84 protein-coding genes and 2 tRNA genes (1 of these 86 running past the window's edge) are annotated in these 115343 nt (G+C 58.6%); 30 read left to right on the top strand and 56 right to left on the bottom strand.

Annotated elements, in window-relative coordinates; translation table 11 throughout:
• Positions 1-208, top strand: partial view of an NUDIX hydrolase gene (locus tag ORG26_RS00700; RefSeq protein ID WP_266366394.1) — the final stretch only. 434 nt of this gene lie to the left of the window's left edge; only the last 208 of its 642 coding nucleotides appear in the window; its start codon lies beyond the left edge, outside the window; the stop codon is at positions 206-208.
• An 8-nt stretch (positions 209-216) separates the two neighbouring features.
• On the opposite strand, the gene ORG26_RS00695 is transcribed toward ORG26_RS00700, so the two are convergent.
• The 4 genes from ORG26_RS00695 to ORG26_RS00680 all read right to left on the bottom strand — a co-directional run bounded on the left by ORG26_RS00695 (position 217) and on the right by ORG26_RS00680 (position 5545).
• Complete coding sequence (locus tag ORG26_RS00695) at positions 217-1191, bottom strand: L-histidine N(alpha)-methyltransferase (RefSeq protein WP_266366392.1); 975 nt, start codon at positions 1189-1191, stop codon at positions 217-219.
• Positions 1192-1221: 30 nt separating this feature from the next.
• Positions 1222-2391, bottom strand: coding sequence for an ergothioneine biosynthesis protein EgtB (gene egtB, locus ORG26_RS00690; RefSeq protein ID WP_266366390.1), 1170 nt, complete (start codon positions 2389-2391; stop codon positions 1222-1224).
• Entirely contained in the window at positions 2391-4052 is a 1662-nt protein-coding gene (locus tag ORG26_RS00685; RefSeq protein ID WP_266366388.1) for an NAD(P)/FAD-dependent oxidoreductase, read from the bottom strand. Before ORG26_RS00685 ends, egtB begins: the two co-directional genes overlap by 1 nt.
• Positions 4053-4147: 95 nt before the next feature.
• Positions 4148-5545, bottom strand: a complete 1398-nt coding sequence (locus ORG26_RS00680; RefSeq protein WP_266366386.1) for an ATP-binding protein — start codon at positions 5543-5545, stop codon at positions 4148-4150.
• Between the two features lie 159 nt (positions 5546-5704).
• Between ORG26_RS00680 and ORG26_RS00675 the strand changes: the two genes are divergently transcribed.
• The 4 genes from ORG26_RS00675 (at position 5705) to ORG26_RS00660 (ending at position 9888) form a co-directional block, all read left to right on the top strand.
• Positions 5705-5959 (top strand): type II toxin-antitoxin system Phd/YefM family antitoxin, encoded by a 255-nt coding sequence (locus ORG26_RS00675; protein WP_266366383.1) that lies wholly within the window; start codon positions 5705-5707, stop codon positions 5957-5959.
• A gap of 30 nt (positions 5960-5989) precedes the next feature.
• Complete coding sequence (locus ORG26_RS00670) at positions 5990-6250, top strand: type II toxin-antitoxin system RelE family toxin (RefSeq protein WP_266366381.1); 261 nt, start codon at positions 5990-5992, stop codon at positions 6248-6250.
• Positions 6251-6389: 139 nt separating this feature from the next.
• Positions 6390-9041, top strand: coding sequence for a DNA gyrase/topoisomerase IV subunit A (locus ORG26_RS00665; RefSeq protein WP_266366380.1), 2652 nt, complete (start codon positions 6390-6392; stop codon positions 9039-9041).
• 136 nt (positions 9042-9177) lie between these two features.
• Positions 9178-9888, top strand: coding sequence for a SanA/YdcF family protein (locus ORG26_RS00660; RefSeq protein ID WP_323134329.1), 711 nt, complete (start codon positions 9178-9180; stop codon positions 9886-9888).
• Between the two features lie 95 nt (positions 9889-9983).
• On the opposite strand, the gene ORG26_RS00655 is transcribed toward ORG26_RS00660, so the two are convergent.
• Together ORG26_RS00655 and ORG26_RS00650 are read right to left on the bottom strand one after the other, a co-directional pair.
• Positions 9984-10493 (bottom strand): pyridoxamine 5'-phosphate oxidase family protein, encoded by a 510-nt coding sequence (locus ORG26_RS00655; RefSeq protein WP_266366379.1) that lies wholly within the window; start codon positions 10491-10493, stop codon positions 9984-9986.
• Positions 10494-10600: 107 nt separating this feature from the next.
• A complete protein-coding gene (locus ORG26_RS00650; protein WP_266366378.1) occupies positions 10601-12964 on the bottom strand; it encodes a TonB-dependent receptor in 2364 nt (787 codons plus the stop codon).
• A gap of 325 nt (positions 12965-13289) precedes the next feature.
• On the opposite strand from ORG26_RS00650, the gene ORG26_RS00645 reads away from it, so the two are divergent.
• The 5 genes from ORG26_RS00645 (at position 13290) to ORG26_RS00625 (ending at position 19876) form a co-directional block, all read left to right on the top strand.
• Positions 13290-15242 (top strand): glycoside hydrolase family 88 protein, encoded by a 1953-nt coding sequence (locus ORG26_RS00645; protein WP_266366377.1) that lies wholly within the window; start codon positions 13290-13292, stop codon positions 15240-15242.
• A gap of 105 nt (positions 15243-15347) precedes the next feature.
• Positions 15348-16778 (top strand): glucuronate isomerase, encoded by a 1431-nt coding sequence (gene uxaC / locus ORG26_RS00640; protein WP_266366376.1) that lies wholly within the window; start codon positions 15348-15350, stop codon positions 16776-16778.
• 94 nt (positions 16779-16872) lie between these two features.
• A complete protein-coding gene (locus ORG26_RS00635; RefSeq protein WP_266366375.1) occupies positions 16873-17895 on the top strand; it encodes a PfkB family carbohydrate kinase in 1023 nt (340 codons plus the stop codon).
• Positions 17892-18545 (top strand): beta/alpha barrel domain-containing protein, encoded by a 654-nt coding sequence (locus ORG26_RS00630; RefSeq protein WP_266366374.1) that lies wholly within the window; start codon positions 17892-17894, stop codon positions 18543-18545. The genes ORG26_RS00635 and ORG26_RS00630 overlap by 4 nt, the downstream gene beginning before the upstream one ends.
• Positions 18542-19876 (top strand): MFS transporter, encoded by a 1335-nt coding sequence (locus ORG26_RS00625; RefSeq protein WP_266366373.1) that lies wholly within the window; start codon positions 18542-18544, stop codon positions 19874-19876. Before ORG26_RS00630 ends, ORG26_RS00625 begins: the two co-directional genes overlap by 4 nt.
• A gap of 97 nt (positions 19877-19973) precedes the next feature.
• Here ORG26_RS00625 and ORG26_RS00620 read toward each other — a convergent pair whose 3' ends face one another.
• Positions 19974-20846 carry an AraC family transcriptional regulator gene (locus ORG26_RS00620; RefSeq protein WP_266366372.1) on the bottom strand — a complete coding sequence of 291 codons (873 nt, stop codon included), beginning with the start codon at positions 20844-20846 and terminating at the stop codon, positions 19974-19976.
• A 130-nt stretch (positions 20847-20976) separates the two neighbouring features.
• Between ORG26_RS00620 and ORG26_RS00615 the strand changes: the two genes are divergently transcribed.
• The 3 genes from ORG26_RS00615 (at position 20977) to ORG26_RS00605 (ending at position 26908) form a co-directional block, all read left to right on the top strand.
• The gene (locus ORG26_RS00615; protein ID WP_266366371.1) at positions 20977-21837 is read left to right on the top strand and encodes a sugar phosphate isomerase/epimerase family protein; all 861 of its coding nucleotides are present in this window, start codon (positions 20977-20979) and stop codon (positions 21835-21837) included.
• Positions 21838-21923: 86 nt separating this feature from the next.
• The gene (locus tag ORG26_RS00610; protein WP_266366370.1) at positions 21924-23066 is read left to right on the top strand and encodes a Gfo/Idh/MocA family protein; all 1143 of its coding nucleotides are present in this window, start codon (positions 21924-21926) and stop codon (positions 23064-23066) included.
• Between the two features lie 83 nt (positions 23067-23149).
• Positions 23150-26908, top strand: coding sequence for a PVC-type heme-binding CxxCH protein (locus ORG26_RS00605; RefSeq protein ID WP_266366369.1), 3759 nt, complete (start codon positions 23150-23152; stop codon positions 26906-26908).
• Positions 26909-26996: 88 nt separating this feature from the next.
• On the opposite strand, the gene ORG26_RS00600 is transcribed toward ORG26_RS00605, so the two are convergent.
• Genes ORG26_RS00600 through ORG26_RS00590 form a run of 3 tightly spaced genes read right to left on the bottom strand, consistent with a single transcriptional unit; the run spans position 26997 to position 30061 of the window.
• Complete coding sequence (locus ORG26_RS00600) at positions 26997-27290, bottom strand: TIGR03643 family protein (RefSeq protein ID WP_266366368.1); 294 nt, start codon at positions 27288-27290, stop codon at positions 26997-26999.
• Between the two features lie 47 nt (positions 27291-27337).
• Complete coding sequence (locus ORG26_RS00595; RefSeq protein WP_266366367.1) at positions 27338-28012, bottom strand: response regulator; 675 nt, start codon at positions 28010-28012, stop codon at positions 27338-27340.
• Between the two features lie 54 nt (positions 28013-28066).
• Positions 28067-30061 (bottom strand): 7TM-DISM domain-containing protein, encoded by a 1995-nt coding sequence (locus tag ORG26_RS00590; RefSeq protein ID WP_266366365.1) that lies wholly within the window; start codon positions 30059-30061, stop codon positions 28067-28069.
• A gap of 119 nt (positions 30062-30180) precedes the next feature.
• On the opposite strand from ORG26_RS00590, the gene ORG26_RS00585 reads away from it, so the two are divergent.
• Genes ORG26_RS00585 through ORG26_RS00575 form a run of 3 tightly spaced genes read left to right on the top strand, consistent with a single transcriptional unit; the run spans position 30181 to position 32215 of the window.
• Positions 30181-30651 (top strand): DUF3592 domain-containing protein, encoded by a 471-nt coding sequence (locus tag ORG26_RS00585; protein WP_266366363.1) that lies wholly within the window; start codon positions 30181-30183, stop codon positions 30649-30651.
• Between the two features lie 20 nt (positions 30652-30671).
• Positions 30672-31445: a hypothetical protein gene (locus ORG26_RS00580; protein ID WP_266366361.1), complete on the top strand. Its 774-nt coding sequence runs from the start codon at positions 30672-30674 to the stop codon at positions 31443-31445.
• A gap of 41 nt (positions 31446-31486) precedes the next feature.
• Complete coding sequence (locus ORG26_RS00575) at positions 31487-32215, top strand: hypothetical protein (protein ID WP_266366359.1); 729 nt, start codon at positions 31487-31489, stop codon at positions 32213-32215.
• 55 nt (positions 32216-32270) lie between these two features.
• On the opposite strand, the gene ORG26_RS00570 is transcribed toward ORG26_RS00575, so the two are convergent.
• The 3 genes from ORG26_RS00570 to ORG26_RS00560 all read right to left on the bottom strand — a co-directional run bounded on the left by ORG26_RS00570 (position 32271) and on the right by ORG26_RS00560 (position 37654).
• Positions 32271-35579 (bottom strand): HEAT repeat domain-containing protein, encoded by a 3309-nt coding sequence (locus ORG26_RS00570; protein WP_266366357.1) that lies wholly within the window; start codon positions 35577-35579, stop codon positions 32271-32273.
• A gap of 94 nt (positions 35580-35673) precedes the next feature.
• Positions 35674-37323, bottom strand: a complete 1650-nt coding sequence (locus ORG26_RS00565; protein WP_266366355.1) for an MIP/aquaporin family protein — start codon at positions 37321-37323, stop codon at positions 35674-35676.
• Between the two features lie 100 nt (positions 37324-37423).
• On the bottom strand, positions 37424-37654 hold the full coding sequence (locus ORG26_RS00560; RefSeq protein WP_266366353.1) for a hypothetical protein: 231 nt from the start codon (positions 37652-37654) through the stop codon (positions 37424-37426).
• Positions 37655-37783: 129 nt separating this feature from the next.
• On the opposite strand from ORG26_RS00560, the gene ORG26_RS00555 reads away from it, so the two are divergent.
• The gene (locus tag ORG26_RS00555) at positions 37784-38206 is read left to right on the top strand and encodes an OsmC family protein (protein ID WP_266366351.1); all 423 of its coding nucleotides are present in this window, start codon (positions 37784-37786) and stop codon (positions 38204-38206) included.
• Positions 38207-38297: 91 nt separating this feature from the next.
• A tRNA-Ser gene (locus ORG26_RS00550) sits at positions 38298-38388 on the top strand.
• 220 nt (positions 38389-38608) lie between these two features.
• On the opposite strand, the gene ORG26_RS00545 is transcribed toward ORG26_RS00550, so the two are convergent.
• Entirely contained in the window at positions 38609-39097 is a 489-nt protein-coding gene (locus tag ORG26_RS00545; RefSeq protein ID WP_266366349.1) for a hypothetical protein, read from the bottom strand.
• Between the two features lie 221 nt (positions 39098-39318).
• Here ORG26_RS00545 and ORG26_RS00540 point away from each other — a divergent pair, with 221 nt between their 5' ends.
• The 3 genes from ORG26_RS00540 to ORG26_RS00530 are packed head-to-tail and all read left to right on the top strand — an operon-like array spanning position 39319 to position 43021.
• Positions 39319-39903, top strand: a complete 585-nt coding sequence (locus ORG26_RS00540; RefSeq protein ID WP_266366347.1) for an RNA polymerase sigma-70 factor — start codon at positions 39319-39321, stop codon at positions 39901-39903.
• A 46-nt stretch (positions 39904-39949) separates the two neighbouring features.
• On the top strand, positions 39950-41017 hold the full coding sequence (locus tag ORG26_RS00535) for a FecR family protein (RefSeq protein WP_266366345.1): 1068 nt from the start codon (positions 39950-39952) through the stop codon (positions 41015-41017).
• Between the two features lie 51 nt (positions 41018-41068).
• Entirely contained in the window at positions 41069-43021 is a 1953-nt protein-coding gene (locus ORG26_RS00530; protein ID WP_266366343.1) for an STN and carboxypeptidase regulatory-like domain-containing protein, read from the top strand.
• A 55-nt stretch (positions 43022-43076) separates the two neighbouring features.
• On the opposite strand, the gene ORG26_RS00525 is transcribed toward ORG26_RS00530, so the two are convergent.
• The 6 genes from ORG26_RS00525 to ORG26_RS00500 form a co-directional block, all read right to left on the bottom strand.
• Entirely contained in the window at positions 43077-44141 is a 1065-nt protein-coding gene (locus tag ORG26_RS00525) for an asparaginase (protein ID WP_266366341.1), read from the bottom strand.
• A gap of 105 nt (positions 44142-44246) precedes the next feature.
• The gene (locus tag ORG26_RS00520) at positions 44247-45029 is read right to left on the bottom strand and encodes a TatD family hydrolase (RefSeq protein ID WP_266366340.1); all 783 of its coding nucleotides are present in this window, start codon (positions 45027-45029) and stop codon (positions 44247-44249) included.
• A 72-nt stretch (positions 45030-45101) separates the two neighbouring features.
• Entirely contained in the window at positions 45102-46112 is a 1011-nt protein-coding gene (locus tag ORG26_RS00515) for a glycosyltransferase (RefSeq protein WP_266366338.1), read from the bottom strand.
• Positions 46109-46735, bottom strand: coding sequence for a polysaccharide deacetylase family protein (locus ORG26_RS00510; protein WP_266366336.1), 627 nt, complete (start codon positions 46733-46735; stop codon positions 46109-46111). The genes ORG26_RS00515 and ORG26_RS00510 overlap by 4 nt, the downstream gene beginning before the upstream one ends.
• 108 nt (positions 46736-46843) lie before the next feature.
• Positions 46844-47968, bottom strand: a complete 1125-nt coding sequence (locus tag ORG26_RS00505) for a glycosyltransferase family 2 protein (RefSeq protein ID WP_266366334.1) — start codon at positions 47966-47968, stop codon at positions 46844-46846.
• The gene (locus ORG26_RS00500) at positions 47968-48918 is read right to left on the bottom strand and encodes a lysylphosphatidylglycerol synthase domain-containing protein (protein WP_266366332.1); all 951 of its coding nucleotides are present in this window, start codon (positions 48916-48918) and stop codon (positions 47968-47970) included. Before ORG26_RS00500 ends, ORG26_RS00505 begins: the two co-directional genes overlap by 1 nt.
• Before the next feature lie 56 nt (positions 48919-48974).
• On the opposite strand from ORG26_RS00500, the gene ruvC reads away from it, so the two are divergent.
• A complete protein-coding gene (gene ruvC / locus ORG26_RS00495; protein WP_266366330.1) occupies positions 48975-49568 on the top strand; it encodes a crossover junction endodeoxyribonuclease RuvC in 594 nt (197 codons plus the stop codon).
• Between the two features lie 95 nt (positions 49569-49663).
• On the opposite strand, the gene ORG26_RS00490 is transcribed toward ruvC, so the two are convergent.
• The 11 genes from ORG26_RS00490 to ORG26_RS00440 all read right to left on the bottom strand — a co-directional run bounded on the left by ORG26_RS00490 (position 49664) and on the right by ORG26_RS00440 (position 64129).
• The gene (locus tag ORG26_RS00490; RefSeq protein WP_266366328.1) at positions 49664-50575 is read right to left on the bottom strand and encodes an amidohydrolase family protein; all 912 of its coding nucleotides are present in this window, start codon (positions 50573-50575) and stop codon (positions 49664-49666) included.
• Positions 50576-50690: 115 nt separating this feature from the next.
• On the bottom strand, positions 50691-51995 hold the full coding sequence (locus tag ORG26_RS00485) for an enolase C-terminal domain-like protein (protein ID WP_266366327.1): 1305 nt from the start codon (positions 51993-51995) through the stop codon (positions 50691-50693).
• A 10-nt stretch (positions 51996-52005) separates the two neighbouring features.
• Complete coding sequence (locus tag ORG26_RS00480; protein ID WP_266366325.1) at positions 52006-53124, bottom strand: mannonate dehydratase; 1119 nt, start codon at positions 53122-53124, stop codon at positions 52006-52008.
• Between the two features lie 5 nt (positions 53125-53129).
• Positions 53130-54026, bottom strand: a complete 897-nt coding sequence (locus tag ORG26_RS00475) for a 2-hydroxy-3-oxopropionate reductase (RefSeq protein ID WP_266366323.1) — start codon at positions 54024-54026, stop codon at positions 53130-53132.
• Between the two features lie 15 nt (positions 54027-54041).
• On the bottom strand, positions 54042-55490 hold the full coding sequence (locus ORG26_RS00470) for a GntP family permease (RefSeq protein WP_266366321.1): 1449 nt from the start codon (positions 55488-55490) through the stop codon (positions 54042-54044).
• A 1-nt stretch (position 55491) separates the two neighbouring features.
• Entirely contained in the window at positions 55492-56265 is a 774-nt protein-coding gene (locus ORG26_RS00465; protein WP_266366319.1) for an HpcH/HpaI aldolase family protein, read from the bottom strand.
• A 31-nt stretch (positions 56266-56296) separates the two neighbouring features.
• A complete protein-coding gene (locus tag ORG26_RS00460; RefSeq protein WP_266366317.1) occupies positions 56297-57826 on the bottom strand; it encodes a SusD/RagB family nutrient-binding outer membrane lipoprotein in 1530 nt (509 codons plus the stop codon).
• A 27-nt stretch (positions 57827-57853) separates the two neighbouring features.
• The gene (locus tag ORG26_RS00455) at positions 57854-61381 is read right to left on the bottom strand and encodes a SusC/RagA family TonB-linked outer membrane protein (protein ID WP_266366316.1); all 3528 of its coding nucleotides are present in this window, start codon (positions 61379-61381) and stop codon (positions 57854-57856) included.
• Positions 61382-61411: 30 nt separating this feature from the next.
• The gene (locus ORG26_RS00450) at positions 61412-62515 is read right to left on the bottom strand and encodes a FecR family protein (RefSeq protein WP_266366315.1); all 1104 of its coding nucleotides are present in this window, start codon (positions 62513-62515) and stop codon (positions 61412-61414) included.
• 47 nt (positions 62516-62562) lie between these two features.
• Positions 62563-63153 (bottom strand): RNA polymerase sigma factor, encoded by a 591-nt coding sequence (locus tag ORG26_RS00445; RefSeq protein ID WP_266366313.1) that lies wholly within the window; start codon positions 63151-63153, stop codon positions 62563-62565.
• 211 nt (positions 63154-63364) lie between these two features.
• The gene (locus ORG26_RS00440) at positions 63365-64129 is read right to left on the bottom strand and encodes a creatininase family protein (protein WP_266366311.1); all 765 of its coding nucleotides are present in this window, start codon (positions 64127-64129) and stop codon (positions 63365-63367) included.
• A 106-nt stretch (positions 64130-64235) separates the two neighbouring features.
• Here ORG26_RS00440 and ORG26_RS00435 point away from each other — a divergent pair, with 106 nt between their 5' ends.
• A complete protein-coding gene (locus ORG26_RS00435) occupies positions 64236-65690 on the top strand; it encodes an MBOAT family O-acyltransferase (RefSeq protein ID WP_266366309.1) in 1455 nt (484 codons plus the stop codon).
• 22 nt (positions 65691-65712) lie between these two features.
• Positions 65713-66708, top strand: coding sequence for a hypothetical protein (locus ORG26_RS00430; protein WP_266366307.1), 996 nt, complete (start codon positions 65713-65715; stop codon positions 66706-66708).
• On the opposite strand, the gene ORG26_RS00425 is transcribed toward ORG26_RS00430, so the two are convergent.
• Both ORG26_RS00425 and ORG26_RS00420 read right to left on the bottom strand, forming a co-directional pair.
• A complete protein-coding gene (locus ORG26_RS00425; protein ID WP_266366305.1) occupies positions 66657-68678 on the bottom strand; it encodes a thioredoxin domain-containing protein in 2022 nt (673 codons plus the stop codon). The genes ORG26_RS00430 and ORG26_RS00425 overlap by 52 nt on opposite strands.
• A 115-nt stretch (positions 68679-68793) precedes the next feature.
• Positions 68794-70458, bottom strand: coding sequence for a T9SS type A sorting domain-containing protein (locus tag ORG26_RS00420; protein ID WP_266366303.1), 1665 nt, complete (start codon positions 70456-70458; stop codon positions 68794-68796).
• A 99-nt stretch (positions 70459-70557) separates the two neighbouring features.
• Between ORG26_RS00420 and ORG26_RS00415 the strand changes: the two genes are divergently transcribed.
• Entirely contained in the window at positions 70558-70995 is a 438-nt protein-coding gene (locus ORG26_RS00415; protein ID WP_266366301.1) for a hypothetical protein, read from the top strand.
• 240 nt (positions 70996-71235) lie between these two features.
• On the opposite strand, the gene ORG26_RS00410 is transcribed toward ORG26_RS00415, so the two are convergent.
• From ORG26_RS00410 to ORG26_RS00395, 4 genes are all read right to left on the bottom strand, one after another.
• Positions 71236-71664 (bottom strand): hypothetical protein, encoded by a 429-nt coding sequence (locus tag ORG26_RS00410; RefSeq protein ID WP_266366299.1) that lies wholly within the window; start codon positions 71662-71664, stop codon positions 71236-71238.
• Between the two features lie 195 nt (positions 71665-71859).
• Positions 71860-73764, bottom strand: a complete 1905-nt coding sequence (locus tag ORG26_RS00405) for a PAS domain-containing sensor histidine kinase (RefSeq protein WP_266366297.1) — start codon at positions 73762-73764, stop codon at positions 71860-71862.
• A 156-nt stretch (positions 73765-73920) separates the two neighbouring features.
• Positions 73921-73998: transfer RNA gene (locus ORG26_RS00400), tRNA-Val, on the bottom strand.
• Positions 73999-74063: 65 nt separating this feature from the next.
• A complete protein-coding gene (locus ORG26_RS00395; RefSeq protein WP_266366295.1) occupies positions 74064-75374 on the bottom strand; it encodes an MFS transporter in 1311 nt (436 codons plus the stop codon).
• Between the two features lie 106 nt (positions 75375-75480).
• Between ORG26_RS00395 and ORG26_RS00390 the strand changes: the two genes are divergently transcribed.
• Together ORG26_RS00390 and tamL are read left to right on the top strand one after the other, a co-directional pair.
• Positions 75481-80604 carry a translocation/assembly module TamB domain-containing protein gene (locus ORG26_RS00390; RefSeq protein ID WP_266366293.1) on the top strand — a complete coding sequence of 1708 codons (5124 nt, stop codon included), beginning with the start codon at positions 75481-75483 and terminating at the stop codon, positions 80602-80604.
• Positions 80601-83009: a translocation and assembly module lipoprotein TamL gene (gene tamL / locus ORG26_RS00385; protein ID WP_266366291.1), complete on the top strand. Its 2409-nt coding sequence runs from the start codon at positions 80601-80603 to the stop codon at positions 83007-83009. The genes ORG26_RS00390 and tamL overlap by 4 nt, the downstream gene beginning before the upstream one ends.
• A 92-nt stretch (positions 83010-83101) precedes the next feature.
• Here the strand turns inward: tamL and ORG26_RS00380 are convergent, their stop codons facing one another.
• The 16 genes from ORG26_RS00380 to rpe all read right to left on the bottom strand — a co-directional run bounded on the left by ORG26_RS00380 (position 83102) and on the right by rpe (position 106618).
• Positions 83102-84955: an outer membrane protein assembly factor BamB family protein gene (locus ORG26_RS00380; RefSeq protein ID WP_266366289.1), complete on the bottom strand. Its 1854-nt coding sequence runs from the start codon at positions 84953-84955 to the stop codon at positions 83102-83104.
• A 63-nt stretch (positions 84956-85018) separates the two neighbouring features.
• Positions 85019-85468 (bottom strand): GNAT family N-acetyltransferase, encoded by a 450-nt coding sequence (locus tag ORG26_RS00375; RefSeq protein WP_266366287.1) that lies wholly within the window; start codon positions 85466-85468, stop codon positions 85019-85021.
• 90 nt (positions 85469-85558) lie between these two features.
• Positions 85559-86578 carry an alginate O-acetyltransferase AlgX-related protein gene (locus ORG26_RS00370; protein WP_266366285.1) on the bottom strand — a complete coding sequence of 340 codons (1020 nt, stop codon included), beginning with the start codon at positions 86576-86578 and terminating at the stop codon, positions 85559-85561.
• Positions 86579-86587: 9 nt separating this feature from the next.
• Complete coding sequence (locus ORG26_RS00365; RefSeq protein ID WP_266366283.1) at positions 86588-89305, bottom strand: hypothetical protein; 2718 nt, start codon at positions 89303-89305, stop codon at positions 86588-86590.
• Positions 89306-89433: 128 nt separating this feature from the next.
• Positions 89434-90207 (bottom strand): glycosyltransferase family 2 protein, encoded by a 774-nt coding sequence (locus ORG26_RS00360; RefSeq protein WP_266366281.1) that lies wholly within the window; start codon positions 90205-90207, stop codon positions 89434-89436.
• 177 nt (positions 90208-90384) lie between these two features.
• A complete protein-coding gene (locus tag ORG26_RS00355; RefSeq protein WP_266366279.1) occupies positions 90385-91560 on the bottom strand; it encodes an acyltransferase family protein in 1176 nt (391 codons plus the stop codon).
• 176 nt (positions 91561-91736) lie between these two features.
• Positions 91737-92867 (bottom strand): acyltransferase family protein, encoded by a 1131-nt coding sequence (locus ORG26_RS00350; protein ID WP_266366277.1) that lies wholly within the window; start codon positions 92865-92867, stop codon positions 91737-91739.
• Positions 92868-92872: 5 nt separating this feature from the next.
• Positions 92873-94537 carry a hypothetical protein gene (locus ORG26_RS00345; protein WP_266366275.1) on the bottom strand — a complete coding sequence of 555 codons (1665 nt, stop codon included), beginning with the start codon at positions 94535-94537 and terminating at the stop codon, positions 92873-92875.
• Between the two features lie 31 nt (positions 94538-94568).
• Positions 94569-96284, bottom strand: a complete 1716-nt coding sequence (locus ORG26_RS00340; RefSeq protein WP_266366273.1) for a hypothetical protein — start codon at positions 96282-96284, stop codon at positions 94569-94571.
• Between the two features lie 272 nt (positions 96285-96556).
• Positions 96557-97474 (bottom strand): transketolase family protein, encoded by a 918-nt coding sequence (locus ORG26_RS00335; protein ID WP_266366272.1) that lies wholly within the window; start codon positions 97472-97474, stop codon positions 96557-96559.
• Positions 97475-97534: 60 nt separating this feature from the next.
• Positions 97535-99535, bottom strand: coding sequence for an NAD-dependent epimerase/dehydratase family protein (locus ORG26_RS00330; protein WP_266366270.1), 2001 nt, complete (start codon positions 99533-99535; stop codon positions 97535-97537).
• A 34-nt stretch (positions 99536-99569) separates the two neighbouring features.
• Positions 99570-100412 carry a transketolase gene (locus ORG26_RS00325; RefSeq protein ID WP_266366268.1) on the bottom strand — a complete coding sequence of 281 codons (843 nt, stop codon included), beginning with the start codon at positions 100410-100412 and terminating at the stop codon, positions 99570-99572.
• Between the two features lie 99 nt (positions 100413-100511).
• Positions 100512-102272, bottom strand: a complete 1761-nt coding sequence (locus ORG26_RS00320; protein WP_266366266.1) for a glycosyltransferase family 39 protein — start codon at positions 102270-102272, stop codon at positions 100512-100514.
• Positions 102273-102338: 66 nt separating this feature from the next.
• Positions 102339-104351 (bottom strand): OmpA family protein, encoded by a 2013-nt coding sequence (locus ORG26_RS00315; RefSeq protein ID WP_266366264.1) that lies wholly within the window; start codon positions 104349-104351, stop codon positions 102339-102341.
• Between the two features lie 127 nt (positions 104352-104478).
• Complete coding sequence (locus tag ORG26_RS00310) at positions 104479-105915, bottom strand: alpha-amylase family glycosyl hydrolase (protein WP_266366262.1); 1437 nt, start codon at positions 105913-105915, stop codon at positions 104479-104481.
• Positions 105916-105946: 31 nt separating this feature from the next.
• Positions 105947-106618 carry a ribulose-phosphate 3-epimerase gene (rpe, locus tag ORG26_RS00305; protein WP_266366260.1) on the bottom strand — a complete coding sequence of 224 codons (672 nt, stop codon included), beginning with the start codon at positions 106616-106618 and terminating at the stop codon, positions 105947-105949.
• A 216-nt stretch (positions 106619-106834) separates the two neighbouring features.
• Between rpe and ligA the strand changes: the two genes are divergently transcribed.
• Both ligA and dapA read left to right on the top strand, forming a co-directional pair.
• Entirely contained in the window at positions 106835-108874 is a 2040-nt protein-coding gene (gene ligA, locus ORG26_RS00300; protein ID WP_266366259.1) for an NAD-dependent DNA ligase LigA, read from the top strand.
• 181 nt (positions 108875-109055) lie between these two features.
• Positions 109056-109952 (top strand): 4-hydroxy-tetrahydrodipicolinate synthase, encoded by an 897-nt coding sequence (gene dapA / locus ORG26_RS00295; protein ID WP_266366257.1) that lies wholly within the window; start codon positions 109056-109058, stop codon positions 109950-109952.
• A gap of 59 nt (positions 109953-110011) precedes the next feature.
• On the opposite strand, the gene ORG26_RS00290 is transcribed toward dapA, so the two are convergent.
• The 3 genes from ORG26_RS00290 to ORG26_RS00280 all read right to left on the bottom strand — a co-directional run bounded on the left by ORG26_RS00290 (position 110012) and on the right by ORG26_RS00280 (position 112775).
• Positions 110012-110197 (bottom strand): hypothetical protein, encoded by a 186-nt coding sequence (locus tag ORG26_RS00290; protein ID WP_266366255.1) that lies wholly within the window; start codon positions 110195-110197, stop codon positions 110012-110014.
• Positions 110198-110314: 117 nt separating this feature from the next.
• Positions 110315-110506, bottom strand: a complete 192-nt coding sequence (locus ORG26_RS00285; RefSeq protein ID WP_266366254.1) for a hypothetical protein — start codon at positions 110504-110506, stop codon at positions 110315-110317.
• Between the two features lie 103 nt (positions 110507-110609).
• Entirely contained in the window at positions 110610-112775 is a 2166-nt protein-coding gene (locus ORG26_RS00280; RefSeq protein WP_266366252.1) for a DUF5916 domain-containing protein, read from the bottom strand.
• A 178-nt stretch (positions 112776-112953) separates the two neighbouring features.
• Between ORG26_RS00280 and ORG26_RS00275 the strand changes: the two genes are divergently transcribed.
• Entirely contained in the window at positions 112954-115251 is a 2298-nt protein-coding gene (locus ORG26_RS00275) for an ATP-binding protein (protein ID WP_266366250.1), read from the top strand.
• Positions 115252-115343: the final 92 nt, after the last annotated feature.

Raw genomic sequence — 115343 nt, 5'->3', positions numbered from 1 at the left:
CCCGGACCCCCGCGAGGTGGACCGCGTGGTGGAGGTCCGGCTGGATGAACTCATGGACAGCACCATCATCGGCCAGAGCCGCATCGAAGTCCGCGGAGTGACCATCGACGCGCCGCATTACCACCTCCAGGGCTTTAATGTTTGGGGGGCTACGGCCATGATGATCAGCGAATTACTCGATGTCATCGAGTCGGCCAGCGTGGACTGACGGGCCGCTTACTCCGTGTGCAACCGCTCGAAAACGACGTCGGCGAAATACCCTTTGCAGTCGGTTTTCCATTCTTTAACCGCAAACCCCGTTTGTGCGGCCAGCCTGTTAATTTCCTCCGCCCTGAATTTCCGGCTAATTTCTGTGTGAATCAGGTCGGCGTACGGAAACGTCACTTCCCAGTCGAGCGCCCCGAACCGCACGGTCTGGGCCTTCTGGCTCACCAGATAACTCCGGGCCTCGCCGGTCTCGGGATTGTAGGTTTCGTAATGATCCCAGGCCGACAGGTCAAACGTGGCGTCCAGTTCCCGGTTCAGGCGCCGGAGCAGGTTGAGGTTGAAGGCCCGGGTCAGCCCCGCCGAATCGGTATAGGCCGCCTGAATCACGGCCGGATGTTTCTGCAGATCAAACCCCGTCACGACCAGATCGCCCGGACGGAGGCGCCGGGAAAGCTGGTGGTAAAACTCATGGATTTCGTCCCAGGCGTAGTTGCCGATGTTCGACCCCAGAAAAAGGACCACTTTTCGGGTGTACTCTTCCGACAGCAGGGCGAGCGCTCTGAAATAATCGTCGTGCTGCGGACGCACGTCCAGCCCCGGCCACTGCAACTGGAGCGCCGCCGCAAGCTGGTTGAGCGCATCTTCCGAAATATCGACCGGAATGTACGAGAAAGGCAGGTTCTGCTCCACAAAATGCCGGAGCAGCACTTTCGTTTTGAGACCGTCGCCGGGACCTAGTTCAATCAGTTCAAACGGTTCGCCGCCGGGGGAAAACAGCCGGGCGAAATCTTCTTTGTACTGAGCGAAAATTTCAAATTCCGAACGGGTCAGGTAGTATTCCGGCAGGTGCATGATCTGGGCAAAGAGCCGGCTGCCTTCGGTATCGTACAGAAGCCACGAAGGCAATCGCCGGGGTGACTGGCTCAATCCTTCCCGCACCGCCTCCGCCACCTCATTGCCCACCAATTGTTCATTATTCATCATTAATTATTCATTGCGGTACGCCGCGTTTCATTATTCGTTAAAAACCGTCCGGATTCCCATAAACTGCCACCGTTTGTCGGGCGGAAAAAAATTGCGGTAGGTCGGTCGGGAATGGCCTTCCGGCGTGGCGATCGAGGCTCCGCGGAGTACCATCTGGTTCACCATAAACTTGCCGTTGTACTCCCCAACGGCTCCTTCGGCGGTCTGGAAGCCGGGGTAGGGCAGGTAGGCCGAGGCCGTCCACTCCCAGCGGCGACCCCAGTTCAGGTACGGCTGCGCTACTTCCCATTCGGCTTCGGTCGGCAGCCGGGAGCCCTGCCAGCGGGCGAAGGCATCGGCTTCGTAGTAGCTGACGTGGCAAACCGGCTCGTCGGGCACCACGGGCTGCAATCCGTCGAAAGTGTAGTGCCACCATTGCCCGTCGATCTGGTGCCAGTACATCGGGGCGCTGATGCCGTGCTGGTTCACCCAGGCCCAGCCGTCGGAAAGCCAGTACCGGAAATTCCGGTAGCCGCCCGCTTCCAGGAAGTCGAGGTAGTCGGCATTGGTGACGAGCGCCGGGCGCAGGGCATAGTCGTTCAGATACACCTTGTGGCGGCCCAGTTCATTGTCAAAACAGAAGCCGTCCCCGGCATAACCGACGGAATAAACCCCTTCGGGAATGAGCAGGGGCTCCGGCGAAGCCGCCCGGTGTTCGTCCCACTGCAACGGAAGGGCGGCGGTCGGAAACAGGGGGTTATGCCCCAGAATGTATTTGATGTCCGTAACGAGCAGTTCCTGATGCTGCTGTTCGTGGTTCAGGCCGAGCTGAATGAGCGCCTCCAGTTCCGGCGAAGGGTCGGCGTTTTCCAGAAAATCAATCAGGTGCTGGTCCACGTAGGTCCGGTAGCGGTACACCTCTTCGACGGTCGGGCGGGTCATGTTGCCCCGGTCGGCGCGGAAAACCCGTTTTCCGACGGTTTCATAATAGCTGTTGAACACAAAGCTGAAATCGTCGTGAAAGAGGCGGTACGAGCGGACGTGAGGTTTGAGAACAAACTCTTCCCAGAACCAGGTCGTATGCCCCAGGTGCCATTTCGGCGGGCTGACATCGACCACGGGCTGAACGACATAATCTTCGGTTTGCAGCGGGCGGCAGATGGCCTCCGTATGCTGTCGAACGTTTCTGAATTGGGTGGATAAGCTAATTTGGGTGAGCATCAGGTTTCTGCAAGGTATTTATGAACAAAACTGACCGCCATCGCCCCTTCGCCCACGGCGGAGGCCACGCGGTTCATGGCACCGGCCCGCACGTCGCCCGCCGCAAAAATGCCCGGACTACAGGTTTCCAGCAGGTACGGTTCGCGGTCGAGTTTCCAGGTACGGGTGTAATCGTCGTAATTCACCAGATTGCGGCCGGTTTCGATGAAGCCTTTCGGGTCCCGGATGATGTTCAGTTCGATCCAGTCCGTCAAGGGCTTGGTGCCGATAAAAATGAATAACCCGCAGGCCGGGACTTTAGTTGTTTCGCCCGACTGGGTATTTCGCAAAACCAGGCAGGCCAGCCGTTCGTCGCCGAGTGCTTCCTCCACCTCCGTAAACGGCATCACCCGGATGTTGGGCGTGTTGTTAATCTGGTCGATGAGGTACTGCGACATCGTCTCGGACAGGTCCGCCCGGCGGATCAAAATAGAAACTTCCGAAGCGGTCCGCGACAGGTACATGGCCGCCTGACCGGCCGAATTGCCGCCGCCGACGACAAACACCGGCTTGTCCTTGAAGGCAAACGCCTCGACGGTGGCGGCCCCGTAGTAGACCCCCGCGCCGGTAAACCGCTCCAGACTCGGGTTGTCGAGCTTGTGGTACGAAACGCCCGTACTGAGCAGGATGCTCCGGGCCATGACCTCGCCGCCGTCGGCCAGATGAATCCGTTTGTACTGCCCCTCCGACTTGATGGACGTGACCTCCTGTGGGGCCAGAAATTCCACGCCGAACCGGGTCGCCTGGGTGATGGCCCGGCGGGTCAGTTCGGCACCGCTGAGGCCGTTGGGGAAGCCGAGATAATTTTCGATGCGGGAACTGGTGCCCGCCTGCCCGCCGGGCGCGCGCTTGTCGATCAGGATTGTCTTGAGTCCTTCCGACCCGCCATACACGGCGGCGGCCAGCCCGGCCGGACCGGCCCCGATAATGGCAAGGTCATACAGCGAGGCCGACGCCTTGGGCGAAAAGCCCAGCCGTTCGCCCAGTTGCGAAAGAGTGGGGCGTTTGAGCACGGAGCCGTCTTCCAGCACCACCGCCGGCAGGTCCGCCGGGGTGAGGCCGTTAACCTCCACCAGTTCCTTTGCCTTTTTAGAGGATTCGACGTCGAGCCACTGATACGGAAACAGATTGCCCGACAGAAAATCCTTCAAATCGTGGGTCTGGGGCGAAAACTGATACCCTACCAGCTGCATGCCTTCGAAACTGGGCCGGTAGTGCATCTGCCAGTCCGACAGCAGTTCGTCCAGCACCGGAAACAGTTTTTCTTCCGGCGGGTTCCAGGGCTTGGTCAGGTAGTAATCCAACTGCACATCGTTGATGGCCCGGATGGCGGCTTCAATATCCGAATAGGCCGTCAGCAGCACGGTTTTGGCTTCGGGAAAGAGCTTGCGGGCCTGGGCCAGAAAATCCACACCCAGCATTTCGGGCATCCGCTGGTCCGACACCAGCAGGGCGAGCGCCTCCTTGCGGCGCTTCAGCTCGGTCAGGGTTTCGAGGGCTTCGTGGGCCGACGTGGTGGCGATCACGCGATAGTCCTGCCGGTATTGCTGCCGCAGGTCCCGCCGCAGCGCCTGCAACACCGGCTCGTCGTCGTCAATGGCGAGAATGATAGGTTGTTTCATAGGGGAAGAATTTTGAATGATTGAATTTTGAATGATTGATAGGTTGGCTTCGCAGTGCCAGAATGAGCGGAGTCAACCTATCAATTATTCAAAATTCAATCATTCATTTTTACCGGAAGGCACACCTTGAACTCGGTCCTTCCCGGTCGGGAATCTACGTAGATTTTTCCGTGGTGATGGTCGATGATGGACTGCACGATGTCGAGGCCGAGGCCGGTGCCTTTGCCGATTTCCTTCGTCGTGAAAAACGGGTCGAAAATGCGGTCCTTGATGTCGGCGGGGATGCCGGAGCCGTTGTCCACGAAGCGGACATCGACGAACTCCCGGTCGGGCTGGGCCGAGATCGTGAGCTGACCCCCTTCGGGCATGGCGTCGATGGCGTTGTCGGCCAGATTGGTCCAGACCTGGTTCAGTTCGCTGGGGAACGCTTCGACGGCGGGCAGGTCCGGGTGCATATCCAGGGCCACCCGGATGTTTTTGGTCTTTAGTTTGTGCTTGAGCAGCGTCAGCGTACTTTCCAGCCCTTCCCGAATCTGGATGCAGTCCTTGCCGATGCCGCGGTCCATGTGCGTGTAGGACTTGATGGCGCCGATGAGCGTGGCGATGCGGCCGGAGGCGTCGGTGATCTCGTTGACGAGCGCTTCGGTCATCAGGTTGTTGCAGAGCCAGTTGAGCACGGTCGGCAGACTGTCGGGCGAGGTGATGCGGGCGATGGTGTCCAGGTCGTCGGGCGAGAACCCCGCTTCGGTCAGATTTTCGGCCAGGCTGGTCGCGCCCGGAACGTCGTGGTCGTCGAGCCAGTCGGTCAGGTCGTCTTCCCGGCTGCTTTTTTCCAGCAGCGAGAGCCGGGCGCTCTGGCCGCGCTGCCGGATTTTCTCGAAAAGCAAGGTCTGAATTTCGTCCACCTTTTCCGGTTCCAGTTGCAGCGTCAGGACTTTCTTGAACTGTTCGGGCGTGGCGTGCAGGTGTTCTTTGAGGGTCCCGACGCTGCGGACGATGGCGGCCACGGGGTTGTTGAGTTCGTGCGCCAGTCCTGCCGACAATCGTCCGAGCGAAATCATCTTTTCGTTCTGCTGCATCTGGCGGGTGTATTCCCGGACGCGGGTCGTCATCTGGTGCACCAGCACTTCGGTCAGTTCGTACTGCGTCTGGATCATTTCCCGGAAGTGGTCGCGGTGGAGCAGGAGGGCGGCGGCGGGTTCCAGCGTTTTCCAGAAGGTGGCCGATTCTTTCATGCGGGAAAAGGGCAGCACGCCCGAAAGGCTCCCGGCCTCCCAGATACCGAGTTCGTGCTGCTGCCCGGCCTGGAGCGTGTACATCTGAAAACGGCCTTCCAGAAGAATGAACAGATGGTCGACGGGGTCGCCGGGCTGGTAAAGAATCGTATCGGCCGGAAAATCCCGGCATTCGCCCCGGTCGACGAGCCAGGTAAGCTGGTCATCCGGAACGGTATCGAACAACGGGTTGTCGTTCAGGACGGTGAGGCAATTCATAAAAAGAGGTGTGGTGTTGGGGTTTCGTCTCCAAAACTGCGGTTGGGGAAACTTTGTTGAAACTACGAAAAAGAAAAACAGCGGCCAAGATATTTAGGGGTAAAGAGAACGGTACAAACTGTACAGAATGTTAGTTTTGTAAAAAAAGAGCGAAAAGCCATGACAACCGTAAGCGCACAGGAAGCCCGCAAACAGTTTTCGGACATCATCAGCAAGGCGGCGTTCGGCCACGACCCGGTCATCATCACGCGGCAGGGTAAAGAAATTGCGGCCATTATTTCGATGGAAGAGCTAAAGCGGTTTCAGGAACTGGAGGACCATTTCGACGTCCTGGAGGCGGAGAAGAGGTTAGCCAATCCGGAAAACTTCATTCCCTGGGAGGAGGCCCGCAAAACCCTCGGTCTGGATATTTAATCTCCCCACGCATAACCCACCGATTGCCACATGAAAGAGTACACCGTCGTTATCGAGAAAACGGCCCTTAAATTTCTGGGGGCAGTCCAGCCCGAAACGCGCCGACGTATTGCCAAAGCAATCGACGCTCTGGCCCGGCAACCCCGCCCGCCGGGTTGCAAAAAACTGAATGGTGTGAGCACTCTCTACCGCATCCGCGTGGGTGACTACCGGGTTATCTATACCATTCGGGACGAGCAGTTGCTTGTTTTGGTAATCAAAATAGGCGACCGGAAGGAAATCTATGACTGAGCCGAAAAATCCCGGTTTATGCCAGAAAAAAGCGTGTTTTTCTGGCGACAATGTTGTAACTTTAGGGAGTTTCCGCAGGGTGAACAGGGCGCTTTTTGCCCCGCTTTCCCTGCTTATCTGTCATTCGTAAACAGGACCCATGAGCGAAATTCTGGAGCCCACTGATTCCGACAAAACACACGACAACGAAGAGACCCTGCACGACCAGACCGTTGTGTCGGGCTTGTACGAAAACTGGTTTTTAGATTACGCCTCGTACGTTATCCTGGAGCGGGCCGTGCCGGCCGTCGAAGACGGGCTGAAGCCCGTGCAGCGCCGTATTCTGCACGCCCTGCGGGAGATGGACGACGGGCGCTTCAACAAAGTGGCCAACGTGATCGGGGCCACCATGCAGTATCACCCCCACGGCGATGCCTCCATCGGCGACGCCATGGTCACGATGGGGCAGAAAAATCTGCTCTTCGATATTCAGGGTAACTGGGGCGACATCCGGACCGGCGACGGGGCCGCGGCGCCGCGTTACATCGAAGTCCGGCTTTCCAAGTTCGGCAACGAGGTCGTTTTCAATCCGCAGACGACCGAATGGCAGCTTTCCTACGACGGCCGCAAGAAGGAACCCATTACGCTTCCGGTCAAATTCCCGCTCCTGCTGGCGATGGGCGTCGAAGGAATCGCCGTCGGCCTTTCGACCAAAGTGCTGCCGCATAATTTCAACGAACTGCTCGAAGCGTCGATCAACGTTCTGAAAGACAAGCCGTTTGAGCTTTATCCGGACTTCCCGACGGGCGGGCAGATGGACGCGTCCAATTACAACGACGGCCTGCGCGGCGGCAAGGTCCGCGTTCGCGCCCGGATTGAGGAACTGGACAAAAAGACGCTGGTGATCCGGGAGATTCCGTTCGGCACCACCACGACTTCCGTCAAGGACTCGATCATCAAGGCCAACGACGACGGGAAGATCAAAATCAAGAAGGTGGAGGACCTGACGTCGAAGGACGTGGAAATCCACGTGCACCTCGCGCCGGGCGTTTCGCCGGACATCACCATCGATGCCCTGTACGCCTTCACGGAATGCGAAGTGTCGATTTCGCCCAACGCCTGCGTCATCATCGCCGATAAGCCGCACTTTGTTTCGGTTTCCGAAATTCTGCGCACCTGCACCGAACAGACCGTCCGGCTGCTGGAACGGGAATTGCAGATCCGGAAGGGAGAACTGATGGAGAAACTGCTGTACAGTTCGCTCGAAAAAATCTTCATCGAAAACCGGATTTACCGGAAAATCGAAGAGTGTGAAACCTTCGAGGCGGTGCTGGAAACCATCGACAAGGCGCTGACGAAGTTTAAAAAGCAGTTCTACCGCGAGATCACGCAAGACGACCTGATTCGCCTGACCGAAATCCGGATCAAACGGATTTCGAAATACGACACCTTCAAGGCCGAGGAACTGATGCGGCGGCTGCAGGAAGAACTGGCCGAGGTGGAAGACAACCTGTCCAACCTGACCCGCTACGCCATCGCGTACTTCCGCGACCTGATCAAGAAGTACGGCAAAGGCCGGGAACGGAAAACGGAAATCCGGGCCTTCGGGACCATCGCGGCCAACATCGTCGCGGCGGCCAACCAGAAACTGTACGTGGACCGCGAAAACGGCTTTATCGGCTACGGCCTTAAGAAGGAAGAGTTTGTGTCGGACTGCTCGGACATCGACGACATCATCGTGTTCCGCCGCGATGGCAAATGCCTGGTGACGAAGATTCAGGAAAAGACGTTTGTCGGCAAGGACATCATTTACTGCTCGGTTTTCAAGAAGAACGACGAGCGGAAGGTTTACAACCTGGTGTATCTCGACGCCAAATCGGGCATTTCGATGGTGAAGCGTTTCAACGTGACCGCCGTGACGCGCGACCGGGAATACGACCTGACGATGGGCAACCCCAAATCGAAAGTGCTTTGGTTTACGGCCAACGACAACGGCGAGGCCGAGGTGCTGACGGTGAACCTGACGGCACAAAGTTCGGCCAAGGTGAAACAGTTTGACTTCAACTTTGCGTCTGTAGCTATTAAGAATCGGTCGGCACAGGGAAACATCCTGACCAAATACCCGGTTCGTAAGATAGTGCAGAAGTCGGGCGGCGTCTCGACGCTGGGGGGTATGGACATCTGGTACGACGAGCACCTGGGCCGGCTCAACCGCGACGAGCGGGGCCGTTATCTGGGCAACTTCGACAACGGCGATACGATTCTGGTGCTGTTCAAGTCGGGACAATACGAGCTGACCAACTACAGCCTCATCAATCACTACGAACCGAATAACATCGAGATTATCGAGAAATTCGATCCGGAAAAAGTGATCTCGGCGGTGTATTTTGATGCACTCAAAAAAATGTGGTTCGTCAAGCGGTTCCGGATCGAGACCAAGACAATCGAGACGAAATTCAGCTTTATCGGCGATGCCAAAGGGTCGAAGCTGGTGGCCGTTTCTACGGACAAACACCCGCGCATTGAACTGTCCTACCAGGAAAAAGACCGTAGCCCGGTTGAGAAAATGGTTCTGGAGCCGGACGTGTTCATCGATGTGCGGGGCATGAAGGCGCAGGGCAAGCCGCTTACCTTTGCCCGGGTGAAGGAAGCCCGGGTGCTGGAACCCAGACAGGCGGAGGAGGGACCCGACGAGCAGCCCGCCGAACCCGCGGCCAGCCTGAGCGTTCCGGAGCCGGAGCCGGAAGTGGAAGTGACGGAACCGACGCCGATTGAGTCTATAGGCGTAAAACAGCTCGATCTGTTTTCCTAAGTAAATTTTTGAAGGGATTTAGGTTTTGAGTTTATAGTTTAGTGTTCATAGTTTGTAGTCTGGGAACAACTATAAACCATAAACTATAAACTCAACCCCTAATACTTTAACCCAAAACCAGTTCGTCAGCCATGTTATGAATCCGATGGAGTACATGACCGCCCGGCAACCCGGCGACTACCCCGGAAACCTGAAACGCCGCCTTGTGATGATGCGTCTGAAACGCGTCATTAAGCTGGGTATTGCCGCAGGTTTTCTGGGATTGCTGCTGGTACTGCTCTGCAACTGGTGGGTTGTGTACTCTACCCGGAGACAGATTTATTTCGATATCAACGAGCTGCCTTCCAACGATGTAGCCCTCGTGCTGGGGACCAGCAAATACGTCAAAAGCGGGAAGGAAAACCTGTTTTTCCGGTACCGGATGGATGCCACGGCCCGGCTTTTTAAAGAAGGAAAAATCAAATACATCATCCTCAGCGGCAACAACGACTCGGAGTATTACAACGAGCCGGTGGACATGAAAAAAGCCCTGCTGAAACGGGGCGTGCCCGAAGAGGTGATGACGCTGGATTATGCCGGCTTCCGGACCTTCGACTCCATTGTTCGCTGTAAGGAGGTCTTTAATCAGGACAAGATTACCATCGTCTCCCAAAATTTCCACAACGCCCGGGCCCTGTACATCGGCAACAATGAGGGCATCGAAGCGATTGCCTTTTCCGCCCAGGACGTGCCCGACGGCTACTCCATCCGTACGCTCATCCGCGAGTACCTCGCCCGCCCGCTCGCCATGCTCGACGTGCACGTGCTCAGGCCCCAGCCGGAGCAGGACAATCGGGAAATTAAATGATTGAATTTTGAATGATTGACTGGATGATTAGGCTTCGCCGTAATTCCGCTGCGAAGCCATTCAACCTATCAATCATTCAAAATTCAGTCATTCAACTACTTCGCCTCTTCGCCAAACTTCTCATTCCGCCCGCTCGTATCCGGCTGGCCGGTGACGGCGCCTTTTACCATTTCGAAAATCGTCATCATCTTGCCGCCCGGACGGTCCCAGAATTCGCCCTGATGCGTCCTGACCTTGATGAGGGTGATGCGCGGGTCGTCTTTGCCGCCGGGAAACCAGGTTTTCAGGAAGTCTTTCCAGAGCTGGTCGATTTTCTGTTTGTCGTGCACGACCTCGGCAGTTCCGGAGGTGGCTACGTAAGTTTCCGAAGCCTGGTCCGTGAACGTCAGACTGACGCGGTTGTTGCGGGAAATTTCATCTACCTTGTTGGAGTCGTTGTAAGTGAAAAACCACATCGAGCCGTCGGGGTCGAGGTCGTGGGTAGCCATCGGGCGGCTGTGGAAATCGCCGTCCGTCTCCTGCGTGGTCATCATGGCGATCCGGATGTCCTTGATTTTTTCCTTCAGCGTGCTCAGCTCCGTCGGCTGTAATGTCTGGGCCTGCATAACGTTGTGTGTTTGGTTTCTTAATGCAACCCGGTGTTTGCCGGAATGTTATGGCACCGCCGATACCTCACAGGCTAACCGGTCGGTATCGGCGGGCGGGGGAACCGTTACCAGGCGACCCGGTAGCTCAGCACGGGAATAAGCGGTACGCCGTAAAAGGTTTTGACGGAGCCGGATTTGGCATCAAAATACCGCCCGTACACATTCTGCCGGTTGGACACGTTCTGGATGTCGAGCGACCAGGTGCGGGTGGATTGCGGGCGGTTCTTTTTCCAACTAAACCGAACGTCCGTCCGGAAATAATCGGGCAGCTGCTCGCTGAAGGTCAGCCGGTCGATGTACACCGTTTCGCCTTTTTCCTGCGAGGCGGCCACGTCGATGGGCGTGGTCCGGTAACCGCCGTAATAGCTCAGCTTCAGGTTCAGGCCGATGATGCTCCGGCGGAAAAGCCCCGTTTCGCCCGTCGTGATTTCTTTCCCGGCCAGAAAACTGGTCGCGAAGTTGCCGTTGAAGCGGGTATCCCGCCAGATGTTGTCCGAGCCTTTGTATTTCGATTCGTACACCGACGAAGACCAGAGGAAATACAGGCCGTTGTGCATGAACTGTTCGAGCGTCAGTTCTGCGCCGTAGTTCCGGCCGCGGCCCCGGTTCGTCAGCGGATCGAAGACCAGCCCGTCGAAGCTGTTGACCAGGGCAAACGCGTCCCGTTTGTCGGCACTGATCGGAATATTGAACAGCGACTGGTAGTAGGTTTCCGCCTTGACGCGCAGGTGGTCGTTGAGGAGCCAGTCGTACCCGAGCACGAGGTGGTGCGATTTGGTAAACTTCAGATTCTGATTCGGTGAACCTTCCAAGTCAGTAGAGCCGGGAATCTGGACAAAGTAGGTGGCGATGTTCTGCATCTGGCTGTGCAGGCCATACCCCAGACTCAGCGACTGTTTCGGCGTAAATGCCCAGCGCACCGACCCACGCGGCTCCAGCGCCTGCGCATTGTTCAGCGACAGGCCCAGGTAGTGCAGCCCGGCGTTGAAGGTCAGCTGTTCGGTCGGCCGGTAGTTCCATTGTGCGAACGATTGCAGGGTGTACGTCTGGTTATTCGTCCGGACCTGCTGAACCTGCCGGTCGAGGTCCTCATCCCAGCCTTTGCGATTCAGATCGTAGCTCAGCTGCGCCCCGATGAGGCCCGCCCGGAGGGTATGTTTCGGATTGAATTTATAGGTCAGCGTCGAGGAAATGATCCGCTTCTGCACGGTAAACGATTCGTTGGTGCGTTCGCTGGCACGGTATTGTTCGTCAAAATATTCGCTGCGGTAGCCCTGGCGGAAGCCCGAAGCCAGCACCACCGTCCGCAGGAACGCCCGACGGTTCAGGTTCAGCGAATGGGTGACGCCCGCCGCGCCGGTGTTCGAGATAAACTTGTCGGTATAGCGGTCAAAGTCGGACTCCCAGGCCGAAGAGTCTTTTTTCGCCGCGATGCCGTCGCTGCTCAGGCCGCCGAAACCAAAGACAGTGAAGTTCCCGAGTTTGTTCGTCGGCAGGTATACGTTGAACGAAAGGTCCTGAAACACCTGCAGGCCCGACCCGACCGGAACCCCGATTTTGGACAGAATGCCGAGCGTCGAATAGCGGTAATTGAAGAGGTAAGACCCTTTGTAATGTTTGGAAAAAGGCCCTTCGCTGGAAACGTCCAGCCCCAGCACCCCGGCCTGGATGGTGTGTTCCGCTTTGGCGTTGTTGCCCTTCCGGAGCCGCAGGTCGAACACCCCCGACAGCGCGTTGCCGTACTCCGCCGGAAACGCCCCGGTCATAAAGTCGGAATTGGCCAGCAGCTGGGCGCTCAGGATGGAGATGCCGCCGCCCGCCGTACCCAGGCCCGAGAAGTGGTTCGGATTGGGAATTTCGACGCCTTCCATGCGCCAGAGGAGGCCGTTGGGCGAGTTGCCCCGAATGACAATCTGGTTGCCGCCATCGTCGGCTCCCACCACCCCGGCAAAGGCCGTGGCCATACGGCCGGGGTCGTTGACGGCCGCGGCAAACTTCTGCGTTTCCTCCACCGAAAAGGTGCGGGCGCTGACGGTCGCCATGTCGTTCAGCGGCTTGTCTTTCTCGATAGTCGGCCGCACGTTGACTTCGGCCATCTGAATCATGGTCTCCTCCAACTGAATCGACAGGACGAGTTCTTTGCCCGTATCGACCACCACGTTGGACAAAACCCGGTCTTTGTAGCCGACAAACGAGATTCTGAAGCTCTGCCGTCCGGCCCGTACGCCGCCGATGCGGAAGGTGCCGTCCGAGTCGGTGGTCGCTCCCTGAAGCGGCTCGGTATTCAGCACGACCACGGTCGCTCCCGGAATGGGCGTTTGCAGGCTCTGGTCGAGAACGGTGCCCCGGACGGTCTGGGTCAGGGACTGGGCATGAACGGGCCGGGCAGCCAGCAGGGCGGCCGACAGAAGAAGTTGACGGAAAGTCATGGGTTGTTTACTGTTCGGTTACAGGCCTAAGACAGGCGTCCGGTGGCTTCCCCCTACGGCGATGCGAAAAATTTGTCCTGACGGAATAATCCGGAAACCGTGGGCGCTTTCCCCGAACGGCCCCGGCTCCGGGCCGGATTCGCCCCGACCGGCGGAAAAGAAATCCCGTTAACGTTTCCGGTAACGATTGCATAAAAAAAGTCGCCCAAAACCTGCAATGGATTCTTCTTTTCGTCCCATCTTTCAGGATAAGTTGGAAAAATTCAGTCTATCCGGAAGTACTTTCCGCGTTAAAAAGTCTTTCCTTCTCAAAATACAGCCTTCGATGAAAACCCGATTCCTACGTACCTTTTCCCTTCTGTTTGTCCCGTCTCTTCTGTTTGCTCAATCCGGTTCCGGGCCTTACTCGCAGCGCATGGCCGCTTCGATCATGAACACCCACAAGGACTCGGTGGCCTACGCCAAAGAAGGCAAGGACGCCCGCTGGGAGTACGAGACCGGCGTCCTGTTCCGGGGCCTCGAACAGGTCTGGTACCGCACCGGCGACGCCCGTTATTTCGATTTTATCAAGAAAACAATGGACCGGTACGTCGGCAACGATGGCCATATCCGGACCTATAAACAGGAAGATTTCAACATCGACCACGTGACGCCGGGCCGGGCGCTGCTGATGCTCTACCAGCAGACCCTTCCGAACAAGGAAAAATACCGCAAGGCCGCCGATCTGCTCCGCGAGCAGCTGGCCAAGCAGCCGCGGACGAAAGAGGGCGGTTTCTGGCATAAAAAACGGTATCCTTACCAGATGTGGCTCGACGGGCTGTACATGGGCGAGCCGTTTTACGCCGAATACAGCCTGCTCTTCAACCAGCCGGAGAACTTCAACGACATCATCAACCAGTTTGTCTGGATGGAACAGCACGCCCGGGATGCCAAAACCGGCCTGCTCTACCACGGCTGGGACGAAAGCCGGGAGCAGAAATGGGCCGACAAACAGACGGGCAAGTCGCCTAACTTCTGGAGCCGGGCGATGGGCTGGTACGCGATGGCGCTGGTCGATGTGCTCGATTACATCCCGCAGAACCACCCCCGCCGCGGCGAAGTGGTCGCCATTCTGCAACGCATAATGCCCGCCGTGGCGAAATACCAGGACCCGAAAGAGGGCCTCTGGTACCAGGTGACGGACAAAATCGGCGGTAAGGGCAACTACCTGGAAGCCTCCGGGTCGGCCATGTTTGTGTACGCCCTCGCCAAAGGCGTCCGCCTGGGTTATCTGCCTTCCGCGCTGATGGCCAATGCCAAACGCGGCTACGAAGGCATGCTGAAAAACTTCATCAGCACCGACAAGGACGGCTACATTCACCTGGAAAAAACGGTGAGCGTCAGCGGACTGGGCGGCAACCCGTACCGCGACGGCAGCTACGAGTACTACCTGAGCGAACCCATCCGGCAGGACGATCTCAAAGGCGTCGGGCCGTTTATCATGGCGAGCGTGGAGATGGAGATTGCGGCGGAGCAGGCCGTTGGCAAAGGCAAGAAAGTGGCCGTTGACAATTACTTCAACCGCGAGTTCCGCAAAGGCTTCAACGGCGAGCAGGAACCGTTTCACTACACCTGGGAAGACCGGCAGCATCCCGGCTTTTACTTCTGGGGCGGCTCGTTCCGCGACCTCGGCGCGCAGACGGTAACGGTCGGCTCGGCCCCCACGGCCGCTTCGCTCAAAGGCATCGACGTGTACATCATCGTGGACCCGGACACCCCGAAAGAAACGGCCAAACCGAACTACGTGGCGGATGCCGACATCAAGGCCATTACGGAGTACGTCAAAAACGGCGGCGTGCTGGTGCTGATGGCCAACGACACTTCCAACTGTGAGCACAAGAACTTCAACCGGCTGGCGGCTCAGTTCGGCATGCAGTTTCTGCCCAAAAACGTGAACATGGTGCAGGGCACGCAGTGGGAGCAGGGGCTGGTCAACATTCCGGCCAATAATCCGATCTTCAAAACGACCCGGGCCGTCTACATCAAGGAACTGGCGCCGGTGGAGGTGAAAGCCCCGGCCAAAGCCGTCGTGAGCGAAAAAGGCGACGTGATCATGGCCGTAGCCAAAGTCGGCAAAGGCACCGTTTTCGCCGTCGGCGATCCCTGGCTCTACAACGAGTACGTGGATGGCAGACGCATTCCGGCCCGGTACGAGAACTTCAAAGCGGGCAAAGAACTCGCCAAATGGCTGCTCGAACAGACCGGCAACGGCGCGGCGGCCCTGTCCAGTAAAAAATAGTCAGACAAATATCTTGGTTAAATTTTAGGCAGAACAGCCTTTCCCCGGTACAGAACTGCCCCCGTGACGGGAAAGGTCTGATCTGCTGATGAAATCCTACTTGCTATGAAGCCCTTTTTAGACGAAGACTTTCTGCTCCAGACCAATACGGCCCGGCAACTTTATCATGAGTACTCGAAGGCCATGCCGATCATCGATTACCATTGCCACCTGCCGCCCGATCAGATTGCCGAAGACCGGCATTTCGAGAACCTGACGCAAATCTGGCTTTACGGGGATCACTATAAATGGCGGGCCATGCGGACCAACGGCGTGGACGAAAGCTACTGCACGGGCAACCAGTCCGATTTTGCCAAGTTCCAAAAATGGGCCGAAACCGTGCCCTACACCGTCCGGAACCCGCTTTTTCACTGGACGCATCTCGAACTCCAGCGCTATTTCAGCGTGACCGAAGTGCTCAACGGCAAATCGGCCCGGCGGATTTACGACCAGTGTAACGAGCAGATGCAGTCGCCCGACTTTTCTGTGCGGAACCTGCTGCGCCGGATGAACGTGGAAACGGTCTGCACGACCGACGACCCGACGGATTCGCTGGAACACCACCAGAAAATCGCCGAGGACGGATTCGAGATTTCGGTGCTGCCCACCTTCCGCCCGGACAAAGCGATGGCGGTGGAAGACGCGGCCGCGTTTAACCAGTACGTTGGCAAGCTGGAAGCCGCTTCGGGCGTTTCGATCGGCTCGTTCGACGACTTCATGGCGGCGCTGCAGCAGCGGCACGATTACTTTGCCTTGATGGGCGGCAAACTCTCCGACCACGGGCTGGAGCAGATTTATGCTGAAGACTATACCGAAGCCGAAATAAAAGCCATCTTCGACAAGGTCCGCGCCGGTCGCTCGCTCGACGGGCAGGAAGTGCTGAAGTTCAAGTCGGCCATGCTGGTTTATCTGGCCGAAATGGACTGGGCGAAAGGCTGGACGCAGCAGTTTCACCTCGGGGCGCTGCGCAACAACAATTCCCGGATGCTGCGGCAGCTGGGCCCGGATACGGGCTGGGACAGCATCGGGGATTTCTCGCAGGGACGGGCCCTGGCCAAATTCCTGAATCGGCTGGATACCAACGACAAACTCGCCAAGACGGTCCTCTATAACCTGAATCCGGCCGACAACGAACTGATGGCGACGATGGTCGGAAACTTCAACGACGGCTCGGTGGCGGGTAAGGTTCAGTTTGGCTCCGGCTGGTGGTTCCTCGACCAGAAAGACGGCATGGAAAAGCAGATGAACGCCCTCTCGAACATGGGTCTGCTGAGCCGTTTTGTCGGTATGCTCACCGATTCGCGCAGCTTCCTGAGCTACCCGCGTCACGAATATTTCCGCCGGATTCTGTGCAACCTGTTCGGCAACGATATCGAAAACGGCGAACTGCCGTACGATATGGAATGGATGGGCGGCATCGTGCAGGACATCAGCTACCGGAATGCAAAGTCGTATTTTGGCTTTTCGGAGGTGCAAAAACTGCAAGTGAACGTGTAAAAAATAGAATGCCGATGACGCTGATCAGCCGAATTGACATGGAGTCTTCCATGTCGTTTGCCTGATTAGCGTCATCGGCGTTCCCAACGAAACCATGCAAAAAGTACTCTCTTTCGGCGAACTGCTGCTCCGTTTTTCCCCCGAACTGGGCGGAGGCTGGATTCGGCAGAACGCCATGCCCGTTTTTATCGGCGGGGCCGAACTGAACGTGGCGACCGCGCTGTCCAACTGGGGCGTCCCGGTCCGCTACAGCACGGTATTGCCGTCGAATGCGCTGGCCGACGAAGTCATCGAATTCATTGAGCAGAAAGGCATTGAAGCCAGCGGCGTCTACCGTTTCGGGAGCCGCATCGGCAGTTATTACCTTCCCCAGGGGACGGATTTGAAGGCGGCCGGAGTCATCTACGACCGGGCGTTTTCGGCTTTTTCGGAACTGGAACCGGGCAAAGTCGACTGGAGCCAGGCCCTCGACGGCGTTTCGTGGCTGCACCTGAGCGCCATCAGTCCGGCCCTGAATGAGGCCGTAGCCGATGCCTGCCTCGAACTGGTGAAAGCCGCCTCCGAACGGGGCATTTTCATTTCGCTCGACCTGAATTACCGGGCCAAGCTCTGGCAGTACGGCAAAAAACCGGTGGAGGTCATGCCCGCGCTGGCCGAGTACTGCGATCTAGTGATGGGCAATATCTGGGCGGCCCACACGCTGCTGGGTATTCCGCTCAACGACCGGCTCATTGCCGCCGACCAGCCCGCCGAATACATCGCCCACGCCGCCGAAACGGCCGCCGCTATTCGGGCGCGTTTCCCGCGCTGCAAAGTGGTTGCCAATACCTTCCGGTTCGACTACGCGAATACGGGAATTCGTTACTACGCCACCCTGCATACCACCGACCAGAACTGCGTTTCGCCGGAGTTTCTGACGGAAACCGTCGTCGACAAAGTGGGCAGCGGAGACTGTTTCATGGCCGGGCTGATTTACGGATTATTTAATGGCCGGACGCCTCAGGAAGTAGTAGATTATGCTGCTGCGGCCGCTTTCGGTAAATTACAGGAGTATGGTGACGCCACGGCCCAAACCGAAGCCGATGTGACCGAACGCCTCTTAGCCCTAAGTAAATGACCAACGATTTGTATTCTCTTGTCAGACAGGCACCCATTGTGCCCGTTTTTTACCATGCTGACGCTGCCTATGCAGCCCAGATCGTGCAGGCCTGTTACGATGGCGGCCTGCGCGTTTTCGAGTTTACCAACCGCGGAGCCGCCGCCCTTTCTGTTTTTTCGGAACTGGCCGCTTACGTCTCCCGGCACTGTCCCGACATGGCCCTCGGTATCGGTACCATTCTAACTCCGGAAGACGCCGCCGCTTTTATTGACGCGGGCGCCGATTTTGTCGTCCAGCCCGTTACGAGTCCGGCCGTCGGCGAGCTTTGCCGCTCCCGCAACATTCCCTGGATTCCGGCAGGAACGACCCTGAACGAAATCTACAACGCCACCCAGCTCGGCGCGGACGTGGTGAAAGTCTTCCCCGGCAACGTCGTGGGACCAGGATTCATCAAGGCGATCAAGGCGCCCATGCCGCACCTGCAGCTGATGGTGACCGGCGGGGTGGAGCCTACGTCCGAAAGTCTGAATGCCTGGTTCTCGGCGGGGGTTACGGCGGTTGGGATCGGCTCCCAGCTGTTTGCCGGAGACCTGACCCCTGAGGCGCTGCGCGACCGTATCGCCAATCTTTTGACCATCCTTAAACCCTTTACTCCTGTAGCCGTATGAACAAGGCAATCGGCCGGTACCGGTGGACCATCTGCGGTCTGGTATTCTTCGCCACCACCACCAATTACCTCGATCGGCAAGTCATCAGTCTGCTGAAATCGACGCTGTCGGAAGACCTGAACTGGAACGACGCGGATTATACCAACATCGAGATCGCCTTCAAGCTTTTTTACGCTTTCGGAATGCTGATTGCCGGTAGTGTGATCGACCGGCTGGGGACAAAAACAGGCTACGCCGTTTCGACGACCCTGTGGAGTCTGGCCGCCATCGCCCACGCGTTTGTCAACAACGTATTTGGCTTTATCGTCGTCCGGTCGGCCCTGGGCCTGACCGAAGCCGGGAACTTTCCTTCGGCCATCAAAACGGTCGCCGAGTGGTTTCCCCGCAAGGAACGGGCGCTGGCCACGGGGATTTTTAACTCGGGTACCAACTTTGGGGCCATCGTCGCCCCGCTTTCGGTGCCGTTCATTGCGGCCACGATGGGCTGGCAGTGGGCGTTTATCATTACCGGGGTAATCGGCTTCGTCTGGCTGGCGCTCTGGCTCATTTTTTATGAAGTACCGACCAAAACCGCCCGCCTGACGCCGGAGGAACTGGCCTACATCAACTCCGACATGGAGAACAAGGAGGAAGCCGCCGCCGAGGAAGGAGGCAATGTGTCGTGGTCCCGGCTGCTGTCGTTCAAACAAACCTGGGCGTTTGCCATCGGGAAACTGCTGACCGACCCGATCTGGTGGTTCTATCTCTTCTGGCTGCCCGACTTCCTGCAAAGCCAGTACGGCCTGTCTTCGACAGAAATCGCCCTACCCGTGGCGCTGGTGTACACCCTTTCAACGGTCGGAAGCGTGGGCGGCGGCTGGCTGCCGATGTATTTCGTGAACCGGAACTGGCCGGCCTTCAAAGCCCGGAAAACCTCGATGCTGATTTTTGCTTTTCTGGTCATCCCCATCATCGCGGCGCAGGTACTGGGCAGCGTGAACATGTGGCTGGCGGTGGGCGTCATCGGTCTGGCCGCGGCAGCGCACCAGGCCTGGAGCGCCAACATCTTCACGACCGTATCCGACATGTTCCCTAAACGGGCCACGGCCTCGGTAACGGGCATTGGCGGTATGTTCGGAGCCCTCGGCGGGATTCTGCTGTCGATGCTCGTGCAGAAAAACATGTTCGTGTATTACCGCTCAATTGGTCAGATCGAAACGGCCTATTACATCATGTTCTTCGTCTGCGGCGCCGCTTACCTGGCGGCCTGGCTGATCATGCACCTGCTGGTACCGCGCTTCCAGCCCGTCAAACTCGACGATGCCCAACCCAGCCCGGTGGAGACGGTGTAGGAATGATTGAATGTTGAATGATTGAATGACTGAATAGCTCCGCAGGTCAGGAACTTGCGGAGCTATTCAGTCATTCAACATTCAACATTCAATCATTTCAAACATCCCGGTATCGCCGTTTGTATTCCGAAGGCGTTTGTCCGGTGATTTCGCGAAATTGGCGGTTGAAATTGGACAGGGTCCGGAAGCCGCATTCGTAACTGATCTGGGTGATGTTGAGGTTGTCTTCCTGCAGCAACCGGCAGGCCTGTCCCACCCGGACTTCTCCCACAAACTCCGAAAACGTTTTGTTGGCGCGGGCTTTGAAGTACCGGCAAAACGCGGAAGGACTCATCCCGACGAGCGCCGCCACTTCCTCCAGGTGAATCGTCGAGGTGTACCGGGCCAGCACGTAATCGTGTACCGCCTGCATCCGGTTTGTTTCCGACGGTTTATGCGTGTTGGTGTAGCCCTGGCTGCTGATGAACCGGTAGTCCGACGAAAGCGAAAGCCGGTGCAGCAGCGAAAGAAGCGCCAGCACCCGTTCAAAGGTGGGCGGTAGCGAGAGCAGCTTCTTCAGTTCGCCCGTCGCCCAGTCCCGCGTCCGGCCCAGCCATTCCATGCCGCGGCGCGAATGCTCCAGCAACTGCCGAAGGGCGCTCATTTCCGGCTTCTGGAGGAACACGTTTCCCAGAAAATCGTCGGTAAAATACAGCACAATTCCCTCCGTAAACAGGTGGCTGTGAGGCTCGAAATAAGGCGGGTCGCTGCGCCACAGGTGCGGAATGTCGGGCCCCAGCAGCACCAGTTCCCCCTCCGAAAAAGGACGAATGGAGTCTCCAATGAAGCGCGTGCCGGTTCCGCGCACGACCAGAAACAACTGGAAGTGCGGGTGAAAGTGCCAGTTCGGGTCGAAATGCGGCTCGGTGAGCTTGCGGATGATGAAAGAACCGGAAAACGTCTCCAGTTCCTTGCGTAATGCCTGCTTCATGGGTTAAAATTGACACAAAAAAGGCTGTGCTCTACAATAAGTTGTCAATATTTAGTCAATCTTCGCTAAAATAAGCCGAGAACCCCTTTATCTTTACCTATATATTTGTTTGACATTTTTAGGAAAATATATGAATAAGCTGGGGGTAAACCTGTTTTTGTGGACAACAACGATGGACGAAGAGCTGTCGGAGACGTTCGCTTTTCTAAAAAATACGGGCTATGACTTTGTGGAGGTGCCCGTGATGGACACCGACCTGGCAAAGTGGCAGCGGATCGGGAAGCAACTCGATGCGGTCGGACTCGACCGGGTCGCCTGTGTGATCTGCGGACCGGAGTTCAGCCTCATCAGTGCGGAGGCGAGTGTCCGGCAGGCGGCCGTCGAGCGGCTGAAGCGGATCATCGACAGCGCCAAGGCCCTCGGCGCGTCCATGCTCACCGGCCCTTTTCATTCGGGCTTCAAAACGTTTACGGGCAAACCGGCAACTGAACAGGAGTGGAACTGCTCGGTGGAAGGCATGCGGCAGGTGGCCGACTATGCGGCCCGGCAGGGCATCGTGCTGGGGCTGGAGTACCTCAACCGGTTTGAAAACTACTTCCTCACCAGCGCCGATGAACTGATCCGGTACGTGGAGGCCGTTGACCATCCGGCCTGCCGCCTGATGTACGACACCTTCCACGCGCACATCGAGGAAAAAAACCAGCCCGAAGCCATTCGCCGCTGCGCCCCGTATCTGGTCCATGTGCAGATTTCGGAAAACGACCGCTCGACCCCCGGTTCCGGGCAGGTGGACTTCACGGCCATTTTCAACGCCCTCCAGGAAATCAATTACCAGGGCCCTATCTGCGTGGAAGCCTTTGGCCTGACCCCGCCCGATCTGGCCGCCGCCGCCCACATCGTCCGCCGGATGTTCGAGTCGCCGGAGCAGCTGGTGGGGGATGCCTATGAACTCTTTTCCATGCACGCCAAAAAATTTTCATTGAGTGAATGAGCGATTGGGCGATTGTGTGGTCGGATTCAGATCACTTAGTCGCTCATTCACTCAATCACTCATCCACTCAATATTATAATAAACCCATGAAAACCATCAACATTGCCATCGTCGGCCTCGGCTTCGGGGCGGAATTCATCCCCATCTATCAGCGTCACCCGAACGCCAACATGTACGCCATCTGCCAGCGTAATGAGGAAAGCCTGAACAAGATCGGAGATCTGTTTGGCATTGAAAAGCGGTACAGTAACTACGATGAACTGCTGGCCGACCCGAACATCGACGCGGTACACATCAACTCACCCATTCCCAACCATGCCGAGCAGAGCCTGAAGGCGCTGCGGGCCGGAAAACACGTAGCCTGCACCGTTCCGATGGCCACAACGGTCGAGGAATGCGCCGAGATCGTCCGGACCGTTCAGGAAACCGGGAAGAAATACATGATGATGGAAACGGTGGTCTACAGCCGGGAGTTTCTCTTCGTCAAGGAGTTATACGAAAACGGCGAGCTGGGCAAGGTCCAGTTCCTGAAAGCCTCTCACCAGCAGGACATGGACGGCTGGCCGGACTACTGGCCGGGGCTGCCGCCGATGCACTACGCCACGCACTGCGTAGGACCCGTCGCCGGGCTGCTGCGCCTCGAAGCCGAGTACGTGTCGTGCTTTGGCTCCGGCACCATCCGGCCCGACCTGGCGGCCATCCACAACTCGCCCTTTGCGGTTGAATCGGCCCACATCAAATTCCGGGACAGCGATCTGTCGGCCCACGTCTACCGCTCGCTGTTCGACGTCGCCCGCCAGTACCGCGAAAGCTTTGAAGTGTACGGCGATAAAAAGTCCTTCGAATGGCAGCTGATGGAGCACGACCGGCCGGTGATCCATACCGCCAAGAAGCCCGAACCGGAAATTCCGGAGCAGGTGACCGTCCCGGACTACGCCCGGCTGCTGCCCGAACCGATTCAGCGGTTCACGACCAAAGGCGTTTACGACGCCGACGAAAGCCAGCACCTGTCGTTTACGCAGGGCGGAGGACATGGCGGCTCACACCCGCACATGGTGCATGAGTTCCTGTCGGCGCTGGTGAACGACCGCGACCCGTTCCCGAATGCCGCACAGTCCGCCAACTGGACCAGCGTCGGCATTCTGGCGCATGAGTCGGCGATGCAGGGCGGCAAACTGATCAAAATTCCGGATTTCAAAAATGTACTTAGCCCCGATTACGCGGGGTAACGAGGGGCTGTTTCCCGCGGACGAACGGTAGGTCCGCCGCGGCGGGAGACACCACCCCATGCCATTCAATTCTAAAAAAACTGATGAAAAATTTACTCTTAACCCTGCTCTCTCTGCTTCTGTTGGTTGCCTGCGCTCGTCAGGCGGCACAGCAGTCAGAACAGAACCGCGAAAGGCCCCGCCGAACCGAGATCCTGTTTCTCGGTGACCGGGGCCACCACCGGCCCGCCGAACGCGTCCCGTCCCTGATGGCGGCGCTTGGCAACCGGGGTATCAATTTGACGTACACCGACAATCTGGCCGATCTGAACCCCGAGACCCTGTCCAAATACGACGGGCTGCTGATCTACGCCAACTGGGATAGCCTGCCGCCCGCGCAGGAAAAGGCGCTGCTGGATTACGTCGCCTCGGGCAAAGGTCTCATTCCGGTACACTGTGCCTCTTTCTGTTTCCGGAATTCGGAGGAATACGTGAAAATGGTCGGCGGACAGTTCTGGCGGCACCGCATGGATACCATCCAGCCGGTCTTCAAACAGACGGATCATCCGGTCATGATGGGCGTGCAGAAGTTCAAGGTGTACGACGAAACGTACCTGCACAGCAAACTTCAGCCCGACAACAACGTCCTGACCGAACGCGAAATCCGGGCCGACCAGGCTAAAGACAAGCCCGGTCAGTCGGTGGAACCCTACACCTGGACGCGTTCCTACGGCAAAGGCCGCGTTTTCTACACGGCTTACGGGCATGACGAGCGGACCTGGGACAATCCCGGTTTCCAGAAATTGCTCGAAAATGGCATTCTGTGGGCGGTCGGCGACCAGGTGAAAGCCCTGCACGACGGGCTGAACCCGCAGCCGTTTGCCTTCCGCGAAGCGAACCTGCCGAACTACGAAAAGCGCCCGGGACCGCAGCAGCAACAGCTGGCCCTGTCGCCCGAAGAGTCCATGAAGCACATCCAGGTGCCGGTCGATTTCAACCTTGACCTGTACGCCAGCGAACCGAACGTGATGCACCCCATCGCCATGACCTGGGACGAGCGCGGACGGCTTTATGTGCTGATTACCAGAGATTACCCTAACGAACGCAAGGAAACCGGCGGCAGCGACTACATCCTGCTTTGCGAAGACACCAACAAAGACGGTAAGGCCGACAAGTTTACCCGCTGGGCGGAGGGCCTGAGCATCCCGACCGGCATGGTGGCTTACAACGGCGGACTGATCGTCTCGCAGGCGCCGCACATGCTGTACCTCCGTGATGCGAACGGGGACGATAAGGCGGACGAGCGGAAAGTGCTCTTCACCGGCTTCGGTACGTACGACACCCATGCCGGGCCGAGCAATCTGCATTACGGCTTCGACAACTGGATCTGGGGCAGCGTGGGCTATTCCGGCTTCCGGGGCAAAGTGGGTGCCGACTCGGTGAAGTTCGGACAGGGTTTCTTCCGGTTCCGGCCCGACGGCTCGCAGCTTGAGTTTGTGACGGCGACTTCGAACAACACCTGGGGTTTTGCTTTTAACGAAACCGGCGACGTTTTCGGCTCCACGGCCAACAACTCCCACGGCTGGTACATGGCGATTCCGAACCGGAACTTCCTGTCGGCGACCGGCCGGCCCGATGCGGCGGTGGACAACGGCAGCCGGAGCACCGACTCCCACAAGGACATGAAGCCCATCACGGGCAAGGTGCGGCAGGTAGACGTGTTCGGCGGCTTCACGGCGGCGGCGGGCCACAATTTCTACACGGCGCGGGCTTTCCCCAAACCGTACTGGAACCGCGTGGCTTTCGTCTGCGAACCGACGGGCCATATCGTGCACCAGAACGTGATGGAAAAACGGGGCACAAACTACGAAGATACCGAACTGGTGCCGGGCTCAGGGTTCAACCTGCTGGCGGGCGCCGACGAATGGGTGTCGCCCGTATTTGCCGAAGTGGGACCCGACGGGGCCGTCTGGGTCGCCGACTGGTACAGCTTCATCATCCAGCATAACCCGACGCCGAAAGGGGCCAAAAACGGCTCCGGCAACGCCTACGAAACGGATTTGCGGGATTTTACCCACGGCCGGATTTACCGGGTTTCGTACAAAAAAGCCCCGGCTTACCAGCCACTGAGCCTGAGCAAGGACCGCCCGCAGGAACTCGTGGCGGCCCTGAAAAACAACAATATGTTCTGGCGGCAAACGGCCCAGCGCCTGCTGGTCGAGCGGGGTCAGAAAGACGTGGTGCCGCAACTTGTGGAACTGGTCAAAGACAAATCCGTCGATGAAATCGGCATCAATCCGGCGGCGATCCACGCCCTCTGGACCCTGCAGGGTCTGGGCGTCGAACTAAGCCCGGAAGTGGTGACCGCCGGTCTGACGCACCCCTGCGCCGGTGTCCGGAAGACTACCGTTCAGGTGATGCCGCGCACGGCCGCATCCGTCGAGCCCCTGTTGTCGCAGAAAATGCTGGAAGACAAGGAGCCGGTGGTGGTGCTCAACAGCCTGCTGGCCCTAACCGAAATGCCGCTGACTCCGGCTTCCGAAAAGGCCCTGCTGGCCCGTTTCGAGAACGCCAAGGAAGTAGACGACCGCTGGATGCCCGACGCCTTCGCTGTGGTGCTGAACAGCCACGGCGGTAAACTGCGGCGCTCTTATCTGGCTCAGGTAGCGCAGAAAGGCTCGTCGGAGCAGATGGCCGGCACCAACGGCCACCACGACCATGCGGCCATGTCGGCGGGAACCAACAGCAAAGCGACCGAGGCGACCGCTTCTTTCAGCGGTGACAAACCGGACCTGGCCATCACAGGTATCCGGATGGAACCGGCCAAACCGGCGTTGCGCGAAAACGTCCGGCTGGTCGTGGACATCCAGAACCGGGGCGGGGCAGCCCTACCCGCGGGAACCGTGGTGCCGATGAACATGCGGATTCAGGGCGAAGGCCGTCTGGTGAACCTGACGAGTGTGCAGTTTACCAAAGGACTCGCTTCGGGCGAAAAAGGCTCCATCGAGCAGGGCAACAACGGCCCCTGGGTCGGCCCACTGTCCTTCGGCTCTGACCAGCCCGGCACGTTCACCATTTCGGCGGTTCTGGACCGCGAAAACGGCATTGCCGAGTCCAACGAAAACAACAATTCGTTTACGACGAAACTGGTCTACGAGATGCCGAAGAACCTGACGGCCTATGCGCTGGAGCGGGCCATCCGTTCGTACGTAGCCGTTCAGCCGGTAGACTCCGCCGTGGCGATGCTCCGGCTGGCCGGGAAGCTTGCTCCGGAATACGGCAAAGCCCTGACCAAAGGCGTGCTCGACGGCTGGAATCCGCGCCGGAGGGCTACCGTTGCCGAGGCCGACAAGGCGTTCGTCGCCAGCCTGACCCAGTCGCTGCCGGACGACAGCCGCGAACGGATGAGCCGTCTGCTGCCCGCCTGGGGCGTTCAGTCGCTGGAAAAGGAAGACCCGAACGTGCAGGTGATTCGCATCAAAGCGGTCCGGGAGGCGATGCAGTTCGACAAGAAGGAGTTTTCGGTAACGGCCGGGAAGCCGGTGGAAATCATCCTCGAAAACCCGGATGCCATGCAGCATAACCTCGTGATCGGGCAGCCGGGTACGACAAACGTCATCGGGGCGGCGGCCGACAAGATGATCACGGCGAAAGACGGAGCCGAGAAGAATTATGTTCCGGCCATTCCGCAGGTGGTAGCGGCTTCCCCGCTGGTCAACCCCGACCAGACGTACCGCCTGAAGTTTATAGCCCCGGCCAAACCCGGCGATTACCCCTTCGTTTGTACCTTTCCCGGCCACTGGCGGCTGATGAACGGCGTAATGAAGGTCGTTGCCGAAACGAAAGGAACGGCGGCGAGGTAAGGAACGCTGATAACGCAGATGGGGCAGATTTACGCAGAGAAAATTTGTGTAAATCTGCCCCATCTGCGTTATCAGCGTTCTCTTGTTTTCACCGCTTGGCGACCCGGTTGTGCGACACGGCCCGCTGCCGACTGGACCTAAAGCGGGCATCATCGACGGCCGAAAGCGTCCGGTGTTTCGTGGCCCGGCCCTGCACCCGCTCCCGCCAGCGTCGCCACGAAGCCGGTTTCAGCTCCCGACGCATCAGGGCGATTACTTCCGCCTCCGTCAACCCAAACTGGGCTTCAATGGCGTCGAACGGCGTGCGGTCTTCCCAGGCCATTTCGATGATGCGGTCAACGTCGGAGTCGGTCAGTTTGCGTTCGGATTGTTTCGAGTTCATACGTCCGCAACCACCCGATGAACGGAGAAGTTTTTGAAAACCCGTGTTCAACCAAAAAAACGGTTTCGTTCGGCCAGCCGGATGGCTTCCAGGCGGCTGTGGACGTGTAGTTTCTGGTAGCAATTCTCGATATGTTTCCGAACGGTAGCGGGGCTGATAAACAGCCGGTCGCCAATCTGCGCTGGACTGAGACCCTCTACCAGCAGTTCCAGAATTTCCTCTTCCCGATTGGTGAGGTCGTAGGCTTTCAGCGGCAGGCAGGTTTCCAGCCTTCGGGGACCCGGCCCGTCCTCAATCCTCTGGCGGCGGAGGAGTTCCAGCGTTTTCAGAGCAATTCCCGGCGACATCGGGGCACCGCCATCGAGCACCTCTTCAATCGCCTGCACAAGCCGGTACGGGCGCTCATCCTTCAGCAAATACCCCGACGCTCCGGCTTTGATGGCCTCAAACAGTTTGTCATCCCGGTCAAATACGGTGAGCATAATAACCTTGCAGCCCGGTAGCTCGGTCCGGACAGCTGCCGTGGCGGCAATTCCGTCCATAATTGGCATTTCGATGTCCATCAGAATCACCTGCGGCCGATGCTGCCGCGCGAGGCTCACCGCCGACGCACCGTCTGTGGCCGTAAACAGAAGTTCTACTTCCGAAAACGCCCGCAGGTTTGTACCAATGGAGCGAAGCAGCGAGGAATTGTCATCAACTAGGGCAATCGGAATGGCCATGATGGGGCAAAAAACAGGGTGAAAAGCAAAGTTGAAACTTGTTTTGTCCGAAACCTATACGGTGGTTGCCGTATTCTGGGCAGCTTTGGTTTCAGGAACAGGAATCGTTACGCGCACTTGGCTGCCTTGCCCGGGTATCGATTGAATGGTAGCCTGGCCGCCTAGCTCCCGGGCGCGGTGTTCCATGTTCAGCAGGCCGTAATGGGGCCGACCGGCGGGGAGATTATCCGGAACAAAGCCGCATCCATTATCCACCACATCAAGTGTCAATTGGCCGGTTTCCGGATGCAGCTGACAGGTAACCACAATCCGGCCGGCCCGGGCGTGTTTTAAGGCATTATGAGTCGCCTCCTGCAAAATGCGAAACAGGTTGAGCGCCTGAATCGCTGAAAGGGGAGTCCGGAAAGGGCCATCAACCCGGAGTGTCAGTTCGCAGCCTTCGGCCACATCGCGTAACCGGTTCAGATACTGCTGAAACTTAATTTTCAATTCGGACAGCGGCACGGTTTCCTGATGGATGGCCCAGATCGTATCGCGCAGGCTCTGGATAGCGTCACGGGCGTAGTCGCTGACGGGCGTGACCCGCTTTTCGAGTTTGGGATCGGTCGAGTCGTGTACCAGGTGATCCAGCGAAGTGGCGATCAACGATAGTTGGGAGCCTACATGGTCGTGGAGGTCGCGGGCGATGCGTTCCTTTTCCTGTTTGAGGCGGAGTTGTGCCTCCAGGGCCTCGAGCGCCTGTTGCTGCAACTGAAGTTGTGCCTGAGCGGCCCGCTGCTGCTGCCGGTAGGTTTCTTCGGTCAGCCGCTGTCGGTCGTCGGCAAGGCGTTTGTACCGAAACCCCAGTCCGATGCTGAGAATGACCAGTTCGGTAACCAGCGAGAGGGCGGTGCCTTCCGAGCGGAGCAACAGGTGGTCCGGGACAAGTGCGTAGTTGCGCAGAATGCCCAGAACGCTGTGCAGGAAGAGCGGGGCCACACTGAGCAGGTAGGTTCGGGCAGGGTCGGACCAGAAAGGTGGGCGGGGGCGTTGGCCGGGGTCAAAGGCAGTCCAGAGCACCAGGCCGTAGGCCGAAACCACCGAAACGAGGTAGCAGAAGCTGAACATGGGCGCGGCCCAGGTCAGGTGCCGGAGATAAACGTCTTCGAACCAGCGGCCCGTCAGCAGTAGCCCCAAGTCGTAAAGAGCGGCCCCCAAAGCAAACCAGAAGACCCGCCGGACGCTCGCCCGGTTCCAGACGGGCAGTAGCACATACTGTCGGATAAACAGGAGTGTGGCCACCACCGTGACGTAATTGCAGGCGTGCCGCAGGTTGCGGGCCGAAAGCAGGCCATAATCGGTCCAGTCCAGCCATTCCAGCCAAAGACCTTCGCGGGCCGTCAGAAAAAGCAGCGTAGTCAGGCCGTAGAACCCATACAGCGCATAAACCCGTTCGCGGAGGATCAGCCAAAGGCCACCACTGAGGCACACAATCCAGCCAAACATGCCGATAATCCAGCCCCAGAACACCTGCTCACGGTGATCGTGAACCCAGAAGTCGTGCAGTGTCCAGAGCCGAATCGGAACGATTAGCGGCTGACCGAGTGCCAGCGCCCGCACGTAGACCGTTCGGGTTTCGTGCGGTTCGAGGTCCATGCGCTGGAGCGGGTTTCGGTGAAAAAATGGCCGGTGGAGGGGCAGCACCGACCAGCCAAGAGAGGTAGCCTGACCGGACGAAGTGCCGAAGAACCGCAGGGAATCAATGAACGGATTGTCGATTTCCAGCATCAGGGAAACGCGGTGCGAGGTCGGATTGGCGACCACAAAACGCAGCCAGTACGGAAAACGGCTGCTGCCCAACTGCACAATCGGGGTCCGGACCGGCCGAAACCGCCCAGAAGTCTGCCGGACATCTGCCAGACTTAGCCGATGCGAAGAATCCGGCAGGAAATAGACCCGTCCCTGCGCCTCAAACTGGCCGTTGCCCGGCAGCGAACGGGCGGGGCCGGAACGCCCGGCGGCGGACAGAACCGCTGCCAGCAGGAACAACGGAATAAGAAAAAAAGGCATGGCTACAAAACGGATTGACAATTCTAGGGACAAATGATGGGATTTTCAATGAACAGCCGCAGAAGCGAGCCGAAAACCGGCAGGAAAGGTGACACGTACGAAAATACGACAACCGCCGTATGGCGCACCTGCCCGCAAAAGAAGAGCTTTGTCAGAACAAAAGACCAACTATTCTCTATCACGAACGCATGGGCATTACCTTACTCACGCTCGGTCTACTGCTGCTGGCGCTGGGCTATTACCTCCACCGCCGGGGGCAGCATTGGATGGCCACCGCCCAAACAGCCACCGGCCAGATTATGGAACTTCAGGAAAAAGAATCAACCGATAGTGAAGGCGATATCACCGTACTGCACTACCCGGTAGTCCGGTTTCAGTATGGAAACCAATGGGTTGAATTCCGAAACGCCCTCAACGTCAATCCTGCCCGGTTTCCGGTTGGCACTACGACCACCGTCTGGTACAATCCGCAACGCCCGGAAGATGCCCGTGTCGATGCCAGGAGCGGGAACCTCGTCGGGCCGCTGACGTGCGCCGTAATGGGCTTGCTGCTGATTGGTTTGAGCACCATCGACCTGTTTTCGTTATGAGCCTGTATCGACAAAAACTTATGACCTGGCTGCTGCTTGGCCTGTTGGGCAGAATCGGGTCAGTGAGTGCTCAATCCCTGACCATTGCACAACTCGAAGCCGAATGGGACCGCTATGCCAGCAAGGATGCGTTTTACACCAAATACAAGGGCCAGACGCTTGAGGTGACGGGACACCTGGACATTATCAGTACCGACCGGGATTACTCAACGAATCAGGAGTTCAAACTGCTGGAACTGGTGGTGAACGAAAAGTCCGTGCTGAACCGGAAGATTACGCTCGATGTACGCTTCCCGACCAACAGTGTGGACGCGGCAGCCCTGGATCGACTAGCCAAAGGACAGCCCCTGACGGTCCGGGGTACGGTGAATTCCTTCGTCCTGAGTGGATCGCTGCGCATGCGGATGAACGGTAGCCAGTACCGCCTGTCCGGAGCCCCGGCACCCGAACCAATGCCTCAGACCAAAGCTGCCCCGGCCGATCCGCCCCTTGGTACCTACAGCGTGTACCAGTCTGACGGCCGGCGTTTCAAATTTCAGTATGAATTCAGGCTACTGGACCGCAATCGCTACCAGCTATACGACAAAGTGGGAACGTACCGCTACAATCCGGCCACCAAAGTGCTGCGCTTTATTACCGGCAGCCTCACCGCTTTCACCGGGCTGTATTATACCAAAGGCCGGAACAACGACGAGGGCAAACCAGCCATCGCCCTGAGCTGGGATGGCCAGGTTCCGGATCTCGCCAATGCGTTTGGGGCCGATCTGCAGTATGCCTACTTCAACATTCCCTGACTACCTGCGTGTCCGTTTTTTTATCCCAACTAGATCGCCTTATGAAAAAAGTTCTGTTATCGTGTATGCTGCTGGTCGGCGGCTTGCTGCCGGGGTTCTGCCAGACCAAGGAAGGAACAATTCAGTTAAGTTACTACGTGGCCTTTGGGCGACACCCGAATGCGGCTGAGTTGAGCTACTGGATGAGTCAGCCCGACCAGAATCTGGTCCAGCGGGTCGAAGGACACCGAAACTTTCTACGGCAGTCGGCGGAGGAAGCCTATCAGGCCATTGCTCGTTCGTACATCAGCGCCTACGGCGTCGGCACTTCTGACGACCAGATAAGGAACCATCTGAAAGACCGCCCGACGTTTAGCGAGATGATGGATCGCCACGTTTCGTACATGCGGGGCCGCGACCGGAGCGGGCTGGTGACCAACGCATTCCAGAAGGTATATGGCCGGGCGGCGTCAGCGGCCGAAATTCAGTACTGGCAGGGTGTGGGGGATATTACGTACGACCAACTGGTGGCCCGGCTGGAAACAAACAGACGCCTGGGACGGGGCACGCGGGAGAATAACGTCCTTTCGAATCAGAATCTGGGTCCGGTGACGACCTCGTTGCTGAGTCCGGGATTGGCCAGTCAGCTTCGTTCGGTGACGGGCGGCAACGTGATCGCATCCGGAAGCGGCAACGTAATTGCGTCCGGGAGTGGCAATGTGATTGCTTCCGGAAGCGGGAACGTGATCGCATCCGGAAGCGGCAACCTCCAGCCCGTGAAGATGAATTAACGATTCCGGTTCATAAACGTAAAAAGGGACGCCCCGAGAGGCGTCCCTTTTTTTATTACTGCTTCTCTTTTTCCTCTTTCAACGTAGCCAGGAAGCTGACCACATCGCGGATTTCCCGCTTCGACAGCAGATACTTCATGTCGGGCATACTCGACGGCTGGCCCTGCTCCCCGAAGCCCGGCGCAATGCGGGCGCTCGGATTGATGACCGCTTCGAGCAGCTGCTCCCGCGACAGTCGGCTGGCTACTCCGTTGAGGCGCGGTCCGGCGTTGCCGCCCAGATCGTCGTACGAGTGGCAGCGGATACACTGCGCCGTTTGATGGCGGAAGAAGATGCGCCGTCCGACCGCGACATCCCCGCCGGAAAGCGCGCCTTTGTACGAAGCCAGCGCCGCGTCCGGCGACAGTTTGCCCATGATGGTCTTGTAACGGGCTTTCAACTGCGGCGATTTGCTGTTTTCTACGGCTTCTTCCAGTTCCAGACCGATTTCGGTCGGCAGCGTTCCGGCCGAAAGCTTGCCCAGCAGGTCGTCCAGCACTTTCTGCGTATTGGCGACCGGCAGTTTGCCCAGCGTCACCAGCGCCGCCTGCTTTTCCTCGGTCGTGCGGGTGTTGATCACGTTTGTCAGCAGAGTCACCATGGCGGGTTTCGGCATGCTGGTCTTGCTGATGAGGTCCAGTCCGGCAACGCGCACGCTTTTTTCGTTATCCGAAAGCGCCTGTTCGATTGCTTTCCCAATCTGGGGATTGTTCAGCGCGACCAGCGTCCGTAGCGCCTCGGCCCGGATGGTCGGGTCCTGGTCGGCTTTCAGGCGGTCGAACAGCGGTCCAGACGCCTGAGTAAGTCCCAGTTTCTGAATCGCTCTTACGGCGCTCATCCGCAGGGGCTGTTCGCTGGCGGTGAGCAACTGGGTGTACATCGCGGCGGATTTTGTCCGGACGGCCACCGGGTCACGGGTAACGACGCCCCGGTACCGGCCATCTACGCGGTCCATGACCGAGGGTGAGGACCAGGTGCTCAGAGCATCCATCGCCTCGGCCCGCATCAGGACCGGAGCACCTTCTTTGGCGGCGTAATCGATCAGGTTCTGCATGGCCTGCGGCGTTCCGACGCGCAGGTTGGCGTTGATGGCCCGGCGAATCAGCGGTTCATTCTGGAATGAAGTGCTCGTCAGCAGATTCCCCAGGGCGGGCAGCGCCGCCGGAATCGAGAGGTCGTCGTTGATGCCCCGGGCGGCTTCCGTCACCACAAATTCGTCCTTGTCGTTCAGGAATGCAGCTATGCCCGGGTTGTTCATCCGGCGCAGGGCCACCACCGCGGCGATGCGCAGGGCTTTCGACGGGCTTTTGGCGAGTGCCAATACGGGTTCCGCTTTTCCGATCCGGGCCAGCGCCAGGCTTCCGGCATGACGCAGATACACGTCCTCGTCGTTGGCCGCTTCCAGCATGGCAATAATGGGCTGAACGGCCGGTTCATAGGCAATGCGGCCGAGGGCCTCGGCGGCGAAGAAACGGGCACGGGGCGTACTGTCTTTCAAAAGCGGCATCAGCGCGGCTCCGGCTTCTTTGTGCCTGATGTCGCCGAGCCATTTGGCGGCCTGGGCCCGGATTTCCGCATCGCTGTCGGTCAGCAGGGGCAGCAGGGCCTGCGCATATTTCTGGTCCTGACGGGCCAGCTGGCTCAGTCCCCAGATTCCGTGAACGCGGGCCAGCTGGTGGTCGGTCTGCTTGATGGCGGCGGTGAAAATCGCCGAGCCTTTGGCACCCCGTTTGGCGAGCTCAAACTGGGCTTTCTGGCGGACGCGCATATCGGCATTCCGCAGGTGGTTGCCCAGTTCGGCCTCGGCCAGCTTGGTGAAGTCCGCCGCCAGCAGTTGCTGGGTCAGCCGGCGCTCGGCCGAGTTGGCCCCGTCCTTATCGTCGAGTTTCCAGACGCGGCCGTAGTTTTTGGCATCCCAGCCGTTGATCCAGTCGGCCACGTACATGCTGCCGTCCGGGCCCCAGTCGGTGCCCGTCGCCAGAACGCCGCCCATGATCCGCTTGGTTTCGCCCAGTTCAAAACCGGCCCCTTTGGGCTTGAGCTTGAAAGCATGGATACCGGACCGGGCCGGGCTGCCGACGAATTCGCCGACGAAGAACGTGTTCTTGTATTTCGGACTCAGGGCCGTTCCCGGATTGTAGAGGAAGCCCGTGGGACCGCTGACAAAGTTGGCCAGCGTCGGCGTGATGTAGGCCGCCTGTCCTTCAAAACGGGGTTTGTACATGCCCTCGTCCATCCAGACCTTGTACGTGTTGTTTTTCGGGTCGCGGTATTTGCCGTACTGCCAGTTGCTGCGCCAGCCCGTGTCCGAGCCGTTGACGATGTACACCAGGCGTTCGCGTTCGCCGGGGTGGTCGCCGTCGTTATCTTCGCTGATCAGGTTGCCGTATTCGTCAAAAACAAATTCGTGCGTGTTCCGGACGCCGTAGGCAAACACTTCGAAATCAGACCCGTCGGGGTTGGAGCGGACAATCACGCCGCTGTTGGGGTGTTCCCACTTTTTCCCGTCCGGCCCTTTTCCGTTGAAGCCGATGTCGCCGATCTGCCAGTACACCTTGCCGTCCGGACCCATTTTGATGCTGGACATGCCGTGGCCGCCAAAGCCGATGTGAACGCCGTATCCGTGCGAAATGGAGGTTTTCTGATCCGGAATTCCGTCGCCGTTCTTGTCCTGCATCCGCCACAGATCCGGTCCGACGGCCACGTACAGATCGTTGCCGTTGGCCAGCACGCCGCCGGCCACGTCGGTGACTTCGTCGTTAAAATCTTCGACCACCAGCCGGGAAACGTCCGCTACGCCGTCGTTGTTGCTGTCTTCGACCCGGTACACCTGCTCTTTCTCAACGGTCATGTCCCGCCAGTCGTGCGAGCCGTCGCCGTTGAGGTCGGCCAGCCATTCATTTTTCTTGCTGTTCTGCGGCGAGAGAACCCGGCGGAGGAATGCCCGTTTTTCTTCGATGGTCTGAAGCCGCTGGGATTCGATCTCCCAATCCTGGTGGCCGCGAATATCGAATTCCGAGTTTTTCTGACGGTTGGTTCGGGTGTAGTACAGTCGGCCCAGATCGTCCACGTTAATGGCAATCGGGTCGGCAACCAGTGAATCCACGCCCCACAGTTTGAGGGTCAGCCCCTCGGCCAGTTCCGGCTTGACGGTAGCTTCTATGGTTTTGGCCAGGCGGGCGGCCTCTTCGGGGACCAGCCGTTTCAGCCGTTTGCCGATAGGGTCATCTTTAAACCCGACCAGCCCGATAACCGGCCCCGCAGCCAGGGCCGCGAGCAGGAGAAATTTTTGGGAAGTGGAAGAACGGAAAAGCGGTTTTTTCATGCCTTTGTCAGTCATTATCGCAATTGTTGCGAATACCTTTACAAAGACAAAAATCGGCAAAAAATACCTTAAATCAGGCTCATTAAACCGGTTTTCAGGAAGATTTCTGCCACCGGACGGCCGGGTGCGCCGCCAGGATGCCCGGTTTGACAAGGTCTTTCCGTAAGTACAGCCGCGTGTCGTCCACCAGACCCACGTAGGCGTAGTGTTTTCGGATGTAAGCGCCCAGTTCGGGCATGATGACCTCGTGGCCAAACTGCTTCCGGTCGTTGAACCACATGCTGTTGGGGCCGGTGACGTCAATGAACAAAACCGGTTTGGACCGGCTCATGTCCCTCATCAGCCGCCGCCGGTAGGAGTGAAGCACATTCGGACTGCCGAAAATGCAGCGGATGGTGTTGCCGTCGTTGACGCCCTGGCGGCACTGCGTTTCGACGTAATATTTGGGCATCCAGCCCCAGATCACGATAGGCTGGCCCGGCGAAGCGAACGTCAGAATGGCTTTCGAAACGGGCTTTTGCTGGATCAGATGCTGGGCGGCGCCAAAGTTGTTTTTGGGATAACGCATGCCAACGGCGGTGGCGGCAACGGCCAGTGAACTCACCATCAGCAGCAGGCAGAAAGCCGCCGAGGGAGCGGTCTGCGGACGCCGGAAAACGGGCAGCAGCAGGGTCAGGGGAAAAATCATCAGCAAAAGGTAGTGCTGGTACTCGGTTCCCGGCCGGATAATCGAATAGGCGCTCACCAGCAGCAGGCTTGCCATTAGGGCAACTGCCTGCCAGTGAATTTTCTCCTTTTTCCGGATCACCTGAAGCAGTCCCACCAGCACGATGGCCAGAATCGACAGGAGGTAGGCCGCGTATTCCGGCTGCCGGAGCAAAAAGGCGGGAAACCGGGCCAGGGACTGGAGAAACGTGGTGTGAGCGGCGTACTGCGAGTTGGCTATCAGGTAGAAAAACAGCATTTCCTTCAGCAGCCCAGTGCCGATGAGAAGTCCAAACGCCAGCGCCGGAAAGGCTAGTCCGCCCGCCACCAGGGCGCTCACATGGCGGCCGCGCCGGGGCTGAAACAGGGCGAATAAAAAGCCGACCGCCGCCGTGAGCAGCGCCACCGGAACCGCCTGAAGCTTGGCAAACGGCACCATGCCGGTCAGCAGGCCAACGCCGGCCAGCAAACGTGCCGAGGGTTGGCGGTAGAACCGGGTGAGCAGCAGCCAGGCCGCCGCCAGCAGCCCCAGCGACAGATGCTCGCTGGAATAATGGATGAAATCGAAGTGCTGCGTCGAGGCCAGCAGGGCCAGGGCGGGCAGCAGCGCAAACCGGGCGGTACGGTTGTCGTATACGTTTCGAACGGCCAGAAAAACCATCAGCCAGGCCCCTCCGGCGAGCAGCACCCCGGTCAGGTGGGCCGTCAGGTAATCGATGGGCAAACCGAACCAGCCCGGCCAGACCAGCGCATAGGTGTTCAGCGGACCGGAGGTCGCCTCGTCGGTCGAACGCCAGTACACCGGGTCGTGCAGCAGCGAAATGGCGCCGGCAATGATCTGGCTCTCGTCCGGATTCAGTTCGGCGTTATACAGAATCACCGGCAGCCGCATAAAAAACAGCAGTCCGAGCGCAAGCGTCAGGTAGACCAGGGTATGAACCCGCTTCGACCACGCAGCCCAGCCGACGCAGAGCAGCCAGACGCCCCCGATGGTAAAAAAAACAACCGGATTCAGAATAAAAAATAAGAAGTGAATCATCTTGCTACCATAAGAGTCACATAGAACCATTCCCGGCAGACGCACCACGCCCGCTTGTCCTTCCACAAAGAACGGCACAAAAGGCCGGCCTAGTGTGATGTCAGTCAATTTCCCAGGTGTCGAAAAAAGGAAGCACCGTCGGCGGAATAAAGTAAAGCTCGCCGTCCACGGCAACGAACTCTTTCTGAATCAACGTCTTGAGTTGCGGCAGAATTTCCCGATCGGGGTAATAGCACTGGGCGGCAAGTTGGGCAAAAGTGGCTTTATGGTCCGGCTGGGCGTAAAGTTTCCGGAGTACGTAACTTTCGATTTGCGAGAAGCTGACCGACATAAAACAGGCAGGTAATTTCGTTCCCTAAATTAACGCAGGCGAGTGGCGTTCAGAATGGTGCTTTGTTATATATTTCACCGATTTTTATCATTGACTTCACCTATTCACGCACTAAAAAATCATCTTACCATGCAGATCAAACGCAGCGCCTCGGCCCATTGGGAAGGCTCCGGCAAAGACGGAAAAGGAACGCTTTCGTCGGCCAGCACGGTGCTGAACGAAACCCAGTATTCTTTTAACACCCGCTTTGCCGACGGCGTCGGCACGAACCCGGAGGAACTGGTCGCGGCCGCGCATGCAGGCTGTTTTTCCATGAAACTGGCCTTCAACATCCAGGGGGCAGGCTTCACGGCGGATTCGCTGGATACCCAGTGTGTCGTCACGCTCGATACCGAGAGCGGAAGCATCAGCGGCTCTTACCTGACCGTGCGGGCGGTGGTCCCGGGCCTCGAAAAAGCGCAGTTTGATGAGCTGGTGGCCGATGCCGAGAAAAACTGCCCCATTTCGAAGCTGTTCAATACCAAAATCACGGTAGACGCCACCCTGGCGTAGATTTGTGCGGGAGGAAAACGGGTTTTCCTCTCGTTCAATTGGCAACAAAACTTGGTTTCTGCAATTCAATCCCTATATTTGCAGTCCAAACAGAGAGGTGTCCGAGTGGTTGAAGGAGCACGCCTGGAAAGTGTGTATACGTCTAAAGCGTATCGAGGGTTCGAATCCCTTCCTCTCTGCCATTTACGTGCTGTTTTGACCGAAAACTAAAAGAGCCAGGAGTTTGAAGACCGCGACGAGCGGTTTTTTTTATGCCTTTTTTTCTCATTTCCGGCAAAAAATCAACGGATATTTATCCTTTTTGCAGAGGTACTTTGGGGCGGCTTTCGCGGGCAAACAGCAAAATTAAAGGCATAAAAAAACCACCTCGAAAGGTGGTTTGCGGGTTAAAATCCGGGTGAATTATTCGGCCGAATCCACGCTTGCCGAACGAGGTTTGCGACCGCGTTTTTTCGGTTCTCCCTCGCGCTTTTCGCGCTCAACCTGACCGGCCAGTTTCAGTTCAAGGCCGGAAACCCCGTTTCCAAAGGAGAAAGGAGTAACGGCAAAAGTAAACAGCGTTGTCGTGTAATCCAGATTCAGACTTTTCAGAATTCCGTGCAGGGGAACGGTGAAACTGCGGCCCGTTTTTACAAATTTAAACGTATCATCGCCTTGTGTGTCAGCCGGAACGAGGTACAAAGATTTTACTTTTCTTTTGCCTTCTTCCATACCAATCCGATAGTCCGTATTCTCATCAGTCATTCCGAGTTGTTCGGCAGTACTTAACGGGAAAACCAGGCGCCCGGTCAGCGAAATTGAACAGGTAAGCGGCTCTTCTTTTTTACTGACTTTCTGCGTTTTCTCCACATTCTCGTTCGGAGAGAAAAAGCGAAGTTTCCGTTCTTTCATAAAATTAAATTTAAAAACTGGTTATTGTTATTGAATGATTGATGCAAATCTATTGAAATAGAAATAAGAATTACAATCCTTTAAAATAAAATTGATTTCTCTCCGAAAAAAAGAGTATCCGCTCATAGGGGGAATGGACCGTTCACGTGTCATAGCGTAGAAAGTAGGGTTCAAACCAAAAAGAAGTGTAGATTTGCGCTCGTAAAAACCGATATTCTCCGGTGCAAATCTCAGAACAGGACGTACTAACCGCTATCCGGCAGGGCGACGAAAAAACGTTTGAACAGGTGTTCAGACAGTTTTACAATGCGCTTTGTCAATACGCCTATACGTACGTGAAAGACTGGGACGATGCCGAAGAAACGGTGCAGGCCGTGTTTTTAACGGTCTGGGAAAAGCGGGAAACGCTGGATATTCAGGTTTCGTTAAAATCGTACCTGTACCGGGCGGTACATAACCGATGTCTCAACCGCATCCGGCATGCGGCCGTACAGGCCGAATACCAGCAGCAGGCTTCGGTCGAGTTGCAGATGCAGTCGGCCGAAGCACCCAGCCAGACCCTGATTGCCGATGAATTGTCGGTGCACTTGCAGAACGCCATTCAGAAATTGCCGACCCAGTGCCGGATTATTTTTGAAATGAGTCGTTTTGAAGAGTTGAAATACGGAGAAATTGCGGAACGACTTGGTTTATCCATCAAAACGGTGGAAAATCAGATCGGAAAAGCATTGCGCATATTACGGACGGAACTGGCTGATTATTTGCCGCTTCTGTTGATTGAATTTAGCTTTTTAGGGTTAATGTAACCCGGATTATAATTAGTAAAAGCCTGACCGAAAGGTTTACCTTACTATGGCCGAACAGCCCGAAAACCGGATGAACGACGACCTGCTTGGAAAATTCCTGGCGGGCGAAACCGATTCGCAGGAATCGGCAGCGGTTCGTCGCGGGCTTTCGGAAAACGAAACCGATCGGGCCGAATACGAACGGTTCAGCCGGATCTGGGAGGCCGCCTCGTCGGTCAAATCCGCTCCCCAGCCGCCCGCACCGGTGGATACGGATGCCGCCTGGCTAAAGCTGAAAGGAAAAATGGCTGCGTTGCCCGAAGCCGCCCGCCCCGCCACGGAGGCGGCACCCGCCGAAACGGTGGTCCGGCCGATGCCGGCTTCCCGCCCCGCTCCCGGCTGGCGGACCTACTGGCGCGTAGCGGCGGCGGTCGTGCTGCTGCTGGGTATCGGGTGGACGGTCTGGCAACGGGCCCAGCCCGAAGGCCCGCCCCCGCAACTGGCCGTCAGCAGTCGGCAGGAAACCGTCGAACGGGTTCTGCCCGACGGCAGCCGCGTGGTGCTGAACCGCAACAGCCGTCTGAGCTATCCCACCATGTTTGCCGACAGCAGCCGCGAGGTGGTGCTGAGCGGTGAAGCCTTTTTCGACGTGAAACCGGACCCGGCCCGGCCTTTCCGGATTCGGGCCAAAGGAGCCACGGTTCAGGTGCTGGGAACGTCGTTCGGCGTCCGGGCCTACGATGAGAACGTCCGCGTGACGGTCAAAACCGGGAAAGTGCAGTTTGCCGTCCGCCAACAGCGCATCGTGCTGGCCAAAAACGAACAGGCCGCCTACGACGCCTCGAAGGACACCATCCGGAAAGCACCCCGCCTCGACCCCAATGCGCTGGCGTACCAGACGGGAAAAATTACCTTTGACAACGAACGGCTGGCCGACGTCATCCGGACGCTTTCCGAAACCTACCGCGTCGAAATTAGGCTGGGCAACCCGGCGCTGGCCGATTGCCGCCTGAATTCCAGTTTTGAGTACCGCGACAGTGCGGAGTATGTGCTGAACGTTACGGCCGAATCGCTCGGTCTGCGTCTGCGCCGTGATGGAGAAAGTTTCGTACTCGAAGGAGAATCTTGCCAGTAGACGTAGGGGACACGCCCGCAACGGGTGTCTTAGACCAAACGACTAATGAACATGAATACCTTCCGAAGCCTTCTGACGGGCCTTTTTCTTCTGCTTGCGGCGTCTCTGCAGGCGGCGCCCCCCCCACTGGACCGCATCATTTCCGTCTCCATTCAGAACGAACGCCTGGGGTCGGCCCTGAACATCATCAGCCGGGCCGGTAACTTCACTTTTTCCTATAATTCCGCGCTGATCAACGAAAATACCCTGGTGTCGGTCCGGGCCAGCAACGCCGCGGTCCGGTCGGTGCTCACGCAGCTTTTCCGGGGAACGGTGACCTACAAATCGCGCGGCAACCACGTCATTCTGCTGCGGGCGGACCTCCCGGGGGAAGAACCGAAAAGCTTTATTCTGGATGGCTACATTCTGGACCGCCAAACCGGCAGCCGCATCGCCCAGGCCAGTATCTACGAAAAAACCACGCTGGCCTCGACCGTCAGCAATCCGTACGGCTATTACCGCCTGAAAATTCCCGCCGAACAGGCTTCCGTCAAACTGGAGGTTCGCAAAAAATACTACTATGGTGAATCGGTCACGGTCAACGGGCGGCGTTCCCAGTCGGTGGACATCCGGCTGGCGGCCTCGCCGCTGAAGGAGGCGCCCTCCCGGACGATGACGGTCCGGATGGTGGCCGACACGGTTCGTCCGCTCGTGGCAACGCCGCCCGTCTCGGTGACGGTCGCGACCGATACGACCATGACCACCCGGGTGACGGACTGGGAGCGAACGAAGGAGGATTTGCGCCGGAGCAAGGAGGAGTTCATGGACTGGCTGCTGACTAAGAAACAGGCGATCCACGAGGCCAACCTGAGCGGCGATACGCTTTACCGGGATTTCCAGGTTTCGCTGGTGCCGTTTGTGGGAACCAACCACACGCTGAGCGGACGGGTCATCAATCGCTACTCCTTCAACATCCTGGCGGGGTATTCGCTGGGCGTCTCCGCGCTTGAACTGGGCGGCTTCCTGAACGTGGTGCAGGGCAATGTAACCGGACTGCAGCTTTCCGGCTTTTCCAACATCGTAGCCGGAAATACGAGCGGGGTGCAGGCGGCGGGCTTCGTGAATGTGAACCGGCTGAACAACTTCGGCGTGCAGGCGGCCGGTTTTGGCAACGCGGTCGGCGGGTCGGTTGAAGGTGTGCAGGCGGCGGGCTTTTTTAATTACGTCGCTCAGAATGCCAACCGGGGCATTCAGGCCGCCGGATTCATGAACGTGGTCGGACAGGACGCTCAGGCGTTGCAGGCGGCGGGCTTTATCAACGTCGTTAAAAATCGGGTGCAGGGGCTGCAGATCGCCGGATTCGGCAACGTGGTCGGGCAGGAAATGCGGGGCTGGCAGATTGCCGGATTCCTGAATGCGGTCGGGGGGCATCTCCACGGAAACCAGATCAGCGGTTTTCTGAACGTCGCGGGAACCGTGACCGGTGGACGGCAGATCGGCCTCATCAACGTCGCCAAAGACTCCGAAAAAGCCCCGATTGGCCTGCTTAGCTTCGTCCGCGACGGCTACCTGCGCCTCGAGGCCTCGACCGACGAAGTGAACGCCGGTAACCTGACGCTGAAAACCGGGCACCGTAAGTTTTACAACATCCTGACCATCGGGACCAATTTCAACCGGCCCGGCTACACCAATCTGAGCCTGGGTTACGGACTGGGCCGCGCCTTTGACTTTGGTCGGGGCTGGATGCTCAATACGGACCTGATCGGCCTGTACCATTTCCCCCGCGACCGCCGGTACGATGACGGCCACACGCACATCCGCCTGATTCCGGCTATCGAAAGACGGCTGGCCAAAGGAATTTATCTGGCCGCCGGACCTACCTTCAACGCTTTCTTCACCACCCGTTCTACGGACAAGCCGACCACCCGGATCGACGTTCCGCTGTTCGATACGCAGTTTACCTCCCGCAACAACCGCTGGGATGGCTGGATCGGGTTTCAGGGCGCGGTGCGGATTGGTCTGTAGGCCACCCGCCAGTCGCTTCGCCGCTCTCTGATGGGGCGAAGCGACTGGCGGTCACTCATCCCATTTCTCCGCAGATCGGCTCCCCGAGGCGTTTCCGGATAACCTGCCCATCGGATTCCTGGGCCAGCACAAACATCATTTTCGTGATGGCGGCTTCCATCGTAATGTCAGCTCCACTCACCACGCCGATGCGTTCGAGGAGTTTGCTGGTCTGGTAACGGCCCTGGGTCACCCGCCCGCCGTCGCACTGGGACACGTTGAACAGCACCAGCCCGGCGTCGAGCGCCCGTTTCAGACTGTCCAGAAACCAGGGGCTGGTCGGGGCGTTTCCGGCTCCAAACGTTTCCAGCACTACGCCGCGCAGACCCGGAATGTGCAAAACGGAATCCATCACCGACTCGCTGATACCGGGGAAGAGGGGCAGCACCACCACGTTCGTGTCCATTTTTTCGTGCAGCCGCAGCGTCGCCTCCGGATGATACGGGGCAATGAACGGCGTATTGTACTCAATCCGGACCCCGGCCATGGCCAGATGCGGGTAATTTTCGGACTGAAAAGCGTTGAAATGAACGCTTTCCTTTTTCTTCGCCCGGTTGCCGCGCAGGAGCAGCGAGTTGAAGTAAATGCACACTTCGGGCACCAGCGGCTTGCCGTCCTGCTGGGCCGCCGCAATTTCCAGAGCCGTGATGAAATTCTCCCGCGCGTCGGTCCGGGCAACGCCGATGGGCAGCTGCGCTCCGGTCAGAATCACCGGCTTGTTGAGCCCTTCGAGCAGATAGCTGAGGGCCGAGGCGGTGTAGGCCATCGTATCCGTCCCGTGCAGAATCACGAAGCTGTCGTAATCCTGATAATTCTTCAGAATGATGCGGCCCAGGTCGATCCAGATCGTGGGGTGCATATCCGAGGAATCGATCAGGTGGTTGAGCGTGATGACGGTCAGTTCGAAATCCAGCCGCCGGATTTCGGGCACCCGGTCCAGAATCTGCTCAAAATCGAAAGGAATCAGCTGGTCGTTATGGCGGTCGTACACCATGCCCAGCGTCCCGCCGGTATAGATCACCAGAACGGACGAACGGGGCTGATTGGGCAGGGCCGGATTGATATGGACGGTGCGATACATGGGAATGTTGAATGATTGAATGTTGAATGATTGAATTTTGAAAGGTTGAATGGCTGTCCACCGCTATAGATGATTAGCTCTGCTGTATTTTCAGTCATTCAACATTCAAAATTCAATCATTCTACGTGCGTTAGCCGTCGTCACCGCCGCAACTTCCGCCAGGGGGCGTTGCTGGAGGTCGGCGATGCGCTGGGCGATGAGCGGAATGTAAGCGGGTTCGTTGCGTATGCCGCGGTAGGGAACGGGGGCCAGGTAAGGGGCGTCCGTCTCCAGCACGAGGTGTTCGAGGCCGATATGCGGGATTACCTTGTCGAGGCCGCCGTTTTTGAAGGTAACGACCCCGCCAATGCCGAGTTTGAAACCCATCTCCACGGCCCGCTGCGCCTCGTCCAGCGTCCCAACGAAACAGTGAAAAATGCCCGTCAGGTTGGGCAGGGCCAGTTTTTCGATCAGATCGGCGGCTTCGGCGAAAGCGTTGCGGTCGTGACCCGACCGGGTGTGCATCGATACCGGAAGCCGGTGGCGGGAGGCCCAGGCCAGCTGCGTTTTGAACGCCTCGAACTGGCGCTCCACGTGGGTCATGTCCCAGTAAAAATCCAGGCCGATTTCGCCGATCATCGGAAACGGATGCCGGTGAAGCCAGTCTTCCACGGCGGCCAGTTCGTCCTCCACGGTTTCGGTGACGTAGCAGGGATGGAGGCCCGTCATGGGCAGGCAGCGGCCGGGCAGCCGGTCGGCGAGCGCCATCAAATCGTTCATGGTTTCCCGGGCGCAGTTGGGCAGCCAGATTTGTTCAATGCCCGCCTCGTCGGCGCGGGCGACAAACGGGTCGAACTCCCCGGTAAACTGGGCGTCGTAGAAGTGTGCGTGGGTATCGATGAATGTCATTCTATTTTTAATCCCGGCAGGCGGGTTGTTTTTTGATAAAGCTGGTTAGGGCTTCGACCGGTGTTTTCGTTTTTAACCGCGGACAGCAGTTGACGATCCGAAGTCCCGGCCTTTCCAGATTACTTTCGTTGGTAACAGGAAATAAATCAGCGATAGTAACGAGCTAACCTGCACAAAAGGTTCGTATAGGGGTAACGTTCGCCAGAGATCGCGGCGGCGGATCCGGTTGAGGACGTAGGCGGCATGCAGCGTTTGCCCGATCAGTTTGCCCGTGAAAAGCCCCAGTGCCAGCGCCGGGTTCCATAGCGAGAGCAGAATGAGCAGCGGGTACCAGAGCGCCTGCGCCAGAAAAAGCAGAATGAAATACCACTGCGTCTGAAAAGCGCCCACCATCCACCGTTTTCGCTGCCGGAGCCACGAAAGCCCGTCGCGCATGGGCAGGGTAGTGGCCAGTACGCCTTCGTCGAAGCGGTGGGCAAACGTGTAACCCTGCTGTAAAACGGCGTGCAAAAGCTGGTAATCCTCCACGACCGAGAACGGCAGATGCTCGTACCCACCCGTTTTTTCGTACGCCTCCCGCCGGACCGCCATGTTGTTGCCCATCGCCGTCACCGGAATGCCCCAATCGGCAAACTGCTTGAGAATCCACTGCGCATACAGCCATTCCACCGCCTGGCACCGCTCAAAAGCCGATTGGCCGATGATCTGCGTACAACCCGTGACGATACCCACTTCCGAAGGCCCGAACGACTGGAGCATCTGGCTGACCCAGGTGGGCGCAACGGCTACGTCGGCATCCGTGAACAGCAGGAATTGCCCCTGCGCCCGTCGCGCCAGTTGCGCCAGGACGTTCGATTTGCCCGCCTGACTGCCCACCCGTTCGGTGATGTCGAACAGTCGCAGGTGGGGCCGGGTGGGTAAATAGTGCTGGACAACGGCGCTGGTCGCGTCTTCCGAACGGTCGTTGCCAATCAGGATTTCGAGGCGGTCTTTGGGATAATCGAGCCGGTCGAGGCTGTCGAGGCAGCGGCGGATATTGACTTCTTCGTTACGGGCGGCAATCAGAATGCTGACTTCAATCATGCGCCAAAGGGTAAAATCTCGAACCGGTAAGACTGTTCGGCGAAATGCTGCAGGGTTCGGGGCAGGGCGTATTCCAGGTTCCGGCGGGCTTTGAGGCTGTCGTGGAAGACCAGAATGGACCCCGGTTCGGTGTATTGAATCGTTTTGCGAAGCACCGTTTCCGGCGTCAGTTCCGGCGAAAAATCGCCCGTCAGCACGTCCCACATCACTACCTCGTGCGATTTGAGCACTTCGGTGGCCTGCGACCGGCGAATCCGGCCGTAAGGCGGCCGCATCACCCGCGTCGGAACGCCCAGTACGGCCTGACACTGCCGGAAATTGTCGAGGTAAACCGCGTCTTCCGTTTTCCAGCCGTTCAGGTGGTTGAAAGTATGGTTTCCAATCAGATGCCCCCGCTGCTTCACCTGCCCGAACACCGCCGGATTCTTCCGGACATTATCCCCAATGCAGAAAAAGGTCGCTTGGGCCCCGTACTGCGCCAGCGTTTCCAGCACAAACTCCGTTACGTCCGGAATGGGACCGTCGTCGAAAGTCAGGTAGATGACTTTATCGCGGGTCGGCAGACGCCAGCGAAACCGCGGGTACAGCGCGCGAAGCAGAAGGTTGGATTTATGTAAGAACAAAGTTGTATAAGTGAACAGTGGTTAGTGGTCGGTGAACAGGGGTTAGTGCTTCGCTAGCTTTGGATTGAGGCAGCGCACGGGCCACTGACCACTATCCACTACAAACCACTAGTTTAAATCTCGCCCCTTCCAGCGGAAGCCTTTTTTTTGCGCCGCCAGTCCGAAAAAGAGGACGTAGAACGGGTAAAAAAGCTGCGTGGGCAGGATGTAGGGCACCGCTTTTCTTTTCTGCAAAAATACCAGAACCGAACCCAAAAACAGCCATTCCGGAACATTTTTCGCCAACAGCAGCCCCAGCGCCGCCGCGCCCGACCACGCCCCGAACGCCCACCCCAGCAGGGCCGCGGGCACGACGGCGTTGGCGGCGAAAACAAACACCGCCAGCAGCGAGGGCAGGAGGCTTTCGTAAGCCCGCCATTTGCTCGCCCAGCGTTTCCGCTGGTGATAAAAGGCCGACAGCGAACGGTGCGGCCCGGTCTGCACGATGGCGTCCGGATGTTTCAGGAACCGAACCCCGTCGGGGTAACGCCGGGCAATCTTGTGCATCAGCAGCTCATCGTCGCCGGAGGCCACGTGGTCAACTCCCGTAAAGCCGCCAACTTCCGCGAAAACCCGTTTTTCGTAGGCCAGATTCGCCCCGTTGCACATCGTCGGGATGCCCAGCGCCAGCGTGCAGGCCCCCGAGCCGATCAGACTGCTGCTTTCCACGGTTTGCAGGTAATCAAAAAACTGCGCTTCGTCGGTGAAGGTGACCGGCCCGCTGATCAGCCGGGCGCCGGTTTCCTCGTAGAAAGCCGCAATCCGGGCGAGCCAGTGAGGACCTACGCGGCAGTCGCCGTCGGTGGTCACGATCAGGTCGCCCGACGCCCGGGTGATGCTGGCGGCCAGCGCCCGTTTTTTTGGGGCGGCCGTTCGTTCGTCGGGCAGGGTCAGGAGGCGAAGGGCGAACGGGGCCGAGGCGGCGAACCGCTCCGCCCGTTCGGCGGTCCGGTCGGTGGAGAAATCATCCGCGACGATCACTTCGAAGAGGTTGGCCGGATAAGATTGCCGGGCAAGGTCCGCCAGCAGTCGCGGCAGTGTTTCTTCTTCGTTTCGAACCGGAATCAGCACGCTGATGCGGGTGCGGGACCCGGTGGAAGCGGCTCCGGGGCGGCGGGCCGAGTGCCATAAAAGCGTCATGCCGAGCGTAAAAAGGGCGTACAGCCCCGCGATAAGGACCAGTCCGTAGAGCATCAGCCGTTGGAAAGTTTAAGTTTCCAGACCGAAGCCAGTCCGACCAGCACCGGCATCAGAATGTTGACCAGCCACAAGGTCAGCGTCGCGGCCAGCAGGGGCGGAGCGGGGACGTTCCACTGGCCGAAAACCAGGAGCGAGGCCGCTTCCCGGACGCCCAGATCGCTGAGCAGGTTAAAGGCCGGGACGAGCGTTTTTCCGAGATAAACCACGCTGATGCCCGCCAGCGTATCCGCCAGCGGCAGCCGGATGCCAAACAGGTAGAGCGCCAGCCCAAACTGGACCGTGAACGTGAGATGACGGGTCAGGGCGGCCAGAAACGCCCGGAAAAGCTCGGCCTCAGAATATTGTGCGATGACGATCCAGTACCGTTCCCACCGTTTGAGCCATCCCGACGGCAGGCGGGCGAGGCGTTTCCGCTGGCGGACCAGCACGGCACCCAGCAGCAGCAGACCGCCTACAAAAGCCGCGCCCCATCCGCCTCGCCCCAGCCCCCAGACGCCCGCCAGCACGGCCGCGTAGGTCTGCAGGCCTCCCGCGACCAGCGTGGCCCCGATGCCTTCCCAGCGGCGGTGGGTCCGCAGACTCAGCAGTCGCCCGGCGGTGTCGCCCACCTGCGAAGGCAGGGCAAACCCCAGCGACAGACCGGCCAGCACGCCCCCGAACGCCTGCCGGAACGTAAGCGGCTCGATTCGGCGGACCAGCACCTGCCATTTGCGGGCTTCGAGCGCCCAGTTGAGCGGGGTCAGAGCCAGCAGCAGCAGGAACGGAAAGCTGGTCCAGTCGGCCTGCCGGGCCTGTTGCCAGACAGACCGCCAATCGTGCTGCTGCCGGTAAAAAGTATAGGCGACGTACCCGATGACCACGAGCAGCATGCCGATTTTTGCCCAAAAAATGACTTTTTGAGCGGGCGTATGCGTTGGTAGAACGGGGAACTCGTTATTTTGCATAAAATCCGGGCAAAGTCGCGCGGGTTTTCCAGACTCCAGACACAGCCGAATTCCTGATGAAGACACCCGTCGCTCCTGCGGAAAAAATAATTCTTGGCGTTGACCCCGGTACGCAGGTTGCGGGATACGGCGTGATTCTTGTCCAGAAAGGGCAGTTGAAACTGCTCCAGTCCGGCGTGATTCACCTGAGCAAATATAGTACCTACCAGCAGAAACTGGAGAAACTTCACAGCCGCATCCAGCAACTGATCGACGAATACGCCCCGGACGAGATGGCGATTGAAGATCCGTTCTTCGGAAAAAACGTGCAGGCGATGCTGAAACTGGGCCGCGCCCAGGGCGTGGTGATGGCGGCGGCCCTGTCGCGGGGCATTCCCATTGTTGAATACGCGCCCCGGAAGGTAAAGCAGTCGGTGACGGGCAACGGAAACGCCGCCAAGGAACAGGTGGCCCACATGGTCGGGGTGCTGCTCAAAACCGAACTCGACCCGGAGTTTTTCGATGCCACCGACGCGCTGGCGATTGCCATCTGCCACCATTTCCACGAAAACACCCCGGTCGGAGCTTCTACCAAGTCGAGCAGCGGGAAGAAAACGAAAAAAGGCGGCTGGGGAGCGTTTATCGGCGAAAACCCGGAACGGGTAGCGTAGAAAATGTTGAATGTTGAATGTTGAATTTCAACCGGGGCGACGTTCCCCCACCAGATCCATAAATCAAAATTCAAAACTCAACATTCAAAATTAAATTACGTCCTCCACTTCAGCAGCCGTTGCAGATTGCCGCCCTTCACGCTGGCGATTTCCGCCGGGGAGTAGCCTTTCATGTGAAAATCGACGATGCCCGGACGGCCGCTGCCCCAGACCATCCGCTCCGGCCCGAATTCCCGGATGACCCGGCTCGTAAACGGCAGGGCGCTTTCATAATTGGGTTCGTCCTTCGCAAAATGGCCGATTCCTGAGAGCTTCATGTACACCTCCGGATAGTTGGCGAGTTCCAGCACGTCGGCAAACTCCACGCCGGTGCCCATGTGCGGCTCGGCCAGGTGGTCGATCAGTACTTTGCTGCCCGGAAAGGCCGCAATCGCTTTCCCGGCCTGGCGGGCGTAGTCGGGGCCGATGTGCAGTTCGATAACCATCCCCCGGTCAACGGCGGCTTTCCACAGCGCCCGAACGCCATCATCCGCAAAACTTTTGAAATACGTCTCCTTGCCCCGGTGCGCGTGAAAGCGGGTGGACACGATGCGCGGTTCGGCGCGGACCAGTTCGGCCAGTTTGCGCGGCGCGTCCGGGTCGGCGGGATAAAACAGGCTCGTGCCCCGAAGCCGCTGCGGTTCGCGTTGCAGGGCGTCCCGGACGAGGCGGTGGTCGTCGCCGTAAGGTTCGGGCTGGACGACGACGGCGTAATCGATGCCCTCGCTGTTGAGGCGTTTGAGGTAATCGGCCAGCGGGTCGGCGGGGTCCTTCGACACGTCCCGGCGATAGGTCGCCTGCGGGTGAAGCGGATAGCGTTGAAGGTCCGAGCTAAAGAGGTGCGCGTTCCACTCGATGACCGGCGCTTTGGCCGGAGCGAAGAGCGTCGGGCGGGCGGCGGCAGGCAGCCGGATACCCGCCAGTCCGCTCCCGAGCAGCGTTCCCAATACGTCGCGACGAGTTGGCATGGGGTTATTTCTTTAAAGGTTTCTCGCAGATGAACGCGGATTTAATAAATTGATTTTCACAGAAAGATACAGGCGGGCGGGTTTGATCTGAGTCGCGGCACCATCCCGTCAGGGGTTACCAGCGCACCGATTGGAACGTCCAGCCGGGCTGCACTTTCTGCATTTCAATCTCATCGTCCCGCTTTGTCAGGCCGCAGGCGAGGTAATTCCGGTGGAGCCGCGCCAGTGCCTCCCGGTCCAGTTCGACGCCCAGCCCCGGCTCCTGCGGCACCTCGACCGAGCCTTCTTCAAAGCGAAAACGCCCGCCGACGATTACCTCGTCCGATTGCCAGGGGTAGTGCGTGTCGAGCGCAAACGGAAGCTGCGGCAGGGCCGCGCCGAGGTGAACCATCGCCGCCAGCGAAATGCCGAGGTGGCTGTTGGAGTGCATGGAAAGCCGCCGACCGAAGGTTTCGCAAATGCCCGCCAGCTTCATCGAGGCCCGCAGACCGCCCCAGAAATGGTGATCGCTGAGAATAATGTCCTCCGACCCGAGCCGAATGCTGCCCGGAATGTCTTCAAACGACGTGGTGCACATGTTCGTTGCCAGCGGCGTGCGGATTGCCTGCCGGACTCGGGCCATCGCTTCCTGCCCGCGGACGGGGTCTTCGAGGTATTCCAGGATCGGCTCCATTTCCCGGCCGAACCGGATGGCGGTTTCCACGTTCCAGAGCGCGTTGGGGTCGATGCGCAGCGGCACCTCCGGCCCGAACGCTTTGTGCAGGGCAAACATGGCATCGACCTCCTGCCGCGGCTCAAAGACACCGCCCTTGAGCTTGATCGACTGAAAGCCGAATTTGGCGCACATCGCCTGTGCCTGGGCCACAATGCCGGGCGGGTCGAGCGCCGCTGCCTGCCGGGCGGCGGCCCAGCCTGTGGCCGTGGGGTCGGTGCCGAACGCCAGCGGTCCGCCCGCACCTTCGTATTTGTAAAAAAGATAGGCCGAAAAAGGTACCCGGTCGCGGAGTCTGCCACCCAGCAGGTCCACCACCGGCCGCCCCGTCACTTTGCCGATAATGTCCATGTAGGCGACCTCAAGAGCGCTGTAGATATGCACGAGCTTACGCTGGTCCCAGGGCTTTTCGCCCCGCTGGGCGGTGGATTCGATGCCGAACCGGGCTTCCAGCGCCTGCTGAAGGGCGTTCAGGTCAAATACGTCCCGGCCGATGAGCAGGTCGGCGGAGGCGGCCAGCGCCAGATCGATGTCCCGGTTGCCGGGGATTTCACTGATTCCGGAAATATGGTCGTCTGTCACCAGTTCCACGATGGTCCGGAGGGCGTAGGGGGCATGCAGACCCGCCGCGTTCAGCAGCGGCGGGTCGGTAACGGCAATCGGCGTGACGTGCACGGCCTGTATGCGGGGGCCTTTTCGGTGAGTCATGGGTGCAGCGTTATCCCTGGGCTTCGTCCGAAACCGACTGAAGCAATCCTTTGATGTAACCGTAACAGAAAGCAAACGCCTGCGGGCTGCTGGCCGGGTCGGCATGCGTCGGCACGTGGTCGGGCATGACCATGCCGTCGTAGCCCACATCGCGGAGGGCCCGCACGACGTGCAGAAAATTCATGTCGCCGTTGTCGGGGTAAACTTCCTGAAAATTATTCCAGCCGCCCTTGATGTTGCGCAGGTGGACGTTGAAAATCTGGTTCCGTTCGCCCACCCACTTGATGATCGGCAGAATTTCGGTCTTCGGGTCTTTCAGCCCTTCGGCGATGGAGCCGATGCAGAGGTTGAAGCCGTGGTAGGGGCTGTCGTACAGTTTGGCAAACCGCTTGATGCCTTCGAACACGTTGGGGCTGTTCCAGCGGGTAATGCCGCGATAACCGGCGGGCGTGGGCGGGTCGGCAATGTGGTTGGCGAGTTTCACCTTGTATTCTTTCGCCACCGGCATCAGGCGATCGAGGAGGTAGGTGATGCGTTCGAACATCTGGTCGATGTTGACGTCTCCGGCGACGGTTTTGGGGTCGTTTCGTTTGATCGCCTCTTCGTAATTCCAGGTGCTGTAGGCCGCGTTGCCGCGTTTGGGATCGACGGTCTTTCCGGTTCTGAGGACCGGCAGAATAGTCGTGTTGTAATTCAGCACCTTGATGCCCGTCTTGCCCGCCACCTGAATCATCTGCTGGAGAATCTCGATTTCCCGGTCACGTTCGGGGCTTTTGCCGAGCATGATGTTCGGGTATTCCGCTTTGTCGATGCCCGAGGAGGCCAGCGGGAAGTGGTAGGCGTCGAGGCTGATGCCGTATTTTTCGCAGGCTTCGCGTTTGCGGAGGGAGTCGTCCAGGTCCCAGCCTTTGCCGGTAATGGTTTTAGGAGCGCCGCCGTCGAGGTTGTAGACGCCGTGCCGGGCTTTGAACTCCAGATTCTCCACCGTGGTGCCGCCGGACTGGCAGCCGACTTTCATCAGGACTTTTTTGGGAATGGCGACCGGAGCCGGGGCGGCCTGTCCGTGGCCGATTACCCCGGCGCTCACCGAACCGGCCACCACGGTTTTCAGAAAATGCTTGCGTTGCATGGTTATCAGGGGTTTAGGTCTTCCGTGGAAACAAGAGACGTGGCTTCTTCCAGCACTAGCAGCAGGGCGCTGTGATCGAGTTCGCCTTTGCCCTCGGCCAGGGCGGTCTGCATCTGGGCGGCCACCTGGGCGGTGCCCGGCAGCGGAACGGCGAGGGTCTGTCCGGTGGCCAGCGCAATGCCGAGGTCTTTGCGGTGCAGTTTCAGCTTGAATCCCGGCACAAAATTCCGTTCGATCATCCGTTTGCCGTGCAGATCGAGGATGCGGCTCTGGGCAAAGCCGCCCAGCAGTACGTCCCGCATTTTCTGGAGATCGACTCCGGCTTTCTGCGCCAGCGAAAACGCTTCGGCCACGGCCTGAATGGTCATGCCGACGATCATCTGGTTGCAGGCTTTAGTGGTCTGCCCCGCACCGGCCTCCCCGATGTGCACGATGTTTTTGCCCATCGCCCCAAACAGGGGCAGGGCCCGTTCGAACGCCTCCGCGTTGCCGCCCGCCATGATGGAGAGGGTGCCCGCTTCGGCGCCCACCTGCCCGCCAGAGACCGGGGCATCCAGGGCCTCAACGCCTTTTTCCTGCATCCGCTGGTAGATGGTGCGGGCGGTTTCGGGCGAGATGGTGGACATGTCGATAAAGAGCGAACCGGGCTGTATGCCCGCCAGTACGCCTTCCGGTCCCAGCACCACCGATTCCACTTCCGGCGAGTCGGGAAGCATCGTGATGACCACCCCGCACTGCCGGGCCAGTTCCTGCGCGTTCGGCAGGGCGCTTGCCCCGGCGGCGGTCAGTGCTCCGGCGGCTTTGCTCTGGCTCAGCACCGAGACCGAAAAACCCGCTTTGAGAAGATTCAGGGCCATGGGTTTGCCCATGATGCCCAGTCCGATAAAACCGACGTTTTGCATGTGTTGAATCGTTTGTTAAACCAGCGGAAAAAGCTGCGCCGCAATCATGATGATGACAAGGCCCGTCAGGCCCATGACCACCAGCAGGGGAGAGACCGTCTTGAGAGCCTCCTGTTCGGTCAGGTTGCTGAGTTTGCAGATGATCCAGAATCCGGCGTCGTTCATCCACGGCACCAGTTTGGAGCCGCAACCGATAGCCAGCCCGAGGTAGAGCGGGTGAAAACTCAGATCGGCCGCACTGGCCATGCCCGACAGAATGCCCGAGGCCGTAATGAGCGCCACCGTGGCCGACCCCTGCGCCGTCCGGACGACCGCCGCGATCAGGAACGCCAGCGGAATCAGGGCCATCTGGTAGCCGCTGGTGAGGTCGGCGATGCGGGCGCTGATGCCCGTTTGCTGGAGCATTCCGCCAAAAGCGCCGCCCGCCGCCGTGATGAGGATGATGCTTCCCCCGCTCGTCAGCGCGGCCTGCACAAAGGGCGTCAGTCCTTCCTTGCTGTCTTTTTTGTGGTTGATCAGCACCAGCAGCGCCACAATGCCCCCGCTGATGATGGCGATGTTCTTATCCCCGAAAAACTGAACCATGTCCACCAACCCGAACGGAAAGGCCGAACGAATGACGACCGTTTTTGGGGGCACCATCAGCGCGTCGACGGCCGTATCGGCGCAGATGAACACCAGCGGCACCAGGACCGGCAGCAGCGAAACGCCAAGTTTTGGCAGGCTGCTGTCTTCCTTGGCGGCGATGGCCCGGATGTCTTCCAGCCGGGCGTCGAGGGCGTCGCGCAGGGGAATGGGCCAGCGGCGATTCGCCCAGAGCGCGAAGAAATACCCCGCCGTGATGGTAAACAGCCCGACGATTGTTCCGCCCACCATCATCATCCCGATCGGAATGTTCATTTCCCCGATCAGAAACAGAGGGCCCGGCGCGGGCGGCACCAGCGAGTTGGCCATCGCCGCGCCCGCCATGATGCACAGGACGAAGAGCAGGTAGTTTTTCCCGATGCGCATCGTCATGGCTTTCGCCAGCGGCATCATCAGAAAGATTACGGTGTCGAAAAAGACCGGCACGCCCAGAAAGAAACTGCTGACCAGAAATGCCATCGGCGCTTTGTCGATGCCGGTGAAGCGGAGCATGGACCGGATAATCCGCTCGGCGGCCCCGCTTTCGAGCATGCACTTGCCGATGATGGCCGCCATCGCAATCAGGATGCCGATTTTGGCGCAGGTATTGCCAAATTCGGTGGCTACGCGTTCGCCGATGCTCTTTTTGGCAAGCGAAGCCGCCGCCGAGGCCGTTGCGCCTTTCGCCAGGGCAAATTCCTCGATGACGGCCGCGGGAGTCATGGCCGCCACCACAAAAGCCCCCAGCAGCAGGGCCAGAAAGGGATGCAGTTTGAGGCCGATGATCCCGCCCACCACGATCAGGACGCCGATGAACAGGATGAAAAGAGGGTCGTGCATGTCAGGAAGGATTAGGAATCATGGCGTTCAGTTTCCGGGCCATCGAGCGGGCTCCTTCGGCCACAAAAGTGGCGTCGGCCCCGCAGGCGATCAGCCGGATGCCGAGGTCGTGGTATACCGGATAGTCATCGGGATTGAAAAAGAGGATGCCCGTTGCCTTGCCCGCTTTCTGGGCGGCGTTGACGGTCTCCCGCAGGGCTTCCCGGAAGCGCGGGTGGTCGAACTGTCCGAAGATGCCCAGCGCCATCGAAAGGTCGGCCGGGCCGATGAAGAGCACGTCCACGCCGTCCATGGCCGCCACTTCGTCCAGATGGTTCAGGATTTCGACCGTTTCAATCTGCACCACGCCCAGAATGGTGTCCCGGGCCGTTTCGTAGTATTGATTAAAATGCTGCGCAAAGCCGCTCGCCCGCACCATTTTGGCCACGCCGCGCGAGCCGTGCGGCGGATAATGCAGGCCGCTGACGACCTTCTGCGCCTCCGCCGGACTGCTGATGCGGGGGCACATGATGCCTTCGGCGCCCATGTCCAGAATGCGGTGGATGCGCTGCGGTTCGGCGCTCTCTACCCGGACGATGACCCCGGCGGGCGTGTGTTCGAGGGCCTGCAACTGGTACAGGGCATCCTTCTCGGAACCGGCCCCGTGTTCCAGATCGATCAGGACCCAGTCGAAGCCGGCCATACCGACCATTTCGGCCGTGAGCGGGCTGCCCAGGTTCAGCCAGCAGCCGTTGAGCGTTTCGCCCTGCTGTAGTCGTTTCTTTAGGTTTTTCACGCAGTAAAAAGCTGAAAGACAAATGGTTTTACTACTTTTTATCCCACCAGACGCGCGTATCGAGCAAATTCGGTCCCTGCCGTTCGATGGCCTTCTGCACGTTCACTTTGTTGACGTTCAGTTCGGCATCGGTATAGGTCAGCCGCCGGATGAAAGGCTCGGTCTTGAGGTCGCTGCCCGGGAACGGATTCGGCGTCAGCTTCGGAAAGTCCGTGCGCCGGAAATTGGCCCAGGCTTCAGGTCCGTTCAGGAACGAGGCCACCCAGTACTGCGTGTTGATCTGTTCCAGTTCGCTTCCGGCCTTCATGGGGTTGGCGTCGACATAGGCCGTAATGGCCGGTTCGGCAATGGCCGTCGAGGTGCCGTAAGCCGCCAGTTGCCGCATGTGGGCGCGGATGCCGTTGGCATAAAACGTCGCCGCATCGCCGGGAATCCAGCGGCGGACCACCGCTTCGGCCATCAGCAGCTGCGTCTGGGCGTAGGTGAGGAAGAAGGTCGGGGCCTGCGCGCCGCCCATGCGGGTGCGGTCGAGCTGGCTGTAGTCGTAGAGGCTCGCCAGCTTGTCCCGCGTGACGGCGGCCGAGACGGTGGTGTTGTCGTATCCCAGCGGCATGCCGATCTGGATGGCGGGTGTGCGATTAGCGAGGGCCTCGCGCTGGTCGGTGGTGCTGCGCGCGCCCACATACCGCACGGCGATGGCCGCCAGCCGCGGGTCGTTGTTGGCTTTCAGATATGTTACAAAGTCTTCGGCCAGATAAAAGAAGTCGGACTGACCGCCGTTGAGCTGGGTGCCGACCGGGTTCTGAAAATTGGCGTTGTGCCGCATCACGGCGTTGTCGTCGTTGGACTGCATCACGCCGCCCGCCACGGCTTTGGCCACCACCTCGGCCGCGCGGGTCGGGTTCACCTTCGACAGCCGCATGCCCGCCCGGAGCAGCAGCGAGTTGCCGAACCGCTTCCAGCGGGGAATGTCGCCGCTGTAGAGCACGTCCGACGTAACGCGCGGTTTGCTGGCGTCGAGGGCCGCCGTGGCCGATTCGAGTTCGGAAATGATGTCGGTGTAAATGTCCTGCTGCGAATCGTAGGCCGGGGCGACAATGCCTTCCAGGTAGCTTTTCCCGGCGTCTTTGTAAGGAATGTCGCCGTAAGTATCCGTCAGCAGCATGAACGAAAAGGCCCGCCAGATTCGGGTCATGTGGTACAGGTTCGACCGGGCCGGTACGTCTTTGGACTGCACCAGAATATCGACCAGTTCGCGGACGACATTCCGGTAGCCGCGTTCCCAGTTGGCCGCCGTGACTGAGCGGTTGTCCTGGTTGTACTGCCCGGCCGCGCCCACCCCGCTGAAGGGGTTGATCATCTGCTTGACGATGATGGTTTCGTATTGGAGGTTATTGTACCCAAAGGCGCTGTTAACCACGGCCGTGTTGAACTGAAAGGCGGGGTCTACCGAAGTCAGCGCAATTGGGTTGATGTTCATTTCGTCGAAACCCTGGTCGCAGGAGACCAGCAGGCCGAAGGCGGTGAGCCAGACGGGGAAACGAAAGTTTCGCTTTTTCATCTTGAGTCAGAGTTGGCAGGTGAGGAGTTAAAAGCGGACATTCAGGTTAAAGCCGACATTCCGGGTGATGGGCAGTCCGGTAGCCTCCAGCCCGACGAGGTTGTCGGACGGAAAACCGAACTGTTCGGGATGAATGTTGGGCACCCATTTTTTCAGGACCGCCACGTTGCTGGCCACCGCATTGAGCCGCACGCCCTTGATGAACCGGCTGTTTCGGGGCAGAAACCGGCTGAAATCGTAGCCCAGAGAAATCTGCCGCAACTGCCAGAGCCCGGCGTTGTAGACAAATTCTTCGGCGATGTTCTGCGAACGGACGGTTTCGTAGTACGCCTGCACCCCCGAACGGACCTGGTTCACTTCGCCGTTGGGGTTGACGCCAACGCCGATGACGTACCCCTGGTCCCGACCGGCCAGCGTGCCTTTGTGCAGGCCGTGCCGCCAGGCGTTGAAGTTGGTGCCCGAAATCATTTTGTGTCCCAGCTTGAAGTCAACCAGCACCGACAGGTTGACGCCTTTGTAGGACAGACTGTTGGTGATGCCGCCGACCCAGAGCGGAACGGCGCTGCCGAAACTGACCTGGTTGGCGGTCCGCAGCGGGCGGCCGTTTCCGGCATCAAACACCTGCCGTCCCTGGGCGTCGCGGAGGTAGCCGAAGCCGTACAACTGTCCGATCGGCTGCCCGACCACCTGCCGGAGTTCGCCCGTAAATTCGCCCGTCCCGACGGTAATCATGTTGTCGCTGACGCTGGTGCCGAGGTTCAGGACTTTCGTTTTGTTGTAAGCGGCGTTGACGTTCAGGTTCCAGGTCAGGTCCGGCGTTTTGACCGGTGAAATGTTGACCATCATTTCCAGTCCCTGGTTCCGGCTTTCGCCCACGTTGATGAGCTGCGAGGTAAAACCGCCGCCGTCGGAAATCTGGGCGCGGAGAATCTGGTCGGACGAAAGTTTGTCGTAATACGTGAAATCAAGCCCCAGCGCATTGTTGAACAGCCGCAGCTCCAGCCCGATTTCTTTTTCGGAAACCCGCATCGGGCGCAGATTGGCGTTGGGAACCGTGGCCCCGCTGATGCTGGCGAGCGGCTGGGCGACCCCCGCAGGCGAGGTGAACTGCAAGGGGTTGATCGTGTAAAAGAGGTTGTTGGCGTAGGGCGAAACATCCGTGTCGCTGCCCACCTCCGCGTAGGCCGCCCGGATTTTGCCGAAACTCAGCCAGGAGGGCAGGGCCGTAGCGAAAGCCTGCGAGAACACGAAGCTGGCCGTGACGGACGGATACAAAATGCTCCGGTTGGCGGGCGAAAGCGTCGAAAACCAGTCGTTGCGGGCCGTTCCGTTCAGGAAAAGCATCTCTTTGTACGAAAGTTCGGCCGAGGCGTAGAGCGAATTGACCTGCCGTTCGGAGAACTCATAGACCGGGTCACGCAGACGGCCATTTCCAACGGTGTACAGGCCCCGCGTAAAAAAATCCTGCACCAGCACGTTCTGGCGGCTGACGCGACGATACATCTGGTTGCCGCCCAGATTGACATTCACGCCCAGATTCCCAAAGGTTTTGTTGGCCCCGAGCAGAAAGTCGGCGTTCAGTTCGCGGACGGTCCGGGCATCCTGCACGTACTGGCCGTTGACAAAACCCGGCGGGGCCGCGGGCTGGCGCTGGCTGCCGGTCGGGAGGTTATAATCCTGTTCGCGGGAATAGTAATCCTGCCCGATGCGGCCCTGCAGAAAGAGCCAGTCCGTGAAGTTGTACCGGGCCGTCAGGTTGCCGAAAATCCGGTCGTTATGAATGTTCTCGAATCGCAGCAGGGCAAAGTACGGATTGGTCCGGTTTGTGAACCGCGACCAGCGGTACTCGTCGCCGTTGGCGTCGGTGGTGTATTGTTTGAGCAGGTCCATCGGCATCGAATTGGCCATGCTGAAAAGGACCACCGGGCTGTAATCCTGCTCGGCGATATTGGGCGGGTTCTTGCGGTATTCGTTCGAATAATTGACGTTGCCCGAAACGGTCAGTTTTTTGGCCAGCGTGTGCGTAAAGCCCAGATTGACCGTCCGGCGGGTATAGCCCGAACCGGGCAGAATCGTGCGGTTGTCGAGGTTGGAAAGCGAAAGGCTGAAACCGCCGAACTCGCCGCCGGACGAGAGCGTGAGCGTGTTGGTCCAGGTGTAGCCTTTCTGGTAATACTGTGTAATCTGGTTGCGCTGCGGCACGTACGGAACGGTCACGTTGTCGAACAGCACCTGCGTCATGCCGGGCTGAAACCGTTCGCCGAAGCTCCATTGTCCGGAGGTAGGGTTGGGCGTGGTGGGCCGGACGCCGTTTTCGCCCTGCCCGTATTCGTACTGGTAATCGGTGTAGTCCAGCGGGGTTTCGGAGGTGAAGTTGGTGTTGTATTCCAGCCCGATGCCGTTGCCCGACCCCCGCGTTTTGGTCGTGATCATGATGACGCCGTCCTTGGCCCGGGAGCCGTAGAGCGCCGAAGCCGCCGCACCTTTCAGCACGGTCATGGTTTCGATGTTGTCGGGGTTGATGCTGCTGAGGCCGTCGCCGCCGTCCGAGTTCCGGTTGCTGCCCCGTTCGGAGACGTCGCCGCGCGCGCCGAAGTTGGTATTGTCGATGGGCACGCCGTTGACCACGATCAGGGGCGAGTTGTTGCCGCCGAACGACGACTGCCCGCGAATCCGGATTTTGCTCGTCCCGGCCGGACCCGACCCCAGCGGTGTAATATTGACCCCCGCCATTTTCCCCTGCAAGGCATTCATGAAATTGGCCGTGCGGTTGACGGTGATTTCTTCGGCGGCCACCGAAGCTGTAGCGTACCCGAGGCTTTTGGCCGATTTCTTGATGCCCAGCGCCGTCACGACGACTTCGGTCAGGGCCTTGCTTTCGGGCGTCAGCGAGATCCGGAACGTCGACTGGCTGCCGACGGGCACTTCCCGGGTTTCGTAGCCGACGTAACTGAACACGAGCACCGGGCTGCCTTCCTCGGGCACGTCGAGCTGGAAACTGCCGGAAGCGGTAGTGGTGGTGCCGCGCTGCGTGCCTTTCAGCACGACGCTGACGCCCGGTAAGCCCTGACCTTTCTCGTCCGTCACCTGGCCGGTCACCGCCCGTTTCGGGGCTTCCGCCCGGGAGGCTTCGGCGCGGAGGTTCTCTTCCGGCTTTTCGACCGGGAGGAGCAGGCCGGTTTCCGGGGCCGATGCCAGCCCCGCCGAGAGGATCAGTTTCCGGCCGACGAGTTCGTACCGGACGCGCAGCGGCTTCAGGACTTTGCCCAGCACTTCTTCGAGGGTGGAATTGCTGGCTTCCACCGTAATTTTCTGGTGCGCATTGAGGACTTCCGAACTGTAGACGAACTGGACGCCGGTAGCCTTTTCGATCTCGCTGAGTACCTTCCGGATTTCGGTGTTCTGCGCGTGAATGGTGAGCCGTTTGGCCAGATACTCCTGCACCGGGTCCGGAAACGCCGGGGACAGGCCCGCCACAAAAGCCAGGAACAGACTCAGAAGCAGGGTCTGCCGCAGCCGCCGGCCCCGCCGGGATTGGAATGGATTCTTCGTCATGGCAAGGGTTGAGGTTTGGATGAGGGTGGATTACTTGTATCCTTTCCGGCTGATGACAATCTGGCCGTCGGTGATTTCGTAGCTGGCAGAAGCCGCCTTGCACAGAATATTCAGTTTTTCGTACAGGCCCTCGTGGGTCAGCGAGGCGGTAATGCGGCACGCCTGAAACGCCTGCGCGTCGAACTGGATTGGGATGGCGTAGGCCGTTTCGAGTTCCTGCAAAATGACCGACAGCGGCTCTTCCGTGTAGTCAAACCGGGGGCGGATGACTTTCGGGGCCACCAGCGCGGGGGTCGCCACCAGCGTTTTGGTCAGGTTGCCGACACTTTTTTCGTAAATGGCGGCCTGGTTGACGCTCAGGATCAGGCCGTTCACTTCCTTGTTTTCGGGCGTACTCACCGGGCGGGGCTTGTACACGGATACTTTTCCGGAAAGCACCTGCACCGTCGCCTTGGGGTCCGCTTCGAAGGCCCGGACGACAAAGCGCGTGCCGAGCACGCGGGTCACCATGCCTTCGGTATGGACCCGGAACGGCAGGGTTCCGCGTTTGACAGAGAAAAGCGCCTCGCCGTTGAGGTACACATTCCGGGTATTGCCCGTAAACCGCGACGGGTACTGGAGCTGGCTTTTGGGCTGGAGAACCACCGTCGAGCCGTCGCTGAGCACCAGCCGGATCGAGTGCTGGGACGAGTTGGTGGTCCGGACCAGTTCTTCACCGGCGGGGTTGTTTGGGACGGATGCCGGGGCACTGTCGGCCTGTTTGCCGATCTGCCAGACCGTCAGGCCCACAACCACCGCCGCGGCGGCCGCCTGCCAGAGCGCCCTGTGCCGCAGAAGACCGATTCGCCGGACCGGCGCAGGCGGAGGACCGGGCGCAGGTTGAGTAAAAGCCGCTTCCGCCTTTTCAAGAAAGCGTTCGACCTCCCGCCGGATTTCGGGTTCTCCGAGGGGGTCGGGCCGGGTGCTGGCCGCCCGCACAAAGAGTTCGGCCTGCCGGAAAGCGTCCCGCTGCTCCGGGAAACGCTCCGGGAAGGTCAGCCAGAACGCCTCGTGGCTGCTGTGGCCCTGCACCCAGTCCCGGAAATCCTCGTCCCGGATAAAGTCTTCGAACTGGTAGGTTTCGTACTGCTTCATGCAAGGGTTCGTTCGGGTCAAAAGCCGGTTCCCCGGCGCTCGGTCCATCAGCAAAACAGAAGGCAAAGCGGGAGCATCAGAGCGGCCCAGTGCCGACGCAGGCTATTCAGCGATTTGTTCAGGAGATTATGGACCGACTGGCGACCCAGGTGCATGACCTCCGCGATCTGGTCGAAGCTCAGATTCTGGTAAAAGCGGAGGTAGATCAGTTCTTTCTGCCGACCGGGCAGGTGATTCATCACCCGTTCCAGCTGGCGAAGCTGGTAGATTTCGTGTTCTTCCTCAATGAGACGGGTGTCGGCCGAAAATTCAACCGAAAAGGCGTAATCGTCGGGCAGGGAAAAGGGGTGGGTGACGGGGTTCCGGGACAATTCCCGCAGGATGCGGGTCTTCAGCACGACAAACAGGTACGACCGGACATTCTCGACCGGACGGGCGGTCGGCTGGGACTGCCAGAGGTTAACGAACACTTCCTGAATGCAGTCCTTGACAAACTCCCGGTCGGGGTGCAGGCGCATGCCCCAGTGGAACAACTCGGCATAATAACTCTGCATGATGTTGGCGAGTGCGTAAGCGTCGCCCGACCGAAATTCCTGCCAGAGCAACTGTGCCTGGTCTGCGGGTAGTCGTTTGCTCATCGTGTCCGGGGCTTTCTGGGATGAGCAGGATTTGGAGAAAACTTAACCTATTATTTGGTATTATTTTTAAATAGAATTAGAAAATATTGATAAAACGATGTTGGGAGGGGTGGTTCTCGCAGATGATCGCGGATTTTGAGCGCAGATGTACGCAGAATAAATCCGCGCAAATCGGCGCTTAAAATCCGCGATCATCTGCGAGAACCAAATTTCACTCGTACAACTTGCTCCGATCCGCCGCCGCCAGTTCGACCAGCAGGCCGCTGATTTTTTCGGTCACGTCTTCAAAATACCGCTTTCCTTTTTCGGCCGTCGCTTTTTTGGGATTACCGATGCCCGTGTCAGCGGTCACTTCCGACCAGCGGCGTTCGGCCCAGGCCCAGCCTTCGCGCATGCCCTGGATGGTCCACTGTCTGGCCGTGCCGTCGCCTGTCTGGTCCAGCGGCGTAACCAGGTCCGGGCGGAAGTGCAGGAGGAGGCTCGTTTCCATCTCGTCGGCATGGTCGCCTTTGGGTTCGTCGAAGTATTTGCTTTTGTCCAGCACCGCAAACCAGGAGCAGGTCGCCAGCAGCATGTCGGGATAGCGGACGCCCAGTTCGCGGAGCATCCAGCGGAAATCATTGCCGCCGTGGCTGTTCAGAATCAGCAGCTTATGGATGCCCTGCCGGTTCAGCACTTCAATGATGTCGCCCAGAATGGCGAGCTGGGTACTCGGGTACAGATTGATGTCGAGGAGGATGTCTGTTTGTCCGGTATTTACCCCGAACGGGATGGTGGGCAGCACAATTATTTTCGCACCTTTCTCCCAGGCCAGCCGGGCGGACTCGGCGGCGATGAAGTCGGCTTCGATCACGTCGGTGGCGTAGGGGAGGTGGAAATTATGCGCTTCGGTGGCTCCCCAGGGCAGAATGGCGAGATCGAAGCGGGTTTCCTGTATCTGTTTCCAGTTGGTTTCGGCCAGGATGTAAGGACGCATGAGCAGATTAAAAGTTAAATGATAAAAAGCAAAGATACAGCGCCGGGGAGTCTGTTTTGGTCTGATAATTGTTTTGTGAGGTTGCGAAAACCTGTACTCAACGGCAATGCTGTTCAATTCTATTGAATTTTTACTGTTCTTTCTACTCGTCACGCCGACGTATTTTCTGCTGCCGCACCGGTACCGCTGGCTTCTGCTCCTGACGGCGAGTTGTTATTTCTACATGGCGTTTGTGCCGGTGTACATCCTGATTCTGGGCGGCACCATCGTGGTGGATTATTTCGCCGGAATCTGGCTGGAAAACGCGGAAGGTCCCCGGCGAAAGGCCCTGCTGGTGGCCAGTCTGGTCGCCAACATCGGTGTGCTGGCCATTTTCAAGTATTACAACTTTCTCAACGACAACCTCACGGCGCTGCTCGGCCTGGGCGAGATTAAAAACCCCATACCGGCGCTGAAGATGCTGCTGCCCATCGGGCTGTCGTTCCATACGTTTCAGGCCATGAGCTACACCATCGAGGTGTACCGGGGCAACCAGAAAGCGGAGCGGCATTTCGGCATCTATGCGCTGTACGTCATGTTTTACCCGCAACTGGTGGCGGGGCCCATCGAACGGCCGCAGAACGTGCTGCACCAGTTTCACGAAGTTCACAAATTCGATTATACCAACGCCGTTGAAGGGCTGAAGCGGATGCTCTGGGGGCTGGTCAAAAAGCTGGTGATTGCCGACCGGCTGGCGCTGTACGTGGACGTGATCTACGGAAATACGCACTACCACAACGGCATGACCTTTCTGGTGGCTTCCGTCTTTTTCGCCATCCAGATCTACTGCGACTTTTCGGCGTATTCGGACATTGCGCTGGGGTCGGCGCGGGTGATGGGCTTTGACCTGATGGAAAATTTCCGGCGGCCGTATTTCGCCCGCACCGTGTCGGAGTTCTGGTCGCGCTGGCACATTTCGCTGACGACCTGGTTCCGCGATTATCTGTACATTCCGTTGGGCGGCAACCGGGTGTCGGTGCCGCGCTGGTATCTGAACCAGATGATCGTGTTCATGGTCAGCGGCCTGTGGCACGGGGCGGCCTGGACGTTTGTCATCTGGGGCGGCCTGAACGGGTTCTACCTGATTGCGGCGACGGCCACCAAACCCTGGCGGAAAACCGTGGCCGAAGCCGTAGGACTTACCCGTCTGCCGGGCCTGCACAAAATGCTGGAAATTGGGTTTACCTTCCTGCTCATCTGCCTGACCTGGGTTTTCTTCCGGGCCGCCACCGTCTCCGACGCCTTTTTTATCCTCAAACAGATCGCGACGATGGGCACCTCGATTTACACGCCGGACCGCTTTGCCATCTTCACGCCCAATCCGGCGGCCCTGCTGTACGCTGTTTTTGGAATCGGACTGCTGTTCCTGTATGAAGGCAAGCAGGAATATTTCTCCGGCCTGTTTTCGCTCCAGCACAACTCCCGCACCCTGGTTCGTCACCTCACCTATGCCGCGCTGGTCATGCTGATCATGCTGCTGGGCGTGCTCGACGGCGGACAGTTCATTTATTTCCAGTTCTAAGAAAATTGCGACCGTACCCGGTATGAAATACGATTCTTTGCAACACTACCGCCGCTTTGCCGCAAAACTGGCCCTGTTTCTGGCAATTCTGCTGGGCATGGACTTTGGCGCGGGCTACCTGATGGAACGGCTTTACCGGAACCAGCACCGGAGCCTGTATTATCATTCCAATTACGCTTTTCGGGAGGCCAAAGCGGACCTGGTCTTCTTTGGTTCCTCGCGCTCAAGGCGGCATTACGACACGATGCTGTTTGAACGGGAACTGGGCCTGTCGGCCTACAATGCGGGGCGCGACGGGAGCTACATTCCGTACCATTATGCCGTCCTGAAAAGCATGCTGAGCCGTTCGAAGCCAAAACTCATCGTCCTCGACCTGCTGTGTGATGAATTTGTCAAAACCCCGGCGATGTTCCAGCGACTGTCGTCCCTGCTGCCGTACTACCGGAGCACGCCCGCCGTGCGGCCGCTGGTCGAAATGCGCGGACCGTTTGAAAAACTGAAGCTGCTTTCGCGGACGTATCCGTATAACTCCATGATGCTGACGCTGGTGGCCGGAGCATGGGAAAGTCCGGACTTCGCCGTCCGCTCGAAAGGGTACGACCCCCTGCACCGCGACTGTGTGTCGCCGCTGACGGAGTTGAATGCCTACGACCACTCTGCTGATCTGGATTCGGTGTCCGTTGCCCTGTACAAATCGTTTCTGACCGAAGCCAAAAGCCAGGGCGCTCAGGTGGTCGTGGTCGTTTCGCCGATCTATCGCCTTGTCCGTCCGACGCCGACGATGAAACTGGCCCAAAAAATAGCGGCGGAAGCAGGCGTGCCTTTCCTGGATTACACTCAGGAGACCACCTACCTCCGCCACCGGAATTATTTCCACGACGTCAACCACCTGAACCTGCGGGGCTCCCGAATCTTCTCCGGAGAGGTGGTCAATCGGCTTCGTTTACTCGAAAAATCGGGCAGCGGTCAGGCTTCCAGCGACGCAATGGCCTTTTCGACCTCCGTTACGGGCAACTGACAGGTTCGGTTGTAACAGACATAAATGGCCGTCTGGCCGTTGATGGGCGTGCGTTGTTCCAGCAGGGGCAGCGCACTTTCCGTTTTGGTACCGGCCAGCACTTTGTTGGGATGAAAACCCGCCTCATCGACCTGCTGCCGGATTGCCTGTGCCTCGGGACCCACAATAGCAATTTCGGCCGTCGGCTGAACCCGCAGCGCGTAGAGGGCGGCCCAGTGCGTCAGGTAATCGGCGTTCTGGGCCAGCAGGTGCTGCACCCGGCCCATCATGGCATCCAGCCGTTCGGTGTAGTCGGGGCGGTCGAGCAGCAGACTGAGGGTGTACAGGTTGTGGGCCATCATGGAGTTGGAGGCCGGAATGACGTTGTCGAACACTTCTTTCCGGCGGGCAATGAGGGCTTCGCCGGTTTCGTCGGTGAAGAAAAACAGCCGGTCTTCGCCGTCCCAGAAATGGTCGAGCGTGTAGCGGGCCAGCCGGTCGGCTTCGATGAGCCATTCTTCGGCAAACGTCGCCTGGTACAGCGCCAGATACCCGTCGATGACCGCGGCATAGTCTTCCAGATAGGCCGTGAGGGTCGCCCGTCCGGCTTTATAGGAGTGCCACAGGCGGCCGGTCTCGCGGTCGGTCAGTCGGGTGCGCAGGAAACGCGCGTTGGCTTCGGCCAGTTCGAGAAACGACGTTTCGCCAAACACCCGGTAGGCCGTCACCAGCCCTTTCAGCATGAGGCCATTCCACGAACACAGGATTTTGTCGTCCAGACCGGGGCGAATGCGCGTCTCCCGGACGGCCATCAGGCTGCGGTGCGCCGTTTCGAGTTTCTGGGTAAACTGCTCGGTGGTCATGCCCCAGCCGGTGGCAAATTCGGGGTCTTCCTCGGTCCGGTGCAGGATGTTGCGGCCGTGTTCCCAGTTGCCGCTGTCGGTAATGGCGTAAAACTCGGCAAACCAGGGGTAGTCGTCGCCCAGCAGTTCGCGGAGTTCGGGCGTGGTCCAGGTGTAGAACTTCCCTTCTTCGCCTTCGCTGTCGGCATCCAGCGCCGAGTAGAACCCGCCTTCCTCGCTGGTGAGTTCGCGGCGGACAAAGTCGATGGTCTGGTAGACCGTTTTGCGGTACAAATCGCTATTGGTCAGGCTGTAGGCTTCGGCGTAGAGCGTCAGCAACTGCCCGTTGTCGTAGAGCATTTTTTCAAAATGGGGCGCAAACCATTCGTCGTCCACCGAATACCGGGCAAAGCCGCCGCCGAGCTGGTCGTAGATGCCGCCGAGAGCCATCCGGTTCAGCGTGTGTTTGATGTGGCGGAGAATGTCTTCGGCTTTGGTCAGGTGGTGGTAGCGCAGCAGGAAGCCGTAAATGCTCGGCATCGGAAATTTGGGCGCTTTCCGCGGTCCGCCTTTTTCGGCATCGAACGATTTTTTGAGGCCCGCGACCATCTCGTCGAGGGCTTCCTGCGTGAAGGCGGGGGCCTCGTCCTTGAGGTAATACTGCTCGGTGACGCTCATGTTCAGGTGGCGGGCAAAGCCGTCGGCCGATTCGTCGAGCTGGTCAAAATGCTGTTCGAAGGCGTTGCGGACGCTGTCGAGCAGGTTGACCCAGTTGCGGGGCGGCACGTAGGTAACGCCGTAGAAGGGCCGGGCGTCGGGCATCAGAAAGACGTTGAGCGGCCAGCCGCCATGCACGCCCATCGCCTGCACGGACTCCATGTAAATGGCGTCCACATCGGGCCGCTCCTCGCGGTCCACCTTGATGCAGACAAAATGCTGGTTCATGACCTCAGCGATATCCGCTTTTTCGAAGGACTCCCGTTCCATGACGTGGCACCAGTGACAGGCCGAATAGCCGATGCTGACCAGAATAGGCTTGTTTTCTTCTTTGGCTTTCTGCAGCGCTTCCGGCCCCCAGGCGTACCAATCGACGGGGTTATGGGCATGCTGAAGCAGATAAGGACTGGTTTCGTTCGCGAGACGATTCATGGGAATGGTTGAATAGGTGGATTTTGAATGATTGAATTTTGAATATTGAATGATTGGCTTCGCCAGTCTAATCACTGCGGAGCCAATCATTCAATATTCAATATTCAAAATTCAATCATTCAATCATTAATTTCTCCTGCACCGCCGTTTTCCCATCCAGCAGCCGGACGATGTAGAGGCCGGCGGGGAGGGAGGCGGTGTCCAAATCTAACCGCATTCGGCCGGGAGAAGTTTGAAGGGACTGCTGTTTTACCAATCGACCGGTCACGTCGAGGAGTTGCACGTCGACGGTCCCGGAGCCGAGGGCATTGAAGGTCAGGGTCGTTTTGGTCAGGGCCGGATTGGGCGAAATCGTCAGGCCGGAGAGCGGGGCCGGTTCGAGGCCGGTCAGCGACAGGTCGTACTGGCAGAGGTACACTTCCCGCCCCGTCAGCGTGATGGTGGTTGACCAGTTTTTGTAGGAAACCTCCACCGTCGTCTGGGCCCCGTCGGCGGCGTAGGGGTTCTGGGCGGCGATGAGCAGTTTGTTAGCCTTAAACACACCCCGCCAGACCGGCAGATGTTTGTCCATCAGGTCGCGGGCGGGAGTGGCGATAACCAGCTCGTAGGTGCCTTCGAACATGTCCGCGAATTTCGACAGCCGGTACAGGCCGTGGATGAAGTGTTCGTAGGCCGCCATCGGCCGCTCGGCATCCCGGAAGTTGGGCACCTCCCAGAGCCACAGCCCTCTGGCGCCCGAGAAGAACGGAAAAATGGCCGTTGCCTCCGCCATGAACGGCTGGATGAATTTCGGATGGGAGCCGCAGCAGTCGTGGTACCGCATCCAGACAATTGGCCAGACGGGTTTCTGGCTCCACGCCCGGTTGGCCTCCACCTGAAAAAGCAGGTACGCCAGATAGTCGGGAGCCAGCGGACTCGGGTAATCGTAGTAGTAGTAGCCCGAAGGCTGCAGAAAATCAAGCTGTTCCGCAAACGGCCCACCCGGCTGACCGGTGGCGGGGTCGCGGAAGAGGAAACTGGTCCGGGCGACGTTGGTACTCCAGTCCTGCCAGGTGTTGCCGACCACGTTCAGGTACGTGTTGCGGATAGGAACATCGCTGTAGGACGTGACCCGGACGTTCGAGAAGTCGGCGCGCTCGCGCAGGTAGCGGACGGCATCGGCGTAGAGCGTGGTCATGTCCCGTTTGTAGCGTTCCAGAAACTGGGCGTCGGGCAGTTGCCGGAGGTCGGCGGGCGTTTGGGTATTGGTTTTCAGGCGGAGAATCTGGGCGTCGGTTTCCAGCACCCGTTCAATATCGACCATCAGGACCGTAAAGCCCGGCACCCATTTGCCCGCCGCGTTCTGACCGGCGGAATGGTCGCGGAGCCACTGGTCCCATTTGGCCCGGTACGCGTTCAGGTCGTTGCCCCAGGGGCTTTCCAGCGTTTCCCAGGGTTGGTTGAGGCCGTAGGCCAGTCCGTAAAATTCGATGGCCTGACGGGCGGGCGTCATCTGCGGACCTTCGTCGGGTCTCACCACGGTCAGGTGCGAAAAACCGTGGCGCAGCGGCTCCAGGGCCGGTTCGTTGAGGCGGGGGCCGCCGTACACAACCGGGAAGGGCAGCCGGAATTCCGGGAATTTCTGCCAGCCGATGGCATTGGGCGTAGTAGCGGGCTGAAAATTGAGGCGGTCGGAGCAAAGGGTACTCTGGGCGGTGGCCGACGTTGCGTTACAGACCACAACGAATGCAACAAAACGAACGCAGCGTTTGATAATCTCCCCGGCCTTCATGGATGACATTTTGTTCAAATATACTACATTCGTGTCGTTATTGTTTACGACTCCCTCACACAATCCGAAGCAATTCTTCGTTACTTACCCAGACGAATACTCATGTTTATGAAACAGTACACCCTGCTTTTTTTGACCATCCTTCTGCTGGGCGTGGTTGCCGGCTGCAAAAAAACGGAAGTTGACAGCGACCCCAAATCCCTGCTGGTTGCCAATAGCTGGAAGTTGAACCGGATTACCGACGTACAGGGCCAGACCATTGCCAACTCGCGTCTGGGCATCGAGACGCAGGCCATTTTCGGGCTGGACATTCAGTTTCGGGAAAACAACGTGACCCGCGCTACCGACCGGGTGACGAAACAGATCATCAACGGCGGGACGTGGTTTCTGACCGAAGACGCCAAAGCCATCGACATCGAAATCAGCCAGTTTAAAGGCCGTTTCGAACTGGTTGAACTTTCGCGCGGGAAGCTCGTCCTCCGCAACCGCGTTCCCGTCTCCGGAACCCAGCAGGACGCCAACATGGAATTTGTGCCGTCGCTGTAAGGAAAGAAAATAAGAAAACAGCGCCTGTCTCCCGTTCTTGGAGGCAAGGCGCTGTATTTTCTGTTTTGAAGTGCTTTAATGCCTGTTATGTAGCTGAAAGGTAATGGAAGTATCACCAGAACTGATCGTCTATCTCTTGACTAGCTTTTTTCCATAACTATTGACTCGGCCGTTAGTTGTTCCTTTGGCCCTAATCATTTCCATTAACATTTCACCCAAGCTTTCAGATCAAAGCTAAGTTCACTTACTTGGATTGCTTTGAAGTTTTCCGTAGCTGTTATTGTAGCTTTTTCCTTCTTTAGGATAGGTAAATTTTAAGGCTGACCAGATCGCATCTACACTTAAACATTTACTCTCGACTAATCCTTTGGCGTAACCTATTTCAATAACTTTGGCAAGTGTCAAATCAGTGCCTTTTTGGTTGCCTTTGGGCCATGACACCCAAAGCGCACCCGTTTGTTTCAAACAATCCTTCGCCTTGGGTAACTGCTCATGGAGCACAGCCTGACTATTGGCGAACAGGTGAATGTAATCAAAATCGCCCTCAAGCTTAGTTCCGAACTCAAGATCCGGCAGTTCAATAGCTTGAAGAATCTCAGCGGGTGCGTTGATGAGTATAGCACGGCTCCCCGGCTTAATGCCCATTTTTTCTGACACTGATTTGGTCATAATTAGCAAACACTTCTTAATGAATAATCGGCTTAATTATACTGAATCACCAAAGTACTTATAATAGTCAGATCGGTATACTTAAAGCGATGTATTACTCAGTCAATGGAATGGTTGCCTAACTCAAGCCTTTGACTTCGTAGATCTCTGCCAGCGTTAGACTAATACGTTGTCAGACAGTTTTCCCGGCCTCCTTCACTTCACCGGCAGATACACCGTAAAGGCCGAACCGACGCCGATTTCGCTGCGGACGGTGATGCTGCCCCGGTGGTTGTCCACCACTTTCCGGACGATGGCCAGGCCGATGCCCGTGCCGGGGTACTGGCTGCGGTTATGCAGGCGGTGAAATGCCAGAAAAATGCGTTCCCGGTATTTTTCGTTGAAGCCGATGCCGTTGTCCGCGACGGTAATCGCGTGATAGGTTTCCTTCAGGTTCTGCAGCGTGGTAATTTCGGTTTCGATGGCCGGCACCACCCGGGCCGTGACGGTAATCTGCGGCCGCACGTCGGTGCGGCTGAATTTGAGGGCGTTGCTCAGTAGATTCTGAAACAGGAGCCGCACCTGGAGCGCATCGCCTTTCACCTCCGGCAGCGAAAGCAGAAGGATTTCGGCGTTCTTGTCCTGAATGGCGGTCTCCAGGTCGATCAGAACATCCTGCAACAGCGTATTCAGGTTCACCGGCCGGAACGGCTCTTTCTGCGTGGCCAGCCGGGAAAACGTGAGCAGGTCACGGATGAGGGTCTGCATCCGGTCGGCCGACCGTTGCATGCGGGTAATCATGTCCGCCGCCTGAAACGAAAGCTCGGGCGCAAACTCGTGGGTCAGCACTTCGGCAAACGACTGGATTTTGCGCAGCGGCTCCTGCAAATCATGGGAAGCGATGTAGGCAAACTGTTCGAGGTTTTCGTTCGACCGGCGCAGTTCCTCCAGCAGGGCCTCGCGCTGCTCTTCGGCCCGGTGCGATTCCGTTTTGTCGAGCAGCGTCAGCACAATGCCGTCGTTGCGCTTGACCACCGTCACGTCATACCAGCCATTCAGCCGGTCGTGGTTGTATTTAAGCTCAAACCGTTCGGGAACGCCGGTATCGACCACGCGGACGTAGCGCTCGAACAGGCCGTATTCTTTCACGGACGGAAAAAATTCGAGCATGGTATGGCCGATCAGTTCTTCATCGCTGCGTCCGATCCGCTGCCGGTTGACGGCATTCTGGACAATGTAGCGGAAGTTCACCACCTGCCCGGATTCATCCCGCACCGCATCGAAGCCGATGATGGCGCTCTGGGACCCGTCGAGGACGCTGCGGAGCAGGTCGGCGGTTTGCTGGATGCGCAGCCCGGCCTGCTTGGCCGCACTGATGTCGATAAAATTGGCCACCACGCCGTCGCCCCAGGTCCGCAGCGACACATCAAACCAGGCTTCTCCGCCTTCGTAGGGGCAGTATTGTTCGAACCGCTGGGGCTGCCCCGTTTCCAGGGCCAGCACGTAGTATTTCCAGGTGTTGAACTCCCGGATGGTCGGGAAAATCGACAGCAGCGAAAGGCCGACCAGCCCTTCGCCGCGGGTGCCCATCAGCCCGCCCAGCGCCTCGTTGGCGAGGGTGAGTTCAAAATCCGTCAGCGTCCCGTCCGCCCCGCGAACAGCCCGCGCCGCGAAGATGCCCGTCAGCGACGTATTCAGCACTTCGGTCAGCAGCAGTTCCCGGCTCTTCTTCTCGGTCACGTCCACAAACGTGACGATCACAAACTGCTGAAAGGCCGTGGTGGAGGTTTCGAACCAGCCGACGCGTTTCTGGTAGTAATAGGTATGCTGCCATTCGAAGTAATCGGGGCGGCCGGTTTGCAGCGTCGTTTTCATGCGCTGAAACACATCGCCCTGGATCATGCCGGGGAAGAGGACGCTCATCCTGGTCCCGATGATGCGGTCGGACGGCATCCGGGCCATGTCGAGGGCCGCCTGATTGGCCATGACAATCTGAAAATCAGCTACCTCAAGGTTGTTATCATAGAGCGCTTCAAGCACGACCACGCAGGAAAGGGAGCCCTGCAGGACGCATTGAAGGAGTTCGCGGGAGTAAGAATCAAGACCTGGTTTACCCGTCATAAGAACGGAAGAAAATAGGGGTGCAAGGGAAAACGGAAAACCGAACGTGAAAAATACAGAATGTGCCGGGAATAGTTTATCGAACTAACCGGGAAGTTAGTGTACGGGATAACGCCCAAAAAAAAGCCCGATTTCGGGGAGAAATCGGGGCAGGTCTGGTAGGATGTAGCGGGCTCGAACCGCTGACCTCCGCCCTGTCAAGGCGGCGCTCTGAACCAACTGAGCTAACATCCTGTGTACCGACGGATCCGGCAGAAAACCGGCCAAATCCGTGTTTGGTGGCACAAAAGTAGACAAATTCAGGAAGACTGCAAGCGCACGCCGTAAACTTTTTGAGAAGGAATGCGCCACAAAAGCAGCAGACCGGCCACAAACAGGACCAGCAACGCCAGGATGCTGTTGCGCATGCTGCCCGTAACCTGCTCAATCAGACCATATACCGCCGTGCCGAGCACGATGGACATTTTCTCTGTCACGTCGTAAAAGCTGAAATAAGAAGCCGTGTCGTGCGTCGTTTCGGGAATTAATTTTGAATACGTCGAGCGGGAAAGGGACTGTACGCCGCCCATCACCAGCCCCACGACCGTCGCCAGGGCGTAAAACTGGTACTCCGTCGTCAGGTAGTACGCGCCGGTGCAGATGCCGATCCAGATGAAAACCGCCACCATCAGCGCGTAAATATTACCGACCCGCTCCGACAGCCGGGCGAAAAAGCTCGCCCCCGCGATGGCTACCAGCTGAATCAGCAGGATGGTCACAATGAGGCTCTGCGAAGGCAGCTTCAGCTCGTCGCTGCCGAAAATGGTGGCGATGTACATGACCGTCTGCACGCCCATGTTGTAGATAAAAAACGCCACCAGAAAGCGCTTGAGCAGTTTGTGGTGCTGCACTTCCCGAAACACCTTTTTCAGTTCGCGGAAGCCGTTGAACAGCCAGCGGTTGTCGCCCTGGGGCCGGTCGGGCCGGACGGGGTCGGGCAGGAGGCGGAAGGGAATCTGGGCGAAACCGATCCACCAGAGGCTCACGGTCAGAAACGAAATCCGCGACGCCTGACCCCCCGAAAGACCGCCGTACCATTGCGGAAACAGCAGCATGGTCAGGTTGAAGACCAGCAGCAGCACGCTGCCGACGTAGCCCATCGAAAAGCCCCGCGCGCTGACCCGGTCGAAGCGGTCTTCCGTGGCGATTTCGGGCAGGTAGGAATTGTAAAACACGATGCTGCCGCTCCAGCCGATGAGGCTCAGCACAAAGCAGAAAACGGCAAACGTGGTCGTTTCCCGGGTGAAGAAATACAGCAGTCCGCAGCTGACAGAGCCGAGGTAGCAGAAAAATTTCATGAACGCCTTTTTCTGCCCGCTGTAATCGGCGATGGCGGTGGAGAACGGACTCAACAGGGCCACGATCAGGAACGAAACCGAAACGGCATAGGAGAACAGAACGGTGTTTTTGACCGAAAATCCGAGAAAATCGATTACCGGTCCGCCCGCTTCGTTGAGGGCCGTGGCGCTGAAATAAACGGGGAAAATGCTGGAAACGATGACCAGCGAGTGGACGGAATTGGCCCAGTCGTACAGGCACCAGGCGTTCAGAACGCGGGGATTGTTTTTCATTTTTATAAAGACCAGAATGAATTGGGGCTTTGGACAGCGGCGCCGCAACCTGGGGCGGAAAATAGGAAATTATCTCCATTTGTAACATAAAGCGGCGTTTGCCCGTTTGCCAAGCAACGAAAAGTGCCGGAACCTGCCTACCCAACCGCTGTTCCGGACGTTACACCAGGACGCATCGGAAGTCGTGAACAGATACCTGCTTTATATTCTCTATTTCTTTCTGGCGCTTATTATTCTGATAGCCGCCTTTGTCGGCGTAGTTACCGTGACACCCTGGGGCCAGACGCTGGTGACCCGGCAGGTCAACCGCTACCTCGCCAAAAAACTCCAGTCGCCGTTCCGGATCGGCCGCATTGCGTACCGCCTGCCCGACTGGATCGAACTGAACGACGTGCTCTTCATCACGCCCAAAGGCGACACGCTGCTTTCGGGCCAGCGGCTGTACGTCAACATGGATATGCTCGGGCTGCTGCAAAGCCGGATTGCGATCAACGAAGTGGAACTGGATAAGGTCCGGCTGAATGTCAATCGCCTGAAAGCCAGCCCAAACGACCAATCGCCGGACTTTAATTTTCAGTACATCATCGATGCCTTCGACACGGGAGCCCCGCCCAAGCCGCAGGATACCACGGCCGCCCCGCTGGACATCAGCCTGACGGCGGCCCTGCTCAAAGACGTTCGCATCCGGTACCACGACGACGTGGTGGGCATGGAACTGAACACCTACCTCGACAGCCTGCGGACGACCTTCGACAAAACGAACCTGAACCGTTCGCAGTTTCACCTCAACGAGGCCACCATCGACGGGCTGGCGGCGAATGTCCGCCTGTACGAAGGCATCGACAACCCGGCGGATTCGGCGGCCAAAGCGGCGGTCGGGGATACGCTCGACCTCGGACTGGGCTCCTGGAAAATCCGGCGCTCGCGCTGGGACGTACGCATCGAAACGATGGATTTTACCACCAAAGGCGCCATCGGCTACCTCGGGCTGGAGTCCGATTATTTTTACCTGAACGGCCAGCGGCTGGGGCTGCGGTCCTTCACGCTCCAGAACTCGGACCTCAACGCCACCTTTGACAAAAAGACCCGCAAGAACGAACCGGACCCCGTCGGACCCGAAGGCAACGAAGGCCACAACTGGCAAGTGCTGGTCCGCCGCGCCAGTCTGGCCGGGAACCGCATCCGCTACTCCGACAAAAACCAGCCGGTGCAGAAATCCGGTCTGGACTACTACAACCTCGACATTCAGAACCTCGGCCTGCAGGGGCAGAATCTGGCGTATAGCCCCCAGCGTATTGCCGGGAACATCCGGCAGGGGCATTTCTCCGAACGGAGCGGTTTCGTGATGCAGCGGCTGGACGTGGATGCGCAGTACGGCGAAAAAATGACGTCGCTCACCAACCTCTATGTGCAGACGGGCAAATCCATTCTCCGCGACGGGCTGGTGATTCGCTACGATTCGCTGGCGCAGCTCGAACGGGCCGACAATCCGCGGGTGGCCGAGCGCATCCGGGTGCAGATGAACCTGCGGCAAAGTGCGCTGGCCGTGTCGGATGTGCTGCAGCTGGCTCCGTTTCTGGCCGATACGCCGCCGTTTGCCGGAAACCGCGACGCCTACATCCGGTTCAACACCCGGGCATCGGGCACGTTGGCCAACCTGTCGATTCCGGTGTTTGAAATGGCCGCCTTTTCCGGTACCCGGCTGGTGGCGCGCGGCCAGCTCCGCAACGTGGCCAATCCTGAGCTTTTTGGGGTGAACATGACCATTCTGGATGCGGCCACCAACCGGAGCGACCTCGCCAAGATGCTGCCGGCCGGTACGCTGCCCGAGTCGTTTCGGCTGCCGCCCCGGTTCCGGATGGCGGGTCGGTTGACGGGCACCTTGAACAATCTGGACGCCGACGCCCGCCTGCAAACCGACTGGGGAACGGCGGCGTTCGACGGACGGCTGGCGAACTTTGTGACGGGCCGGAACCAGCGCTATCAGGGTACGCTCAATTTGCAGGACTTCAACGCCGGGCGTTTCATCGGGCAGGAGGCACAGGTTGGCGAAATCAGCGGACAGGCCACGTTCAACGGGACGGGCATCGACCCCAAATCTGCCAACGCCACCTTTGCGGTCAACCTGACGGAGGCCGTGCTGAACCGGTATCGGTACCAGCGGTTCAACGCCCAGGGCCAGTACGTGCGGGGCAATCTGGCACTGCGGGGTTCGCTCGACGACCCGAACGCCCGGATTGTGGTGGACACCCGCGTGGACTTGCAGACGGAATATCCGGCCCTGGACGGAACCGTGGACATCAACGAACTGAACCTCCAGCCGCTGGGCTTCTACAACGAGCCGCTGAGCGTCAAAGGCCGGTTTATTCTCGATTTCCAATCGACCAATCCGACCCTGCCCGACGGCCAGCTCATTGCCCGCGAGACGGTGGTTTCCTACAAAAACAAAACGTATCCGATTGATTCGCTGTACCTGCTGGCCCGCACCGCCGGAGCGGAGAAGATCCTGCGCGCCCGCGTTCCGTTCGGGCAGATCGACGTGACGGGCAATTATGCCTACACGCGGCTGTACGACCTCATCGCCGGAGAAGTAAACCGGTATTTTACCATTCCGGACCTGAAATACAGCACGGTCAAGCCGCCGTACCACGCCAATATCGACGCCAAAATTCACAACCACCCGCTGTTGCAGGCTTTTGTGCCGAACCTGACCCGGATGGATACGGTCCGCCTGGACGCTTACATCGACAACCGGCTGGACACGACGCTCATCGCCCACCTGACCACGGGCACCATCGAGTACGATACTTCGCTGGTGCAGAACGTGACGGTTAACCTGCTGGCCGTCAACAACCAGCTGACGATGGACAGCCGGGTGGCGGCCCTGCGCTATGGGGACTTCAACATCGGCACGACCGAACTGACCGGCAAGGCCGGAGCCAACCAGCTTGATTTCCGGCTGGTGAGCAAGGACTCGACGGGGCAGGATCGCCACGGCCTCGCCGGGCAGCTGGCGCTGAAAAACAGCAACTACCTGCTGCGCCTGAACGTAGACGGCCTGCTGACCAACTACCGCTACTGGCGGAGCGATACCACCGGCTTTATCCAGTACGGCAAAACGGGGCTGCTGGCCGACCGCTTCCAGCTTCAGTCGGGCGAGCAGCGGATTTTCGTCAACAGCACGGAGCCGCGTCCGAATGCGCCGGTGCGGGTGGAAATGCGGCAGATCGACCTGTCGGACATGGCCAAGCTGGCGAACCAGGACACGACGATGGCGAGCGGCACGCTGAACGGCGACGTCATTCTGAGCGATTATTTCACGAACCTGCGCTTTGTTGGCAACCTGTCGGTCGATAGCCTGCGGGTCATGCAGCAACCCATCGGAAACGTACGCGCCCGGTTTGAAGATGCCGACCGGCGCATCGGGGTCAATGCGACGGTTGCCGGACCTTACAACGACGCCGAGGTTCGGGGCTTTTACAACCCCACCAGCGAACCTGATGCCCTCGCTTTCCAGATCGCGCTGCGGCGGATCGACGCCCGGACCATCGAGGCGTTCAGCTTCGGCCAGCTGCGGGATGCCCGCGGCGAACTGCGCGGAAACATCGACGTGGCCGGACCGATTTCCTCCCCGCGCATCAACGGGCAGATGAATTTCGATTCGGTCGGGTTCAATCTGGCGCAGCTGAACGCTTATTACCTCATCAAGGATGAGACGCTGCGTTTCGACAATCAGGCCATTCGGTTTACCGACTTCAACATCCAGGACGCGCAGGGGCAGGTGCTGACGACCAACGGGACGGTTACGGTCAGCGACGTGCCCAACGTTTCCTACGACCTGCGGGTGGCGGCCAACAAGTTTCAGGTCCTGAATGCGGGCCGGAAAGACAACGATTATGTCTACGGAAACGCGGCCATCACCACCAGCCTGCGGATTCGGGGCAAAGGGGCTTCGCCTTCCGTTGTCGGGGATATCAAGCTGGAAGACAATAGCAAAGTGACGGTGGTAATGCCCGACCAGACCCCGGCGCTGAACGAGGCGCGGCAGACGGTGGTGTTCATCGACCGCAACGATACGCTGGCCCTGCGCAAATATTTGACCCGTCCGAAAGTCGATACGACCAACACCCGGATTCGCTTCGAAGAACTGGCCAATTCCAACATTTCGCTCAATATTGAGGCAAACGAAAAGTCGGAAATGAACATCATCATCGACGAACTGAACGGCGACAACCTGCGTGCCCGCGGCAACGCCCGCCTGACGGTCGGGATGAATTCTTCCGGCGACCTTACCCTGCTGGGCCGCTACGACGTGACGGAAGGGGAGTACGCCCTGACTTACCAGGTGCTCAAGCGGCAGTTCAAAATCAACAAAGGCAGTTCCATCGTCTGGACCGGCGACCCGCTGAAAGCCACGCTCGACATTGCGGCCATTTACGAGGCCAACGCCGCCCCGGAAAATCTGATTGCCAACGAATCGACCAGCCAGCTGACCCCGGCCTACCGGCAGAAGCTGCCCTTCAACGTCGTGCTGACCATGAAAGGGCTGCTGAGCGCCCCGCAGCTGGGCTTCGACATCCGGCTGCCCGAACAGCGGAACTTCATCGTCGAATCCAACGTGCTGTCGGATGTGGAAGACAAACTCCGCCTGCTCCGCCAGGACCAGTCGCAGATGAACAAGCAGGTTTTTGCGCTGCTCGTCCTGAATAATTTCATCGCCGAAAATTCGGCCAGCTTCTTCTCGGGCGGCGGCAGCAGCGGCAACAGCGCGGAACTGATTGCCCGCAACAGCGTCAGCAAAATCCTGTCCGAACAGCTGGAACGGTTTGCGTCGAACATCATCAAGGGTGTTGATTTCGATTTCAACCTGATGTCGCAGAACGCCTACACCAACACGACCTCGGGCACCCGCACAGACTTCAACGTGGGCCTGTCGAAGAGCTTCCTCGAAGGGCGGCTGACGGTGACCGTCGGGCGCAATTTCGTGCTGGAAAACAATACGGGCATCAACCGCAACCCGAACGAGGTCTTCGACAACGCTTCGCTGAACTACAACCTGTCCCGCGACGGCCGCTATGCCCTGCGTTTCTACCGCAACAACGCGTATCAGGCGTCCACCACGGCCACCCTGGAGGGCTACGTCATCGAAACGGGCGTCGGTTTTGTCATCACGGTGGACTACAATCTGCTGAGTGAGCTGTTCGGGAAAAAGAAGGAAGATACACTATGAACCCACGTTTTGATTCAGGCCGGACAGCGGCGGGGCCGAAAGGGCACCGGACCGCCGTGCTGAGCTTTTGCGGCATTCTTTTCGCCCTGTCTTCCTGCACCCTGAGCGGCAAACTGCCCCGGAATGAGAAGCTGTTTTACAGCTCGGAAATCCGGATGCAGACCGATTCGACCATCGGGAAAAAGGAGGCGTCCGGCCTGGAAACGATGCTGGAGGACATGGCCCGGCCCAAGCCCAACAAGCGGCTTCTGGGATTTCCGTTCAAGGTCTGGCTGTATTACATGGTGGGCGAACCCCGGCGGGAAAACGACTTCCGGAGCTGGTTCCGCCGCCGGTTCGGCGAACCCCCGGTTTTCGCCAGCGCCAAAGCCATTTCGTCCAACGCGCTTATTTTTGCGCAGCAGCTGGAAAACGAAGGCTACTTCCGTTCCACCGCCCGCGGCGGACTCGAACCGGGACCGAAAGAGTACTTCGAAAAGGCGGTTTATCAGGTAAACGTCCAGCCCCGTTATTACCTCGATTCGATTATCACGCTGACGACCGACACGACCCAGGCGGTGCAGAAGGCGCTGGGACAGGCCAATAAGAATTCGCTGCTGCGGGAGGAAAAACCGTACCGTTTTCCGGTCATTCAGGCCGAGCAGGAGCGGATCAGTTCGCTGCTGCGGCGTCAGGGCTTTTACTATTTCCAGCCCGATTACGTCGCGTTTCTGGCCGATACCAACTACGCAACCCGGAAAATGCGCCTGTACGTCGCCCTGAAACCGGACATGCCGGAGGCCGCCCGACTGCAATATTACATCCGTAATGTGTTCATTTACCCGAATTACACCCTGACCAGCAACCTCCAGACGCAGGCCGTCAACGATACGAACCGACGCCGGGCGGTCCCGTACGGAAGGCGGATTCTGGTGGTGGATTCGGCCGGGACGTATAATCCGAAGCTGTTCCGGGATGTGCTGAGCGTTCGGCCGGGCCGCCGCTATAACAGCCGGGCGCAGGACCTGACGCTGTCGCGGTTCATCAACCTCGGAACGTTTAAGTTTGTCCGTAACCGCTTTCAGCCGCTGACCGAAAACGACACGGCTTTTCTGGACGCGCACTATTATCTGACGCCCTATCCCAAGAAGTCGGCCCGGCTCGAACTGGCGGGGGTGACCAAGTCCAACAACCTGGCCGGGTCGCAGCTGACGCTGGGCTGGCGCAACCGCAACTCCCTGAACCGCGCCGAACTGCTGATTATCAACGCCAACGTTGGCATCGACTGGCTCATCGGCGGCGGCACCGACTCGGTGGGGCTGGCCAATTACCGCTACGGGCTCGAAACCACGCTTTCGTTTCCGCGGCTCGTTTCGCCCATTCGCTTCCGGTACGACCGTCGGCAGCTGCTGCCCAAAACCAATTTTACGCTCGGCTATGATGCCATCATCCGGCGCAACCTCTACACCCTGAACCAGTTCCGCGGCTCGATCAGTTACGCCTGGCAGAAGAACGCCAAAATCGAGCAGACCTTCCAGCCGCTGGGGGCTACCTATGTCCGGACGGGAAATTTTGGCCCCCTGTTCTTTGCCCTGTTTACGGACGCGGATACACTTAATTACAACGACGAGGAACTGGAAAACCTGCTGGCCTCGGACCAGTTGATCCTCAATTCGGTCTACAGTTTCAACTACAATTCCTCTCCCCGGACCGCGGGCCGCCACACCTTCCGGACGACCTTTAATGCCGAACCGGCGGGCAACCTCATCGGCGCACTGGCCCGCGATGAAGATGAAGATGGCAAAAAGACCCTGTTCGGCGTTCCCATTTCCCAGTACGTCCGGGTCGATGCCGACAACCGCTATTATTTCCGGATGTCGCCCCGCCTGACCTGGGCCAACCGGATCAACGTGGGAGTTGGGGTGCCTTACGGAAATTCCGAAAAGATGCCTTTCGTGAAGCAGTTCTTCGCCGGAGGCAGCACCAGCATCCGGGCGTTTCGGCCGCGGGGCGTCGGACCGGGTTCGTATACGCCCCGTCGGTCCAACCGGCGGGTGTTCCTTCAGGACGGCGGCGGGGACATCAAGGCCGAATTCAGCACCGAACTCCGGCCCCAGTTCAACAAGTATCTGCAGGGAGCCGTTTTTCTGGACGTCGGCAACGTGTGGATGTTCAAAGACACGCTGACGTTCGGCTCCGGTTCCGTTTTCGGGAAAGACTGGTACAAACAGCTGGCCGTCGGGGCGGGCGCGGGCATCCGGCTCGATTTTTCCTACTTCGTCTTCCGCCTCGACCTTGCTTTCCCGCTCAACAAACCCTTCCTGCCCGAAGGCGAACGCTGGGTCGGCGACAACATCCGCTTCGGCAACCGCGCCTGGCGGAGGGAGAACCTGATTCTGAACATCGCCGTAGGGTACCCGTTTTAGAATGACTGAATGTTGAATGATTGAATGACTAAATAGCTCCGCAGGGTCCAGATTAGCGGAGCTATTCAGTCATTCAGTCATTCAACATTCAGTCATTCAAAGCGCAGCGCCGCTACTTTCCCGTCCATCGTCGTCACCAGCACGCGGCGGCGCGAAAGGGGCTGGATGCGGTTGACCATGGCGTTGGAGAGTTTGTGGGCGAAGCGGATGCGGCGGGTCGATTTGTCGAGGCCGTAGATGACACCGTCGTCGGTAGGGACGAACACGACCCCGTCTTTTTCGGTGATGGGGGACGGGGAGATTTCGTAGCCGTACCGGCAGTTGACAAACCAGTCGGCCTGCATCTGGCCGGAGCGGGTGGACAGGGCGTAGACGCTGTCCTGCATGCACTTGATGTAAATGACCGACTTGTCTTCCGAAGCGCCGATGGATTCAAAGCCTTTATGCTGATTTGATTTCCAGATTTCGCGGCCGGTAGCGGCGTCGAGAGCCGTCACGGTGCGGTCGGGCGTTTGGATAAAGACGCGGTTGTGGGCCAGAATGGGCGTGCAGGCCGCCGGGGAGAAGTTGCGCAGCTTGCCGTTGGTCCATTTCCAGGCGAGCTTACCCGTGCTTTTGTCCAGCGCGTACAGCGTACTGCCCCACGAACCGAAATAGACACGCTGGTCGTCGGCCGTCGGGATGGATTCGACAAATTCGCTTACGCCGTCAAATTCCCAGAGTTTTGCTCCGTCTTTCAGGGAAAACGCCCGGAACTTCCCTTCCGAACTGCCGATATAAACCGTTTTTCCGTCTACCAGCGGGGAGGCCACGAGGGGGCGGCCGGTCGCCTGTTTCCAGATGACGTTGCCGTTCTTCCGGTTCAGGTAGTAAACCGTGCCGTCGGTCGAGGCGACCACCACGCCTTTTGAGGTCAGGTCCGGGGTGGCGTACACTTTGCCGCCGGTCTGAAACCGCCACCGGTCGCGGCCGGTTTCGGGGTCGAGAGCGACCACCTGTCCGTGGGTGTTGGGATAAACCGCCAGCCGCCGGTCGGCCACGATGCCCGCGCCGATGTCGCTGCTGTCCTGCTTCTCCCAGTCGGGCCGGACGTTCGGGTAGGTTTGGTTGAGGGCGTACGACGGGCGGGGGTGGCGCGTGTTGTCTTTGCTGAAATCGTGCTTCCGGAGAACTATCGTGTTCCAGACGGGCCTGGTCGTTAGGCCGGGCGTACGTTCCTCGAACCGCATCGTGTCGTTCTGAATTGTGACGAGGTTGTACCCGCCCACCGGATCGGTCGCCCGGAGGTTGGAGCGCCCCATGACGGCCGGGATGCCTTCAAAATTCATCGACCGGTTGCGGTGCCCGTGACCGCAGAAAGCCGCCTGCACGTTGACGCCCTTCAGCTCGTCGGTGAGCAGATACCAGTTCGCCAGCGATTCGTCGAGCGGGTAATGGTTCATGAAAATCAGGGGCTGGCCGGTCCGTTTCAGCGTTTCGAGTTCTTTTTTGACCCAAAGCACATCTTCCCGCGCCACCAGCCCGGGCGACATCCGCATGTTGGGGCCGCTGCCGCAGCCAACGAACCGGTATTTGCCCGCCGTGAACGCAAACCGTTCGGCCCCAAACACCTGCCGAAAGACGTTACAGCCGTTTTCGGACCATTTGGAATCGTGGTTCCCGGGAAAAACGTAATACGGATAAATCAGCTGGTCGAGGATGCGTTTGGTCTCCCGGAGTTCGGTTTCGGTGCCAAAGTCGGTGAGGTCGCCCGTGACCACCACAAACGCCAGTCCCGACTGGGTGTTGATGTCGGCGACGGTCCGCTGCAAATCTTCCGCGGCCGTGGCCGGAGCACCGATGTGCGTGTCGGTAACGAACGCAAAGCGGAGCGGCTGTTCGGACTGGGCTTTGGCAAAAAGGGCAAAAAGGGTCAGAAAGAAGAGTGGGATAGCAAATCGAATCATGCGGCAAACTTACGCCAAATCGGGCGAGGTTAGGGCCGGATAAAGCAGATTTTTGCGTTGCCGTCAGTCTTTCAGGGGATAGCTGAAGTGAAAAACCTTCATGGGAATGCCGCCCGTTGTCCGGTAAAATTCGATGGCGTGTTTGTCGATGGCTTCCGCCTGCACAAAGACCTCCCCGGCGCCGATCTGGTGGCAGTAGCGAAGTAATTCGTCTACCAGCTGCCGCCCGATTCCCTGCCGCTGAAAGTCGGGGATGATGGCCAGTTCGTATAGATACACATGCGGTTTGACCGGGTAATACTGCGGAAGCAGGTAAGCCGTCAGGCCGCCGACGACCTCCTGTTCGGCCTGGGCCACCAACGCGATAAAATCCTGCCGGGTCAACAGCTCTCCGAGCCGGGCAGGGTCCGGTGCGGAGAGCGGCTGTACCTCAAATACGTTTTCGAATACGTGAACGAGGGCTGTAAAATCATCCAGGTCCGAAACTTCCAGTTTTTTAATAGTTACAGCCATGTGCATGGATGCGCGTCAATTTGTGGGGAAAAGAATCTCCGGAACCTGAGGGAATACGGGGTGGGATCAGGGCCACCACGGGATTCCCGTTTAACTCGCCGGCCGGAAAATCTTTGCCGCTTCCTGGAGCCAGATTGCCTTGCCTTCGCAGGTCCAGTGCGAATCGCCGACCTGATAAACCGGCTGGCGACTCGTCTGGTACGGAGTGTACACATCGATGACCGGCACCCGGAGCGCCGGATGCTGCTGCACCCGTTCGATCAGGTGGTTATAGCGGCCCAGTTCCGGAGCCAGAATGCTGGTTTTATTCGGAATAATGGAAAGATACACCTCGTCGAAACCCAGGCGTTTGTAACGTTCCGCGGTGGCGTTGACCGAATCGACCAGCCGGGCCACCTCGGCATCGGTCACCGGGCTGAACGAAGAATGGATGAGCGTACTGTCGGTATCCAGCCCGTACAGGACATGCTGCCCGTTCGGCGTCACGGTAACTTTGGGATTGACGCGGTCAAACCAGTGCTGATTAAACCGGGCTTTCTGCTCCTTGAGCCAGAGAAACAGGTCGTTGCCGAAGAGCAGGGTTTCCAGCCGTTCTTCGATACCCGGGGCCGAAATCAGTTCCTCCGCTTCCCGGATGCGCTGTGGCCAGCGGACCTCCGCTACTTTTTCCGGCTGAACCCGCGTAGAATCTGATACGACCCGGATCTGGTTCACCACCTGACCGAAGTGCTCGCGGAAATGCCGCTCCACGCTTTCCAGAATCAGCACATTCCGGCGATTCGGGTGGAGCTGGACCGTCCGGGGACGTTCCCAGTGCGTATAAGCGTAGTGTTCGGTCGGAAAGTCGCGAGAGTCGATGCGGGCCGGTTCCAGAAAGCTGTCGCCGATGACGTACAGGTGGTCGGGCAACCGGGCCGGAAACTGGGGCTTCGGACAGGGCGGCGGCGCGGCGCGAAACTGCGGCAGGTTCGACAAGCGGTACAGATCACCGTAGCGGTAATCATCGGTAACCAGCCCCGTCCGGTGCAGGTCCCGCATGACGGACGTGGAACAGCCCCCGGCATAAATCACCAGGGCCAGCAGAAGGACGATATAACGAAGCACTTTCATAAGCAATACTTACCGGAGTTTGATCGACCAGACCTGAACCGCTTTTTCGCTGCTGCCGTAGACAAACAGCTTGTTCCGGGAGGCCGAATACTGGAGGGTTACGGGATAAAGCGCCGGAATGGGCCGGTCGCCGATGGGGTGGCCCGCCAGGTCGTACAGGGTCGTAAAGGTACCCGATTTTACGCTAATTATCTTTAAACCGGCATCCAGGGCGTGATAACGGATGGTGGTCTGCCCCGAAATGAGGCTCCGCACCTCAAACAACTGCCTGCCGTTCTGGTCGAGCACCGCAATTTCGGTATCGGTGGCCCGCAGCAGCAGGTAGTCCGTCTGGCCCTCTTCCAGCAGCAGTCGGAACGAGCCGCGGCGGATGGGGCGGTACAACTGCGTCCGGTCGGCTTCCTGCCCGTCTTCGCCGATGCGCACCAGTTCGCCCTGCTGCGTGATGGTGGTCAGCGTGGCCGGAGAACCGCTGTCGATAAAGGCCGGACCGACCATTTCGGCCTTCAAATCAACCGGAAAACCTGTGGCCCGGGTGCCGTTTTCGTACCAGAGAAAAACCCGGCCTTCCTTCTGGACGGACAGTACGGTCAGGGCCTGCCTCCGGCTGACGGCCTGAAACGGCGGACGGCCCTCCCCGCTGGCGTTGACGGCAAACTGCCGGGTAAACCGCTTCTCCGCCTTGCTGAAGCCGTAAACACTGCCGTCGCGGTGGCCCGCTAGCAGCAGCAGACTCGGGTGACGCACGGCCCGCAGCGTCGAAGGGTCGAGACCCTCGGGCAGCCGGACGGAGCTGAATTTGACGAGGCCGTTGGCCGGGTCGGCAAAGTACAGCGAGCGGTCGGTGGTAAAGGCGTACTGCAGGCGACCGTTGTCGAGGTAATTGACCGGAACCAGCGAACTGCGTACCGGGCCGTCGAGCGCCGGCAAAATCTGCTTTTCGCCCTCCGGCGTAATCTGGACGAACTGCCGGATGTTGTCGATGGCCCACAGATACCCCGTTCCGCCGACGAAGTCCCCAAGGACAAACGGCGTGCTGGTCGGCGGGGCGTTGAATTCAATTTTTTTCTGCAGAAAGACCCGGTTGAAGACCGCTTCGCTGGCCCGCCGCGTGGTGCGGCCCACGGCAATGGTCGAGTAAATGTGGTCGCGGCTGTAACTGCTCTGGTAAACCAGGTTTTCGACGTTGTCGAGCGTCGTTTCGTCGTGGTTCAGCAGCCGTTGCCAGGCCAGCGGCCAGTTGGCGCTCATGGATTCCCCGGCCCGGTCGAAGCGGGTGAAAACGGTAAAATGCGCCGGTCGCAGGGTTTGCGAAAGCAATTCGCTCTGGCGGCGGTTGGCGGTCCAGACCTGTTCGTCGCGCAGGGCCTGCAGGTATTCCTGCATCACTTCCTGGCTGTTGGCGATGACCAGATACGGCCCTTCCTGCGTGACCCAGCTGGTCGGAAACCCCCGGAACAGACCTCCGAAGAGGTAGGCGGGCAGGTCGGGAGTGGTGATCCGGGTGAGGTTGTGTTTCAGAAAAGGGCGGGCGCTGGACACGGCCTTGCTGCCATTGAGCAGAAAAGACGCCAGCTGGTAGCGGTCCGACAGTTTTTCGGGATTCTCCGAACGAATCAGCAGCACAAGCCGGCGCTCGGACGAGGGCGCATCGAGCCGGACCAGCGCAATTTCCGAACCCACAAACCGGTAGACGTTGGCGGCGTTTTTTTGCAGCAGAGGTCGCAGCTTCCGCCGTCCCTGCCGAAAGGTCGGATCTTCCTCCGAATTGATAAAGGGTGTCAGGGCTTCGCCGAAACGCATGCCGTCGGTGAGGCCAATGTGAAAAAGCGAGGTGGCCGATTCCGGAACGAGCGCCCCGCAGCCAATCCGACCCGGTGTCTGCCCGGCAAAAAGGCGCGCCAGGGCCGTCTGGGTGCCGATGTCTTCCCGCGAGGTTCCGATCAGGTGCGTGCGGTTGGCCGAGGCCCGGAACTGCGTCTTGATTTCGGTGGGCAGAAACGCCCGCAGGGAGCGGGTCTGCCAGTCGGTGGTTTGGCTGACGGGCGTCGTCAGCAGGGATTCCAGAACGGAGCTTCGGATGTACATGCCGCCGAGGGTGTGGGGCCGCACGAGTTTCACATCGGCCCGCTGCAGCGGAGTTTCGGCAAACGGCTGGTGAATCCGCCGGACCACGCTTTCGATAAGCAGCGTTGACGGGCTGCCCACCAGAAAGTCGTCGAGGACCAGAAATGACCCCAGCGACTGGTTCCCGACGGTCAGCAGCTCCCGGATTCGTTCGCCCTGGTAGGGGTGGGCCAGCACCCGGAAGCGGTCGGCGTCGGGTTTCAGAAGCCGGTCGACCAGAGCCCGGTCTTCGGCCGTCCGGATGGGAATGTAAAACAGGAAGTCGAGTTTGTCCCGGGCGATGCGGTGGAGGGAGTACCAGATTGGTTTGCGGCGCAGAAACCGGAGGGCGTCGGCTGTATCGAGCGGGGTCCAGACAAACTGGTCGAGGGCCTGCACGGCTTCGTGAAAAACGGGCGTGTAACGGAGCGTCATTTGCCCGAGCCGGGCCTTTTTGGAAACCGTGTCCTGCAGGACCGGACTTTCCATGACCACCAGCGCATCGGACGGAATCAGTTCCCAGGTCGACCGGATGGGTTGCGTCCAGCGGCGATACCCGAAGTAGCCCGCCGCCAGCAAAGCCAGCAGACCCAGACCGATCCAGAAACGTTTTGAAATCATACCCGTGCGTTGGTGGGAGAAAAGTCGAAAATAAAAACACGGATTAACCAATAAAACAGAAGGGGCCGGATTTTATTCTCCGTACCAATCAGTTTTATCCGTTGAATCCGTGTTGGGATTGGTAATGATTAAGCCCGAACCGGCTGTTTCTTCTCGGCGGCCCGGATGGCTTTCACCTTGGAAGACAGGTCCACCCGGAATCTGGCCAGTTCACGGAAGCTCTGCATGCAAACTTTCAGCAGCTTCCATTTCAGGATCGAAACCGTGCCGGTTTGCCGCTCCTTGTGGACAATCGGCAGATCGAACGTGTTCTGACCGGCTTTCCGCGCCATCACCGCCAGGAAGATGTTCGGAGCGAACGGCGGAGGAGAGGGCAGTTGTGCCAGCAGTGCCCGGAGGTAGTTGCCTTCGATGAGCCGGAAGGGAATATTGCTGTCTTTGATGTACGTCCCGTAAATGAAAAAGAGGCTCATGCGCAGAATCCGCGTGATGACCAGACGGGCCAGGGCGTCGTAACGCTCTTCCCGGTAGCCCAGAATAAACTTGGACTGATGCCGTTTTTCCCAGAGTTTGGCAAAATCGTCGGTAATGAACTGGTCGTCGCTGTCCGTCTGGAACACGTATTCCGACTCCATCGCAACTGCTCGCCTGTAGCCGTTCACCACGGCATTGCCGTGTCCGCCGTTGGGCTGGTGAACCACCTCCAGTTTGTCAGGATACTGGGGCTTAAGACTATCGAGAATTGCCCCCGTGCGGTCTTTGGAGCCGTCGTTGACCACGATCAGGCGGGTATTCTGGGCCGGGAACTGCCGGTTGAGCAGGTCAATCCAGGACGCTACAACGATATGAATGCATTCTTCTTCGTTGTAAGCGGGCATCACAATTGAGAGTTTCAAACTCATGTTGCGGGAACAAAAGCGTTATTGCCGGCCGGAGCAATCGTCGTGAAAGAACACGGCCTGGCGTATTGATACAGTTTCCTACGAACAAAGATACTTAAAATGCCCTGTTCAGCAGGGGGGGCTGTTAGAAGTATTATTATATGGGATTTTCCTTTATTAAACGGCTGTTCTAGTCGTTTAGTAGGAAAATATGTCTTTCAGAGAGTTAATCGGCTTTTCGAACAGGTGCCAGGACGCACTCGCCAGCAGGGTGGTCAGGCCGAACAAAAAGAAAAGTTTGACCACCATCAGGTCCGCGCCGGGAGGAAACAGGGCCGCAAGCCGATTCCAGAGCTGTACCGTCGGATGGGAGACCGGGGTGTGGTAGGCGTTGAACACAAAATTGTGGAAGATATACAGCCCGTAACTGATCTGGCCCAGGTACCGGCAGACCGCATGTTCAAAAAGCCATTTCACCCCGCCGGTGAAGCCCACCGCCGACCGGCCGACCAGCGTCATACCCAGCACCGAACCCGCCAGCCGCTCCCACACTTCGGTCTGGATGTTGTGCACCTCCGGGTACGTTTTGGCATAGGCCACCACCAGCACGAAAGCCAGCAGGGCCGCCACCACCAGCGCTGAGTTCTGGAACAGCTTCTCAAACCGATCCCGTTCGTACAGAAACAGGTAGGCCAGCAGGCCGCCCAGCCCGAAGGCATCCAGGCAGCAGATGGTCGATACGTAGCCGACCATCCAGGGCTGGCCGGTGGCAAACAGGACGTAACGGCTGGCTACCGCGCCGGTAATCATCAGCAGCATCGTCAGCACCACATGGCGGCGGGGCACGAAGAAAAGCAGGAGCGGGAAGAACAGATAAACCTGCTCTTCCACCGCCAGCGACCAGAAGTGGTCGATGCTCCCCATCCAGGACTGGTGCGAGGCAATGTACAGATTGGTGGCGTACAGCAGGTTCCAGGCCAGCGTTTCCCGGACAGGCGGAATGTGCGCCAGCGCCAGCGCGAGAATGACGAGGTAGTACAGCGGAAAAATCCGGAGGGTGCGGCGGATGTAAAACGTCCGGAGGTAGAAACCCAGGCCGCCTGGCCGTTTGCCGTGTTTATCCTTGCTGCTGAGCAGAATCCGGGAAATCAGAAAGCCGCTGAGTACGAAGAAGATCGTTACGCCCAGTGGTCCCAGCGGCAGCTTGTTGCGCTCCGCCAGCCAGTGGTCCACCAGCACCAGCAGCACCGCCACGAACCGGAGTCCGTCGAGTTGCGTCAGGTAGGAGGTAGGTCCTGGGGCGGGAACCGGCTTTGGAGAAAGGAGTCGGGGGCGGGGAGCGGCGGCAGATTGCCAGACAGAAACTTCTGGCAAAGATGTCGAATTCAGCGCTACGCCGGCTACTGCTACGCGACCGACCAGACCGGTGTTTTCACCAGTCTGGCGGTTAGCAAAATAGGGTTTCAATACGTTATCGTTTAAAATCAAGCAATGCAAAATCCTTTCAGTTTTGCATAACGGTGAGTTTTAGACGTACGAAACAGGCGAGCTCAGTACGCGAAGCGGTCTTTCAGCGAATTGATCGGCTTCTCAACTATAGACCACGAAAGCGCGGCCAGGGTCACAGTAAGCCCGTAAAAAAATATTACCTGAACATAGGGATTTACCAGACCCTCGGGCAGAAATGCCGCCAGGCGATTCCAGGCCCGGACAGTTGGGTAATCGGAAGGGGTGTGGTAGATATTGAATACAATATTATGAAAAAGATAAAGACCGTAGCTAATTCGGCCCAGGTAGTTACTAAGCGGATGTTCCAGAAAGGTCCGGGTCAGGCCCCGGTAGCCCACTACCGCGCCGCCGATCAGAAAAAAGCAGAAGAGGGAGGTGAAAAAACGGTCCATTACATCCGTAAACAGATTGCGGGCCGGTTCCAGCGTTTTGAGGAAGTACAGGTCCGCGACGTACAGCCCGAAGCTCAGCGCCAGCAGCCAGCCGTTGCCGGCCAGCTTCTCGAACCGGTCGCGGTGGTTGACCATCAGCCAGGCCAGCACGCCGCCCAGGCCGAAGGCATCCAGACAGGTGGGCATCATCACAAACTGAACCATCCAGGCCGCCCCGGTCAGAAACAGGTAAAGGCGCAGCAAAAACGCGATGGCGACCAGCAGACCCAGCATGCGGAGCAGGTAGCGATCGGGCGTGTAAAACACCAGGAACGGAAAAAAAATGTAAAACTGCTCCTCCACGGCCAGCGACCACAGGTGGTCCACCGCCCCGAACCAGGTTTGATGCAGGGCAATCCAGATGTTCTGGGTGTAAGTCAGAAACCAGACCAGATACTCCCGCACGGCCGGGAAACTCACCGCCGCCAGCACAAAGAGAGTCAGGTAATAAATGGGAAAAATCCGGAGACTGCGGCGGATGTAAAATTGCTTCAGGGAATGTCCGTGGCCCCGTTCCAGCTTCCGGTCTTTGGTCTTGCTGTGCAGCAGGATGCGGGTAATCAGAAAGCCGCTCAGCACAAAAAACAGATTGACCCCAAAGTAGCCCAGCGGCAGCCGCACCCGCTCGCCCAGCCAGTGGTCCAGCATGACCAGCGTCACGGCGACAAACCGCAGTCCGTCGAGCTGGGCAAGGTAGTTTTTTTCGGTATGGGAAGTCTGTATGGTCGTTGGAACGGACATGGAAGTCAAAGTTGTGTGGTTTGATGAAGAATCTGCGGCGTCATCCCGAACCGGACGGCCCCTTTTTCGTACGTCAGGATTCCCATTCGGTACCGGCCCGGTCGCACAAACTCCTTGGAAATCTGCGCCTGAAAAACATCCGTGTAGTAACCGGACGACGGCACGGGTTCGGGAACCGAATACGGTCTCAGCGGTCGGGCCGCTACAACATACGTACTGTCCCTGCCGATCAGGACGATGTACGACCCGTCGTCCGGGCGGGTCAACGTGCTGTTTTTGGCCCTGAACCGGGTCAGATTGAAGAAATATTTTTCTTCGCCAATCCGGTCAATCCGCTCGCTGACGGGCCCGGCACCCCGGCAAAGCTGCGCGGTATCCACCGGGAGCGGCAACTCCTTGACGTCTTTAAAAACAAGTCCGACCTGTTCCCGCACGGGTGCCGGGGTCTGCATCTGCCAGGTCAGAAACGTGGCTACTGCTTTTCGGCGCTGGTTGATGAGTCCGTCGAGGCACTGGTAATCCGCATACAGGCTTACCGGCACAACAACCAGCATGGCCACCAGCCAGTTCCGCCGCAGGTGAGGACTTCTCCGGTATAGCCAGACGAAATACAGGTAACAGACGCTCAAAAACAGCGGGGAGTAAACTTTGTACCGTCCCTGCAAGAGGTATCCGGCCCCGCCGAACCCAACGCGGGCGTAGACGGTCATGGCGGCCGTGCCGAGCAGAAACAGCGTGGTGCCGACAAAGAACGTATTCCAGAAAGCGCCCGAGGCGTGGCGTTCGGCAATCGTCCGGCTGGTCAGCAACAGGCGGAGGAGGTGAAAAAGAGCAAAACCCACCCCGATCAACCCACCCAGAAAGGCCAGCCAGAGCGGATTTTCGTAGCCAAGGTTGTACGGTTTGGTATATGGAAACGTGTCCAGAAAAGCGCCGAAGAAGACAAAAAAGGCCTTGACCCATTCGCCGAAGCCAAACAGAAAGGCGGAGGGAAAGAAGCTCACCCGGCTGTAATTGGCAAAATACCCCAGTACACACAGGAAACCGACGCTCAGCCAGCCCAGCATCCGGATGCCCTGCCGACGCCAGAGAAGAACGACGGTGCCTGAGGCAAAGACCAGAAACCCGTTTCCGCTCGTAAAGGAGGCCATCACCGCCAGCGCCAGCGCCCCGAGGAAGGCCGGACGCCCGCCAAGAGCCAGCAGGTAAAAAGCCCCGAGCGCAAAGGCCAGAATGTAGAAGTTCTGAAGGGAGGCCATCGCCCAGATCAGGTTCTCGTGCGATTGCAGCGTAAGCAGCAGAAAGGGCACCGGCAGAAAATAGAACAGCGGCAGACCGGTTCGCCGGAACGCCAGCCCCAGCACGCCCACCGTCGCAAAGAGACCCAGGACACCGATCAGGGTCAGGCCGTAAAAATTGAGTTGTCCGGCCAGTTTATAATACAGGAAAAAAAGGCTGCGGGTCCAGACAATGCGGTGTTCCCAGTGCTGGTCAAAGAGCCGCGCCAGCTTCCGGCCCGTTCCGGGCGTATTTTTCAGGAGCAGCAGATGGTCCTGAATCATGTAATCGTCCCAGTAGGGCAGGTTGACGGCATAAGTCACTACCGCCCCGGTAACAATAACAAAGGGAAGCAGCAGGACTAAACCGGCAAGAATAGTTCGCAGGGACATTCGTTTCGGGTTATGGCAGACGGTGTGGCGGCTACCAGTTTTTCTCAATCTCGTTCTTCTGGCCCGAAGAGGTAATCACCTTTCCGGTGGGCTGCAGACGGCAGCGGCCGTTCGCCTCCACGAGCAGGACCGCCAGATCGTAGCGGCCTTTATCCAGTTCGGCTTCGGTAATCTGGGCCGTAAAACCCGGTCCGAAAATCCGCCCCGGCTGCAACCAGGCCCGGCGACTTCCGGACAGGTTCTGGCGGGTGGGGAGCAGGTAAATCCGTTGCGCGGAACGGGCCAAAAGGTAAGCTCCCTCGTCCCGGACACCCAGGGCCGGACTCGTAGCCGACTGCAAAGTAAACGTTCTGTTGGCAATAATCAGCGTATCGAGGGAGGCGGTTGGCTCGTTTTTCCAGGCAGTGAACAGCTCCGGAAGGCAGGCATCGTAGAAGGCCGGCGCCGGGTTGACGAGGCGGCGGGTCGTCGCGTCGATAGTGGAAACGGGCCGATTCTGCGTGTACGTCCAGTTAAACTGCATCGTGGACAGGTACTTACGCAGGAAGACCGTATCGTCCAGGTAAGAGCTGTAGGAAAAAAGCGCCAGCAGAAAGGAGAAGCCAATCATCGCCAGCGAAACCAGTCCCGCTTTTTTTCGGAAAAACTCGGCGGCGACGTACGTACCGGTCAGCGCCAGCAGGAGCAGGGAATAAATCTTGTAACGGCTGGTAATCAGCGTTTCGAGTCCGAAACCAGCCCGGGAGTAGGCCACAATAAGGCCCGTGCCCAGAACGAAGCTGCCCACTCCCAGAAAGAGAAGGTCCCAGCCGGAAAGGACGCGCCCCCGCAGAAACTGCCGGAGCCGGATGAGCAGCAGCAGCACGGTCAGGGCGGTTAAGGCCGCCCCGAGCCCCAGACTGAGCGTGTACGGATTACCAAACGGAAACGCTTCCGCGCCTGCCCCGTTGAAGGCCAGCCAGCCCTCAAGCACCTCCGCCAGCGACCCTTTGGGCGGCGGATTACCCGGTGGTTTCTGGTATCCTACAAAGTAAATCCGGATGCAGAGAACGGCGGCCAGCAGCCACCGCATCGTGCCGGGAAAGTCTTTTTTGAGCAGCAGCAGGCCCAGGCCGAGCGGCCAGATAACCAGTCCGTTTCCGCTGGTAGCCGTGGCAAGCAGGGCCAGTACGACCGTCTGCCAGTCGAGCGACGGGCGGAACGCAAAACGGTAGAGGGCGGTCACCACCAGAAAGACCACCGAGAAATTCTGAAGCGCCGCCATGCCCCAGTACATGTTTTCCCAGTGCGACAGGTTGAACAGCAGGAGCGAAACGGGCAGGGCCGTCCATAACGCCAGTCCGGCCCGCCGGAGCGCCCGGGCAAAAAGGATCAGCAACCCGACCAGTGTCAGATTTCCGACGACCATCAGGTGAACGTAGTTCAGTTTTCCGAAGAGAAGAAAATCCAGGCCGGCGGCCAGCCGATCCAGAATGATCCGGTGTTCGTTGTGCTGCCGGACGATGGCATCCACTTTGCCGAAGAAGGTGTCGGCTTTTTCGAAATTGAGCAGAAAAACCTTCAGGACGTGGTCATCCCATTTGGCAATATCGAGGGCATACCGGAAGAACACCGCTCCAAAAACGAGCACCGGGAGAGCCAGCAGGATATAGGAAAGCCCGCCGCTGCCTGTAGAAAGGGAACGGGTGGTGAGGGTGCGTCCTTTTATCTTACCGGAAAACGCGGTTGGGTCGGGTGTCACTGCCATTTGTTTGGATAGGTCGCCAACCCTGCCAGGGTCTTTTAGACCGCTGATAGGGTTCATACTAAACTGATTAAACCCTGTCAGGGTCTTTTAGGCCGCTGGCAGGGTTAGTCTCAACTCTTTAACCCGGATCGCGATGGGTACAGACCTCGCCCCCTGACAGGGTCTTGCCGACCGACGACAGGGGGTGGAATGTGCTGATTAAACCGGGCCAGCAGTTGGAAATGAACCTGGTCCACCCTGTCAGGGTCTTGCCGACCGCTGACAGGGTGGGGTCAATTCGTCAAAAACGCTTCCAGACGAGCCTGGATGTTGGCCGCGTCCAGACCTGACTGCCGCTGGTGGTAGCTCTGGTCGCCGTAAAGCCCGTCCGGGTAGCCCTGGGCCGCCAGACTCGTAAAGTTCCGGAACGAAGCGCCGTTTTCGAGCAGCCTGACCGAAAGCTGCTGCGCCAGTCCGCCGATGCTGACGTGCTCCTCCACGACGAGCAGATTGCCCGTGCTGCCCCACTGCTGTACCAGTTCGGTCGGCAGGTCGGGCGGGAGATTCAGGGCGGTGTACACATCGAACTGGCTGCCCAGCTGCTCCGAGCTTTCCAGCGCCTTCAGGACGTTGGCCGCCACGGGGCCGAGGGCTACGACGGTGCCTTTCGGCGCTTCGCTGCTGCGTACCTTGCGGAACGAGCCGATGGCCTGAGCCCCTTCGGGCGTTTTCGGCCCGGCACCCAGACGCAGGTAAGCCGGGCGGCCTTCCGCCACCATCGTTTCCACCACGGTCTCCACCTCGTCGGCGAAGGCCGGAATCCACGTTTTTACATTTTGCAGACCGCTGAGGCAGGCCAGGTCTTCAATCGCGTGGTGCGTGGACCCCATGATGCCGTACCCGTAGCCGCCGCCGTTGCCGACGAGGAATACCGGCAGATTGTGCAGGCAGACATCGTTCCGGAACTGTTCCAGACAACGGTAAACCGCAAACGGGGCAATACTGTAGCAGAACACTTTGTATCCTTTATACGCCATACCCGCCGCCACACCGACCATGTTCTGTTCGGCGACTCCGGCGTTGATGAAGCGCGGGCCCATCACATCGCGGACGTTCTCCAGGGCGTTGTAGCCCAGGTCGCCGGTGATGAAGACGAGGCTTTCGTCTTCCTTCGCCAGTCGTTCGATAACCGCTGAAAATTCCTTTCGCATCTGTATCTGCGGGCTTTAGCCCGTATGTTAGTCTGTTTATGAATGTTCCCCTGACGCCGCTTACTTCGTCGTCCGAGCTTCGGCAAACGCCCGGATTTCCGAGGACGTTTTGTAGGTCCGGGGTCCTTTCCGCACTTTGGTCCGGATGAATTTCGGCCGTTTCTTCGTTTCTTCAAAAATCTTCGCCACGTATTCCCCGAGGAACGAAACGCCCAGCAGGTTGATGCCGCCGAAGAACATAATCAGCACAATGACCGTCGAGATGCCGTACGGGGTGTTGGGGTCGAAGTTGAACAGGCGGGCGATGATCTGGTACAGAATACCCAGCACCGAAAGGCCTGTCAGGATAAACCCGGCGTAGGACATCAGTTCCAGCGGGGCGAAGCTGAAGGAGAAAATGGCCTTCTTGGCCCACCAGATGTTTTTCGTCCAGTTGTTGGTTGAGACGCCGAACATCCGCTCCGGCCTTACGTAGTTGACGCCCGTCTGCTTGAAGCCGACCCAGGCGCGCAGCCCCCGCAGGAACTGCTCCGTTTCGGGCAGCGAGACCAGTTCCCGAACCACCTTCCGGTCGATCATCGAGAAATCCCCGGCATCGACGGGAATGTTGATATACGACGTTTTGCGGAAAATCCGGTAGAAGGTCCGGTAGAAAAAGTGCACGTGGGGCGGCATTTCGCGCTGAACCCGAACGCCGTAAACCACGTCGAATCCCTGCTGCCATTTCTCGAAAAACTGCGGAATAATCTCCGGCGGGTCCTGCAGGTCACCGTCCATGAGCACCACCGCATCGCCGGTCGAAATTTCCATCCCGCTCAGGAAGGCCGACTGGGAGCCGAAATTCCGGGAGTGGGTAATGGCAATGACGTTCGGGTCTTTGTCGCAGATCGGCTGGAGCACTTCCTCCGTGTTGTCCGGGGAGTTATCGTTGACAAAAATAATTTCGTACCGCACCTTCATTTCGTTGAAGGTTTTTACCAGCCGGTCGTACATGTACGGAATCGCCTGGGCGTCTTTGTAACAGGCGATGATGGCCGTAATGACCGGGTTCAGCGTCGGATTCTGGAAGGCGGGAATAATCCGGCCGGTATAGTCGTGTCCGTCCTGCCAGTCGGCGGTGCGGCGCAGTCCTTCGGCCAGCGGCGTATGCGCTTCCCAGCCGAGGTCCTCGCGGGCGGCTGCCGGGTCGCCGTACCAGTCGGAGAGGTCCCACTGCCGGTTGCCCATGCTGCCCCAGACGGGCGTTTTCGGAATGCCGAATTCCTGAATGGACACGTCCACCAGTTCGCGCATGGTGGTTTTGCGGCCGGTAGCGATGTTGTACGAGCGGCCGCTGATGGTTTTGTCCACCCGGAGGGCGGCCTGCACGAAGGCGTCCACGCAGTCGTCGATGTAAACGAAGTCGCGGCTGATGTCGGGCGAAACCAGCGGGGGCAGGCTTCCTTTCCGGGCTTCCTCGACCAGGCGGGGAATGAGCCGGTCGGGTTCTTCCCAGCCGCCGTAGATGGAATAGAGCCGCAGGTTCAGCGTGCGCAGGCCGTGAACGCGGGCGTAGTATTCGAGCATGTAGGCCGCCGATACTTTCGAGACGGCATAATGGCTGTTCGGCTCGACGCGGTCCGTTTCTTTCGGGGCCGTGCAGTTGAAGCCGTACTCCGAGCTGCTGCCGGCGTGGATGTAGGCGGTTTCCGGCGAGCAGTGCTCCAGGATGTTGACCGTACCCGTGACGTTGGTGTCGTAGATCAGGTTGACGTTTTTCTGCTTGCTGTACGCCCCGTAGGCCGCCAGGTTGAAAATCGTCCCCGGTTTGTAACGTTCAAACACTTCCCGGACCGAGTTGCCCGAAACAATGTCGCAGTGAACCACATTTTCGGAAGGAACGTCGAGCAGCTTCAGACGCCAGGCTTTGGTGGCGTCGTGGGTAAGTGCGTAACAGTCTTTCCGCACCCGGAAAAGCTGTTCGAACAGGTTGGCACCGATAAAACCACTGGCTCCAAAAACAAAGATGGGCCCTTTCAGCTGTAAGATTTTATCGGTAAGCGGTGTACTTGGTTGAGACATGATTTCTGATACGTCCAATCTCCCCGGCGGGAGCTTAGAGGGCGGCATATACCCCATTCACCGGGGCTGGGGTGAAAGTAAAATAGCGGTCGCGGATGTTATGACAGGCTTCTTCGTACTGCTGCTCGGACATGGGCAGGTAGTGCCATTCGAGCCGGTTTTCCATATACGAAACGCCTTTTCCTTTGATGGTATGGCCGATGATGAGCTTCGGGCGGCCGTTGCGGCGGGCACTGACCGTGTCGACGGCCTCCAGCAGCGCCTCGATGTTGTGCCCGTCTACCTCCACGGTCTCGAACCCGATAGCCTGCCATTTTTCTACGGAAGCTGTATCGCCGAGCACCTCCGTGGTGTTGCCGAAGCCCTGAAGGCCGTTTTTGTCGATCAGCATGATCAGGTTGTCGAGGCCGTTCTGGAGGGCATAGTGCGCCGCTTCCCAGGTGGTGCCTTCGTTGGTTTCCCCGTCCGAGAGCAGGACAAAAACCCGGTCGTCGCTTTGCTGAAGTTTGGCGGCGTGGGCAATGCCGGCGGCAATCGGAAGGCCGTGGCCCAGCGAACCCGTGGCGAAGGGAATGCCCTTGTGCTTGTTGGGAGCGGGGTGCGCCGGCAGGGTGGTGCCGTTTTTATAATAGGTATCGATCTGCTCGTCCGAAATCTCACCCAGGTGGTGCAGACAGACGTACAGGGCCGCCGCCGCATGCCCTTTCGAGAGCAGGAATGAATCGTTTTCGCGTTTCCGCAGGATGAGGGTCGCCGCCATCAGATCCAGACAACTCAGCGAACAGCCGATATGCCCCGCGTGGGCTTTGTGATAAAGCTCCAGAACCTTCAACCGCAGCTGACCCGAGAGAACCGGGTAATCCATTGAATTCATCATAATGCTTTTTGCCGGTCAACAGCCGTTAGCCGCCAGTCGTCAGACACTTTGCAATAATTGAGCCATACGTGCCTGGTGACGAAGCGTAAACGACTAATTTCAGTACCTGTAGGTTGTACCCTGAAAATCAAAGATAGTGATTTTATCCCCCGTCCGACCCCGAACCAGGACAATCTTATCCTGCTCCCGGGGGTCGATCCGCTGGAGATACTCCGCCTCTTTGGGCAGGTAGACGTTTACCAGCTGGGCGTCGAGCACCGAGACCGGCAGGTTGTTTTTGTCGATCTCCGTATATTCTTTCCGGCGGAAATTCGGGTACACAATCGTATCGCCGGGCTGATAAAGTTCCTGAATCCGGTGGGCGGCCCGCAGCATCGGGTTGGCGGCGCGGGGGTGCCCGAAATACGTGTACTTCGGGTCCGAATCGCCGTAAATCCGGTGCAGCAGCAGGCCGATGAAAAAGACCTGCACGACCATCGCCCCCGCCAGCGGCAGGCTGAGCCAGGGCTTCAGCGAAGCCAGTTTCCGGAAGGTCATCGCCACCAGAATGGTAGCGTAGGGGAACGAAAAGCCCGAATACCGCTGGGTAATGCCGTAGGTATGGCCGGAGCGAAACGCCATCAGGAGCAGAAAAAGCGTCGGGACGGTCGACAGGATCAGCAGGAACACGATCCGCCGCCGGGCTTCCCGGTTGTGCTCTTCCAGCAGCGTCCGGGCCAGCAGATAATACAGGGGAATGGCCGCCGAAAAAACCAGAAAATGGCCCCGGTTGAGCGTGTACACCGGCAGCGGCAGCAACAGGCAGAGGGCCACGGCCGCTTTTCCGAACCCGGACGGATTGGTTACCTGCCAGTTCCGGTGGATAAAAAACGTCGCCGCCAGCCCGCTCACGACCGCCACCAGCGCATTGCGGTAACCCAGCAGATTGGCGCCCAGACCGTTCGTGAAAAACACCAGATCGGTCCAGATGGGCAGCGAACGCTTCAGCACATTGCCGACGGTAGCGGGCAGAATGAGGCCAAAACCGTTGTTGTAGGGGTTGGTCAGCGCAAACTGCCGGTAAAATTTAGCCTGATAATCCAGCGTGAAAAACGTGTACTTCCCGCCGCCGAACAGAAACCAGAGCGAAACCAGCCCCAGCGCCAGCACCGCCGTAATCGACAGCCCGACCCAGATGCGGGTGCGGCGGACGTACAGCAGCATGTACAGGGCATGGCAGAGAAAAACCGTGACGGTCAGGTAGTGCGACAGGATGGAGGCCACGACCGTCAGACCGTAGCCCGCGTAAAGTCCCCAGGAGCGCCGGTGCTTTTCTTCCAGCAGCAGCAGAAACAGGTGCGTGGACAGCAGCGTCAGGAAGAACGTCATGGAATAATTGCGGGCCATGTGGCTGTAGGCCACAAAAAACGGCTCGATGGCGGCAATGGCGGCCGTAATCAGGGCCAGCGTATCGGACCGGAAATGCCGCCGGACAAACACGTAAAGCAGCGGAATGGTCAGCGTACTGAACACCACGGAAAGCATCCGCAGGGCCGTATCGTCCAGTCCGAAAAGCTGAATCCAGAGCCACAGCACCCCGTAGTAGGCCGGGCTGTTGCCGATGTCGCCGCGGATGTTGGCCTCGATAAAGTCGCCCAGGTCCTTCTCCGCCCAGAATTCTTTCGGCGTAAAATACGTCTTGGTAAAAACCTCTTTCTGGTTGGCTGCTTCCAGACAGACGCCCTGGCTAATGAGCAGTGTGGATTTCTCGTCGAAAAAGATTCCGTACGTCCCGACCCGGTAAACCCGGAGGGCAAAGGTGAGAAGGAGGATACCGGAAAGAAAAAGGACGTTACGGAGATTATTTGTTGTTAAAGACATTCAACGGGCCAAAGACAGGCAGCTAGTACATACATTAGCCGTAAAATTAAAGGCTTTTTCCCGTTCTTACAGTTTAAGAATTGTAAATTCTACTCTCCGGTTCAGGCGGCGTTTTTCTTCCGTTTCGTTGCTGGCAATGGGCTTGCTGGGACCCCACGCTTTTGTCTGAACCCGCGAGTCGGCCACGCCTTTGTCGGCCAGGTAGCTCTTCACGGTGCGAACCCGGTCTTCCGAAAGCTTCATGTTCAGGTTCCAGTCGCCCTGGTTGTCGGTATGGCCTTCCACCAGAATTTCCATCTGCGGATACTGTTTCAGAATATCCACGAGGCGATTCAGCTCTTCTTCGGAACCGGGCAGCAGAACGGGCTTGCTCTGCTCAAAAAGTACTTCCCGCAGGATGACCTTCTGCCCCGCCTTTATCGGGAAAAGGGAAATGACCTTCCGGATTTCGCGGTACCGTTTTTCCTTTTGCAGATCAACCGTTTCGGTGGTGGCGAAGTAGCCTTCCCGACTGGCGGTCAGCTGGTAAATCTTTTGAGTGGGCAGCACCAGTTTAAAGTCGCCGGTGGTGGGCTCGTAGTCCATCCGGGCAAACTCCGCTTCTTTTTCGGCCTGCCGGACGCGGATCGTCGCCGGTACCGGCCGCTTGCTCTGCGAGTCGATCACCTGCCCGGAGAAAATCGCCACGGGCTCGGGTTTGGTGGAGGCCGGAAGTTTGAACCGGAAGATGTCTTCCTCGCCCAGCGAATTCTGCACGGAGCTGGTGTAGGCATAATCGCCGGCGGCGGGAATCGTGATGTACCCGTCCCATTCCGGCGTGTTGATGGCCGGTCCCAGGTTCTCCGGCTCCGACCAGTTCAGCCAGGTGTCGTCGAGGCGGCGGGTGACGAAAATATCGCCTTTGCCGTACTCGGGGCGGCCGGAGGAAGTGAAATAGAGCGTTTTGCCGTCGGCGGCCAGAAACGGCGCACCTTCGTAATCCGCCGTGTTCAGTTTGGTACCGAGGGACTTGGGTTCGCTCCAGGTCAGGTCGCTGCGCACAAACGAAACGTACAGGTCTTTGTCGCCCTGCGAATCGTTGCGCTGCACGGAAAGCACCATCGTCCGCCCGTCGGCCGAAACGGTAAATTCCGTGTACATGTCCTTATGCTTGTTGTAATTGTTCTGAACCTTCATTTCGGCCGGAAACGACCAGCCGTTGGGCCCCCGGCCCGAACGCGAAAAGCCAAAGCGCGTTCCTCCGTCCGGAAGCGGCACATTGACGAGGTAAAGCGTTTTGCCGTCGGCGGAAATGCCGCTGATGGCGTTGTCACCGGGGCCGTTGATGGGCGTCCCGATGTTGACCGCTTCGCTCCAGGTGCCGCCGGCTTCGAGCCGCGAATACCACACGTCCTGCCGGGAGGGGCCGCCCACGTTGCCGGGGTGTTCGCCGCGGGTGAAATACAGCGTCCGGCCGTCGGGAGAGATGACCGGGGCCACTTCCTGCCCTTTAGAGTTGACCAGCCGACCGAGGTTTTCCTTCACGACGTCTTTGGGCGCGTCTTTGGCGACGTTGATGCCGATGCTGATGGGTTGTTTTTCGGAGGAAATGCCGACGGCGTCGATCATGTTGGCCCCCTTCACCCGGGACGGATTGAGCACCACCTTGACGATATTGCCCGAAATTTCGCCTTCGGGAAAGATCAGCAGCGGGTTTGGGGTCGGTGTATTCGATGCTGCCTTGTAGACCACCGTTTCCCGGCCCTGTCCGCTCGATACCAGCACCTGCGAAACGGCTCCCGGCGCCCCGCTTTCAAAGATGGCGATCTGCCGGATCGGAATGGTTTTTTCGTAGCGCAGGGAAATGTATTCCTCGTTCAGCCCTTCCGGGTACAGGGGAGCCCAGGCACACGGATTGTCGCCCGCTCCGGGGAGCCGGTTGGGCATGCCCAGCGCCTGACTGGCCCGATACTGCTGGGTGTTGGGTTCGCCCTTCGCCTCGGAGGACACACCCGCCACCGAACTGGCCCAGAGCACACTCTGGCCAAAGGAAGACTGGGAAACGAAAAAAGTGGAAGCCAGGAATAGCAGGCGAAACATTTGGACCAGGATTGAATTGCGAATTACAAATTACGAATTACGGTTCATATTCGTAATTCATAAACGGGCCGGAAGGCCACGTAAGCGGCCCTTCCGAAGGATAACGTAATTTCGCAATTCGTAATTGTTAGTTGGTAAAAACCTTGTATTCCCACGGTTTGAGGGCAAACGTCATGGCATTGCGAAGCTCGGTTGGCTGGCGGCTGAAAACCTCGGTATACATGCCCTCGAACCCGTCGCCGGTGAGCTGGATGGTCTGCGGCTCGGGGCTGAGGTTGACCACCACCGTGATCATGTCGCCGTCCTTCTGCCGGTGGAAGGCGTACACCTTGTCGTCGCGGGTGGTTGCCAGTTTCACCAGCGGACCGCCCGCCGGACCATTCCACAGGGCCCGGTTGCGGTGCTTCAGCGTGAGGAGGGTTTTGTAAAAATCCTGTTTGCCGTAATTTCCCCAGTAGATGGGGTCTTTTTCGTACATCTTCAGCCGCTTGCTCAGCTTCGATTCCATGCCGTTGTAGACCAGCGGCATGCCGTCGAAGGTGAACGTCAGCACCGAGAAGGCATCGGCACTCTGCCCGAACAATTCCGTCGTGGTACCGGCCCAGGTGTTTTCGTCGTGGTTCTGGATAAAATGCATCTGGTAGTACCATGACGGAAACTTGCGGCGGTTGGCATCCAGCAGGGAGTCGAGGTCGGAGGCTTTGCGGCGGCCCCTGGAGATTTCGCGCATGAGCCAGTGGGTGCTCCAGCCGTAGTTGGCGTTGAAGCCCAGCCGGAAATGCGACGGGTCGTCTTCGGATTCGGCGAGCATGAAAACGGTCTTCACCGAGTCTAGCGTCGGGCGGACTTCGGCCCAGAACTCGTCGGGAACCATGCTGGCCACTTCGCAGCGGAAGCCGTCCACATCGTATTCTTTCACCCAGTATTTCATCTCCGCCAGCATGTGCTGCCGCAGTTCCAGATTGTCGTAGTTAAGGTCCGCCACGTCGGTCCAGTTGCTGGATTCACCCTCTTCGTCGACCGGCGAGATGATGCGGCCGTTGATCCGGGTGTACCAGTCGGGATGCTGGCTGACCCACGGATGGTCCCAGGCCGTATGGTTGAGCGGCCAGTCGAGGATAATCCGCATGCCCAGGTCGTGGGCGCGCTGGACGAGGGTCCGGAAGTCGGCATCCGTGCCGTACTCCGGATTGATTGCGCGGTAGTTCCGGACCGCATACGGGTTGCCCAGCGTGCCTTTGCGCTTTTCGGCCCCGATCGGAAAAACCGGCATCAGCCAGAGCACGTCCACGCCCATTTCCTTGAGCCGGGTCAGCTGGGATTCCAGCGCTTTGAGGGGCTCTTTTTCGGCGAACTGCCGCAGATTGACTTCGTAAATCGTGGCGTTTTTGGCCCAGTCCGGCGAGGCAGGCTGCCGCATCCGGGCGACGGTGGAGGCCGAATCGGTCGGGTGAGTGGTGGACGAAGTGGTAGTGTCGGTGTTATTGTCGGATTGAGACTTCCAGCAGGAGGTGACTCCGGCCGTTATGAGCAGACCCAATACTATTCCGTTCGATCGTTTCATTCGGGAAATGGCTTCGTAGGAGTTGAGTACGTTAAGCTACGGGTTGGCGACCGGCAGATTTGAGCTGCCCGATGGCCTCCGCGGGGGAGTCGGCTTTGAAGACCGAACTACCGGCCACAAGGACCGTCGCTCCGGCTTCGACCAGCGCCCCGGCATTCTGGTTGCTTACGCCTCCGTCAATTTCAATCAGGGCAGCACTGCCCGCCGACTGGAGCATGCGCCGCAGTTCGGTCGTTTTACGGTAGGTCTGTTCAATAAATTCCTGCCCGCCAAAACCCGGATTGACCGACATCAGCAGCACGAGGTCGAGCTGGTGGAGGACGTTTTCCAGCAGCCAGACGGGCGTATGCGGATTGAGGGCAACCCCGGCCCTGCAGCCCAGTTCGCGAATCTGGGACAGCGTGCGGTGGAGGTGAGGACTGGCTTCCAGATGAACCGTAAGGCTGGCGGCACCGGCTTTGGCAAACGCCTCCAGATACCGCTCCGGCTGCATGATCATCAGGTGAACGTCGAGGGGCTTGCGGGCATGGCGGTGAATGGCTTCGCAGACCGGCAGTCCAAAGGAAATATTGGGAACGAACACTCCATCCATCACATCCACGTGAATCCAGTCGGCGGGACTGTCGTTGAGCATTTCCACTTCGCGTTGAAGGTTGGCAAAGTCGGCCGCCAGAACCGAGGGTGCAATCAGGGGGTATTTCATAAATGGAGCACGTAACGAAAAAACAAAGGAAAGGTATTTTATGCCGGGTTCAAAATTACAGAAATGTCCGGACTGTGGTTACACTCCGGATAGGATTTAGTATGATTGCATCCAAAACAAAGCACCCGGTGCCGGGGGTTTACGCCCCGTAGCGGCGTCTTTTTCTTTTGTTCAAAACGTTAAGCGGAGCCAACCCCGTCCAGACCCGTATTGCCAATGAATCCCGAACAGCGAATCAACGAACTGACCGATTTACTGAACCATTACAATCATCAATATTACCAGAACAGCGTTTCGGAAGTAGACGATTTTACCTTCGACCGTCTGCTTGAAGAACTTACGACCCTGGAGCAGCAGTACCCCGACCTGCGCCGGCCGGACAGCCCGACCCTGCGCGTGGGCGGCACCGTTTCGAAGGAATTTCCGACGGTCTTCCACCGCTTTCCCATGCTTTCGCTGGGCAATACCTACTCCGAAGCCGAGCTGGCGGAGTTCGACACCCGCGTCCGGAAAGGGCTCGACGGGGCCGAGGTGGAATACATCTGCGAGTTAAAATTTGACGGAGTGGCCCTGAGCATGACCTACGAAAACGGGCTTCTCGTCCAGGGCGCCACCCGCGGCGACGGCGTGCGGGGCGACGAGATTACGCCCAACATCCGCACCATCCGGACCCTGCCGCTGCGGGTGAAAGGCCCGAACGTTCCGGCGCTTTTTGAGGTGCGGGGCGAAGGATTCCTGCCGCTGGCCGAGTTCGAGCGCATTAACAAAGAGCGGGAGGATATCGGCGAACCGCTGCTGGCCAACCCCCGCAACGCCGCTTCGGGTACCTTCAAGATGCAGGATTCGGCCGTGGTCGCCAGCCGTCGGCTCGATTGCTACCTGTATTCTTTCCTGAGCGAGCCGGACATCTTCCAGACCCACGAAGAAAGCCTGAACGCGATGAAAGCCTGGGGCTTCAACGTGTCGGACACCTGGCGCAAATGCCGCAGCCTAAGCGAAGTGATGGCCTTTATCGACGAATGGGACACGCGCCGCTTCGACCTGCCGCTGGGTACCGACGGCATCGTCATCAAGGTCAACCGCTACGAGCAGCAGCGGCAGCTCGGCTACACGGCCAAAAGCCCGCGCTGGGCGATTGCCTACAAATACAAGGCCCTCGCGGCCAGCACCACGCTGGACGGCATTCAGTACCAGGTAGGCCGGACGGGAGCCGTCACGCCCGTGGCCCTGCTGAAACCGGTGCTGCTGGCCGGAACCGTGGTGAAACGGGCTTCGCTCCACAACGCCAACGAAATCCAGCGGCTGGGCGTGATGCTGCACGATACGGTCTTTATCGAAAAAGGCGGCGAGATCATTCCGAAAGTGACCGGCGTGGACACCGACAAACGGACCGCCCTCAGCCAGCCCATCATCTACCCGACCCACTGCCCCGCCTGCCAGACGGAACTGTACCGGCGCGAAGGCGAAGCGCACTTTTACTGCCCCAACGAAAAGTTCTGCCCGCCCCAGCGGCAGGCCCGTTTCGAGCACTTCATTCAGCGCCGGGCCATGAACATCGAGAGTCTTGGTGAAGGGAAAATTGAATTGCTGATTGATCGGGAACTGGTGCAGAGCCCGGCGGATTTGTACGAACTGACGGCCGAAAAACTGCTTGGCCTGGAAAAAGCTTACCACGACCAGGAGACGGGCAAGAAACGCGTGGTCAGCTTCCGCCAGAAAACGGTGGACAACATCCTGACGGCCATCGAACGCTCGAAAGCCCAGCCGTTTGCCAACGTGCTGTTTGCTCTCGGCATCCGTTACGTGGGCCTGACCACCGCCGAGAAACTGGTGGACTATTTCGGCAGCATAGACGCCATCGCCGCCGCTCCGCTGGAAGCCCTCACGGCCGCTCCGGAGGTCGGGCCGCGCATCGCCCAGAGCCTGGTCGACTGGTTTGCCGACGCGGATAACCGGGTCTTCATCGAACGCCTGCGACTGGCGGGGCTCCAGATGGAAGGCGAACGCAAGGTGATCGAGCAGGAGGGAAGCGCGCTGGCAGGCAAGACGTTCCTCTACACGGGCACGTTCGCGAACTTCAGCCGGGAGGCGCTGGAGGAGAAAATCGCGGCCAATGGGGGGAAGCTCGTCAGCAGCGTTTCCAAAAAACTGAACTACCTCATTGTGGGCGAAAACCCCGGTCCGTCCAAGATTTCGAAGGCCGAGCAACTGGGCGTGCCGATGATTTCGGAAGAGGAATTTCAGGGGTTGCTGTAAAGCCTGACGGGTCTGCGGAGTGGCGAGGAGCGGGCGGGGATTGGCCGGGTTTTTTGAAAAACGGCGCTGCTGACTCCGGCCTTCTCCGCGCCACTCCGCGTTCCGGCTAAAACGCTATACGTTTGCGGCCGAAAACTCGTACCTTTGCACCGAATACCCAATCATTTTATTCCTCCTGAGAATGAATACCCGTTTTCACGGCGTCGGGGTCGCCATTGTAACCCCATTCAACGAGGACCTGAGCGTCGATTTCGACGGCTTTGGGCGCATGATTCAGCACGTGTCGGACGGCGGCGTTCGGTACATCGTGCTGCAGGGAACCACGGGAGAATCCCCGACGGTCACCAAAACGGAGAAGAAACAACTGCTGCAATATCTTAAGGAAAACAATCCTAAAAATCTGCCGATCGTGTACGGCGTGGGCGGCAACGTGACGCCGGACGTCGTGGCGACCCTTAAGGATACGGACCTGGAAGGCGTGGACGCTATTCTGTCGGTTTGCCCGTATTACAACAAACCCGGCAAGCGCGGGGTGATCGAGCACTTTACCCGGATTGCCGACGCCAGCCCGGTGCCGGTGATTCTGTACAACATCCCGCCGCGGACGGGCATCAACATGTCTCCCGAAACCATCTGCACGCTGGCCGAACACCCGAACATCATCGGCGTGAAGGAAGCTTCCTGCGTTATCGAGCAGTGCATGGAAATCGCCCGCGACAAGCCCGAAGACTTCCTGCTCATCTCCGGGGACGATGTTCAGGGCGTACCCATCATCAGCATCGGTGGGGTGGGCGTGATGTCCGTCATTGCCAACGCCGCTCCGGCGCGCTTTTCGGGCATGATCGACGCGGCGCTGAAAGGCGATTTTGCCTTTGCCCGGAAGGAACTGGGGCATTTCCTGCGCATCGACCCGCTGCTTTACGAAGAAGGCAACCCGGTCGGTATCAAGAAAATTCTGGAAATCCTGGGTCTGATTTCGTCCGAAGTTCGCCTGCCGCTGTACCGGGCTTCCGACGACCTGGGCGAGCGCATGAAGGTCGTGCTCCAGCAGGACCAGCTGGTCGAGCTGGTGGCCTAGTCTTGTAACCCGGAAAAACAAATGCCATTTCTCGCAGAAATGGCATTTGTTTTTCCGGATTACCGCTTTTGCCTCAATAATTTCATCAGAAAATAGGCAACCACACTGATTGTTCCGATGAGGGCGATGAGGTACGGCCACAGGGCCGGATCAACCAGTTGCCCTTCGGCACCGCCGCCGCTGATGGCAGCGTATAAAATGACCAGAATAGCAGTCGGAATGACTACCTTTAGAATGTCTTTCATAACGCGTTCAATTAGCCGATAAACTTATTTATCGTTCAACCGGCTGTGCGCGGCTTTGTTTGGGAATGAAAAAGCCCCGTTCCGGGAACGGGGCTTTTGTAAAGTAGATTCCGGCCCTTACGTCCGGCGCCTGCCGCCGAAGAGGCGCGACACCAGCCAGATCGCCAGTACGATCATCCCAATGACCAACAGGCCACCCGTCCAGGCACCGGCTTCGAAGATATCGCCGATCAGTTCACAACTGCTCAGGGACAGCAGCAGCAAGAACGCCCAGCTGTAGATCAGGTATTTTACAATGCGGTTTTTCATGACGTTTTCCGTTAAAAGTTCCGGATATCGGTTCTTGCACCGTCACACAAACCATCCGGTTACTGACTAAACCGGATTGATTCTCATATGTTTTAGACCCCTATCAAACGTTCCACCAGTAGGTCAGCTTCAGGACCAGCGCCCGGTTTTTGACCAGAAAAGAGCCCGGCAGGTAATTGTCGGTGTAGACGATAAAAAGGTCCGAAGCCGGTTTGTAGCGCCACTGAAACCGGGTGTTCAGGTTGACGTTTTTGGCCTGTTCGTTGTACTGCATGAAGGCCGTGAAAAAGAGCGTGTTGGTCATGGTGACGTCCACGCGCGGCCCCACGAGCCAGAACGTGGTCAGTCCCGACAGTTCCGGCAGCGAAATGCGGTTGTAACTCGAACTGACGGCCAGGCTCACGTAGGGCTGAAACCGGTAGCCCACTTCGGAGGTCAGGTTCAGGCGGGTTCCCCCGTTGTAGAATCCGCCGTACCGACTGGAAAAGCTGTAGGTGAACAGACTCTGCGGCTTCGAAATAAAATCCGTGCCCCAGGCGCGCCAGTTGTGCACGCTGCCCGTCAGCAGTTTTTCCTTGCCCATGTTGGTCGGGTCGAGGTCAGCGAGCAAACGGACCCAGTCCGTAGCCACCCAGCCGGTGAACGTGCTGCGGTCGCGGAAGGTGAAGTTGTAGGCCAGATACGAGGTATTGTCCAGCGGCCGGAACGACCGGTCGAAGAAGTACACCGTCTGAAACGTCGGCCCGTGGCTCAGCACCCGCCCGCCCCGCGGAAAGAACGTGTAGCCGATTTGGGCGTTGTATTTCTGGTAACCCCGCCGCGGCACGTAACCCACCTCCGGATTGTAATTCTGGCCCACGTACTCATACTGTCCGCCGATGAGCCAGCGGCGGGTGTTGTAGAGCAGATTACCGGCATAGACAAAATCATCCCCTTTGACATCCGAACTGAAAGACTTCAGCACCAGGGCTTTGCCGGTCCAGTAGTTGTTGGAAGAAGCCAGGTTGTACTCCAGCCCCGCGTTTCGGTTGTAGCGGGAATACCGGCGGTTACTGTCGGTCGGGAGGTAGTTGAGCGATTCCTTGTTGATGAACAGCGCCGTGACGTTCGAGCGGGCGAAAACCTGCCGCTGCAGGGCCAGAACGGCAAAATTCTGGCTGGGCAGGGCCTGCGAAGCGACCGCCGCCGTCTGCATGTCCATAAGTCCGATGCGCCAGTCCTTGTTCAGTTTTCCGCTGAGCCGGGCCCCGAACTGAATCGGGACGTTCAGGCCGATTCGCCGGGAGAAAAACGGCCGGATGGACGCGTAGCCGAAGTTGTTGAAGAGGTCACCGTTCTCCAGGAAAAACTGCCGCTGCTCGGGGAAAAACAGTTCAAAACGGTCCACATTGACGACCTGTCGGTCTACGTCCACCTGCGAGAAGTCGGGGTTCACCGTCAAATCCAGGTTCAGCGCCGGGGTGACGGCCACCTTCACGTCGCCGCCAATTTCCCGCCGGTATTCGGTGCTGCCTTTTTCGGAAAAATTCCGGGCCGCTCCGCCGAGGGCGTACGGAATGACGGAAATATTGGGCCCCGGAGCCGGCGGCGGCTGGTCCCAGACCAGACTGCCCGTATAGGCGAGCGAAGCCGTCGGAAACTGCCGCGGCACGGGTGCCCAGGCCGATTTCTCGGTGGTTTTCAGGTCAAGGCGGCTGAAGTTGATGCCCCAGCGCGTGATGCCGCGTTTGTACCGCAGCGTTCGGAACGGAATGGCCGCCTCGAACACCCAGCGGTCGTCGTACTGCCGGACTTTCGAGGTCCAGCGGTTGGTCCAGCTCAGGTTGGCCTTGCCGCCTTCGTAGAGCAGGCCGTCCCACTCGGCCCCGGCCGCATTGGCACCGAACGTAAACCCGTTGGTCTGGTCGTCGAAGGTGTCCATGAAAAAGATGAAGTTGTCATTGCGGCCGAAATTCCAGTCCCGTTTCAGCGATTCGACCATGTACGGGCCGGGCAGGGCGTGGTAGCAGACCGCCGACACGTACAGGTTCTGGTCGTCGTACGTCAGGCGCACATCGGTCCGGACGTTGGCCAGGCTGGTGTCCATCGGCAGTACCATGTAAAATTGATTGGCGATGCTGGCCTGCGTCCAGGCCGTTTCGTCCAGATTTCCGTCAATTTTGAGCGGCGAAGGCGCTTTCTGAATCACATACTGGAACGACTCATTTTTCTTTTGAGCAAAAAGGAACAGGGGACAGAGCAATAGCCAGACAAAAATTAACGGTTTCACTGAGGCAGACGACGTTTTGTTGTTTTTCGATGAAAGCAAATCCGGGACCGGTTTTACCGTTGCCCGCGGCCCGTCCGGAAAGGCTGGAACAAAGGGAGAACGGACCGGATTATCGTTTGTCAGGTAGGAATTATTATCTTCGGTCTTCTGTCTACACCAACGTTCAACGTCACTCCCAATGCCTGCCCAATCTGCCACCGGCACCCTGCTGACTCAGCTCATTGACGCTTTACCGGACTCCGTTTTGTATCTGGAAGCCATCCGGAATGAGGAGCAGGAATTGGTGGATTTACGCTTCAGTTATTCCAACGAAAAGGGTCGGGAAGTGATGAAAGCCGTTTTCGGAACCGAACCCGGCGAGCGGCTCCTGGGCCAGCAGACCGAAAACCGGGAGGCAGTGGCCCCGGTCTTCGAGCAGTACGCCGCCGTGCTTCATACCGGCGAGTCACAGTCGTTTGACCTCCTGAGTGCCAGACTGGGCAAGCTGGTCAACGTCACCCGGTCGCGGCTCGCAGACGGGATTCTCGTGGTGGTGCAGGACCGTGAGGTGGTACCGCCGGAGGAAACGGCCCCGGTCACGCTGGGCCTGACAGATTTGCTGGGCGGCATTCTGGAAGCGTCGCTGAGCGGCATTATCACCTACCAGTCGGTGCGCGACCACGACCGCTCCATCGCCGATTTCACGTTTGTCCGTTTCAACAGTGCCGCCCGCCGGATGCTCAACCTCAGCGACGAGGTGGTGGGCAAGCCCATGCTCGACGAACTGCCGGGCGTGAAGGAGGCCGGTTTGTTCGACCGTTTCATTCGGGTGGTCGAAACGGGCATGCCCGACCGCTTCGAAACGCCTTTTCCGGGAGGCGACGGGGAACTGCTTTGGTACGAAATGTCGGTGGTCAAGCTCGGCGACGGGTTTGTCATTACCTTCAACGACATCACGCGGGGCAAGCGGGCCGCGCTGGAAAATGAAAGGCAGCGGTCCCTGCTGAATGGCATTCTCAACAGCTCCAACAGCGGTGTGCTGGCCCTGGAGGCGGTCCGGGACGGGGAAGGAAAGATCGTTGACTTCCGGTACGTGACGGTGAATAAGGCCGCCGAACGAATCCTAAACCAGCCGGCCGAAAAACTGCGGGGTAATCTGCTGAATACCCTTTATCCCGGAAATGTCCAGATCGGTTTGTTCAGTTTATACGTTCACACCACCGAAACGGGTGAACCCGGCCACCAGGAAGTACACTACAACGTGGATGGACTGGATAGCTGGTTTGATATCTCCACGCAGAAATTTGGCGATGGGTTTGTGCTGACCTTCACGGACATCACCGCTATCCGCCGCGCCAATTCGCTGGTCGAACGGCAGGCGGCCGAACTACAAACCATCGTTGATACCTCGCAGACAGGCATTTTTCTGCTGAGTCCGGTAAAAGCCCCGGATACCGGCGAAGTGATCGATTTTCGGTTTCGGCTGGTCAACCAGATGATGGCCCAGTTTGTAGGCATGACGCCCGAGGTACTTAAAGGGAGCAGACTGAGGGAGAAATTTCCCATTGCGGACGAACCTTTTCAGGTTTTCCGGTTGGTCTACCAGACCGGCGAACCCCGGCGGTTTGCCTACGAATTTGAGGGCGACGGGGTGATCGTCTGGCTGGATATCATGGCGACCCGGATGGAGGAGGAAATTCTCGTTACGTTCGTCGATTTTACACCCATCCGCAAGCTTCAGCAGCAGCTGGAATCCTCGGTGACCGATTTGCAGCGCTCGAACAAGAATCTGGAGCAATTTGCCTACGTCGCTTCCCACGACCTGCAGGAGCCGCTCCGCAAAATCATTTCGTTCGGCAGTATTCTGGAATCGCAGTACGGCTCCAAAATCGGGGAAGGAGGGACCGATATCATCCGGCGCATGCAGTCGGCCGCTTCCCGGATGCAGCGGCTCGTCCGCGACGTGCTGGCGTATTCCCGAATCACCACCATCCAGGACAGCCGCAGCACGGTGGACCTGAATGGGGTCATCCACGAAGTGCTTGAAAATCTGGAGGCGGCGCTGGAGGAAAAACAGGCGCTCGTCCAGCGGGAGCCGATGCCGACGGTCCGGGGCGACGCCTCGCAGCTTCGACAGCTGTTTCAGAACCTGCTCGGCAACGCCTTGAAGTTCACCAAAGCCGGCCGCCGTCCCGAATTGCGTCTGACTTCCCGTAAAGTGCGGGGACGGGATTCCGGAATGACGCTGCCCTCGGCGGAGGCCTCGCGCTATTTTCACCTCATCGAAGTGTCCGACAACGGCATCGGTTTCGAACCGGGCCAGTCCGACCGGATTTTCGAAGTTTTCCAGCGCCTTCACGGACGGAGTACCTACCAGGGAACAGGCATCGGGCTGGCCATCGTCAAAAAAGTAATCGAAAACCACGGCGGCTACATCACCGCCGAAGGCCGCCCGGACGAAGGGGCCACGTTCCGGATTCTGCTGCCGGAAAGTTGAGTTTTGAATGATTGAATGGCTGAATGGTTAAATTGCGTCGCCATTTCCAAGTTCTGCGAAGCAATTCAACCATTCAACCATTCAAAATTCAA

Source organism: Tellurirhabdus rosea (assembly GCF_026278345.1).
GTDB classification, from domain to species: Bacteria; Bacteroidota; Bacteroidia; order Cytophagales; family Spirosomataceae; genus Tellurirhabdus; species Tellurirhabdus rosea.
This window is presented reverse-complemented; position numbering and strand designations above follow the sequence as displayed.

Coding starts and splice junctions, on each gene's coding strand:
- ORG26_RS00695 (WP_266366392.1), bottom strand. CDS start 1,191: ATGATGAATAATGAACAATTGGTGGGCAATGAGGTGGCGGAGGCGGTG.
- egtB (WP_266366390.1), bottom strand. CDS start 2,391: ATGCTCACCCAAATTAGCTTATCCACCCAATTCAGAAACGTTCGACAG.
- ORG26_RS00685 (WP_266366388.1), bottom strand. CDS start 4,052: ATGAAACAACCTATCATTCTCGCCATTGACGACGACGAGCCGGTGTTG.
- ORG26_RS00680 (WP_266366386.1), bottom strand. CDS start 5,545: ATGAATTGCCTCACCGTCCTGAACGACAACCCGTTGTTCGATACCGTT.
- ORG26_RS00675 (WP_266366383.1), top strand. CDS start 5,705: ATGACAACCGTAAGCGCACAGGAAGCCCGCAAACAGTTTTCGGACATC.
- ORG26_RS00670 (WP_266366381.1), top strand. CDS start 5,990: ATGAAAGAGTACACCGTCGTTATCGAGAAAACGGCCCTTAAATTTCTG.
- ORG26_RS00665 (WP_266366380.1), top strand. CDS start 6,390: ATGAGCGAAATTCTGGAGCCCACTGATTCCGACAAAACACACGACAAC.
- ORG26_RS00660 (WP_323134329.1), top strand. CDS start 9,178: ATGAATCCGATGGAGTACATGACCGCCCGGCAACCCGGCGACTACCCC.
- ORG26_RS00655 (WP_266366379.1), bottom strand. CDS start 10,493: ATGCAGGCCCAGACATTACAGCCGACGGAGCTGAGCACGCTGAAGGAA.
- ORG26_RS00650 (WP_266366378.1), bottom strand. CDS start 12,964: ATGACTTTCCGTCAACTTCTTCTGTCGGCCGCCCTGCTGGCTGCCCGG.
- ORG26_RS00645 (WP_266366377.1), top strand. CDS start 13,290: ATGAAAACCCGATTCCTACGTACCTTTTCCCTTCTGTTTGTCCCGTCT.
- uxaC (WP_266366376.1), top strand. CDS start 15,348: ATGAAGCCCTTTTTAGACGAAGACTTTCTGCTCCAGACCAATACGGCC.
- ORG26_RS00635 (WP_266366375.1), top strand. CDS start 16,873: ATGCAAAAAGTACTCTCTTTCGGCGAACTGCTGCTCCGTTTTTCCCCC.
- ORG26_RS00630 (WP_266366374.1), top strand. CDS start 17,892: ATGACCAACGATTTGTATTCTCTTGTCAGACAGGCACCCATTGTGCCC.
- ORG26_RS00625 (WP_266366373.1), top strand. CDS start 18,542: ATGAACAAGGCAATCGGCCGGTACCGGTGGACCATCTGCGGTCTGGTA.
- ORG26_RS00620 (WP_266366372.1), bottom strand. CDS start 20,846: ATGAAGCAGGCATTACGCAAGGAACTGGAGACGTTTTCCGGTTCTTTC.
- ORG26_RS00615 (WP_266366371.1), top strand. CDS start 20,977: ATGAATAAGCTGGGGGTAAACCTGTTTTTGTGGACAACAACGATGGAC.
- ORG26_RS00610 (WP_266366370.1), top strand. CDS start 21,924: ATGAAAACCATCAACATTGCCATCGTCGGCCTCGGCTTCGGGGCGGAA.
- ORG26_RS00605 (WP_266366369.1), top strand. CDS start 23,150: ATGAAAAATTTACTCTTAACCCTGCTCTCTCTGCTTCTGTTGGTTGCC.
- ORG26_RS00600 (WP_266366368.1), bottom strand. CDS start 27,290: ATGAACTCGAAACAATCCGAACGCAAACTGACCGACTCCGACGTTGAC.
- ORG26_RS00595 (WP_266366367.1), bottom strand. CDS start 28,012: ATGGCCATTCCGATTGCCCTAGTTGATGACAATTCCTCGCTGCTTCGC.
- ORG26_RS00590 (WP_266366365.1), bottom strand. CDS start 30,061: ATGCCTTTTTTTCTTATTCCGTTGTTCCTGCTGGCAGCGGTTCTGTCC.
- ORG26_RS00585 (WP_266366363.1), top strand. CDS start 30,181: ATGGCGCACCTGCCCGCAAAAGAAGAGCTTTGTCAGAACAAAAGACCA.
- ORG26_RS00580 (WP_266366361.1), top strand. CDS start 30,672: ATGACCTGGCTGCTGCTTGGCCTGTTGGGCAGAATCGGGTCAGTGAGT.
- ORG26_RS00575 (WP_266366359.1), top strand. CDS start 31,487: ATGAAAAAAGTTCTGTTATCGTGTATGCTGCTGGTCGGCGGCTTGCTG.
- ORG26_RS00570 (WP_266366357.1), bottom strand. CDS start 35,579: ATGAAAAAACCGCTTTTCCGTTCTTCCACTTCCCAAAAATTTCTCCTG.
- ORG26_RS00565 (WP_266366355.1), bottom strand. CDS start 37,323: ATGATTCACTTCTTATTTTTTATTCTGAATCCGGTTGTTTTTTTTACC.
- ORG26_RS00560 (WP_266366353.1), bottom strand. CDS start 37,654: ATGTCGGTCAGCTTCTCGCAAATCGAAAGTTACGTACTCCGGAAACTT.
- ORG26_RS00555 (WP_266366351.1), top strand. CDS start 37,784: ATGCAGATCAAACGCAGCGCCTCGGCCCATTGGGAAGGCTCCGGCAAA.
- ORG26_RS00545 (WP_266366349.1), bottom strand. CDS start 39,097: ATGAAAGAACGGAAACTTCGCTTTTTCTCTCCGAACGAGAATGTGGAG.
- ORG26_RS00535 (WP_266366345.1), top strand. CDS start 39,950: ATGGCCGAACAGCCCGAAAACCGGATGAACGACGACCTGCTTGGAAAA.
- ORG26_RS00530 (WP_266366343.1), top strand. CDS start 41,069: ATGAATACCTTCCGAAGCCTTCTGACGGGCCTTTTTCTTCTGCTTGCG.
- ORG26_RS00525 (WP_266366341.1), bottom strand. CDS start 44,141: ATGTATCGCACCGTCCATATCAATCCGGCCCTGCCCAATCAGCCCCGT.
- ORG26_RS00520 (WP_266366340.1), bottom strand. CDS start 45,029: ATGACATTCATCGATACCCACGCACACTTCTACGACGCCCAGTTTACC.
- ORG26_RS00515 (WP_266366338.1), bottom strand. CDS start 46,112: ATGATTGAAGTCAGCATTCTGATTGCCGCCCGTAACGAAGAAGTCAAT.
- ORG26_RS00505 (WP_266366334.1), bottom strand. CDS start 47,968: ATGCTCTACGGACTGGTCCTTATCGCGGGGCTGTACGCCCTTTTTACG.
- ORG26_RS00500 (WP_266366332.1), bottom strand. CDS start 48,918: ATGCAAAATAACGAGTTCCCCGTTCTACCAACGCATACGCCCGCTCAA.
- ruvC (WP_266366330.1), top strand. CDS start 48,975: ATGAAGACACCCGTCGCTCCTGCGGAAAAAATAATTCTTGGCGTTGAC.
- ORG26_RS00490 (WP_266366328.1), bottom strand. CDS start 50,575: ATGCCAACTCGTCGCGACGTATTGGGAACGCTGCTCGGGAGCGGACTG.
- ORG26_RS00485 (WP_266366327.1), bottom strand. CDS start 51,995: ATGACTCACCGAAAAGGCCCCCGCATACAGGCCGTGCACGTCACGCCG.
- ORG26_RS00480 (WP_266366325.1), bottom strand. CDS start 53,124: ATGCAACGCAAGCATTTTCTGAAAACCGTGGTGGCCGGTTCGGTGAGC.
- ORG26_RS00475 (WP_266366323.1), bottom strand. CDS start 54,026: ATGCAAAACGTCGGTTTTATCGGACTGGGCATCATGGGCAAACCCATG.
- ORG26_RS00470 (WP_266366321.1), bottom strand. CDS start 55,490: ATGCACGACCCTCTTTTCATCCTGTTCATCGGCGTCCTGATCGTGGTG.
- ORG26_RS00460 (WP_266366317.1), bottom strand. CDS start 57,826: ATGAAAAAGCGAAACTTTCGTTTCCCCGTCTGGCTCACCGCCTTCGGC.
- ORG26_RS00455 (WP_266366316.1), bottom strand. CDS start 61,381: ATGACGAAGAATCCATTCCAATCCCGGCGGGGCCGGCGGCTGCGGCAG.
- ORG26_RS00450 (WP_266366315.1), bottom strand. CDS start 62,515: ATGAAGCAGTACGAAACCTACCAGTTCGAAGACTTTATCCGGGACGAG.
- ORG26_RS00445 (WP_266366313.1), bottom strand. CDS start 63,153: ATGAGCAAACGACTACCCGCAGACCAGGCACAGTTGCTCTGGCAGGAA.
- ORG26_RS00440 (WP_266366311.1), bottom strand. CDS start 64,129: ATGCGTCCTTACATCCTGGCCGAAACCAACTGGAAACAGATACAGGAA.
- ORG26_RS00435 (WP_266366309.1), top strand. CDS start 64,236: ATGCTGTTCAATTCTATTGAATTTTTACTGTTCTTTCTACTCGTCACG.
- ORG26_RS00430 (WP_266366307.1), top strand. CDS start 65,713: ATGAAATACGATTCTTTGCAACACTACCGCCGCTTTGCCGCAAAACTG.
- ORG26_RS00425 (WP_266366305.1), bottom strand. CDS start 68,678: ATGAATCGTCTCGCGAACGAAACCAGTCCTTATCTGCTTCAGCATGCC.
- ORG26_RS00420 (WP_266366303.1), bottom strand. CDS start 70,458: ATGTCATCCATGAAGGCCGGGGAGATTATCAAACGCTGCGTTCGTTTT.
- ORG26_RS00415 (WP_266366301.1), top strand. CDS start 70,558: ATGAAACAGTACACCCTGCTTTTTTTGACCATCCTTCTGCTGGGCGTG.
- ORG26_RS00410 (WP_266366299.1), bottom strand. CDS start 71,664: ATGACCAAATCAGTGTCAGAAAAAATGGGCATTAAGCCGGGGAGCCGT.
- ORG26_RS00405 (WP_266366297.1), bottom strand. CDS start 73,764: ATGACGGGTAAACCAGGTCTTGATTCTTACTCCCGCGAACTCCTTCAA.
- ORG26_RS00395 (WP_266366295.1), bottom strand. CDS start 75,374: ATGAAAAACAATCCCCGCGTTCTGAACGCCTGGTGCCTGTACGACTGG.
- tamL (WP_266366291.1), top strand. CDS start 80,601: ATGAACCCACGTTTTGATTCAGGCCGGACAGCGGCGGGGCCGAAAGGG.
- ORG26_RS00380 (WP_266366289.1), bottom strand. CDS start 84,955: ATGATTCGATTTGCTATCCCACTCTTCTTTCTGACCCTTTTTGCCCTT.
- ORG26_RS00375 (WP_266366287.1), bottom strand. CDS start 85,468: ATGGCTGTAACTATTAAAAAACTGGAAGTTTCGGACCTGGATGATTTT.
- ORG26_RS00370 (WP_266366285.1), bottom strand. CDS start 86,578: ATGAAAGTGCTTCGTTATATCGTCCTTCTGCTGGCCCTGGTGATTTAT.
- ORG26_RS00365 (WP_266366283.1), bottom strand. CDS start 89,305: ATGATTTCAAAACGTTTCTGGATCGGTCTGGGTCTGCTGGCTTTGCTG.
- ORG26_RS00360 (WP_266366281.1), bottom strand. CDS start 90,207: ATGAGTTTGAAACTCTCAATTGTGATGCCCGCTTACAACGAAGAAGAA.
- ORG26_RS00350 (WP_266366277.1), bottom strand. CDS start 92,867: ATGTCCGTTCCAACGACCATACAGACTTCCCATACCGAAAAAAACTAC.
- ORG26_RS00345 (WP_266366275.1), bottom strand. CDS start 94,537: ATGTCCCTGCGAACTATTCTTGCCGGTTTAGTCCTGCTGCTTCCCTTT.
- ORG26_RS00340 (WP_266366273.1), bottom strand. CDS start 96,284: ATGGCAGTGACACCCGACCCAACCGCGTTTTCCGGTAAGATAAAAGGA.
- ORG26_RS00335 (WP_266366272.1), bottom strand. CDS start 97,474: ATGCGAAAGGAATTTTCAGCGGTTATCGAACGACTGGCGAAGGAAGAC.
- ORG26_RS00330 (WP_266366270.1), bottom strand. CDS start 99,535: ATGTCTCAACCAAGTACACCGCTTACCGATAAAATCTTACAGCTGAAA.
- ORG26_RS00325 (WP_266366268.1), bottom strand. CDS start 100,412: ATGATGAATTCAATGGATTACCCGGTTCTCTCGGGTCAGCTGCGGTTG.
- ORG26_RS00320 (WP_266366266.1), bottom strand. CDS start 102,272: ATGTCTTTAACAACAAATAATCTCCGTAACGTCCTTTTTCTTTCCGGT.
- ORG26_RS00315 (WP_266366264.1), bottom strand. CDS start 104,351: ATGTTTCGCCTGCTATTCCTGGCTTCCACTTTTTTCGTTTCCCAGTCT.
- ORG26_RS00310 (WP_266366262.1), bottom strand. CDS start 105,915: ATGAAACGATCGAACGGAATAGTATTGGGTCTGCTCATAACGGCCGGA.
- rpe (WP_266366260.1), bottom strand. CDS start 106,618: ATGAAATACCCCCTGATTGCACCCTCGGTTCTGGCGGCCGACTTTGCC.
- ligA (WP_266366259.1), top strand. CDS start 106,835: ATGAATCCCGAACAGCGAATCAACGAACTGACCGATTTACTGAACCAT.
- dapA (WP_266366257.1), top strand. CDS start 109,056: ATGAATACCCGTTTTCACGGCGTCGGGGTCGCCATTGTAACCCCATTC.
- ORG26_RS00290 (WP_266366255.1), bottom strand. CDS start 110,197: ATGAAAGACATTCTAAAGGTAGTCATTCCGACTGCTATTCTGGTCATT.
- ORG26_RS00285 (WP_266366254.1), bottom strand. CDS start 110,506: ATGAAAAACCGCATTGTAAAATACCTGATCTACAGCTGGGCGTTCTTG.
- ORG26_RS00275 (WP_266366250.1), top strand. CDS start 112,954: ATGCCTGCCCAATCTGCCACCGGCACCCTGCTGACTCAGCTCATTGAC.